Source organism: Allosphingosinicella sp. (assembly GCF_035626655.1).
Classification (GTDB): domain Bacteria; phylum Pseudomonadota; class Alphaproteobacteria; order Sphingomonadales; family Sphingomonadaceae; genus Allosphingosinicella.
Window position 1 is genome coordinate 1 of sequence record NZ_DASPNF010000007.1, and the last position, 114,052, is coordinate 114,052.

Sequence of the window (114,052 nt, forward strand, 5' to 3'; positions counted from 1 at the left end):
GATCTTCGCCGCCATCGGCGCCCCGGGCGCGCTCGATGCCAATGCGTTCGTGACCGGCGCCGCCGCCGCGGACGCGTCGGACCGCATCATCTACAACAGCCTCACCGGGCAGCTCTTCTACGACGCAGACGGAAACGGCGCAGGCGCGGCGATCCAGTTTGCGACGATGAGCCCGGGCCTGACGCTCACGGCGAGCGACTTCCAGGTCATCTGAGGCCGGAGACGAGGGCGCGCGAAGGCCGACTGTCGGCATTTGCGCCCCTTTTCTGCCTGTCAAGCAGGCCGGGAATTTGTCTCTTTGATCCAGTGATTTGCCATCGGCTCCTGGCCGCGGCATAAGAACAGGCACTCGACGTCGCGGCGGGCCAAGGCCGCGCGTGTCTCCGAGGAGCCCCGCGCATGAGCACGGTTCGACACAAGCTCAAGGACGGCACTTTCCAGCAGGAATGGTTCACGTCCGGCCAGGTGACGACCGACGACGACTGGAGCCTGGCGCCAAGCATCGTCGGCTATCTGGGCAGCGGTCTGACGTCGACGCCCGGCGTGGATCCGCGCACGCTCACTGCAGCCGATCCCAATCCGACCGTCGACGTGATCGCGAACCAGACCAATCCGGACGACGCCGCGCTCGGTGCGCTCGGCGGCGTCGCCGAGTTCGAGCCCAGCGCCTTCGCCGGCAACCGGACGATTGCGCTCGGCGCCTCCGACACGGCCGATGCGCCCTATATCGTCATCTACCTCGATTCGACGGATCGCAAGCAGATCGACGTCAGCTTCATCGCCTACGACATCGAGAATTCACCGACGTTGGACAATGCGACGACGCCGCTCGTCGTCCAGTACCGGACGAGCCCGACGAGCGACTGGACCAACGTCTTCTATCTCCCCGACGCGACGCAGGGGCCGGACGCCACCCGCCTGGGCGTGGACGTCCGGCTGCCGACGGACGCGAACAATTGCCCGACGCTCGAGGTCCGGATCATGACCACCAACCAGGCGGGCAATGACGAGTGGATCGGCATCGACGATATCCGTGTCGAGAGCACGAATGCGATACCGCCGGCTGGCGGGGAGTTCAGGATCAACGATATCGGGAACGTCATCGAGGGCGATTCGGGCGTGACCGCGATCGTCTTCACGATCACCCGGTTCGGCGGCGCGCAGGGCGCCGCGACAGTCACCTACCGGCTTCCCGATTCACAACATGCCGGCGCCGTGAGCGCTGCCGACTTCGACTTCACCACCCCCTTCAACAGCACGCTGAGCTTCGCCGACGGGGAGGTCAGCAAGGACCTGATCTTCTATCTTCGGGGCGATACCACCGTCGAGCAGGATGAACTCTTCAATGTCACCCTGATCGGCGTGACGGGCAACGCGGTCATCGGGACGGACGGCGACCAGACCGGCTCCGGAATCGTAATCAATGACGATCCCAAGCCGATTCTCGCGGTCGACGACATCACGATCACCGAGGGGACCGGCGGGACGTCGACAGCCGTCTTCACCATCACCCGCACCGGCTCCGGCGAGGCGTTCGACGTCGACTATGCGACCGCGAACGGCACGGCGCTCGCGGGGAGCGACTTTACGGCGGCGTCCGGGACGCTGCACTTCGATGCCGGGCAGAACAGCCGCACCGTCACCGTCACGCTGAATCCGGACAGCACGGCAGAGGCCGACGAACATTTCTTCCTGAACCTGTCCAATGTCAGCTTCGGCTTCATCAATGATGGCCAGGGACGGGCGGTCATCGACAATGACGACTTCCAGACCCTGACCGGAACGACCGGCCCCGACACGATGGACGGGCTCGGCAGCGCCAACATCCTGGTCGGTCTCGCCGGCGACGACATCTACTATCTGGACGACGACGAGGACCAGGTCGTCGAGGCCACGGGCGAGGGCTTCGACGCCGTCTTCACCAGCGATCATTATGCGCTCGCCGCGGGCGCGGAGGTGGAATGGCTGTCGACCGCGTTCACGGCGGGAACGGCCGCGCTGAACCTGACCGGCAACGGGATCGCCAATTATCTGATCGGCAATGCCGGCACCAATACGCTGGACGGAGGCGCCGGCGTGGATGTGATGGTCGGCTTCGGCGGCGACGATGTCTTCGTCGCCGATGCGGCCGGCGACCTCGTCTACGAAAATGCCGGCGAGGGCTTCGACGCGGTGCTGACGAGCGTCAGCTATATGCTCGGCACGGGCCAGTCGGTCGAATGGCTGTCGACCCTCCAGACCAGCGGAACGGCGGCGCTCAATCTGACCGGCAACGCGCTCGACCAGACCCTGCTTGGCAACAATGGCGCCAACGTCCTGGACGGCGGCGGCGGCGCGGACGCCATGACCGGGTTCAACGGGGACGATGTCTATCTCGTCGACAATACCGGCGACCTCGTCCACGAAACCCCCGTCGGCGGCGGCGGGTTCGACGCCATTCTCGCCTCCGTCAGCTACGTCCTGGCGGCCGACGAGCGGGTCGAGTGGCTGTCGACCGCCTCCACTGCGGCCACGGACGCGATCAGCCTGACCGGCAACGAGATCGGCCAGTATCTGCTTGGCAACAACGGCGCCAACACGCTGGACGGCGGCCGCGGCCACGACGTGCTGATCGGGTTCGGCGGGGCCGACAATTTCGCCTTCACCAGCGCGCTCGGCGGCGGCAATTTCGACCTGATCACCGATTTCCAGAGCGGCACCGACAGGATCGCGCTCGACGATGCGCGGTTCGCGGGCATCGGCACCCCCGGCGCCTTCGATGCCGGCGCCTTCGTCACCGGCGCCGCCGCGGCCGATTCGAACGACCGGATCATCTACAACAGCAGCACCGGGCAGCTCTTCTACGATGCCGACGGCACCGGCGCCGGCGTTGCGCTGCTGTTCGCGACGCTGCAGGGCAATCCGGCCCTGACTGCCAGCGACTTCGCGGTGATCTGACGAAGGCGAGAGGCGCGCACCCGGCGGAGCCAGCCTCTCCGCCGGGCGTTCTGGCAATGCCGGATCGAGGTGGACGCCGCGCGGCGGCTCGACCCCGGTGCGCGCTTGCTTATGATTGCGCCGATGACGATGTCCTTCCTCTCGCGCCGCGGCTTCCTGTTCGGCGCCTTCGCGACCGGCCTCACGCCTGTGCCCTTCACCCGTCTGGCCTCGCCCGACGGCGCGGTCTTCGCGGAAGGCCTGCTCGACATCTTCCTCGCCGGGACGACGACGCCGGCGCCGGCCTTCGCCGATGCGGCCCTCTCCATCCCCCTCCCGAACCCGGTACGGGCCAATGCCCTCGGCATCCTTCCCGCCATCTTCCTCGATCCGGCGCTCGTCTACCGCCTGCGGGGGCGGACGCGGCTGGGCAGCGTGATCGCAGGCATGGACTTCGACCAGGTCCCCGGCGCGGGCGCGTCGCCGCAGCTCTTTCGCCAGAATGACCGCCATGCGGTCGCCCGGCCGGCGGCGGCGAAGCTCGGCGACTTCGTCAGCGTGCTCGATTTCCACGATCCCGCCGCCGGCAACGACATCACGCGCGCGCTGGAGCTGCTCGCCTATGAGGCCTTTCCGGACCTGCCCGCGCTCAACATCCAGCTTCCCGCCGGGCATTTCCGCGTGGGCCGCCAGCTGCTTCCGGCGCGCCAGCTGAACATCCGCGGCGCGGGCATGTCCGCCACCATCCTCGACTTCCATAACGTCGGCGCGCTCAACCGGGTGATGCGCGGCGCCATCAGCCTTGGGCTCCTCGCCACGTGCCGCGCCTATGATCCGGATTTCGCCCGGAAGGTGCGCGGCGACGCGCTGGCCTACGGCACCAATGGAACCGCGCTCTCGACGATCGAGAGTCTCACGATCAGGATCAGCGGCAGCCGCCCGCCCGACTTTCATTACGGCATCTGGTCGGCCGCTCCAGTCGTCTGCCGCGACGTCGTCGCGCATGGCTGCGGCTTCAAATGGTGCGGGAGCGCGCTGCAGGCGGGGCGCGGCAACGTGGTCGGCAATGCCAATCTCAGCCATTTCTCCAACTGCCATTCGGTGGCCGCGACCGAGCATGGCTTCATGGCCGACGGCACCGACGCCAATGCCTGCACGATCACCGCCTGCAACGCCTTCTCCCCGGCGCAGAAGGGCTTCTTCGACGCGAGCTTCTTGGGCAACAGCTATGAAGGGTGCCACGCCTCCGGCGGGACGGGCGGCTACACCTCGATCGCGCCCGCGGAGTCGAACCGCTCCGTCTTCACCGGCTGCTATTGCGAGCCGGACGCCGGCGACAAGTGGAACGTCGCCGCGCCGGGCGTCATCGTCAATCCGAAGGGGGCGATGCCGGACGCCAGGGCGCTGCGCACGAACGTCACGCTGGCGCCCACGCGGCATGCCGGCTTCGCCACGGGCAGCGCGATCAATCTCGTCCCCGATCTCGACCCTTATACGTTCGGCTCGAGCCGGACGCCGGCGGCGCGCGTCTTCCCGGGCGGCATGGTCATCCGCGGGCAGGGCGACGGGGATCTCTACCAGTTCGTCGCTGCCGGCCAGCATTGGGGCGGCGTCGGCACCCCCCGCCCGGGCGCGAGCATCATCAAGCGGGACGGGGACGGGCGCGCCGACCATGAGCTCGTCTGGTTCGGCGATCCGAGGCACCGGCCCGCCTTCCCCGCCGGGATGATCGCCTCGCTGCCCGGGCCCTTTGCCGACAACCGGGCGGCGCGGGCCGCGGGGCTGACGCCGGGGGAATTCTATCGCCAGACAGCGACCAACCTGGTGGCGGTGGTGGTCTAGGCGCTCTCTCGCGCCTCAGCGGTCGAAATGGGCGGTGTACGGGCACATCTCGTTCATCCGCCTGGCCCTGGAATAACGGCGGCCGAGATAGTCATAGTCGCAGATCACCATGCCGTTCTCGAAACGCTGGCGCACCAGGGTCGCCATCGAAGGGATTCGCTCGGCCGGGCGCGCCCGCGTCGGCCCGGGATAATATAAGGGGCAGGGCTCGGAGATGCCGACCCTTATGGTCACGCCGGCTTCGGCGCGGCGCTGCAGCGTGTCCGGATTGGGATAGACGCACAGCCGCTCGGCGCCCAGCACGCGCTGCGACCTGAGCCGGGGCTGCGCCGCCGCCGGTCCGGCCAGAAGCAGGGCAAGAAGAAAGAAGGCAAGGCACCGCATCATGACCGTCCTTTGCGGAGCCGCCAGGCGCCGGCGGCGCGAGCATAAGCCACCCCGCCCGGCAAAGTCTATCCGCCGCCAGGCCGTCCGTCCGCTTCGGGATCCGGCGCGGGCATGTGCACCCCCGTTTCGGTCCCGGCCGGCGGCGCCGCATCGCCCGCGGCCGCGGAGGGGAGGAGCAGGCGGCCGTAGCGCCCGCCGAGCAGCAGGACCGTCGGCCACAACATCGTGTTCCACAGATCCTTGACGCCCTCGCCCAGCGCCCAGGACAGCGGCGCGCCCCAATTCTCCCAGAAATCGTGGGCCTCGTTGGCGAGCTCGATCCCGAATACGATGAGCCAGGGCAGCGGGCTGCGCGGCGACCGCCTGAACAGGAGCGCGGCCAGGATGTAGATGAACAGCGCCGCATGGATGTGCAGCGCGTCCTTCTCCAGGCCGGTATATTGGGAGATCAGGTTCTTGAGGTGGGTATAGTCCATCGACCCGCGGCCCTAGCGCCGCGGCTTCCCCGCCGCCAGCGCCGCCCGCTCCCGCCGGCCGACCTCGGCCAGCCGATGGTTGGCGTGGCGGCGGATGAACAGGTCGTAGGCGGCGAGCGTGCCGGCGCGGCGCGCGGCCTCGAGCTCGGTCATGACCGCGACGTCGGGATCGAGCGGCCGCGGCAGCTCGGTCGAGCGGATGGGGCGGCGCTCCTTCATCGCCGCCGCATCCCCGGCGCCGCTCCCCGCCAGCGCGAGGCCGGCGAGGAGAAAGGCGGCAAGGCGGCGAGACACGTCATCATCCTCAGAAATTGAAGTCCGACACCGCCAGCGTGGTGATGTTGGTGAGGATGATCTCCATGTCGGCCGTACCGTTGCCGTTGGTATCGGCGAAGATATGGGCGCTGCCGCCGGTCACGTCGTAGCGGACCTGGCCCGCGGCGCCGGTAAAGGCGCCGGTGCCGATGAAGGCGAAGTCCTGCTGCCCCGGCACCATCGCATTGGCGTCGAGATTGCTGAAGTCGATCTTGTCGCTGCCGCGGACGAAATCGAGCACCGTATCGGCGAGCGAGCCCATGCCGGCATCGCCGGTCGCCATCCACTTGAACGTGTCGGCGCCGCCATTGCCGGTGAAGTTGTTGGCGACGAGGTTGGCGATCAGGGTGTCGGCGCCTGCGCCGCCCTTCGCATTCTCGATCGCCGAGCGGACATCGCCCTCGAACAGCAAGGCGTTGGCGACATTGCCGCGGGCGAAATGGGGCCCGCCGGCGCCGCCCCGCAAATTGGCGAGCTGGTCCGGGCTCGTCGTGCTCCATTCGCCCGGGCGAAGATCGATGGTGTTGGCATTGTTGTAGTTGGACATGTCGTAGGTATCGATGCCGTTGCCGTCCCAGACCGTCAGGAAGACGCGGTTGGCGCTGCCGCCGACGCCGTTGCCCGGCGCACCCTGGCCGACGCCGTTGATCGACATCTCGCCGGTATTGCTGTCCCAGGTGTAGGTCGAGTTGCCCTGATTGAAGGCGAAATTGGCGCCGTCATAGATTTTCTGCAGCGCCGCGATGTCGAGCATCATCAGCGTCTGCGGATAGCCATATTGCTCGTTGCCATAACCCTCGACGTCGTCGCCGGGATAGGAGCGATAGGTCATCACCGAATATTCGGTGCTGTCATGATCGGCGCTGATCGCCAGCGGGAATTCGTGGCCGTGCTTCAGGCCGAGCGCGTGCCCGGTCTCGTGGAGGATGCCCATCCAGGCATAATTGCCGCGGATCGGATTGTTGAAATCGTCATGGTTGAACCAGGCGCTGCCGCTCTCGCTGGAGGGGCCTTCCATGTTCGTCGGCAGATAGGCGTAGGCGACCTCCGCCTCGTTGGTTTCGGCGTAGCGCAGGTCGGCCGAAGCCGATGAATTCGGGTCCGTATAGGGCCCGGTGCCCGTCCGCTCCGTGAAGGTCAGCGGCGAAACGTTGGCGACCAGCTGCAGGAGCGAGCGCGTCGCCGCCTGCTGGAGCGCGCTGAACGCCTCGAAGGTCGGCGCGGGAGTCGGGCCCGGCGGATCCGCGACCTCGTCGAAATCCTGCGGATACTGACTCGCCGCGGTCGGGAAGCCGTAGGTCAGAGTCGTGCGGTTCCAGGCCGCGCCGCTGACCAGGGCCTCGACATCCTCGGCCATGATCTGCTCGGCCGTGGCCGGGGTCGAATTGACGCTGACGTGCAGCTGGTAGGCGCCCTGGCTGCCCTGCTCGAACGAGCCGATCGAGAAATAATAGGTGCCCGACGTCGCGGCGCGGAAGATGATCTGCGAATCCGTATTGTGCGGGAAGGGCGGGTTCGAGCCCGGGTCGGGTGTGCCCAGGTCGTCATTCTCGCCGATGAAGGTGCCGGTCGGCCCGTACAGCGAGAGGAAGGAATCGAGGCTGGTCGTCGTGCCGTCGACGTCGAGGATCAGCTGCTGGCCTGCCTGCAGCGTGATCGAATAGAAGTCGACGTCGGAGGTGCCGGTGATGTTGCCGACGATCGTCGCCGACGGATAATCGTCATTGGGCAGATTGGGGTTGTTCGCGATCAGGAAGGTGCCCGGATCGATCGATTGGGCGGTGAACCGCGAATCGTTCGGGGTGGCAATCTCGTTGATCGTCGGCGTGCTGATATTCTCGTTCACGTCGGTGATGGTGAGCGTGACCGCCTTCTGCGTCGAGACGCCCGAATCGCTGACCACGACGTTGAAGGAATAGACCGCCTTGGTCTCGAAATCGGCCGGATTGATCAGCCGCACCGCGCCGTTGGCGTCGATGGTCAGCAGCCCCGCATCGGCTCCGCTCAGCGAGTAGGTGATGCGGTCGCCGTCTGCGTCATTGGCGGCAGTCTGATAGACGATCGTGCTGGCGGCGCTGTTCTCGGCAATGCTCGCCGTCGCGCCCGAGGTGATGGCGGGCGCGCTATTGACCGCCCCGGTGACGAAAAAGTCGGCGACGGTCAGGCCGAGTCCGGTGCCGAGCGTCGCGAACTGCACCGCGGCGCCGGCGCCGTTGCCGTCCGCGTCGTAGAGCAGGGCGCCGGTGCCGCTATTGTAGATGAGATAGTCGTCGGCATCGAGCGCGGCCGTGCCGATGACCAGGGTGCCGGTGCGCAGCGCGCCGGTGGCGAGCGCCGCGAAGGGCTGACCAACCGCGCCGCCGAGCTGGATGGTATCGTCGGCGACGGAGAAATCGGTGACCGAATCCACGTTGCCCGCGCCGAGCGCGCCGGTGAAGGCGAAATTGTCGGCGCCGGCAAAGCCGGTCATCACGTCGGCGCCGGCGCCGCCGTCGAGCGTGTTCGCGCCATTATTGCCGAGCAGGTAATTGGCGATCTCGTTGCCGGTGAGGTTGATCGCCGTGGTGCCGGCCGTGAACGAGGTCGAGAGCCATTCGAGCGAGACGCCGCCGGCGAGCGTGTAGCTGACATCGGTCAGGATCGCGTCGAAGCCCTCGCCCGCATTCTCGTTGACCACATCGCCGGCATTGTCGACCAGATAGACGTCGTCGCCGGCGAAGCCGGTCATCACGTCCGCGCCGCCGCTGCCGTTCAGCGTGTTCGCGCCGTTATTGCCGATCAGGAAATTGGCGATCTCGTTGCCGGTGAGGTTGATCGCCGCAGTGCCGGCGGTGAAGGAGGTCGAGAGCCATTCGAGCGAGACGCCGGCGGCCAGCACATAGCTGACGTCGGTCAGGATCGCATCGAAGCCTTGGCCTGCACTTTCGTTGACCACATCGCCGGCCGAGTCGACCAGATAGACGTCGTCGCCGGCGAAGCCGGTCATCACGTCCGCGCCGCCGCCGCCGTTCAGGGTGTTGGCGCCATTATTGCCGATCAGGAAATTGGCAATTTCGTTGCCGGTGAGGTTGATCGCGGCGGTGCCGGCCGTGAACGAGGTCGAGAGCCATTCGACCGAGACGCCGGCGGCCAGCACATAGCTGACATTGGCCAGGATGGCATCGAAGCCCTCGCCCGCATTCTCGTTGACCAGATCGCCGGCAGTGTCGACGAGATAGACGTCGTCGCCGGCAAAGCCGGTCATAATGTCCGCGCCGCCGCCGCCGTTCAGGCTGTTGTTGCCGTTATTGCCGATCAGGAAATTGGCGGTCTCGTTGCCGGTGAGGTTGATCGCGGCGGTCCCGGCGGTGAAGGAAGTCGACAGCCATTCGAGCGACACGCCGGCGGCGAGCACATAGCTGACGTCGGTCAGGATCGCATCGAAGCCCTCGCCCGCATTTTCGGTGACCGCGTCGCCGGCATTGTCGACGAGATAGACGTCGTCGCCGGCAAAGCCGATCATGATGTCCGCGCCGCCGCCGCCGTTCAGCGTGTTGGCGCCATTATTGCCGATCAGGTAATTGGCGATCTCGTTGCCGGTAAGGTTGATCGCGGCGGTGCTCGAGGTCAGCGCGGTCGAAATCCATTCGAGCGAGACGCCCGCCGCCAGCGTGTAGCTGACATTGGTGAAGAGCGCGTCGAAGCCTTCGCCCAGTAGTTCGACGATCACGTCGGCGGGATTGTCGATGATGAAGACATCGTCCCCGGTTCCGCCCTCGAGCTGATCGGCACCCTCGCGGCCGTCGAGCGTGTCGTTCCCCTCGAAACCCCGAATGACGTCAGGATCGGAAGTTCCGATCAGGGTTTCGCCCGCGGAGGTGCCGTCAATGTTCGCCATTCTCAAATTCCCTTGGATTCGACAGACTTAGCTTTCTCGAGCCGCTTATCAGCGGGGGGGCGCAATGCCAAGCTGGCGCGGTACGCCTTTTATGTCCACTGCTAGTTTAACGGAGTCCGAACGGAACGCGCCCCGAGGCGCCAAAGCGCAGGAAATGCCGCTCGGCGGGGCGGCGGGGCGGCCGCAGGGGCGCGCCCGGGGCAGGGATCAAGGCTATTGAGCTTTTCCTGCTGCCCGATATGGAGTCGCAAGGAACTCCGCGACATCGCAGGACTGGGACGCGCATTCGAATGCTGGCCGAACTAAGCAGGGCCCCGGCCCGGATGCGGATCAACTTCTTCATCGTCTGCGTGTTCTTCGGGGCGGTCGCGATCTTCGGCGGTGCCTCGCGCGCCGACGTGATGTCCCTGCCGCTGGTTCGGCTGGCCTCGGTGGTGATGATTGCGATCGCGCTCATGCAGATCGATCGCCAGCAATGGCGGATGATTCACCTGCCGGTGATTTTCCTGCTGGCCGTCGCCGCGATCATCGCCGTTCAGCTGATCCCGCTGCCGCCGCAGCTCTGGGCCTCACTGCCCGGGCGCGGCGTCTACATGGACGCGCTCGGCGTGGCGGGCATCGACGGGGGATGGCGCGCCATGTCGCTGACCCCGGACCTGACGCTGAATGCCCTGCTCGCCCTGCTGCCGCCGATCGCCGCGATCTTCGCGCTCTGCCTGATCGGGCGCGCCTTCTGGGCCATGCTGATCCCCCCGCTTCTGATCGTGATCGGCGCGAACGCGCTGCTGGGGGTGATGCAGATCGCCAGCAACACGCCCTATTTCTACAGCATCACCAATGACGAAGCCGCCGTTGGCTTCTTCTCGAACCGAAATCATTATGCCGTGCTGCTCGCCATCGGCTTTCCCTGCCTCGCCTGCTGGGCGGCGCAGCCCCAGGCCGATCCGGCGCTGCAACGGACGCGGCTCTGGCTGGCATTGTGCGCCGGCGCCGCGCTCTTCCCCCTGCTGCTCACCGCGGGCTCGAGGGCGGGCCTGATCCTCGGCGGCATCGGCGCGATCAGCGCCTTCGGCATCCGGATGGGCCGCCGGTCGCGCGACGGGCATGGCCGGGCCGGGCGGTTCCGCTTCCAGCCGGTCACGCTCATCCCCGTTGCGGTCGGGGCGATCGCCGTGCTCGCGACGATCGCGCTCGCGCGGGACGAGGCGCTCAATCGCCTGCTCGGCAGCGACACGGGCCAGAGGGGCGAGAATCTGTCCATCTATTTCGCGATGGCGAAGGATTTCCTCCCCTTCGGCTCGGGCTTCGGTTCCTTCGATTCCGTGTTCCGCGCCTATGAGCCACTGTCCGCGGTCACTGCCCAATATCTGAACCAGGCGCATAACGACCTGCTGCAGATCGTGATCGAGGGCGGCGTGCTGCCGGTGCTGCTGCTCGCCGTCTTCCTGGTCTGGTACCTGGTGCGCAACTGGGCCCTGTGGCGGCACAAGGTGCGCTCCCCGGCCGCCCTGCTCGGCCGGACGGGAGCAGTGGTCGTCGCGCTCATCCTGCTGAGCAGCCTCGTCGACTATCCGCTGCGGACGCCCTGGCTCGCCGTGCTGATGGCCGCCGCCTGCTGCTGGATGCTGCCCGGTGGGTCGACCGGTGAGGAGAAGGACAAGGGGTTGGCAGCCCCCACCGCTTGAGCTAATCGAAGCCTGCTGTCGGGCGACAGCTGTTGGGATCCGTGAATGTCTTTAAAATCAGGGTTTTGTTCTGCACTGGTGGCGGCGACTTTGCTCGCGTCATGCGCTTCGGGTCCGCGTCAGCTGACACCCGGGCCCCATCTCACCGTTCTGCCGGCAACCGAGCTTCCGCCTCCCGAAGGGGTCGACCCCCGGACGGGCGTTCGTGTATACCGGGTCGGCCCCTCCGACCGGCTGGCGATCAGCGTCTACGGCGTGCCGGATCTCAGCCAGACCCTGCTGGTCGATTCGTCGGGCCGGATCGCCGTCCCGCTGGCCGGCGCGGTCGAGGTTGCGGGCAAGACCCCCGACGAGATTTCGCGCGAGATCACCCAGCGGCTCAGCACCTATGTCCGCAATCCGCAGGTTTCAGTGAATCTGGAGCAATCGGTCAGCCAGGTTGTCACGGTGGACGGGCAGGTGACCGAGCCGGGCGTCTATCCGGTGGTCGGGCGCATGACCCTGATGCGGGCGATTGCCGTCGCGAAGGGGGCGACCGAGTTTGCGCGGCTGCAGGACGTCGTCGTCTTCAGGACCGTCGGCGACCGCCAGATGGCGGCGCTCTACAATCTTGCCGCGATCCGGCGCGGCACCTATCCGGATCCGGAGATTTACGCGAGCGACGTCATCGTGGTGGGCGATTCGCCGGCGCGGCGGCTGTTCCGTGATATTCTTCAGGCGTCACCCCTGTTCGTGGCGCCCATTGTTGCGCTGCTTCAGCGTTAAAGGTTCCCAGCTCAATGAACGACATGCCATTCAACAAGGAGAATGGGAAATACACGCCGCTCGCCGACCGGGCGCGCGGCGATGCGGCGGATTCGGGCGCGGTCCCCCTGCTGACCCAATATATCCGCATGGTGGTCCGCTGGCGCTGGCTGATCATCGGCGCGATCGGCGTCGCGCTTCTTCTGGGCGTTGTGCTGACCTTGCTGGCGACGCCGCGCTACACCGCGACGACGCAGATCGAGATCGCGCGCGAGGGGGCGCGGATCGTCGAGGTCAACGAGGTCCAGCCCGAGACGCGCGCCGGCGAGCAGGAATTCTATCAGACGCAATATGGCCTGCTCCGCTCGCAATCGCTCGCCGAGCGGGTGGTGCGGCAGTTGCGGCTGGCGGAGAATCGCGAATTTTTCGCAATGTTCGGCAAAACGAGCAAATTCGAGGAATTGTCCGGCGGCGGCCGGCCCTCGGCGGCGGCCCGGGAATTGCTCGTCCGCGCGGCCGGCGAAATCCTGCTCGACAACGTCTCGATCAACCCGATGCGGCAGTCGCGCCTGGTCGACATCAGCTTCACCAGCCCCGATCCCGGCTTCTCGGCGCGGGTCGCGAACGCCTGGGCCGCGGGCTTCATCCGCTCGAACCTCGAACGCCGCTATGAGGCGACCTCCTATGCCCGCCAGTTCCTGGAGCAGAGGCTCGGCGAGCTCCGCGCGCGCCTGGAGGCTTCAGAGCGCCAGCTGGTCGGCTATGCCTCCCGCGAGGCGATCATCAACATCCCGGTCGGCGGCGGCGTCGGCGAGGGCCGGCCGGTCGAACGTTCGCTGACCGCGGAAAGCCTGGCGGCGCTAAACACCGAGCTGGCCTCGGCGACCGCGGAGCGGATCCGCGCGCAGAGCCGTCTCCGCGGCTCCGGCAACGGCGCGAGCGCGGAGGCGCTCACCAACAACGCGATCGCCAACATGCGGTCGCGGCGCGCGGAAGCGGCGGCGGAATATTCCCGCCTGATGACCCAGTTCGAGCCCGAATATCCGCCGGCCCGCGCGCTTGCCGCGCAGATCCAGCAGCTCGATGCCAGCATCTCCCGCGAGGAGAACCGGGTCCGGGCCTCGATCCAGAATGCCTATCAGGACAATGTCACGCGCGAGCGGAGCCTGTCGCGGGACGTCGAGGGCCTGAAGCAGACCTTCCTCGATCAGCGCCGCCGCAGCATCCAGTACAATATCTTCCAGCGCGACGTGGACACGAACCGCCAGCTCTATGACGGGCTGCTGCAGCGCTACAAGGAGATCGGCATTGCGGGCGGCGTCGGCACCAACAACGTCTCGATCGTCGACCAGGCGACCCCGCCGGAGAAGCCGTCGCGCCCGCGCCCGCTGATCAACCTGCTCCTCGCCCTCTTCGCCGGCGCCGCAGCCGGCATCGGCCTGGCCTTCGTCCGCGAGCAGATCGACGAGACGGTGGCGGATCCGGGCGATTTCGAGCGGCGGATCGGCGTGCCGCTGCTCGGCGTCGTCCCCAACAGCGAGACGGAGGATCTGCTGGCCGAGCTCAAGGATCCCAAGTCGATCCTGATCGAATCCTATCTCTCCGTGCAGACGAACCTCGCCTTCTCGACCGATCACGGCACCCCGAAGTCGCTCATGGTCACCAGCACCCGGCCGGCCGAAGGCAAGTCGATCACCGCCTTCGCGATCGCCTATACGATCGCGCGCAACGGCAGCCGGACCCTGCTGATCGACGGCGACATGCGGTCGCCCTCGGTGCACGCCGAGGTCGGCATCGAGAACAATCGCGGGCTCAGCAACTATCTGTCCGGCACCAGCGACCTTGGCGGCCTGGTCCGGCAGGTGGAGGGCGAGCCGTTCTTCGTGCTGCCGGCGGGACCGCAGCCGCCGAACGCCGCCGAGCTGCTGCGCAGCAACCGCTTCGACGCGCTGATCGCGGAGCTGCTCACCAAGTTCGACCATGTGATCATCGATTCGCCCCCGGTCATGGGCCTTGCCGACGCGCCGATCATCGCCAGCCGCACGGAAGCGGCGGTGTTCGTGCTGGAGGCGCGGGGCGTGAAGGCGCGGATCGCCAGGCTCGCGCTCAACCGGCTCCGCCAGGGCCGGGCGCAGCTGCTCGGCGCGATCCTCACCAAGTTCGAGGCGAAGAAGTCGAACTTCGGCTACGGCTATGACTATGGCTACGGCTATGGCTACGGCCAGACGGACGAAGGGAAGAAGGCCTGATGGCCCGAGGCCGGCGTAGGAAGGGGACGCGCCGAATTGCTCTGAGCCCGAACGCGCGCTTCCGCCTGCTGTTCGTCGTCCCGTTCGCGCTCGTCGCGGGCCTGCTGTGCTTTTCGGTGAGCGGCGCCAACATTCTCCGTCCGGTGCGTCCGGACCTGGCGATGAGCTTTCAGCCGTTCGACGCCAGGGCCCGCGCCAGGGCCGCGGAGCAGCGGCTCTCAACCTTGCCGATCAGCCGCGCGCAACTGGCGGAAGCCGAGCGGCTGGCGCTCGAGGCGCTCCGCCGCGATCCGACCATTGTCGTCGCCTGGCGGACGCTGGGCATCGTCGCGACCGCCCGCAACGAGGAGGCTCGCGCGACCAGGCTGTTCCGCTTCTCCGGCTATCTGTCGAAGCGCGACCTGCCGACCCAGATGTGGCTGATCGAGGACCGGGTCCGCGCCAACGACATCGAGGGCGCGCTCCGGCACTATGACGCGGCGTTGCGCGCGAAGCCGGACAGCGCGGCCGCCCTGCTCCCGATCCTGGTCGCCGCCACGGCGAATGACGGGATCGTGCCGCCCCTTGCCCGCCTGCTGAACACGAACCCGCCCTGGCGCCGGCCCTTCCTCACCGCCCTCGCCTCCAATGCGCCCGATGCGGAGAATTTCGCGCGCTTCGTCGAGCTCGTGATCCGCGGGGCGCCGATCGAGGAACGGAATATCGTCGCGACCCGGATGGCGGCGCTGATCGAGCAGCGCCAATACGGGCCGGCGCTCCACGTCTACCGGTTGCTGGCGGGCGGGGACGGCCGGGCGCAGCTCGTCCGGAACGGCTCGTTCGAGCAGCCCAACCCCTATCCGCCGCTGGACTGGCTGCTGAACGACCAGCCGGACTTCCGTGCCGAGCAGCAGGCCGCCGTCCCGGGCGGTGCGGGCGGGCGCCTGCAGATCAGCGCCAGCAACGGCGCCGGCGGCGTGGCCGCCCGGCAGATGCTGCTGCTTTCGCCCGGAAATTACGAAATCCGCGCGACCGCCGGTGCCGTCGAAGAGGTGCGCCCGGCCCGGCTGGGCTGGTCGGTCCAGTGCAACAATCCGCAGGGAACGGTCCTGCTCGAGCAGGATCTGCCGCAGCTTTCCGCCCGGATCGCCCCGGCCGCCCGGTTCCGCGTCCCGCCGGGCGGATGCGAGGGCCAGTGGCTCAGCCTGAAGCTGCGCGGCGATTTCGATCCCGGCGGCGTCGCCGCCTGGATCGACCTGCTGTCGATCAGACCGATCTGAGAAGGCCAATGAACGCTGACGAGGCCGCGCGGGCGCCGCGGCAAGGCAAGAGCGCCGGCCGATGAAGATCTTGTCGGTTTTCGGAACGCGGCCCGAGGCCATCAAGATGGCCTCGGTCGTGAAGGCGCTGGCCGCCGAGCCCGCGCTCTTCGAATCCCGGATCTGCGTCACCGCCCAGCATCGCGAGATGCTGGACCAGGTGCTGTCGCTGTTCGATATCGCGCCCGATTACGATCTCGACCTGATGACCGCCAACCAGAGCCTGTCCGAGCTCTCGGCCAGGCTTCAGGTCGGCGTCGACGGCGTCCTGCAGGACTTCAGCCCGGACCTCGTGCTGGTCCATGGCGACACCAGCACGACCATGGCCGCAAGCCTCGCCAGCTATCATCGCCGGATCAGCGTCGGCCATGTCGAGGCGGGGCTCAGGACCGGCAACAAATATTCCCCCTGGCCGGAGGAGATCAATCGGCGCGTGACCGGCGTCGTCGCCTCGCTCCACTTCGCGCCGACCGAAGTCGCGCGCCGGAACCTGCTCAGGGAAGGCGTCGACCCGACGGACATCGAGGTCACCGGCAACACCGTAATCGATTCCCTGCTCGATATCGACGCGCGGATCCGCGGCGACGAGGCGCTTCGCCATAGCCTCGAGGCCCGCTTCCCCTTCCTCGACAGCGGCCGCCGGCTGATCGTGGTGACGGGCCACCGACGGGAGAATTTCGGGCGCGGCTTCGTGGAGATCTGCACCGCCTTGCGCACGCTCGCCGGGCGGGGCGATGTCGAGATCGTCTATCCCGTCCACCTGAATCCGCAGGTGCGGGCGCCGGTCAACGAGATCCTCGGCCAGGTCGGCAACATCCACCTGATCGAGCCGCTCGACTATCTCCCCTTCGTGTTCCTGATGAGTCGGGCCCATCTCATCCTGACGGATTCGGGCGGCATCCAGGAAGAGGCCCCCTCGCTCGGCAAGCCCGTCCTGGTGATGCGGGACACGACCGAACGGCCGGAGGCGGTGGATGCCGGCACGGTCCGCCTCGTCGGCACGAGCTGCGCGACGATCGTCGACGAAGCCGTCCGGCTGCTCGACGATGCCGAAAGCTGGAACGCCATGGCCCGCGCGATCAACCCCTATGGCGACGGTCTGGCGAGCCAGCGGATCATCGACCGGCTTCGGCGCGAAGCCGGCCGGGCGCCAGCTTCGCGTTGAGCGCGACGAAGTACTCCTCGACCTGCCGCTGCCGTAGATCGCGATATTCGACTTCCCACAGACGCCGGGCGCGCGCCCCGGCCTTTGCGCAGGCATCGCGATCGAGCGACGCGACGAGCCGGTCCAGCGCCTCGTAGCTGCCGTCGAACAGGAAGCCGGTGCCATGGGCCTCGACCAGGGCGGCCGGCGGCGTGCCGCTGTTGGTGATCAGCGGCCGGCCGAGTAGCAGATGCTCGTACATCTTGTTCGGGGCCGCGTAGAGGTGCGCCGGCGTGCTCAGCAGATAGGGGCCGTAAAGGGCGTCCGCGCCGGCCATGAGGCGCAGCGCCTCCGCGTAAGGCTGGGGGCCGACATAAGCGAGATTGTCGAGCCCCTCGGCCTGTTCCCGGAAATAGTCGGTGAGCTGGCCGAGCCCGCCGACGATGAAGGCGATCCGGCCCGGATGATCCGCACAGAGGCGGGGAACATATTCCAAGCCGCGATGCTCGGCCTCGAGCGTGCCGATATAGACCATCGTGAACGGCCCCGAGCAAGGCCGGCTCGCCGCCGGATCGGGCAGAACCGCCGTATCTTCCTCCGGAATATTGCCGACGATGCAGGCATGGCGGATATGCTCCACGCCATATTGGGTGAGGCGGATCGGATCGGGAAAGATGGCGAGATCGGACCGCTCGACCAGCCGCCGCTCCCATCTCGCGCTCAGCCGCCAGCGCCAGCTGCCTTGCGGAAAGACCTGCGCGAAATGGTCGCCGGCATCGTAGACGACCAGCTTGCCGAACAGGCGGCCGAGGGGGACGCCCACCAGAGCGGTGTTGAAGTCCACGAGATGGATGATCTCGATCGACTTCCTCAGCCGAACGATCGTCCGGGCGATGAAGCCGAGCCACAGCATATAGTTGAACAGGCTGCCCAGTTTCGCGCCGTAGCGGCCCGCGCGCCGGAACGCGACGAGGTCCTCCTCCTCGGCGACGGGATCGCCGCGGGTCCAGAGCAGGTTGATGACCCGGCTTCCCCTGCGCCGATATTCGGCCACCATCTTCTGGGAGCGCGAATCCCGCTCCAGCGGCATCGACTTGATGAGCAGGACGCGCGCGCCGCCTGCGGCGTCCGCATGCCCGGCCGCCAGGCGTCGATCCGGCCCCGGCTCAGGTTCGTTCGTCATGACGTGGCAGTTCCGATCATCCTGGCTCCCTCGAGGAATTTCATGCGGCCGGCTATTCGAACTGGCCGGGCATGGACGCTACTTCCATATGGTCCTGGCGCCGTTTCGGGATCAGCTCCCGGAAATAGGCGACGCCCATCCAGGCAGTCAGCAGAAGATAGACGCCGAGGCCGATCAGGGTCGCGCCGAAGGGCTCGCCGGGCAGCAGGCGGCCGTAGAGCCACACCGCGCCGGCCATGCCGCCGGCGGCGAGGCCGATCCTGGCCAGGGTGCGGAGCTCGAGCCGGATGAACCCTCGCGCGACGCCGATGCCGATGAACAGGGCCACCGCCACCCCCAGCAGCAGCGCCGACGCCCAGGCCGCGGCCGGGAGGCCCAGGCCGCGCGACAGCAGCAAGGCGAGCAGGAGAGCGTTGAGCGCGGAGGTGCCGATGACGGAGAGGATGAGCTGGGCGCGCTGGTCGAAGATCAGCATCGTGACAGTGAGGGTGTAGAGGACGAGCATGGCCGCGCTCTGCACCGCCACCGCGGCGGAGATGGCGGCGATCTCGGCCTGGCTCGCCGCGGGCAGGACCGCCAGGGCGATGTCCGCCCCGAGCAATGCGCCGCCGACCGCATAGGGGATGGCGAGATAGAGGTTCATGTGGATGAAGCCGGAGATGCGCGCCCGCCGCTCGTCCGGATCGCCCTGCGCGGCGACGACGTAGAGCGAAGGGACGATCGAAAGGCTATAGGCCGATCCGATCAGCGCCAGCGGGCCGAAGAAGAGATCGGTCGCGAGGCTCAGATAGCCCGCTTCGCTCTCCCCGAGGAAATAGCCCGCCAGGTTGCGGCTGGTGGCGTTGAACAGCATGTAGAGGCCGAGCGCCAGCGTCCCGCCAACGCCGAACTTCAGCATCTTCAGCATCAATGGTCTCGAGGCCAGCCCGAAGCGCACGGTCCGCCAGAGCCGGTTCGAGGAGGGCAGCAGGAGGACCGGCAGCAGCGTCCCGACGATCTGGCCGAGCATGGCGCCGACTGCGCCATAGCCCATCAGGACGAGGGCGATGGAGAGGAGCGACGCACCGAGATTCTTGCCGAGCGCGAGGATCGCATAGGCCCGGCTCTCGCCGAGCCCGTTCTGGCTGGCGAGGCTGGCGTCGTAGAGGACCAGGGCGGTCGACCAGCCGAGGACGATCGCCACCAGCGCCGGGGTCGCCTGCGCGACCGGAAAGACGAGATAGGCGAGCGCGACCAGCGCCATCACCGCCGCATAACCGGCCATGGCGGCGCCGAGCGTCGAGGCCGTCGTCCGGTCGGGCGCGCTTCCGGCAAGCGAGATATGCTTGTTCGCGCTGATCACGATCCATTGGCCGAAGACGATTTCCGTGAGCAGCGCATTGGTCGCCGCGAGCATGTAGAGGCCGAACGCGGCCGGCGCGAGCAGGAAGGACAGGATGATGACGCTGATCAGGGCGACCAGGCGGTTGCCGATCATCGCGAGCAGATAGGCGTAGTTCATGCGCGCCGGCCCGGGCCGTCCGGACAAGGGCCGGTCCGTGCGGCCGGAATCGGAACGCACGGCCCATCTTCGGCCGGACGGGCCGGCAAGGACGGGAATGTCGGCAAGGTTCGCTCCGAAGGAATGCGTCGCCGCGGTCGGCGGCGACGAATTACGGCCTTTGTCCGCCGGGCGTCAAGCTGTGCCCCGCGGCGCCCGGACGCTCCCGGCGCCAAGGGGCGCTTGACTAAGGCGCGGATCGAGGGGAGGGGGAGCCTTCGAAGGAATCCAGTAAGATCATGAGCTTTGCCGATTTCGACCGGCGCCTGGCGCGTTCGCTGCCCGGCGACTTCCTGAAGGACGTCTACCCCCGTGCGATGCGCTGGTTCGCGGAGCATGGCCTCGGCCGCGGAGAAGGCGTCGTCAGCACCAAATATGGCTTCGACATGCAGGTGAACCGGGTCGATTCAATCAAATGGTACCTGCATTATTTCGGGGAATTCGAACCACATATCAGCGCGGCCTGGACCAACTTCCTGCCCAGGAGCGGCGTCGTCCTCGATATCGGCGCCAATATCGGCTATCATTCGCTGCTCGCGGCGCAGTGCGTCGGCCCGCAAGGCCGGGTCATCAGCTTCGAGCCTTCGGGCAGGATCTACCGGGAGCTTTGCGCGAACGTCGCGCTGAACCGGGCGTCCCAGATTTCCCCCCAGAATGTTGCCGTTGCGGACCAAGCGGGCACCGTGGAGCTCCATTATGCCGGGGAGAATGAGCAAGGCGGCAGCTCGATCGTGCGCGGGGTCGGGCCGTCGGAAGCGGTTCGGGCGATCAGCTTCGCGGACATCGGAAAGCTCGTCGATCTGTCGCAGGTCGACCTGATCAAGATCGATGTCGAGGGCGCGGAGCCGCTGGTGATCGGGAGCCTCGTGCCGACGGTCGGGATGTTGAAGGACCAGTGCGCGATCTTCCTGGAAATCGGCGACGAGCATGACGGGGAGGCGCTGATCGCGCCTTTGCTGGAGGCCGGGTTCCAGGTGCGCGAGATCAGGAACGAATATCGGACTTCATTCTACCGCAATCCGGGCAAGGTCGCGCTTCGCCCCTTCCGGTTCGAGCCCGGCAGGCTGCACGATGTCGTGCTCTGCCGCGACGAGGCCGGCTTCGCCCGGATGGAAAACGGGCCGGCCTAGCCCTGGGCCGGGCCCTGCCGGGCGAGGATCACCATACTGTGGCTGCCGAGCAAGGTCGAGCAAAGGCGCTTGCTGATCAGGCTCAGCATCATCCGCGGCAGCAGCAGCAACCATTGCAGGGGGTTGCGCGGCAGGTTCGTGAAGAACGGGTTCGAGAGGAAGCTGTCGACGATTTCCAGGCCGGAGTCCTTGATCGTCTCGGTGGCCGTGTAGGCATTGAAATAATGGAGGTGCCCGACGCGCTCCCGGGCCCGCCTGATTCCCGGCGTCAGGAGCTTCAGCACGCACATGTCCAGCGGCACGTTGAACACGACATAGGTCGCGTTCCGGCTGATCGCCCGGATGAAGCCGAAATAGTCTTCGACATGCTCGAACACGTCGAGACAGGTGGCGACGTCGTAGTGGCGGCCGGAGCTCGCAAAGTCGGTCCGAAAATATTGCAGATTTTCCCCGGTCCGCCGGGACCAGAAACCGGCCGCATCCGGGGAGACGTCATAGCCGTGCACCGTAACGTGGGGATATTTGCGCGCCATCAGCTCGGTGGTGAGACCGGCGCCGCAGCCGATATCGGCGATCGAGCCAAAGGCGATGTCGTTGGCTGCCAGGATCTTCGCGACCAGCCCGACCTTGTACGGGCTGTCCTCCTCGTGCCAGCTCTCGTTCTTCTGCAAATAGGTCGAGTCTGAATAAATCGTCGTGTTCATAGGAAGATATACCGCCTTGCCCGCGCCCGCCCGGGGGAAGTTGCAGCCTGTATCCGCTAGGGCAAGGCGGGGAAAGCCTGAAAGCGCGGGCCTTGCGGGTCCTCGCCCGAGAAGCTAGGTCACGGGCATTCGCCGCCTGCCGCCGGCGACGCGATCTTCGAGTGCGACAGCGAGCCCATTTCCCCTTCCAACCGAGTGCAGCCGACCGAGAATGCTCCCTTATTGGCTTCTGTTTTCGGCAGGCTCGGTCCTGGCCCTGACCTCATGGTGGCGTAACACGGGTTTCCTGAGCAGAATCATCAGCGTGGCCATCGGCGTCACGCTGACATTCTTCGTCGGCTATCGCTTCGAGATCGGCGCGGACTGGGTGCCGTACGAGACCATCTTTCTCTACATCAACAATCTGAGCCTTGAGAATGCCATCACGTACGTGGAGCCGACCTATGGGCTGCTGAACTGGCTGGTCGGCCTGTTCGGCGGGAGCCTGTGGCACGTCAACCTGATCTGCGCCGCGCTGTTCTTCTGGGCGCTGGTCCGGCTGTGCAATATCCTTCCGCTTCCGGGTGTCGCCTTCCTTGCGGCGGTCCCCACGCTGATCATCGTCGTGGCGATGTCCTATACAAGGCAGGCGGGCGCCCTCGCCTGCATCATGCTAGCCATCAGGGCCTTCAACGGGAGCTTCCACCCGCGCTGGGTGGCCTGGCTCGTCCTTGCCGCGACCTTCCACAATTCGGCGATCCTCGTCTTCCCGATCTTCATCCTTGCCGCCTCCAGGAACCGGCTGGTCAGCATCACCGTCGGCGCCGGCGTCGTCCTGGTCCTGCTCTCCTTCTTCATCCTGGAGAATGCCCAGGGGCTGATCGAGCGCTATTTCGAAGGTGACCTGCAATCGAGCGGCACGCTGCCGCGCATCGGGTTGGCGATCATCCCCGCGCTTCTCTTCTTCCTCATCAAGGACCGCAAGGAGTGGCTCGCCGAACGCTACACGCTCTGGAGGAACCTGGCCCTCGCCTCAATGCTCCTGATTCCATTGCTCTTCCTGGTGCGGTCCACGACGGCGGTCGACCGGATCGCGATCCTGTTCTCGCCGCTACAGCTGCTTTTCTACAGCCTGGCCCCGCTCGCCTTCGCCCGCACGAAGGCGTGGCAGACGGTCATCATCATCGGCATCATCACGCTGAACGGCCTCGTCCTCGCCGTATGGCTCTACTTTGCCGAATATTCCCAATATTGGGTGCCCTATCATAATGTTCTATTCGAACGATATTTGTAACGCCGCGACCTGCCGGCGCGCGTTGCGCGCCCTCTGGATCAACGAATGACGAGCAATAGCCAAGGCGATGGCCGGCCGCCCCGTTCCCTCGCATTGATCTCGAACAGCGCCTTTTCGATCTCGAACTTTCGCGGTCCGCTGGTCGAGGCCATGGTCGCGGCGGGCGTCCGCGTCCATGCCCTCGCCCCCGATTTCGACGAGGAAAGCCGGGCGACGATCAGGGCGCTGGGTGCCGAGCCCGTCGACATCTCGCTCGACCGTGCCGGGACCGGGCCCTTTCGGGAGCTGCTCGACCTCGCAAGGCTGAAGCGCGTGCTTCGGGATCTGAAGCCCGATGCGGTGTTCAGCTACTTCGCCAAGCCGGTCATCTACGGCAGCCTCGCCGCAGCGTCCGCCCGCGTGCCGCGGCGCTGGGCGATGGTCGAGGGCCTCGGCTACGTCTTCAACGAACATCAGGACCAGCGCGGCCTGAAGCGCAGGATCCTGCGGCGGATCACCGAAGGGCTCTACAAGCGCGCCTTCGCCCGCGTGGAGCGCGTCTTCTTCCTCAACCAGGAGGATATCGACCAGTTCGTCGGCGGCGGGCTCCTGCCCCCGGAAAAGGCGCTGAAGCTGGGCGGGATCGGCGTCGACCTCGACTGGCTGAGGCCGGCGCCGCCCGTCCTCAAGCCGGTCACCTTCGTGCTGGCCGCGCGGCTGCTGCGCGAAAAGGGGATCGTCGAATTCGCCGAAGCGGCGCGGATAGTGAAGGCCGCGCACCCCGGGGCGCGCTTCCTCCTGCTCGGCGGGCTCGATCCCAATCCGAGCGGGCTGCGCGCCAGCGAGGTCGAAGCCTGGGTGGCGGAGGGGCTGCTCGAGTGGCCCGGCCAGGTCAGCGACGTCCGGGAATGGATCGCGGCGAGCAGCGTCTTCGTGCTGCCCTCCTTCTACCGGGAAGGCGTGCCGAGGAGCATACAGGAAGCGATGGCGATGGGCCGGCCGATCATCACGACCGACAATGTCGGCTGCCGGGAAACCGTCGAGGAAGGCGTGAACGGCTTTCTGGTGCCGGTGCGCAATGCCGAGGCGCTGGCGGAGGCGATGATCCGGTTCATCGACCGGCCGGAACTGATCGCGGCGATGGGCGGGGAAAGCCGGCGTCTCGCCGAGGAGCGGTTCGACGTGCATCGGATCAATGCCGTGATCCTGGAGACGTTCGGCATCGTCCCCCCGCGCGCCGCCTGAGCGGACGGGCCCCGGCTATTTCGCGCCGAACCCCGACATCACCGTCCGCAGCGTCTTCACCAGGATGACGAGGTCGAGCCAGGCCGAGAAGTTCTTGATGTAGTAGAAGTCGTAGTGGAGCTTCTCGAACACCGATTCCAGATCCGCGACATGGCCCTGGTTGACCTGCGCCCAGCCGCTGATCCCCGGCCGGACGATGTGGCGGTAGGTGTAGAAGGGCAGTTCCGCCTCGTACCATTCGGAGAGCGGAATGGCCTCGGGCCGCGGCCCGATCCAGCTCATTTCCCCCTTCAGGATGTTCCAGATCTGCGGCAGCTCATCGATCCGGGTGCGACGCAGATAGCGGCCCAGCCGGGTGATGCGCTCGTCGTCGTCGCGGGTGATCGCCTCCTGCCGCGCCTCCCCGGCCTCCCCGGGCGACCGCTGCACCATGGTCCGGAACTTGACGACGGAGAAGGTCTTGCCGCGATAGCCCCGCCGCCGCTGCCGGAAGAAGACCGGGCCGGGCGAGCCCAGCTTGATCAGCAGGGCGACGATCAGCCCCGGCACGAGCAGCAATGGCAGCAGCAGCAGCGCCAGGCTGAGGTCCAGCAACCGCTTGACCTTCCGGTAGCTGTGATTGGGCAGCAGCGAGCCGAAATGATTTTCCGAGAGATGCTCGATCTCGACCCGGCCCGTGATCGATTCCTGCACCTGCTTCATATGATAGACGGGATGGCCGGCGAGCGCCGTCGCGGCGATCAGCCGCTCCCAGTCGTCGCTGAGCTCGGCGCGGAGATCCGCGATCAGCACTGGCTTGGAATCGGCGGGCAGCTTCGGCTCCCGGAGCATGATCCAGTCGACGTCGGGAATGGCGCTGAGCGCCTTGGTCCCCGCCGAGGGCACGAGATAGAAACGCTGCCCCTTGCGGTGCCTGAGATAGGTGCCCACCACGAACAGGAAGAGTCCGGCCGTGACGAAGCTGATGCCGAAGGTCAGGCGGCTATAATCGAGCCTGACCCCGAGGAAGATGGCGAAGACGATCCCGTATCCGGCCGCCAGCGCGGGCAAGACGTGCCCGACCAGGCCGACGCCCGGCAGGGTCACCACGCGGCGGAACAGATAGAGCGCGATCAGGAAGGCGACCAGGCCGCCGGCCGTGGCGCCCAGGCTGCTCGCCCGCCAGGCCAGCTCGATCCGTTCGACATGGGCGAGGCCCGGCGGCAGGAGGACCGCGCAGAAGATGCCGAACAGCAATTGATAGCGCAGGCGGGCCAGAAAGCGCGCGGGCGTGACCGAATGCATGCGTGCATTGGAGGTGCGGGCCCGCGGCCGTGGCTTCGGCCGCGCCTGCGGCGCAGGCTGTGGCCGGACGTCCAGAACTTCTTCCCTGTTCAACATTCCCCAACGGACCAGCAAATCATTGATTTTGCCGGGCCCTATCAGATGCTTTGCGGTGCGTCACCTGTCAGACGGCGGCAGGCCCCGATAATCCCGATACCAGCGCACGAAGCGCGGCACCCCCTGCGCGATCGTCGTGGTCGGCGCGAAGCCGAGATCCCGCCCGATCGCGCTGATGTCCGCGAGCGTCTCCGGGACGTCGCCCGGCTGGATCGGCAGCAGCTCGAGCTCGGCCTTGCGGCCGCAGGCCTGCTCCAGGACGGAGATCATCTCCATCAGCTCCTCGGAGCGGTTGTTGCCGATATTGTAGAGCCGGTGGGGCGCGACGCTGCCGCCGGCCTTGACCTCGCCGTCGTCCGCGGGCGGAGAATCCAGCGCGGCGATCACGCCGGCGACGATGTCGTCGATATAGGTGAAATCCCGCCGCATCCGGCCATGGTTGAAGACCTGGATCGGCTCGCCGGCGAGGATCTTGCGGGTGAAGATCCACATCGCCATGTCCGGCCGCCCCCAGGGCCCGTAGACCGTGAAGAAGCGCAGGCCCGTCATCGGCACGCGGTAGAGATGGGCGTAGGTCTCGCTCATCAGCTCGTCCGCCTTCTTGGTGGCGGCGTAGAGCGAGATCGGATGATCGACCCGGTCCTCGACCCGGAAGGGCAGGCTCTCATTGCCGCCATAGACGGACGAGGAGGAGGCATAGACCAGGTGGCGCACCTGCCGGTGCCGGGCCAGCTCGAGCAGGTTGAGATGCCCTGCGAGATTGGCCGTCACATAGGCGCGGGGATTGTCGATCGAATAGCGGACGCCGGCCTGCGCACCGAGATGGACAATCCGGTCGAAGCCCGTCTCCGCCAGCGCCCCCTCCAGGGCCTCATGGTCCGAGAAGTCGGTGCGCAGGAAGCGGAAGGCGTTGGTCGCGGGCAAAGCGGCCAGCCGGTCCTCCTTCAGCCGCGGATCGTAATAATCGTTGAGATTGTCGATGCCGACGACCTCCTCGCCGCGCGCGAGCAACGCGCGGGTCACGTGAAAGCCGATGAATCCGGCCGCGCCTGTGACGAGGATTGTCATTGGTCCGGGTTCGCCTTCCGCCGAGTCGGGTCCGCCTAGAGCGTCCAGCGGTCCATTGTCACCGGGAAATCGGCACCGCGCCAGAGATCGTGGAGGTCAGCCAGCAGGCCGCCCTCGCTGACCAGGGCGGCGGCCTGGGCCGGGCTCAGCCCGCGATAGGAGCCGTGCGGCACCGCGACGACGACGACGTCATAGCGGCCGCCGAGCGCATCGGGCGCGAGCGTCAGCCCATATTCGTGCCGCGCGGTTGCCGGATCGACGAGGGGATCGTGCACGACGACCTCATGGCCGAGCCAGGTCAGCCGGCGGATGACGTCGACCACCCTGGAATTGCGCACGTCGGGCACGTCGGGCTTGAAGGCGAGGCCGAGCATCAGCACGCGGCCCGTCCGGCTGCCGCGGCGCGAATGGATCGCGTCGGCGATCCAGGTGCCCATGCCGTCGTTGATCGCCCGGCCGGCGAGGATCACGCGCGGCAGGTGGCCGAGGCTTTGCGCGCAATGGCTCAGATAATAGGGATCGACGCCGATGCAGTGGCCCCCGACCAGGCCGGGATGGAATTTGAGGAAGTTCCACTTGGTGCCCGCCGCCTCGAGCACGTCGTGCGCCGAGAGGCCCAGCTTGGCGAAGACCTGGGTGATCTCGTTCATGAAGGCGATGTTGATGTCCCGCTGGGCGTTCTCGATCACCTTGGCCGCCTCAGCCGTCTTGATCGAGGCCGCGCGGAAGGTGCCGCCGGTGGTCGCCCGGCCATAGACCAGCTCGAGCTGGGCCGCGACCGCGTCATTCTCGCCGGCGACGACCTTCACGATCCGGTCGATCGTATGCTCGCGGTCGCCCGGATTGATCCGCTCCGGCGAGTAGCCCAGGAAGAAATGCTCGCCCCTGACCAGGCCGGACGCCTCGGCGAGCAGGGGCCCGCAAAGCTCCTCCGTGACTCCCGGATAGACGGTGCTTTCGTAGACGATCGTGGCCGGGCGGGCGGGGTCGATCAGGGCGGCCACGGCCTTGGTCGCGCCGAGCAAGGGCGAGAGATCCGGCCGATTCGCCCCGTCGACCGGGGTCGGGACGGTGACGATATAGAAGTCGGCGCCATGAGCCTCGGAAGCCTGGTCGGTCAGGTTCAGCGGCGACGCCGCCAGCCGCTCGGGGGACACCTCGTTGGTCCGGTCCGTGCCGGCGCGAAGCTCCGCCACGCGCGCGGAATCGATGTCGAGGCCGGTGACGTCGAAATGGTCGGCGAGGGCGATGGCGAGCGGCAGCCCGACATAGCCGAGGCCGACAACGACGATTCGGGGATTGTCGGTCAACTCCATGGGGCCGCTGTTAGCGCCGAGACGTAAAGCCCGCGTTAGCGATAGGCCCGGAGCGTCGGCACGCCGCCTTTTGCAGGCAAAAAAATAGCGGCCCGAAGGCCGCTATCTTCTTTCCGCAGGATCAGCCGATCACGGGCTGTGCGGACGGTCGCTGCCGCCGGTCGCCGCGAGGATGCCCAGGATGATGGCAACGACCGCAACCAGCGGAATGATGAAACCGCCGCGGAGTTCGCTGGCTTCACCCGAAATGTCGGCGCCGCTGCGAGCTGCAACGGAGAGCGGAGCAGCCGAAGCCTGCGCGGTCTGCGCCAGAACCGGAGTGCTGGCCATGGAAACCGCGAGAGCTGCAGCCACGGATGCCTTCTTCAAACTCATTTTGAACTCCCTGTTGAGCTGTTCAGTTTTGGCACTGCCACAGCGCTTATAGATTGACAAGCCCGAATCTGTAACGGTTCCACGACCTTGCCGAGGTGTTGCCGGCTTGCAATCCGGACCGTTAACGCGGAGTTAAGTGCCACCCTTCGCTTTCGGGCGAGAACGGACCGAAGTCGATGGCGCGTCTCCTCCTCAACCTGCTGACTCTCCTCCTTTTGTCGGCCAGTCCGGCCGCGTCCGCGCAGGCCGCGCAGAGCGCGGATTCGCTGGCCGCGATGCGCGCGCTGGACCTGCGCGTCGCGGCGATCGGGCACCGCCTTGCCGTCGCCAGCCTGGACTGGTGCCGGGAGCGCGCCTGGCTGCCCGGCTTCGTGATGCACGACCTTTCCCAATATGGCGCCGACTATCGGGCGGGTGCGGCCCGCGCCTTTGGCCTGGATGCCGGCCCCGGCGTGCTCGCTTTGGTGCCGGGCGGTCCGGCCGACCGGGCCGGGCTGCGGACCGACGACGTCCTGCTGGCCTTCGACGGCCGGCCGCTGCCGCGCGGGACGCCCGGCCGGGACGGTTCGTTCGCACAGATGGAGCGGCTCCTCGCGGCGCTCGACGAGGCGCTCGCGGACGGCCGCGTCCTGCTCGCGGTGCAGCGCCAGGGGCGCCGGCTGGAGATCGCGGTGACCGCGGTGCGCGGCTGCGCGACCCGCTTCCAGCTCGTGCCCGGGGGACGGATGAACGCCCAGGCGGACGGCGTCTACGTGCAGGTGACGACGGCGCTCGCCCAATATGCGGCCGACGAGGGCGAGCTTGCCGCCATCCTCGCCCACGAATTCGCGCACAACGTGCTCGGCCACCGCGTCCGCCTGAACCAGGCGGGCGTGCGGCGCGGCTTTCTCGCCAATTTCGGCATGAATGCGCGGCGCATCCGCGAGACCGAGGTCGAGGCCGACCGGTTCAGCGTCTATCTGATGGAGCGGGCGGGCTACGATCCGCAGGGCGCGGTCAGGTTCTGGTCGCGTTTCGGCCGCCGCGGCTTCAACTTCCTCGGCAGCCCGACCCACCCGAACTGGCGGCGGCGCGTGCAGAGCTTCGAGGCGGAGGTGGCGAAGATCCAGGCGGCGCGCGCGGCGGGCCGGGCGCCGACGCCGGATTTCGTGACCCTGCCGCTGCGCTGACCGCGCTCAGGTGGAAAGGAACCAGCGCTCCGCGCCTTCCAGCCCGATCGCGGTGAGGCGGCCCGAGGCGAAGGCGCCGGTGTCGATGCCGATCCGGTTCGCGCGCACGTCGATATCCTCGGTGATCGAATGGCCGTGGACGACGATCCGGCCGAAGCTCTCCCGATGGTCGAGGAATTCGTGGCGGATCCAGCACAGGTCGCTCGCCTCCTGCTCCTCCAGCGGCACGCCGGGCTTCAGCCCCGCATGGACGAACAGATAGTCGCCGAGCTCGATCCAGCTTTCGAAGCCGGCGAGGAAGGCGAGGTGCTCGGCCGGCACTTTTTCGGCGGCCAGCGCCGCCAGCTCCTCGAAATCGAGCGTCCGATATTGCTCGTCGCTGATCCCGTAGCTGTTCAGCGTCTCGCGGCCGCCGATCTTGCCCAGGAAGCGCAGCGAGCGCTTGTCGCCCGCAAGGGCCCGCAGGAAGACCTGCTCGTGATTGCCCATCAGGAAGCGGACGTTCGCGCCGGTCCTCGAGAAAGCGAGCAGCCGCTCGACCACGCCGCGCGAATCGGGGCCGCGATCGATCAGGTCGCCGAGGAAGATGTAGCGCGTCTCCACGCCATGGCCGCGGGCCATGTCGTCCATGGCGATGTTGGCCAGCAGCGTGTCGAGCAGGTCCAGCCGCCCGTGAATGTCGCCGATCGCATAGACCCGCAAGCCCGCCGGCACCCGTTCCGCCGGGGGCGCCGCGCGCCGGACAAGATTGAGCAGGGCTTTGACAGGCATGACTTTTCGAACGAATCCCGGGAGGGCGCGAGATAGAACGTGTCATCCGCGACTTCAATTGCACGTTGGCTCCCGACGCCCACTTGATCGTGCCCGACGCCCCTACTATCCGGGCCTCAGTCTTCGAGTATGAGGAATTGAGTTTGAGTCAGGAGTGGGCCTGGGCGGCGGCGATTGCCGCGATCCCCGTCATCATCTTTTGCGCTGCCGAGGTTTACGCCCTGATGCGGCGCCGGCGGCTGGAAGCCATCGCCCGGCGGCCAAAGGAAAACCGGCGCCGGTCGGGCTCCGGCCGGAATCGCTGATTTCGCCATGGTGCGGGGGATCGTCCGGCGGCTGGCCCTTTTCGCAGCCCTCTTTCTCGGCCTTGCGGGGCCTGCCTTCGCCTCGGTCGAGATCGGCTTCTATTCGCGCGAGCTCGGCACGAACTTCCCGCATGCCTTCGTCGTCCTCAAGGGCACGGTCGACGCGACCGGCGAGCGGGTCGACACCAGCCTCGGCTTCACCGCCCACAGCGTGACGCCGGCCATCCTGTTTGGCAATGTCCGGGGCGAGGTCGTCATCGAGGGGGAGGAGCAGATCCGGCGCAGCGTGCGGCAGTTTGCGGTGGTGCTGACCGACGCCCAGTATCGCGCCGCGATGGCGGTGGTCGAGGAATGGCGCAACACGCCCCAGCCCTCCTATAATTTGCGCCGGCACAGCTGCGTCCATTTCGTCTCGGCGATCGCCCAGGCGATCGGGCTAAGGGTCGAGAATCCCCAGAGGCTGATGAACCGGCCCCGTTCCTTCCTGCAGCTGGTGCGAAGCCTCAACCCGCAGCTCGGCGGGCCGGAAACCCCGGCCGCGCCGGCAACCGCCACGGAGGTCGCCCGGCCCGCGCCGTAAGGCGCCATTAATTCGGCATTGGCCAGACCTGCCTTTCTGCCTATGGTCCGCGCTCGGCCAGGCTGTAAGGGGTGCTTGCAGGCGATGGGTGAGCGTACGCCGACCGGATCAGAGAGAAGGGCGGCGTTGCGGGGGATCCGCATCGCGCTCGCCGTAACCGCGGCCACCTGTGCCGCGCCCGCTTTTGCCCAGCCCACCGCACCGACCCGCCAGGAGATCGACCGGCCGCCGCCGGCCATCGAGCAGCCGCGCGCGCGCCTCACCGTCGAGGGCGGGGTCGAGCGGGCGCCCTGCGCGCTCGACCGGCCCGAATATCAGAATATCCGCTTCACCCTGCAGGACGTCGCCTTCGACGAGCTGCGCGGGCTGACCGCCGAGCAGCTGCGGTCCGCCTGGGGCCAATATCAGGGCCAGGAGGTCAATGTCGCGGTGCTCTGCGAGATCAGGGACCGCGCCGCGACCATCCTCCGCGACGCCGGCTATATCGCCGCGGTCGAGGTGCCCGAGCAGCGGATCGGGGACGGCCGCGTCCGCTTCACCGTGCTGATGGCGAAGCTGGTCGGGATCAGGGTGCGCGGCGAGGCGGGACGGTCCGAACGGCTGATCGCCGCCTATCTCAACCGGCTGACCGACCAGGAGGTCTTCAACCGCTTCGCCGCCGAGCGCTATCTGCTGCTGGCCGGCGACCTGCCGGGCTATGAGGTCAGGCTCGCCTTGCGCTCCGCCGGCGCGGCGCGCGGCGAGGTGATCGGCGAGGTCACCGTCGTCCACACGCCGGTGATGGTCGATCTCAACGTCCAGAATCTCGGCTCGCGCGAGCTCGGGCGCTGGGGGGCGCTGCTGCGCGGCCAGATTTACGGCCTCACCGGCCTCGGCGACCGGACCACGCTCGCCCTCTTCTCGACCGCGGATACCGACGAGCAGCAGACCATCCAGGTCGGCCATGATTTCCGGGTCGGCGGCGAGGGCCTCGCCTTCGGCGCGCAGCTCACCTACTCCTGGGCGAGCCCCGACCTCCGCCTGCCGGGCGTCGAGATCGATTCCCGGACGCTCTTCGCCACCGTCGAGGCGAGCTATCCGTTCATCCGGCGGCAGACCCGGTCGCTGCGCGGCTCGATCGGCCTCGACATCATCGACCAGGACATCGAGTTCAACGCCATCCCGATCAACCGGGACCGGCTTCGCGTCGCCTTCGCCCGGCTCAACTTCGATGCGATCGGGCTCGCCCCGGGCAACCCCAATTACACGCCGGCCGAGCCCCGCTGGCGGCTCGGCCTCACTGCCGAGGCGCGCCAGGGCCTCTCCGTGCTCGGCGCCAGCGACGGCTGCGGGCCGGGCCTGGTGAACTGCCTCGCCCCCGGCGTGGTCGGGCCGACGCGACTGGAGGGCGATCCGACCGCGACCGTCTTCCGCAGCGGCCTGACCGCCGAATATCGGCCGATCCCGCGGCTCACCTTCGCCTTCAGCCTGAACGGCCAGTACAGTGCCCATCCGCTGTTCAGCTTCGAGGAATTCTCGGCGGGCAACTATACGGCCGGGCGCGGCTACGATCCCGGCGCATTGCTCGGCGACAGCGGCATCGGCATCCAGGCCGAGCTGCGCTTCGGCCGCAAATATCCGCGGCGGCCGGACGAGTTCGTCGCCGAGCCCTATGTCTTCTTCGATCATGCCTGGGTGTGGAACGAGGACGTGATCTTCGCGCTCGGCCGCCAGCAGCTGAGCTCGGTCGGCGGCGGCATCCGCGCGGCCTGGGGGGACCGCTTCCGGATCGACGTGTTCGTCGCAGAGCCGCTCGACCGGCTGTTCTTCCAGACCAGCCGCGGCGACACCCGCTTCCTCGTCTCGCTCACCACCCGCCTGTGGCCATGGAGATCAAGATGACGATCACCGCGCCTGCGCCCGCCCGTCCCCGCCTGCTGAGGCGCGCGTTGCTGATCGGCTGCGCCGCCGCGGGGCTCGGCGTTTCGGCGACCGCGGCCAACGCCCAGGCCTTCAACGCGCTGCCGACGACGGTCTTCGGCGGGGTCGGCTATAATCGCGGGACGCCCGGCGTCGAAACCGTGACCGTCAACACCAACACGGCGGTGATCGACTGGCGGCCGACTGCCGGCGTGTTCCTGCCCGCTGGCAATGTCGCGACCTTTACCAACGGCCCGAACAATGCCGATTTCGTCGTCCTGAATCGCATCATCTCGACGACGCCGCAGCGCTTTGACGGCACCGTATTGTCCCGGCTGGTCGACGCAGGGGGCACGACCACCACCGGCGGCACGGTGATCTTCTCCAGTCCGGGCGGGCTGATCATTGGCTCGACCGGCGTCTTCGACGTCGGCAGCCTCGTGCTCACCACGCTCAACGTCAATGTCGACGCGGGCGGCAATTTCTACGATCCGGCGACGCGCGGCCTCACCTTCAGCCTCGCCGGCGGCCCCAGCCCGATCATCAGCTCTCTGATCACCGAGCCGGGGGCGCAGCTCAACGCGCTCCAGCCCAACAGCTACGTCGCCCTGGTCGGACCGATCATCCAGCATGGCGGCGCCACAAGGGTGAACGGCTCGGCGGCCTATATTGCCGGCGAGCAGGTGCAGTTCCGGGCCAACCAGGGCCTGTTCGACATCATCGTCAGCGTCGGCAGCGACAATGCGACGCCCTTGATCCACACCGGCTCGACGGGCGGCCCGGCCAGCACCGGCGCCGGTGACAATCATGCCATCTATCTCGTCGCCATGCCCAAGAACCAGGCGATCACGGCGGTGCTCCAGGGCGATATCGGCTTCGATCCCGCCGTGGCGGTCGGCGTCGAGAATGGCGTGATCGTGCTCTCGGCGGGCGCCAATGTCGTCGGCGGCACCGTCGACCGGTACGGCGACCTCACGGGTGTCCCGGCCGCCGATCTGGCGGCGAATTTCGAGATCAGGGGAGGCATCGTCCGCTCCGATCTGATCGGGGTCGCACGGACGAACATGCGCGCCCGGCCGGTGGGCGTGGCGAGCTTGCTCTTCCAGCAGGATGTCAGCCTGTTCGGCGGCGCGCTCGCCTCCATGTCGGTGACCACAGGCCAGACGATCGACGTGCTCGGCAACGCCATTGTCTCCGCGGCAGCGTTCGACAGCTTCTCGGGCGCGGTCGACCTGACCGGCGGCCGCGCGGAGATCGTGACCGGCGACGGCGGCACCATCCACATCTTCGGCACCGCCATGGTCGACGCCTCCGCGCGCGGCCTGGTTGGCCCCGGCGGCGTCGCCGGCACGGGCACGGGCGGGACCGGCATCGTCCGGGCGTCGGGAGGCACGATCACCATCGACGGCGCGCTCAGCATCCTCGCGAACGGCGAAGGCGCCGCCAGCGCCGCTGCACCGCTCAACGACGGCGGCGCAGGTACGGGCGGGACGGCCACGCTCGAGGCCGCGGCCGGCGGCCGGGTCAATGCGAACAGCACGGTCTTCATGAACGCGAGCGGCACGGCGAGCGCGTCGAACGCCGCCACCCAGAACGGCGCGACCGGCACAGGCGGCACGGTCAACATCCTTGCGGGCGGGGCGGGCAGTGTCGTGATCGCCGGCGCCCTGGTCGCAGGCGCCAACGGATCGGGCGGGGAGGTGATCGCCGGGCCGGGCCTGACCGGGGGCGTCGGCGACGGCGGCACGATCAACGTTCGCGCCACCGACGGCAATATCGACTTCAATGCGGATGCGACCTTCCTCGCCGCGGGCGGCGGCGGGGCCGGCCCGAACGGCGGCGATGGTCTCGGCGGCGACCTTGGAATCTCGGCGGCGCGGGGCACGATCGATTTTCTTGGCCAGACCAATGGCGCCGTCGGCGGCTTCGGCGGCGACGGCCGGACCGGCGGCCAGGGCGGCGACGGGCAGGGCGGAAACGTCCTGATCATCGCGCTCAGCAGCGACGCGCCGTCGCGGATCGGCGGCGGCGCCTTCAGCCTCGCCGCGCCGGGACAGGGCGGCCAAGGCGGCAATGGCCTGATCGGCACGCCCGCCGGCAATGGCGGTAGCGGGACGGGAGGCGTCATCGGCATTTTCGCGCAATCGGCCAACGGCACGATCGCGCTCGGCGCGCTCAAGCTCGAGGCGGACGGGCTCGGCGGCGGCGGCGGCGCAGCGGACAACAATACCGACGGCGGCGACGGCGGGACTGGCATGGGCGGCGCGGTCGTGATCGGCGCCGTCGCTGGTCCGACCCCGGCGGGCGGCGGGCCAACCGGCAGCGCGACCTTCGCGACGGCCGACCTCAGTGCGCGCGGGACCGGCGGCTTCGGGGGCTTCGGCACTGGCTCGGGCGGCAATGGCGTCGGCGGCACGGTCGGCGTGGTGGCGGGCGGCGGGCCTACCACCGTCACGGCGGGCACTACTCTGGTCGCCGACGGCCGGGCCTCGCCTGGCGGCGGCTCGCCCGGCGGCGGCATCGGCACGGGCGGGCTGGCGACCGGCGGCACCGTCAACATCATCGCCACCGCGCATCCCGGCGGCGGCGCCGCGCCCGGGACGATCACGCTCGCCGGCGTGACCGGCTCGGTCGGCGCGCTCGGCGACGGCCCCGGCAATGTCGCCGGCCAATGGCATGTCGGCGCGTCCGCCGGCAGCACGGTCACCGCGACCGGTCTGACGCTGACCGCGGCGGCGGAAGGAGCCGGGATCGGCCTGCCGCCGGCCTCGACCCTCGATGCGCTCGACGGAACGATCACTGTAACCGGCACCGCGCAGCTCGGCACCGACGGGGACCTACTCGTCAGTGTCGGCCAGGCCGGCCGCGTCGCGGGCGGGCGGTACGAGCTGAATGCGGGTCGCGACGTCGTGGTGACCCATGATACGCCGGGGCCGGGCGCCGCCAGCGTCGACCTCGCTAATCTCTTCATCCAGGCGGGGCGCGACGTGACGGTGGATACGGGCGCGGTCACGCGGACAACCGCGACCACCGACATCCGGGCGGTCCGCACGGTCGCCGTCAACGGTCGCGTGCTTGGCCGGGACATCCTGATCCGTGGCGCTGACCTCAATCTCGCCGGCGGCGGCGCGATCGGCGTCGATGCGAGCGAATCCGTCGATATCCAGGTCACTGGCAACGCGGCCATCAGCGGCCTGGTCCTCGGCCAGGACATTTTTGTCAGCGCTTCGACGATCAACGTGGCCACAACCGGGCAGGCGGGCAGCGAGGTCAGCGACAAGACGGAGCTGCGCAGCACCGGCGCGACCACCGTCGACGGCCTCGTCGTGGCGAGCGATGTGCTGGTCACGGCGGGAAGCCTCAATGTCGCGGCCACGGGCGCCATCGGCAGCGCGACGACGACCCAGACCGTCGGCATCCAGGTCACCGGCAATGCCGGCGTCGCGGGCCAGGTGCTGGGTCGCAACATCGTGATGAATGCCGCGGCGATCAACGTCGGTACGACCGGCACGGTCGGCGGTGCGGCCACCGACCTCGCCGATCTGAATGCGGCCGGGACGATCGCCGTCAGCGGACGCGTCCTCGGCGATGCGATCAGGCTCGCGTCGCTGGACATCGACATCGCCACGAACGGGATCGTCGGCGACGCCGGCACTCAGCTGGTCACGCTGGCGATCGCCCCTTCCCCCCAGTTCGCCGTACTCGGCGGGACGACGCAGGGTCCCGGCTACACGCTGACCACCGCCGAGGCGGGGCGCATCCGCGCCGACACTTTGCGCGTGAATGCACCTGCGCTCGGCGCGAATCCCGCGTTGATCGTCCGCGACCTGACCCTGACCGGGGGCGGCGCGGCGGCCGGGATCGGGCTGCTCGACATCGTGACTCCGGGGGTCGCCCGCGTCGAGGGCGCCCTGCTGATGAACGGCGCCCGCCCGGCCGACGGCATCGCCATCGCCGCGGGACAACGGCTGGAGGTGGTGACCCCCACCGCCAGCATCCGGGTCCGCGACGGCGCCGGCGCGCCCGGCGGAACGCTCGCGCTGAACTCGGCCAATATCTGGATCGCCTCCGACGCGATCATCACCCTGCTTCGCGCCAATCCCGATTATGCGGGCCGCGACGACGACCTCATCGACAATGACGGCATCGACGCGCCGCGCGGCTATGTCGAGGCCAATGCGGTGACGCTCACCGTGAACGGCACCGCTTATGTGCAGAACACGACCGCGGCGCGGGGGACCTTCCTGAGCGGCAGCGACTTCGGCGGCATCACCACCGGGGCCGGCGGGCTCACCATCGTCGCGGGTGCACCGAACACCAACGTCTATGTCTTCGGCCGCCGGCTCAACCCGGACGGCACCTTCCAGACCGGCGACGACTATTTCTTCGCTTCGACCTACAACAGCAATGCCGGCGCCAATTACACACCGAGCGCCGCGCTCAACACCTGCATCATCGTCACCGGCCAGTGCCCGCTGCGCGCGCCGCCGGACACCGGCGTGGACGGGCCGGACCCCTTCACCGGGCCGACCGAGGGCTCGATGGCGATCCTGCTGCCGCGGAATGACGAGGACGACGTGATCGACTCGAGCTTCGCCGCCGATCCGCTGGTCGAGGAGCCGGTGACCAGCGGCAGCGAGCCGGGCCTGTGGAATTGCGATCCGGACCATGACGGGGACTGCGATGACCAGCCTCAGTAAAAGGATGGCCGTGCTGGCCGGAATCGGCGCCGGCGCGCTGCTGCTCGGCGCGGGTGCGGGCGCGCAGGGGCTGAGCGTGCAGCAGAGCTTCCGCATCGGCTCCGGGACCGGCACGCTCTGCACGGCCGAATCCCAGATCCGGTCGCCGGCCTTCGGCACGATGTTCGACCGCGGCTACCAGATCGTCTGCCGCGACGCGGCGGTGCCGGTGGGCCAGCTCTACGTGCTCAGGCTGCGCGGCGGCCCCGACCCGGCGCCGCGGCTGGCGCAATTGCGCGGGGCGACCGCGACCTGCCAAGGCAGCGAGACCGTCGAGATCGAGGGGCTGGGCCAGGTCGAGGCGCTGAGCTGCCGGCTCAACGAGGCCGATGTCAGCTACCGCGTCTATCTCCGCCGCAGCGGCCGCTCGCTCTACGTCGCCGAGGGGCTGGGCGGCTATGACAGCGCGCTCCGGCTCGGGCTCAGGAGCCTGGCCGCCGACCGCGAGATCGAGGGCGAGGTGCAGATCGCGACGACCGGCGCGGGCGACCCCGCCGCCTTCGCGCGGGTTCAGGCCGGCGCGCAGGATCCGCAGCGCGCGCTCGCCGAGGCCTATCGCCGCAACAATGCCGGCGCCTATGCCGAGGCCAGCGAATATTTCGCCGCGCTCGTCCAGCGCGACACGGGGCCGGGCGGCCGGGCCGAAGCGCTGGTCAACCAGGCGCTGCAGCGGTCCAATCTCGGGCGCTATGCCGAGGCGGACGCGATGTTCGCGCGGGCCGCGGAGATGGCGGGCGGCGATCCGGTGACCGCGCGGCGGCTGCGCAACTACCGGGCGATGCACCTCCTGAACCAGGGCATGGCCCCGCAGGCGCTCACCGAGCTCGACCGGCCGATGCCGCCGGTCGGCGGCAGCCGCGCAGTGGGCGACCTGGTCATCGACCGGCCGACGGCCGGGCGGCTCAGCGCGGAATCGCCGGGCGCCGGCCGGCTGCGCGGGCCCGAGGGGCTGACGCCGGAGGACAAGGCGCAGATCCTGGACGGCCAGGCGCTGCACCTGCGCGGCGTCATCCTCCACCTCCAGCGCCGCGACGCCGACGCGGTGGCGCCGCTGAACCGGGCGCTGACCGAGCTGATCGCCGTCCGCGGCGGCCGCATCGCCGCCACCGTCTGGCTGCGCGCACAGGTCCATGGCGAGCTGGCCGACATTGCCGAGGCGCGGGGCGACCAGGCCGAGACCGACCGCCAGCACCAGACCGCGATCCTCCTGCTGGAGACCAATTATCCGGGCTCCGCGGCGCTCTACAGCGCCAAGGCCCGGCTCGCCGGCTATTATGCCCGCACCGGCCGGGCCGAGCCGGCGCGCACCATGTTCCGCGAGATCGTCCAGGCCAACCTGGACACGGGCGACAGCTCGCCGGCGCTGCGCCGGCTGATCGAGCCCTATTTCGAGCTGCTGGTCCAGGACGGCGCCGGGCCGACGGCCACCGCCGACCTGTTCACCGCCAGCCAGATTCTGGTCCGGCCCGGCGTCGCCCAGACGCAGGCGATCCTGGCGCGCGAGCTCAGCGGCGGCTCGGACGAGGCCGCGCGCATGTTCCGGCAGTCGGTGACCCTCACCCGCGACATCGAGCGCGCCCGCGTCGAGCTCGCCCGGCTGCAGCCGACCGACCAGCCGACCGCCGCAAGCGCCGCCCGCATCGTCGAGCTGCGCGCCTCGATCGAGCAATGGGAGCGCGACCAGGCGGCGATGCAGGCCCGGCTCGCCCAATTCCCGCGCTACCGGGCGGTGTCGAGCGGCGCGCTGCAGCTCGCCGACCTGCAGGCGCTGCTCCGCCCCGGCGAGGCCTATTACAAGATGCTCGTGCTGGGCGATCATGCCTATGCGATCTTCATGACCCGCGAGGCGGCGCGCGCCTTCCGGATCGGCGCCAGCCCGCGCGACCTGGACCGGCAGGTGGATGCGCTGCGCACCACCATCTCGGTGGTCCAGAACGGCCAGCAGCTCACCTATCCGTTCGACCTCGAAGGTTCCTACCGGCTCTATCAGGAGCTGTTCGGCCCGGTCGGCGGCGAGCTGGCCGGCGTCCGCCACCTGGTCTTCGAGCCGGACGGGGCGATGATGCGGCTGCCGCCCAATCTGCTGGTCATGGACCGGGCGGCGATCGACGCCTACAGGTCCCGCATGGCCGCCAATCCGAGCGATGACGGCTTCGACTTCCGTGGCGTGCAATGGCTCGGACGCGAGCGCGACATCTCGACCGCGGTCTCGGCCCGCGCCTTCCGCGACGTGCGCAACGCCCCGCCGAGCCGGGCGCGCGCCGAATATCTGGGCTTCGGCGAGAATGAGCCGGCGCGCGGCTTCTATCTGCCGGGCGGCGGCGGGACGCGCGGCGCCGACGCCATGCAGCCGGGCTGCAGCTGGTCGCTCGCCGCCTGGAACCGGCCGATCTCGGCGCGCGAGCTCAGGGTCGCCGGCGACGCCGCCGCTATGGGCCGGGCCGGCGAGGCCGAGATCGTCACCGGCAGCGCCTTCACCGACACGGGGATCATCGCGCGCAGCGACCTCGACCAATATCGCATCCTGCACTTCGCGACGCACGGTCTGACCACGCCGCCGCGGCCCGAATGCCCGGCGCGGCCGGCTCTGCTGACCAGCTTCGGCGGCGCCGGGTCCGACGGGCTGCTCTCCTTTGCCGAGATTTACGACCTGCGGCTCGATGCGGACCTCATCATCCTCTCCGCCTGCGACACGGCCAGCCGCGGCAGCGCCACGGCCTCGGCCGAAGCCGGCCTCTCGAGCAGCGGCGAATATGCGCTGGACGGGCTGGTCCGCGCCTTCGTCGGCGCGGGCGGGCGGATCATCGTCGCCAGCCACTGGCCGGTGCCCGAGGATTTCAACGCCACCGAGCGATTGATCTCCGGCATGTTCCGGGCGCCGCCGGGCACCGGCACGGCGGGCGCGCTCCGCCAGGCGCAGCGCGCGCTGATGGACGAGCGCGACACCTCGCACCCTTATTACTGGTCGGGTTTTGCGGTGGTCGGAGACGGGGCCGCGCCGGTGGTCCGCCAAGCGCCGACCCGCACTGCCGCAGCTTATTGAACCTTCGGCAGAATTGATTGTTAATGGCGTCGCCGCCGACCGATACGGCGGTTGAGCGGGGCCTATTGAACGAAACGCGGATCCTGGCAGTCGCGATCGCAGGCGGCGTCATCGCGGCGCCGGTTGCCGCGCGCGCCCAGAACAGCGCCCAGCCGGCTCCGCAGGAAGCGCCGGCCTTCGTCCCCGCCCCGGCCCCGCCGACCCAGGACAATCGCTCGATCGTCCCCGACGACCAGTTCCGCGACGCGCTGCCGCCGCTCGACCCGGGCCTCTACGAGCCGCTGCCGCCCATCGATCCCGCCGCGCCCGCCTTCCCGCCGGTGCCCGGCCCGGTCGAGGACGCGCCGCTCGGCGATCCGGCGCTCACCGAGCCGCTGCCGCCGCTTTCCGAATTCAACGTGCAGCCGGCCGGCGAGCAGCCCGCCGACTCCGACGACGAGGGCGAGGCGGTGCAGCGGGTGCGCTATACCCTGGTCGTCGAGGGGATGCAGGAGACCGGGCTGGAGGACCGCTTCCGCGACCTGTCGGCGCTCGACGATGCCGAGGGCGAGGCGGTCAACGGCGCGATGATTTCGCTGCGGACCGAGGAAGACAAATTGCTCCTCATCCGCCTGCTTCGCTCCGAAGGCTATTATGACGCCGTCGCCAGCTCGACGATCGAGCAGCTGCCCGAGCAGGAGGGCCGGCTCCGTATCACGCTCACCGTCGCCCCCGGCAGCCGCTACAATTTCGGCGCGATCAATATCCAGGGGCCGGACACCGACCCGCCGGGCATGGCGCGCACCTATTTGCCGCTCACCACCGGCCATCCGATCCGCGCCGCCGACGTCGAGGCGGCCGAGGCGAACGTGCTGCTGCGCCTGCCGCAGCAGGGCTATCCCTTCCCCGAAATCGGCCTCAGGGACATCGTCCTCGATCCGGAGACGCATGTCGGCGACTATACCCTGCCCGTGAATCCGGGGCCGATCGCCCGCTTCGGCGGCTTCTACACGCAGGGCGACCTCGCCTTCGACGAGCGCCATGTCGGCATCCTCGCGCGCTTCCGGCGCGGCGAGTTGTACGACCGGCGCAAGGTCGACGACCTGCGCGAGGCGATGGTCTCGACCCGGCTCTTCTCGACCGTCTCGGCGGAGCCGGTGCTCAGCCTCGAAACCGCGCCGGACGGGGTCCAATATGTGAACATCCTCGTCCAGCAGGATGCCGGCCCGGCCCGCTCGCTCGATCTCTCCGCCGGCTATTCGACCGGCGAAGGGCTCCGGCTGGAAGGCGCCTGGGAGCATCGCAACCTCTTCCCGCCCGAAGGCGCGCTGCGCATCGCCGCGATCGCCGGGACCAAGGAGCAGAATCTTACCGTCCGCTTCCGCCGCAACAATTGGGGCCAGCGCGACCGCGCACTGCTGCTGCAGCTCGACACGGGACGCCGCGATTTCCCCGCCTTCGAAGGCTATACGACGCGGCTCTATGGGCTGATCAGCCGGGAATCGACGCCGATCTGGCAGAAGCGCTGGACCTATGCCTATGGCGCCGAGATCCTGGCGACCAACGAGAACCGCACCGGCAATGCCCAGATCTCGCTCTCCGACGCCTATTTCATCGGCGGGCTGATCGGCCAGCTCGGCTACGACCGCTCGAACAGCCTGCTCGACCCGACCAGCGGCTTCCGGCTTACCGCGCGGGTCAATCCCGAGGCGTCGCTCGGCAACGGCACCGATTTCTACATTCGCAACCTGTTCGACGGCAGCGCCTATTATCCGGTCAGCGAGCAGCTCACGATCGCCGGCCGGGTGCGGCTCGGCTCTATCTTCGGCACCGAGCGCGACAGCCTCGCCCCCTCGCGGCGCCTCTATGCGGGCGGCGGCGGCTCGGTGCGCGGCTTCGGCTATCAGGAGCTGGGACCCAAGGACATCAACGACGTTCCGCTCGGCGGACGCAGCCTGTTCGAATTTGCGCTCGAGGGCCGCTACCGGTTCGGCAATTACGGCGTGGTCGCCTTCATCGACGGCGGCCAGGTCTATGAGGCGCAATATCCAACCTTCGATTCGATGCGCTTCGGAGTCGGTATCGGCGGGCGCGTCTATACCAATTTCGGGCCGGTGCGCGTCGACCTCGCCACGCCGATCGGCCGGCGCCAGGGCGAAGCCTGGCTGACCGTCTACGTCTCGATCGGGCAGGCCTTCTGATGGCCAGCGAAGCCCCCTCCGAGACCGTCGTGGTCGTCCGCAAGCGGCCGCTGGGCTGGCGGATCGCCAAATGGACGGCGATCGCGCTCGCGGTGCTGGTCGTGCTCGCCGGCGCCTTCCTGCTGTGGCTGAACACCGAGGCCGGCCACCGGTTCATCGTCGACCGGATCAACGCGATGGAGACGACGACCGGCCTGAAGATCCGGGTCGGCCGGATCGAAGGCTCGATCTACAGCCGATTGACCTTGCACGAGGTCACCCTGTCCGACCCGCAGGGCAATTTCGCGACCGCGCCGCGGGCCGAGCTCGAATATCGGCCGCTCCCTTTGCTGTTTGGCGGACGCTTCGACATCAGGGAGGTCGACATCCCGGAGGCGCGGCTCATCCGTAGTCCCGCGCTCCGGCCCGGCGACCCCAATGCGCCGCTGCTTCCGGACATCACGCTCGATATCGCGCGGCTGCATGTCGGCCGGCTGTCGGTCGACCCGCGCGTCACGGGGCGGCGGCACCTCGTCTCGCTGGACGGGCAGGTCCGGCTCAACGAGGGGCGCGCTCTGGTGACGCTGGATGCCGGCACGATCGTCGCGCCCGGCCTTGCCGGCGGCGACCGGCTGCGGCTGCTGATCGACGCGGTGCCGGCGGCGAACCGGCTGAACATCGCCGTCAACCTGCGCGCGCCGGGCGACGGCTTCATCGCGGGGCTTGCCGGCATCGACCGGCCGGTCATGCTCGTCATGGGCGGCAACGGCACCTGGGCGAACTGGCGGGGCCGCGCGGTGGCGACGCTCGACGGCCAGGCGCTCGCCAATCTGCAGGTCACCGCGCGCGACGGCACGTTCGAGGCCGACGGCCTGACGCGCCCCGGCCTGGTGCTGACCGGGCCGGTCCAGCGCCTCGCCGAGCCCGCGGCCATGCTCCATGCCAGCGGCCGGCTGGTGCAGCGCCGTGCCGATCTGCGCGTCCGCCTCTACAGCCGCGCCTTCGCCGCTGCCGCCGAGGGACGGATCGACCTCGGCAACAATCGCTACGAGGAGCTGCGCGTCGCAGCGCGGCTGCTCCGGCCGGGCGCGATCGCCCCGGATCTTTCGGGGCAGGACGTCAGGCTGGCGCTCGTCCTCAACGGCCCCTTCGCGTTGCCGGAAGTGCTCTACGACCTGCGCGCGGCGCGGCTCACCATGGCGGACTCCAGCCTCGAGGGCCTGCAGGCGAGCGGCCATGCCCGGGTGCGCGCCGACGATATCGTCGTGCCGGTCAGGGCGCGGGCGGCGCGGCTCACCGGCTTCGACGCGATCGCGGGCGGCACGATCACCAACGTGACGCTGGCGGGCGAGCTCGGCGTGACGGGGACGCGGCTCGTCTCCGACAATATGTTCCTGCGCTCCGACCGGATCGACGCCCGGCTTGTGCTCGCCTTCGATCTGTCCCGCGGCCGCTATCTCGCGGCACTGCAGGGGCGGGTCGACAATTACCTGGTCGACGGCGTCGGCCTGTTCGCGGTCAATGCCGATTTCGACCTGACGCAGAGCCCGGCCGGCTTCGGCCTCAGGGGCCGGGTCGCGGCACGGACGCGGCGGATCACGAACGAGACCGTGGCGCAATTGCTCGGCGGCCCCGGCACGCTCGCCGCCGGCATCGTCATGGACCCGTCGGGCCTCGTCCATATCAGCAACATCCGGCTCTCGGCGCCCGCGCTCCGGGTCACGTCAGGGCAGGGGGTCTACCGGCCCAACGGCTCTCTCGATATCCGCGTCGCGGGGGTGAGCACGGATTACGGGCCGCTCGCCGTCCGCGTCTCCGGCGCGGCGAGCACGCCCAGGGTCGAGGTCGCGGCAGCAAGTCCGGGCTACGGCCTCGCCGGCATCCGCGCGGTCGTGCGGCCGACCCGGGAAGGCTGGGCGCTGACCGCCGAGGGCGGCTCGCGCTACGGACCCTTCTCCGCCGATATCGTCATCCAGTCCAATCGGCGGCCGTTCACGATCCTGGTGAACCGGCTGACCTATGCCGGGGTGGATTTCCGGGGGACCCTGGTGCGGACCGCCGCCGGGCCGTTCCAGGGCACGCTCGCCTTCAGCGGCAGCGGGCTGACCGGCACCGCCACGCTCGCCGCCGCCGGACGCCGCCAGAGGATCGATCTCGTCGCCGACGCGAACGGGGCGCGCACGCCCGGCGACAATCCGATCATCATCCAGCGCGGCTTCGTGCGCGCCGGCATCCTCCTCCCGTCGAACGACGATGAGACGATCGACCTGGACGCCGACGCCCAGCTCGCCGGGCTCAGCGCCGACGATCTCCTCGTGCAGCGCGCCCGCGTCCATGTGAACCTGCGGGGTGGCGTCGGCGACGGCCAGCTCTTCGCCGAGGGGCGGCGCGGCGTGCCCTTCCGCGTCGCCGCCGCCGGCCGGCGGACCGGCGACGAGGCGACGCTCGCCATGCAGGGCCATCTCAACAATATCGGCTTCCGCTTCGCCCAGCCCGCCGCGCTCCGCCGCGAGGGCAAGGACTGGGTGATGCAGCCGACGACGATCAACCTGCAGCAGGGCCGGGTGCGGCTCGCCGGGCGCTATGGCGAGGGCCTGACCATCCAGGCGCGGCTGGACGAGCTCGACCTGTCGGTGCTCAACGCCTTCTCGCCGGGGCTCGGCATCGGCGGGCGCGCGACCGGCAGCCTCGATTTCCACGAGGCGTCAAAAGGCGCCTTCCCGCGCGCCGAGGCTCGGCTCAACATCACCGGCTTCACCCGCACCGGCATCGCCGTGCGCTCCTCGCCGGTCGACCTGTTCATCGCCGGCCGGCTGGTGCCCGAAGGCGGCGAGGCGGGCGCGATCATCCGGCGCGGCGGCGCGATCATCGGCCGGGCGCAGGCGCGGCTGCAGCCGCTCGGCCCGGCGGCGGGCAGCTGGCAGACGCGGCTGTTCGCGGCGCCGCTCTCGGGCGGGGTGCGCTATAACGGACCGGCCGACGTGCCCATGTCCTTCGCCAGCCTGCCGGGCCACCAGCTCACCGGCCCGGTCGGCATCGCCGCCGATTTCGGCGGGCGGGTGCAGAGCCCGCAATTCACCGGCGGCGTGCTGCGCTCGACCAACCTCACCTATGTGAACGAGGCCTATGGCACGCGGATCACCAATCTCGCGGTCAACGGCCGCTTCGACCAGTCGCAGCTGGTCATCGAATCGCTGACCGGCCGGGCCGGCAACGGCACGATCGAGGGCCGGGGCACGATCGGCCTCGCCTCGGCGGCGGGCTTCCCGATCGACCTGCGCGTCAGCTTCCAGAACGCCCGGCTGGCGCGGAGCGACGACATCAGCGCGACCGCGACCGGCAATCTGCACATCGTCAACAATGCTTCGGGGGCGCTGATCGAGGGCGAATTGAACCTCGGCGAGGTGCGCTACCAGCTGGTCCAGCAGGCCGCCGCCGAGATTCCGCAGTTGGCCGGGGTCAGGCGGCGCGGCGAACCGCTCAGGCCGCCCAACGAGCAGAGCGCCGACGCGCGCGTGCCGAGCATCTGGCGGCTCGACATCAGGCTGATCGCCGACAACCGCATCTACGTCTCCGGCATGGGCATGGAATCGGAGTGGCGGGCCGAGGACCTGCGCGTCACCGGCACCACCGCGACCGCGCAGTTCGTCGGCCAGGTCCGGCTGATCCGCGGCACGCTCGGCCTCGCCGGGCGCCGCTTCAGGCTCGACGACGGCACGGTGGTCTTCGCCGGCGCGAGGCCGCCGCGGATCGAGCTCGCGGCCAGTTCGACGATCGACAATGTCGATGTCGGCATCAACGTCTCCGGCAGCTCGACCAACCCGCGCATCGCCTTCACCTCGACGCCCGGCCTGCCGCAGGACGAGATCGTCTCGCGCATCCTGTTCGGCAGCTCGGTGACGCAGATCTCGGCGATCCAGGCGGTGCAGCTCGCCGCCTCGCTCAACTCGCTGCGCGGCGGCAGCGGCGGGCTCAACCCGCTCGGACGGCTGCGCTCGGCGACCGGGATCGACCGGCTGAGGATCATCGACGCCGACACCGCCACCGGCCGCGGCACCGCCGTCGCCGCCGGCATGTACCTCAGCGATGACATCTATGTGGAAATCATCACCGACGCGAAGGGCTATACCGCGACCCAGATCGAGATCTCGCTGTCGCGGACATTGAGCCTGCTCTCGCAGTTCGGGACGAACAGCGGCACCAATGTGAACATCCGCTACAATCGCGATTATTGAGGGGGCGGCTCGACCTCCGGCCGGGCGACCTTCTCTCCCTCCCGCCAGATTTTCCCGGACATGGTCGCGGTCGCGCCACGCCATGTCGGCGAGGTTATTGTTTTCGACCAGCCGGTTTGGATGCGCGTCGGGGCGCGGCGGTGCGGCGCTGGACGATTTTCAGGAGAAGATGGTGCCCAGGGGCGGAATCGAACCACCGACACCGTGATTTTCAGTCACGTGCTCTACCAACTGAGCTACCTGGGCGTATCCGGCGAATGCGGAAGCGCGGCCTATAGAGGCGGTTAGCGCTCGCTGTCCAGTCCCTGTCCCGCGCCGGGCAGATCCGGGTCGGCGGGCGGGCCAGGGACGCGATAGCCTTCGTCCAGCCAGTTCAGCAGGTCGCGGTCCCGGCAGCCCTGCGAGCAGAAGGGCTTGTGGGCGGGATCGGTGGGCTTGCCGCAGAGCGGGCAGGCGTCAGGCCTGGACTTGCTGAACATGGCCATCCGATATGGCGAGGCCCGGATTGGGGAACAAGGCCGCTTCGCCGCCGGTGCGGCGGGCGAGCTCGGCAAGCCAGGCCGACCGCGCCTTCAGCTGGAGGATGACCCGCGGCGCGGCGTGGATCGCGACCCTGCCCTGCAGCCGCCCGGCCCGGCGCAGCAGGGCGCGCGCGGCCGCGGCGCCGGGATCGGCGCGCAGGATTTCGGGGATGGAGGGACGGACCCGGCGCCGGACGATCTGCAGAAAGCCGAAGCCGTTCACCACGGTCCGCTCGAAGGGTTGCGGCAGGATCGCGTCGACGATCGCCGCGGCCGCCTGCCTTCGGTCGCGGGGCAGCGTAGGGAGGTCGATGCCGATCGAGCCGGTGATGCCGAAGCGGCGGATCGCCCGTGCCGCCGCCGCGGCGCCGGCCTCGGCGAGCGCAGCAGGTGCGAGGCTGCCGTCCACGTCGAACAGGGTCATGGCCGGGGTGAGGCTCATGCGCAGCGCGCCGCCCTCGAAGGCGATCTCGCCCGTGGCCGCTTCCTCCAGCAGCTCCGACCAGCCCGCCTCCTCGAACCGGTCGGCGCCGTGGGCGGCCGGCGTCTGGCCGGTCCGTTCGGCGAGGGTCGGGCCGGGCCGCAGCGGCGCCTCGACGGGGCGGAGCCGGGGCGGCTTGGGCCGTCCCGGCTCGGGCATCGCCTCGCGCACGATCTCGGCGCGGAACGAGGCGCCCTCGCTGACTCTCGGCAGTGGCTCGACCACGGCCTCGGCGCCTTCGGGCAAGGCGGCGATGCCCGCGACGCTGCGAAGGGTCGCGTCGAGCACGGTGCCGGCCCTGAGACCCGGCAGCTCGATCTCGGCCTCGATGATCTGGCCGTCCTCGACCAGGATCGCGCGATTCTCGCCGATCCCTTCCTCGTAGAGCCACTCAGCCAAGGGGGTATCCCGCCGCCTTGAGCAGGGCGCGGGTCTCGAACAGAGGCAGGCCCATCACCCCGGAATAGGAGCCGCGCAGCGCCCGGATCAAAGCCTCGGCCCGGCCCTGTATGGCATAGCCGCCCGCCTTGCCGCGCCACTCATTGCTGGCGAGATAGGCGTCGACCTCCTCGGCCGAGAGGCGCTTGAAGGTGACGATCGAACTGGAGAGGCGATGGCGCGCCTTGCCCGCCCCGTCGATCAGGGTGACCGCGCAATGGACGCGGTGGCGGCGGCCCGACAGCAGCTCCAGGCATTGCCGGCCTTCTGCTTCCGTCTCGGTCTTGGGCAGGATGCGGCGGCCGGCGGCGACGACCACGTCGGCGGCGAGGGTCAGTGCGCCCGGCTCCGCCACCGCCGCCGCCTTCGCCGCGGCGACGCGGCGCGCATAGGGCGCGGGCAGCTCGCCCTTGAGCACGCTCTCATCGATGTCCGCGGGGATCACCGCGTCGGGCACGATTCCGAGCCGCGCAAGCAATTCCAGCCGGCGCGGGCTCTGGGAGGCGAGGATCAGGCGCATCGGCGCGCCCGCTTACTTGAAGCGGTAGGTAATCCGACCCTTGGTCAGATCGTAGGGCGTCAGCTCGACGAGGACCTCGTCGCCCGTCAGTACGCGGATGCGGTTCTTGCGCATCTTGCCGGCGGTGTGGCCGAGGATCTCATGGCCGTTCTCGAGCTTCACGCGGAACATGGCGTTGGGCAACAGCTCGACCACCTGCCCGCGCATCTCGAGGAGTTCTTCCTTGGCCATTCAGATCCTTGCCCGCAAAGAGAGCGCAGGCCTTAGCGGCTCGGCGCCGAAATGGAAACCCCGGCGCTTGCCGGGGCTTCCTGCTCCTCCCCCGTCCCCGAATGCTCAGCGGGGCGACGCTGCCTGAGCCGCGGGCGTGGCGGCCGTCGCCGGCGCCGCTGCCGCCACCGCCACGCCCGACGGATTATGCTGGCCGAGGAAGCGCTGCATCTCGACGAGCAGCTGCAGCCGGTCCGCCTCGAGCGGCAGGTTGTGGGTGTTACGGGGCTGCTCGACATAGACGAAGTCGCGGCCCTCGACCTTGCCGGAGCTCCTGAGCCGCGAGACCAGGGTGCGCGACTGGGCGACCGGAACGCGATCGTCCCGCGCCCCATGCACGATCATGATCGGCGCCCAGCGTCCGTCCGTATGGCGGGCCGGGGAAACGTCGGCGAGCCGCGAGGCGGCGCTGCCGATATATTGCGAACCGTAGCGGCCGAGATAGTTGCGGTCGTAGGTGACCATGTCGGGAATGTCGTGCACGCCGGCGCCGCTGATCGCGCAGCGGTAGCGATCGGGGTCGCGCTGGGCGGCGCGCGAGGAGGCATAGCCGCCATAGGACCAGCCGAACATGCAGACGCGCGCGGCATCGGCGATACCCTGCTGCGCGAGCCAGGCCACGGCGTCGTTGAGGTCGTCCTGCATGCGCATGCCCCAATTGCCGTCCGACGCGGCCTCCCAGGCATAGCCATAGCCGGAGGAGCCGCGGAAATTGGGCTGGATCACCGCATAGCCCATCTCGGCCAGCGGCTGCGCCCAGATGTCCCAGCTCTCGGCGTCCCGAGCCCAGGGACCACCATGCGGCAGCACGATCAGCGGCAGGTTCCGCGCCGGGCGCAGCCGCGGGAGGGTCAGCACCGCGGCCACCTCGCGGCCGTCGCTCGCCCGGTAGCGGACGGTGCGGACCGGATTGAGGCGCATGTCGCGCAAGGTCGAGTTCACCCAGCCGAGGTTGCGGATCGAGCCGCTCTCGACATTGTAGAGATAATAAGCGCCGGCCTGGTCGGGACCGCCGACGCGGGCGACGATATTGGTCCGCGCGCGGTCGGTGGAGACGATCGTCGTCATCCCGGCGCCGAACGTCTCGTCCAGGGCCTGCTGGATCTCGCGGAGCCGGGGATTCATCCAGATCGTGCGGCTGCGATCCTCGGTCACGTCGATGCCGTCGACGGCCGTCTGCTCCACGTTGAGGTCGACATCGTCGATATCGTAATTGTCGAGCCCGAAGACCTTGCGGGTGAAGTCCATCGTGTTGAGGTCGACCTCGTAGAGCGCGCGATAGCCTTCGTGGCGGCTGACCGCGAGCGCGCGGTCCCCGGGCAGGAAGACGATCGGCACCGGCGGGTCGCGATAGCGCTCGGTCCGCTCGCGGATGATCGTGCGGAAATTGCCGTCGCCGCCGGAGCGGTAGAGAACCTGGAGCCGGCCCGAATCCGCGTCGCTGCTGAGCCCCATGCGGACATTGCCCTGACCGTCGGCGAACCAGGCGGTGACGCCGCGGCGCTGCTGCTCGATCAGCCGGGTGCGGCCGGTGGCGACGTCGACCTCGATCACCTCGGGATTGTTCAGCCGCTCGAAGCCCCGCCCCTCCGGCAGGCGTTGCAGCCGGATGCGCGGCGGCCCCTCGTGCGACATCCAGAGCAGGTTGCTGCGCACGATCGTGCCCTCCCAGCCCAGCCGGGTGGTGATCCGGGTGCGGCGGTTATAGGCGATGACCCGGGAGGCGGTGACGCGCTGCCCCTCGAAGTCGGTTCGCTGCTCAACCGCGATCAGCAATGTGTCCGGATCGATCCAGGTCCAGCCGGAGGTGCGGAAGCCCTCGCGCTGGTCGAACTCGGCGTCGCGGGCGACGATCTGGGGCCGGGCATTGGGCTCGTCCAGCGGCAGCACGGCCAGCGCCTGCTCGCCATTGACGCGGATGCGGAAGGCGAGCGCCCTGCCGTCGGTCGAGATGCGGACCTGCTGCATTTCGGGCAGGCGGGCGAAGACGGCGAGGGGGATGGGCTCGCGCGGGGCCGGCGCCGTCTGTTGCTGGGCGGCGGCAGGCGCGGCAAGCGCCCCCAGCCAAAGGAAGGCGAGCCACTTCTTCATGATGTCCCCCGAAATTTGCAGTCGCCGCGAAAGTTAGACCGAATCCGGTGACTTGCAAAGTGCGGTGATCGCGGTGTTTTTTTCAGGAAGGTTCGCCGGTCAGACAGGATTGTTCTGGTCGAGAAAGGCCTCCAGCTCCCGCAGGAATTGCAGCCGGTCGTCCGCGCGGGAGAAATGATGGTCGGCGCCGCGCTGCTCGACATAGCGGTGCGGACGGCCGGCGTCGCGCAGGCGCTCCGCCATGCGCCGCGATTCGGAGACGGGCACCAACACGTCGCGGTCGCCATGCATCAGCAGCACCGGGATAGTGAAGGCGGCCGCGTGGTGGAGCGGCGACACGGCACGGAAGTCGGGCGCCTGCGCGGACAGCCATTGCCGCCGGCCGCGGCTGTTGAAGAAGTTGCGGTCGTAGCGGGACAAGGCGGCCAGATCCGAGACGCCGGCATAGGAGATTGCGCAGCGATAGGCCTGCGGCGCGCGCTGCGCGGCGCGGAGCGCGGCATAGCCGCCATAAGAGGCGCCGGCGATGCAGGCGCGGCTGCGGTCGGCGAGCCCCTGCTGGGCCAGCCAGGCGAGCGCATCGTCGAGATCGTCCTGCATCTTGCGTCCCCACTCGCCGCGGCCGAGCTCGGCGAACCGGGTGCCGTAGCCAGAGGAGCCGCGATAATTGGGCTGGACGACGAGATAGCCGCGGTCGGCAAGGAACTGCGTAATCCAGTCCCAGCTCTCGGCGTCGCGTGCCGAGGGGCCGCCATGCGGCATCACGATCACCGGCAGGTTGCGCGCCTCGCGGCCGGGCGGCAGGGTCAGCACCGCCTCGATCTCGACGCCGTCGCGGGCCCGGTAGCGCATGGTCCTGACGGGGGCGAGCTCCCGGTCCTGGAGCGCTTCGTTCAGCCAGGCGACCCGGCTGGCCGACCGCGCCGCGGCATCGACCAGATAATAGGCGCCCGCCTGGCTGGGCCCGCCCACGAACGCAAGCAGCTTCGAGCGGTCGCGATTCCAGGAGATGATGCGGGCCCGGCCCTCGCCGAAGGTCGCATCGAGGCTTCCCTGCACGCGCCGCATCGACTCCTCGCGCCAGTGCACCGTCGAGCGCTCCGCCGTGTAGGAGACGCCCGAGATCCGGTCGCCGGTTGCGGTCGGATGGATCGCGTCGATGTCATAGCCCTCGACGGCGAACAGGCGGCGGCCGAGCGCCAGATCCGGAAGGCTCATCTCGTACACGGCGTCGAAGCCGTCGCGGTCCGAAATGGCGATCGCGGCATTGTTGCCCGGCAGGAACATGGCGGGCATCGGCACCCGCTCCTCGCGGCGCGTATTGGCGCGGGCGATCGTCCGGAAGTCTCCCGTGCCGTCGGGCCGATAGATCAGGCGTTCGGCGCCGTCGTCATCATTATAGCCATAGCCCATGCGGACATTGCCCTGGCCGTCGGCGATCCAGTACAGCACCCCGTCGCGCGAGCTCACCACCCGCCGGGTGCGGCCGGTGGAGACGTCGGCTTCGTAGACGCTCGGCCAGAACTCGGCGCCATAATAGCCGTCCTGCTTGGCGAAGACGATGCGGGGGCTGCCGTCGCGCGCCACCCAGAGGATGTCGGACGCCAGCTGGCCCGACGGCACCCAGCCGATGCGGTTCATGACCCTGGCCTCGCGGTCGATGCCGAGCAGCCGGGTGACGTACATGTCCTGGTCGCCGCTGCGGTCCTGCGTGCCGACCGCGACCACCAGCCAATTGTCGTTCACCCAGGTCCAGCTGTTGATGTCGATCGCGTCGCCGCCGCTCAGGAAGGCGGGGCGGGCCGCCGGATCGGCGAGCGAGATGATGGCGAGCACCTGCCGGCCCTGCGCCCGCATCTTGACCGCCAGCCGCGTCCCGTCCGGCGAGAGCCGGGGCGCGGAAAAATGCGGGAGCGCTGCGAACTGCTCGATCGGCCGCTCCGCCGGCGCCGCAGCCGTCGCTCCCGGTCCGGGGGCAGGAGCAGGTGCCGGCGGCGCGGGGGGCTGGGCCAAAGCGGCCGCTGACAGGAAAAGCGCGGAGAGCCATGCCCCCCGCCACCCGAACTGGCGTATCCGATCCATCTCGCCCCCGAAAGCCCCTCAAATCAGGGCTAAACGAGAAGCGCGGCGCTGCAAAGGCCCGAAAGGAAAAGCCCCGCCCGGCGGACCGGACGGGGCTTGAAGTGGCTCAGGTGCCGATGGACCCGATCAATGAACGCCGGCTTTGGCGGCCAGCGCCGCGAGCAGCAGCAAGGCGACGATGTTCGTGATCTTGATCATCGGGTTCACCGCCGGACCGGCCGTATCCTTATAGGGATCGCCGACCGTGTCGCCGGTGACGGCGGCCTTGTGGGCCTCGGAGCCCTTGCCGCCATAATTGCCGTCCTCGATATACTTCTTGGCATTGTCCCAGGCGCCGCCGCCCGAGGTCATCGAGATGGCGACGAACAGGCCGGAGACGATCACGCCGAGCAAGAGGGCGCCGAGCGCGGCGAAGCCCGCACCCTGGCCCGCGACCCAGGTGATGATGAAGTAGACGGCGATCGGCGCGAGCACCGGCAGCAGCGACGGCACGATCATCTCCCGGATCGCCGCCCGGGTCACGAGGTCGACGGTGCGGCCGTAATTGGGCCGGGTCGTGCCTTCCATGATCCCCGGATTGTCGCGGAACTGGGCGCGCACGTCCTCGACCACCGATCCCGCCGCCCGGCCGACCGCGGTCATGCCGAACGCGCCGAACAGATAGGGCAGCAACGCCCCGATCAGCAGGCCGACGATCACGTACGGGTTGGAGAGCGAGAAATCGACCCGCACGTCGCCGAAGAAGTGCTGCAGGTCGGTCGTGTAGGCGCCGAACAGCACGAGCGCAGCAAGCGCGGCCGAGCCGATCGCATAGCCCTTGGTCACCGCCTTGGTGGTGTTGCCCACCGCATCGAGCGCGTCGGTGCGGGTGCGGACGTCGTCCGGCAGGCCGGCCATCTCGGCAATGCCGCCGGCATTGTCGGTGACCGGACCGTAGGCGTCGAGCGCCACGACCATGCCGGCCAAAGCCAGCATCGCGGTCGCGCCGAAGGCGACGCCGATCACGCCGGCGATCTGATAGGCCGCGACCACCGCGATCACGATCACGAGCGTCGGCAGCGCGGTGGATTCGAGGCTGATCGCCAGACCCTGAATGACGTTGGTGCCGTGGCCGGTCTGCGAGGCCCTGGCGATGGACTTCACCGGACGGAAGTTGGTGCCCGTATAATATTCGGTGATCCAGACCAAAGCGCCGGTCAGGCCGAGGCCGATCAGCATGCAGTAGAAGAGCTTCATGCCGGTGAGCGGCGCGAAGCTGCCGTCGGCGCCGGTGAAGGTCGCGAACTCGGCGTCCATGCCGCCATGGTCGCGAAGCACCAGCCAGGTGACCAGATAGACGGCGCCGGCGCCGAGGATCGCGGCAGTCCAGAAGCCCTTGTAGAGGGCGCCCATGATCGACTGCTTGCGGCCCAGGCGGACCATGTAGGTGCCGATGATCGAGGTGACGATGCAGGCCCCGCCGACGAGCAAAGGCAGCGCCATCAGCTTCAGCAGCAGCTCGCTGCCGAGCGCGGTGAGGGTGAGCGCGATCGAGACCATGGTCACGCCGAGCGTCACCACATAGGTCTCGAACAGGTCTGCGGCCATGCCGGCGCAGTCGCCGACATTGTCGCCGACATTGTCGGCGATGGTCGCCGGGTTGCGGGGATCGTCCTCCGGAATGCCGGCCTCGACCTTGCCGACCAGGTCGGCGCCGACGTCGGCGGCCTTGGTGAAGATGCCGCCGCCGAGACGGGCGAAGATCGAGATGAGCGAGGCGCCGAAGGCCAGGGCGACGAGGCCGTCAATGACCGCGCGCGAATTGGCGGCATTGGCGGCGGGGCCGACCAGGTACCAGAAGAAGGCGGCGATCGCGAGCAGGCCGAGGCCCGCCACCAGCATGCCGGTGATCGCGCCGGCGCGGAAGGCCATGGTGAGGCCGCCCTGCAGCGAGGTGCGCGCCGCCTCCGCGGTGCGGACGTTCGCCTTCACCGAGACATTCATGCCGACGAAGCCGGTCACGCCCGAGAGGATCGCGCCGATCACGAAGCCGACCGCCGAGACCACGCCGAGGAAGACCCCGACGAGCACGGCGACGATCACGCCGACGACGGCGATCGTCATATATTGGCGCTTCAGATAGGCGCGGGCGCCTTCCTGGACGCTGGCGGCGATGTCCTGCATCCGCTCGTTGCCGGCGGGCGCTTTCAGCACCTGCATGATGGTGAGAAGGCCGTAGAGCACGGCCAGCAGGCCGCAGCCCAAGGCGATGTAGACGACGGTAAGGCCGGTCATTTTTGCGATCTTTCCCCTGAAATCCGAGCAGGAAAGGACGGTCGCCGCCGCGCGGCGCGCCCCCGTGTGCGGCGAGGGCTTTAAGGGGGATGGGGAAATGTTTCAACCATGCTCGAAACCGAGGCGCTGCGGCAGTGCGACCGGGGCGCCGTCCTCGGTCAGGCCGAGCCCGCTGCCGGCCGTGAAGGTGCCGACACGGGTGAAGGGAAGGCCGAGCTCCTCGGACAAAGCGAGGATGGCGGGCGCCTGCGCCGGCGCGGCGGCGAAGAGCAGTTCATAATCGTCCCCGGCCGTGGCCGCCTCGAGGCGGGTTTCGCCGCGATCGGCCAGATAAGGCTCGGACAGAGGCACGGCCTCGAGCGCGATCTCGGCGCGGCAGCCGCTGGCCTCCGCCATGCGGCCCGTGTCGATCAGCAGGCCGTCGGAGACGTCCATCATCGCCTTGACCAGGGGCACCAGCCGCTCGCCCGCCTCCAGCCGCGGGCGCGGATTGCGGTAGCGCTCGATCAGCTGCGCCGCGTCGCGCCCCTCCCGGAGCGCGGCGAGGCCAGCCCCGGCGTCGCCGATCGTGCCGCTGACCCAGAGCTGGTCGCCGGGAGCGGCGCCGCTGCGGTTCGGCGGGACGCGTTCCGCCCGGCCGATCGCGGTGAGGCCGAGCACCCGCGCGGGCGCCGAGACCGTGTCCCCGCCGAGCAAGGGGATGCCGAACGCGCCGAGGACCGTGCCGAGTCCGTCGGCGAAGGCGCGGTCCCAGGCTTCCTCGCCGAGGGTGAAGCCGAGCAATACGCCCATTGGCCGCGCGCCCTTTGCGGCGAGGTCGGACAGATTCACCGCGACCAGCTTCCAGGCGACGTCCGCTGGCGGATCGCCGGGCAGATAGTGGACGCCCTCCACGATCATGTCGTGGGTGAGGACGATCGCGCCGTCGCCCGTCTCCAGCACCGCCGCATCGTCGACCAGGCCGCGGGCCGCCGGATCGGTGGCGAGCGCGCGGAGCGTATCGATGAAGGCGGATTCGCTGCTTACTTGCGCACCTCTTTCGCGATCGCATCGAGCAGGCCGTTGACGAAGCCGCTCTCGCGCGCGTCGTAAAAGGCCTTGGCGACGTCGACATATTCGCTGATGACCGTGGGCGTCGGGACGTCCGCGCGGGCGGCGAGCTCATAGGCGCCTGCGCGCAGGATCGCCTTCATCGGCTTGTCGAGCCGGGCCATCGACCAGCCCTCGGCGAGGCGGCCCGCGATCAAGGCGTCCAGCTCTTCGCGCCGGGCGTCGGCGCCCTTCACCAGATCGTCGAAGAAATCGACCTCGGCCTCGGCATATTCGACGCCGTCGATCGTGGCGCCGAGCCGGTGGTGGTGGAATTCGTGGAGCAGGACGGCGACCGGGGTCGACTCCATCTCCTGCTGGTAGAGTGCCTGCACGGCGGCGAGCCGGGCGGCGGAACGGGATAAAGATCTCTTGGGGGTGGTGGCCATGGCGCGCGGCTCTAGCGGCTATGGCTGCCGCATGAAATCCCCGATCGCCCGGAGCACCGGGGCCGGGCATTCCCAGGGGATGAAGTGGCCTGCGTCCGGGACCCGGACGATCCGCACATCCTCGATGAGTCCGTCGAGGCCCTCCAGCTGGATCGGGAGAAGCGCGGAATCGCGCATTGCCCAGATGACGAGCGTTGGCATCCGGATCGAAGGAAATGGCATTTGCGTCCACGCGGGGAGCTCAGCCGCCTCGCCGGGCGCCGGCACCACGACCTCGCTTGCCCGGTACCAGTTGAGCATGGCGGTGAGCGCGCCGGGCGCGCCCCAGTCGGCGAGATAGCGTTCGCGCTCCTCATCGGGGACTTTCGAGATGTCGGCGTGGCTGGCGAAGGTCTTCGCATAGAAGGTCTCCAGCCCCATCGCCTCGAGGCCGCGCTCCATCGTCGGGTTGCGGAAGGCGGTGATGTACTGGCTGGCGGCGCGCTGGAGGGGATCTTCGATCAGGCTCCGCTGGAAGACCAGGGGATGCGGCGCGTTGACGATGACGAGCCGCTGGATCCGGTCCGGATGGCGGAGCGCGGCCAGCCAGGACACCGCCCCGCCCCAGTCATGGCCGACCAAGGTGAAGCGGCCGATCTCCAGCGCGTCGGCGAGCGCAATCAGGTCCTCGACGATCCGGTCCGCTCGATACTGCTCGACGCCCTCCGGCTTGTCCGACGCGCCGAAGCCACGCTGGTCCGGGCAGACCACGAAATAATCCTCGGCCAGCGCCGGTGCGACCGCGCGCCAGGTGCGGTGCGATTCCGGGAAGCCGTGCAGGAAGATGATCGCCTCCCCGCCCCGCGCCCCGCCGGTGGCGACGTTCAGGGTGACGCCGGTGGGGAGGGCGATCCGCGTCTGGGTCAGGCCGGTCATGGATAGCTCACCGTCAGCGGGACCTCGGGCAGGGGGATGAACTCGTCATGGTCGTCGGGCGGCAGCGCGAAGCGGCCGGCCTTCCAGTCTTCCTTCGCCTGATTGATCCGGTCGCGGCGGGAGGAGACGAAATTCCAGAAGACGTGGCGCGGGCCGTCCATCGGCGCGCCGCCGCAGAGCATGACATGGCCGCCGCTCGCGGAGCGCAGTGTAGCGGCGATGCCGGGGCGCAGGACGTAGAGGGTGGAGGGTTCGAGCCGCAGGCCATCGAGGCTGGCCTCGCCCTCGGCCACGTAGAGCGCGCGCTCGTCCGCCTCGGCATCGATGGGCATCGCGCCGCCGGGACGGAGGTGGATGTCGGCATAGACGGTGTGGCTGTGGCAGGTGACGGGCGAGCTTTCCCCCCAGAGCGAGCCCATCACCACCCGCGCCCGGGCGCCGATCCCGTCCACGACGGGGAGATCCGACTTCGGCACATGCTCGAAGGCCGGGTCCATCTCCTCCTTGGCCGCGGGCAGAGCGAGCCAGGTCTGGATGCCGCTCAGCGCGGGTCCGTCCGGGCGGACCGAGGCCGGCGAGCGCTCGCTATGGGTGATGCCGCGCCCGGCGGTCATCAGGTTCACTGCGCCGGGCTCGATCGTCGCGAAGGTGCCGAGCGAATCGCGATGGTCGATCGCGCCGGCGAACAGATAGGTGACGGTGGCGAGGTTGATGTGCGGATGCGGGCGCACGTCGATCCCCGTCCCGGGCGCCAACTGCGCCGGGCCCATCTGATCGAAGAAGATGAACGGCCCGACCGTCGTCCGCTCCCGGTTCGGCAGGGTGCGGTGGACCTTGAAGCCGCCGAGATCGTGGGTGGTGGGCAAAAGAGTGAGGAGGAAGGGGTCGTCGGTCATCGCTGAAGCTCCGCGTCATAGGCACCGTCAATCAGGATGAAGGCTATGCGCGCCATCCGTCCCGATCGGTTGGCCCAGGCATGGCTGGTGCCGCGCTGAATGACCACCTCGCCGGCGCGAAGCAAGGTCTCGCTCCCGTCGAGCACGAGCGTGATCTCGCCCTCGATCACGATGCCGTAATCGACCGATTCGGTGCGGTGCATCAAAGGGTGCGGCCCGTCGCGGTCGGGGAGCGCGTCGGCGGCGCCGATCGCGGCGAAGGCGGCGCGCACGACCTCCGGGGTCAGTTGGGCCAGCACCTCCTCGCTTTCGGGCGGGAAGTCGACCATGCGCAGCCGCGTGCCATTGGCCGGCGGATGCAGGCGGACCCCCTCCTCGGCCGGCTCGCCGGAGGCGCGGTCGATCGGCACCGGCGTCGCCCGGGTCGACCAGAGCTCGATGAAGGCGCTGCCGCGACCGTCCAAAGTGACGACGCGCGGCGCCGGGCCATCCTCGATGATCGTCGATTTGCCCTCAGCGTCGTGGCCGGTCACGATCCGGCGAACCCGCGGCTTTTCCATGGTCATGGCGCTCCCTAGCATGGCGGGCAGGTCCTGCGGAAAGATGGCTTCGCCATGCGCGGGCATCGCCACGACTCGCGAAAGGTCACGAGTGACACGAATGTCACATGGAATCGCCGGGGGGCTCTGCCTCGAAAATCGACCGAAATGTCGCTGGAACGGCGCAGGGCAAGGCGAGTCGCGCGCGTCATCGCCTGAGGGTGACAGGTGGTTTCCTACATTGCAACGGGCGCCGCCGTTCGTGCTTGACTCTAAATCTACATAGGTAGAGTTATGCCCCATGGTCCGTAGCCGTGCCTTGTCCGAGCCCGCCCGCGAGATCCTCGCCATCCTCGCCGGGGCAGGCGCCCGTTGGTGCCACGGCTATGAGTTGTGCCGCGAGGCGGGGATCAAGTCCGGGACGCTCTACCCGCTGCTGATCCGGCTGGAGGCGCAGGGTCATCTGGAGGCCGAGTGGCAGCAGCCCGCCGAGCCCGGGCGGCCGCCGCGCCACGCTTATCGGCTGACCGCCGCGGGACGGCGGCTGGCACTGGACAATCCGCCGGCTGAGTCCGGCCGCAGCGCTGCCGGCTTCCGGGGCGAGCCGGCATGAGCCGGGCCGCTTTGCTCATCGCCCGCTGTGCCGCGCGCCTGCTGCCCGCTTCGCTGCGCGACTGGGGCCGCGCGATGACGGCCGAGACCCGCGCCATCGACGGGCAGATCGCCGCCACGATGTTCGCGCTCGGCTGCCTGGGCTGCGCGCTCAGGGCGCGCCTGCTTTTCCACTTGGCGACGAAAGAGGAGACGAGAATGGACGTGCTGAGCGGGCGGCCGCGACGGCTGGCAATGGCCTGTGCGACGGGCGCGACGGGGCTCGGCCTCGTCTGGATGGCAGCCGCCGGCGCGCCGCACCGCTATCTGGCCGTGAATGCCTTGGCGCTGATCCTGGGCCTCCTCGCCATCGTCGTGCTGACCCGGGTGGGCGATGTCCGGCGCGGTATTGTCGACCTCATGCTGGCCGGTTTGCTGCTGCTCACCGCGCTGGTGGGGGTCTCGGCGGACGGGGTGACGCGCTGGGTCGCCGTCGGCGGCGTCATGCTCCAGCCTTCGCTGGTGCTGCTGCCCATCCTCGCCTTGCGCTTCGCCGGGAGCCGCGACGGCCTTTCGACGCTGGCCATCCTGCTCGCCGCTCTGGCACTGGCGCTGCAGCCTGACCGGGCGATGGCGGGCGCGCTCGCGGCCGCGCTGGCCGTGCTCGCATTGTTCCGGCCCGAGCGGAATGTGCTGCTTGCGCTGGGCGGGGCCGGCGCGGCGCTGGCCGCGACCCTGTTGCGGGCCGACCCGTCTCCGGCAGTGCCCTTCGTGGACCAGATCTTCTTCACGGCCTTCGCGCTGCACCCCCTGGCCGGCATGGCGGTGGCCGGCGGCGCCCTGCTGCTGCTCGTCCCGGCCGCGGCGGGCCTGGCGGGCGACCGCGAGCACAGGATGAGCCACGCTGTCTTCGGGACGATCTGGCTCGGCGTGATCCTCGCCGCCATGCTCGGCAATTACCCGACGCCCGTGGTCGGCTATGGCGGCAGCGCGATCCTCGGCTATCTGGTCAGCCTGCTCGGCCTGCCGATACGTGCGGAGGGAGGCGCCGCCGGACGGCAAGGTGCCGCGCGGACGGCTGATCCGGAGACATCCATGGATAGCCTGCGCACCGGCATCCCGATCGCTCATTCCGCATAAAGGGGGCGATGCGGAATCCCCCGTTCAGGTCCGTCTCATTATGGCGAGCCAGCTGCGCGAGGAAGCCGAACCGTGACCGTGACGATCCGCCCCTATCTGCCCGCCGATCGCGACGCCGCGCTCGCCATCTGCATCGCCGCCTTCACGCCGATCCACGAGGGCTTCCGGGCGGCGCTCGGCGAGACGATTTTCGCGCTCCACTATCCGGACTGGCAGGGCGGCTACGCAAACATGTTCGACGCGCTGGCGGAGGATGACGGGCGGACCGAGGTGTTCGTGGCCGAGGCGGACGGCGAGATTGCCGGCTTCTGCTTCGCCATCCTCGATGCAGGGACAAAGACCGGGGAGGTCGGGCTGAATGCCGTGGCCCCGGCGCAGCAGCGGCGTGGTGTGGGCCGGCGGCTGTACGAACATGCGCTGGCCCGACTGAAGGCGCGCGGCGCGGAGATCGCCTATGTCGGCACGGGCGGCGACGCGGCGCACGAGCCGGCGCGGCGGGCTTACGAGGCGCTGGGGTTCGACCGGGTCATCCCGGCTGTCCATTATTACCGCGAGCTTTGAAGGGCGCTTCCGGTCACCCGACCGTGATGTCGGCGTCGGCGCAGCGAATGCGAAGGACCCGGTCTTCGCCGAAGCCCAGATGGAGTCCGTCGAAGCCTTGGCGCGCTGCCAGATCCTCATCGAGGAACTCACCCCAGCCGCAATCGTCGTCGAAATAAGCGATGAGGAAGTCGAGCTCGTCCGGTGCGTCCAGCAAAGCCGCCACGTTGCTGACGGCCAGGCGCAGGTCGCCGGTGCAGCGCAGCGTCACATGCTCCGGCTGGTCCACCGGTCCCTCGTAACCATGGTCGCGGTCGAACCGGACGACCAGCGTCTCTCCTCGCGGGTCGGTTGAGATTTCAGCCACCGTATAGAGATTGTGGAGGTCGATCAGCAGGCTCCCGAGCCGAACCGCGCTGAAGCCGGACTCAAGCGAGAAATTCCGCTGCATCTTACTCGCCCGGCGCCGTCGCCCTGATCGCCAGCGCGTGCACCCGCCCCTCCAGCATGTTCCCCAGCGCGGCGTTGACGGCGCGCTGGCGGTCGACGCGGTTCTTGCCGGCGAAGGCCTCGGCCTCGATCTCGACGGTGAAGTGGCTCTCGCCGCTGCCGTCGTCGCCGGCATGGCCGTGATGCCTGGCGCTGTCGTTGATCACGGCGAGGCGGGTCGGAGCCAGGGCGGCGCGCAGCCGTTGCTCTATCTCGCGGGCGATCGGGCCGGTTAAAGACTGGGTCATACCGGCCTATATAGAGGGGCTGTGCAGGAAAGGGAGTGAGCGTTGGCGACGGCGGGCAAGAGGTTTCACGGGCGGGTCGAGGGGCGGATGGAAATCTGCTCGGCGCCCGGCTGCACCGAGGCCGGGGAGTTCCGCGCGCCCGGCGGCGAGGCGGCGGGCTTCGACGGGCCCGGAAGCTATCGCTGGCTCTGCCTCGACCATGTCCGAGAATTCAACGCCGCCTATAACTGGTTCGAGGGGATGAGCGCCGAGGAGATCAGCGAGGCGCAGAATCCCTATGGCGGCTGGGAGCGGCAGACGCGCGCCTTCGGCACCGTCGGCCAGTCGCCGCCGCCCCGCTGGGCCGATTTCGCCGACCCGCTCGACGCGATCGGCGCGCGCTTCCGGGCGCGGCAGGAGCAGGCCAGGGAGCGCCAGGACGGGCGTCCCCTCTCGCCGGGCGACCGCAAGAACCTCGCCACGCTCGGCCTCGACGTCGACGCGGACCGCAAGGCGCTGCGCACCCGCTATGCCGAGCTGGTCCGCCGCTACCATCCCGACCGCAATGGCGGCGACCGCAGCCACGAGAAGGCGCTGCAGCAGGTGATCGAGGCCTATACGGCGCTGAAGGGGCGGCCGCTCTTCGCCTGAGTGCGAGATTCTCCAGGGAGACAGGGACCGGATGACGGGCAGGGTCGACGAAGCGTCACGGGTCATCGCCGCGCCGCCGCGCAAGGTCTGGGCCGCCTTGACCGATCCGGAAGCTTTGGCGCGCTGGTTGCCTCCGTCCGGGATGACCGCGCAGCTGGACCGGTTCGACCTGCGTCCCGGCGGCGGCTACAGGATGACTTTGGTCTATGAAGATGCTGCCGGCGCGCGGGGCAAGAGTGGTGCGGACCGCGACGTGGTCACCGTGCGTTTCGCCGCGATCGCTCCCGAGAGGCGCCTGGAGCAACTGGTGGTTTTCGAATCGGACGACCCGGTTTTCGCCGGAACGATGCGGATGACCTGGCTGCTCCGGCCGACGTCCGAAGGCACAGAAGTCGCGATCCGCGCCAGCGACGTGCCGCCCGGGATCAGCGCCGAGGATCACGCCAGCGGATTGAATTCCTCCCTCGCCAATCTCGCGCGCTACGTCGAATAGGCAGGGATCGCACTCGACTTGCCCCGTCGCGAAGGGGTAGGGGACGCGAAAGATTCAGAGAAGTGCCATGGCAGACATACCCAATGTGAACCCCGACAGCCGCGCCGCGACGGTGATGGACGCGCCCGACCGGATGGTGAAGGTGCGCGAGGCCTTCGGCGTGGACAGCGACCTCGAGGTTCCCGCTTTCTCCGAGGCGGACGAGCGCGTGCCCGACCTCGATCCGGCCTATGTGTTCGATCCGGACACGACCCTGGCGATCGCCGCGGGCTTCGCGAAGAACCGCCGCGTGATGATCCAGGGCTATCACGGCACCGGCAAGTCGACCCATGTCGAGCAGGTCGCGGCCCGGCTGAACTGGCCGCTCATCCGGATCAACCTCGACGCCCATATCAGCCGCATCGACCTGATCGGCCGCGACGCGATCGTGCTGAAGGACGGTCAGCAGGTCACCGAATTCCGCGAGGGATTGCTGCCCTGGGCGCTGCAGACGCCGACCGCCCTGGTGTTCGACGAATATGATGCGGGCCGGCCGGACGTGATGTTCGTGATCCAGCGCGTGCTGGAGACCGAGGGCAAGCTCACCCTGCTCGACCAGAACAGGGTGATCCGCCCGCACCCCTATTTCCGGCTGTTCGCGACCACCAACACGGTCGGGCTCGGCGACACGACCGGCCTTTATCACGGCACCCAGCAGATCAACCAGGGCCAGATGGACCGCTGGAACATCGTCGTGACGCTCAACTACCTGCCCGCCGAGACCGAGGCCCGGATCGTCCTCGCCAAGTCGGGCGAATATGATCATGAGGGCGGCCGCGCCGAGGTCGAGAAGATGATCAAGGTCGCCGACCTCACCCGCCGCGGCTTCGTCAACGGCGACATCTCGACGGTGATGAGCCCGCGCACCGTGATCAGCTGGGCGCAGAACAGCCTGATCTTCGGCGACGTCGGCTTCGCCTTCCGCCTCACCTTCCTCAACAAATGCGACGAGGCGGAGCGGGCGACCGTGGCCGAATATTACCAGCGCGTGTTCAACAAGGACCTGCCGGAAAGCGTGGTCGGGCAGGCCTGAGCGTGGAGCCGCAGGTCTACCCGGACCGGAGCCGCCTGCTCCCGCTGGACGGGGCGCTGAACCTGCGCGACTTCGGCGGCTATCCCAGTGCGCGCGGCGGCCATGTCCGGCGCGGCATGCTCTATCGCGGCGGCGCCATGCACCTGCTCAGCGAGGCGGCCGAGCGGGAGCTCGCCGGGCTCGGCATCGCCCTGGTCTGGGACCTCAGGCGGCGCACCGAGCGCGACGACCAGCCGACGCGCTGGTGCGCGGCCGCGGGCACCGAGCTGGTCGCGCGCGATCATGAGCAGACGCCGGGCGTGCTGGCGGCATTGCTGCGCGACAACCGCCTTGAGCCGGAAGCCGCGCGCGCGGCCATGATCGAGCTCTACGGCGTGCTCGCCGAGGTGCACGCGCCCTCCTATCGCGACATCTTCGCGCGGCTGCTCGACGGCCGGGTGCCGTTCCTGCTCCATTGCACCGCCGGCAAGGACCGGACCGGCGTCGGCGCCGCCCTGATCCTCAGCGCGCTCGACGTGCCGCGCGAAACCATCGTCGCCGATTATGCGCTGACCGCAGTGGCGGATTTCGGGCCGCTGCTGGACCATTACGCCCACGTCCCGCCCGAGACGATCGCGCCTTTGTTCGCCTCCGAGCCCGCTTATATCGAGGCCATGTTCGACGCGTTCGACGCACGCCATGGCGGCGTCGACGGCTTTCTCGAACATGAGCTCGGCGTGGGCGAGGACGAGCGCGCCCGGCTGCGCGCCCTGCTGGTGCACTGATGGCCGACGACAATCCCCTCGAAGCCTTCCGCCTCGCGCTTGCGGGGGCGACGCGGGCGATCGCGGCGGACAGCGAGGTCGAGCTCAGCTTCACCTCGGACATCCCGACCGTCGCCGGCAAGAGCGTCAAGGCGCCGCTGCCGGGCCGCACGGTCGGGCCGGAGGAGGCGGCGCAGGCGCGGGGCTTCGCCGACGCGGCGGCGCTGAAGCTGCGCTATCACGATCCGGCGCTGCACCGCCGCGGTTCACCCGCCGACGATGCGGCGCGCAGCGTGTTCGACGCGGCCGAGCAGGCGCGGGTCGAGGCGCTGGGCGCGCGGGCGATGGCGGGCGTCAGGGCCAATCTCGCCCGGCTCACCGAGATGCGGATGAAGACGGACCCGCTGACCCGGGCGCGGAGCCGCGAGGAAGTGCCCCTGGGCTCGGCGATCGGACTGATGATTCGCGAGCGGCTGACCGGCGAGGCGCCGCCCGAGGCGGCGCGCGCGGCGCTCGACTTCGTCCGCGCCTGGGTGGAGGAGAAAGCCGGCGCCGATCTCGACGCGCTCGGCCTCGCGCTCGACGACCAGGCCGCCTTCGCGCACCTGACCACCAAGGTCCTGCGCGACCTGGAAATGGTCGAGGGCGAGGCCGACGGCAATCTCGATCCGGACGAGGGCGAGGAAGGCGAGGGCGGCGACGAGGCCGAGGGCGCCGAGGAGGACAGGAAGGACGAGGACGAGGACGAGGCCGGCGGCCGCGGCGAGGCGGAGATTCGCGGCGAGCAGCAGGAGTCCGGCGAGGAGCAGGGCGAGACCGACTGGTCCGAGGAGGATCCCGGCGAGGGCAGCGACAGCATGGGCGAGGAAGGCGAGGAGGGCATGCTCCCGGTCCGCCCGAACCGGCCGCTGTCCGACCTGCCGCCGAGCTTCGACTATCGCATCTTCACCAGCCAGTATGACGAGCAGGTCCCCGCCTCCGAGCTGTGCGACGAGGAGGAACTGGGGCGGCTGCGCGCCTATCTGGACCAGCAGCTCGTCCATCTGCAGAGCGCGGTCACCAAGCTCGCCAACCGGCTGCAGCGCCGGCTGATGGCGCAGCAGTCCCGGAGCTGGGATTTCGACCAGGAGGAGGGGCTGCTCGACGCGGCGCGGCTGGCCCGGGTGGTCGTCAACCCGGCCCACAGCCTGTCCTACAAGGTGGAGCGCGATACCGAGTTCCGCGACACGGTCGTCGCCCTCCTGATCGACAATAGTGGCTCGATGCGCGGGCGGCCGATCTCCATCGCGGCGATCAGCGCCGACATCCTCGCCCGCACGCTGGAAAGATGCGGCGTGAAGGTGGAGATACTGGGCTTCACCACCCGCGCCTGGAAGGGCGGGCAGAGCCGCGAGAAATGGCTGGCCGACGGCCGGCCGCCCCATCCGGGCCGGCTCAACGACCTCAGGCACATCATCTACAAGGAAGCGGACGAGCCCTGGCGCCGCGCGCGCAAGAGCCTCGGCCTGATGATGCGCGAGGGGCTGCTCAAGGAGAATATCGACGGCGAGGCGCTCCTCTGGGCGCACAACCGGCTGATCGCGCGGGTCGAGGAGCGCAAGATATTGATGGTGATCTCGGACGGCGCGCCGGTCGACGATTCCACGCTCTCCGTGAACAGCGGCACCTATCTGGAACGGCATTTGAGGCAGGTGATCGGCTGGATCGAGGGCCGCTCGCCGGTCGAGCTGATCGCGATCGGCATCGGCCATGACGTGACCCGCTATTATCAGAAGGCGGTGACGATCATGGACGCCGAGCAGCTCGGCGGCACCATGGTCGAGCAGCTCGCCGGGCTGTTCGACAAGGACTGAGCCGCGCCGGCTTCCCCTTCGCCGCCGAACGGTCTAGTCTCCGCTCGATTAAATCGTTGATCCGGGGGGATTAATGCTTGTTCTGTTGAAGATGCTGCGCCTCGGCGCAGCCGCGCTCGCCTTCGCCGCGGCGCCCGCCGCCGCCGCCAGATATGAGGTCGTCACCGCCGGCATGGTGATCCTGCCGTCCGAGGAGCCGCATGCGGCGGGGCTGGAGCGGACGGTGACGCCGGGCGATGTCCTGATGCGGGCGCCTCTGGGCTGGGCCGACGCGGCTCTGGTCGAGCGGGAGGTGGCGCTCGAGATTGCCGGCATCCGCGACACGATCGTGCCGGGCGTCTTCCTGCACCGCGCCACCAGGGCCGAGGGCGGCGATCTCGCCACGCTCGGCAGCGAGGCGCGCATCTATTGCGGCGAGATGCGGGTCAACGCGATCGGTGCGGCGATGGGGGTGGCGACCTTCGGCCTCACCAATATCGGTAGCCGGGTCGCGCGCCAGCGCCGCTTCTGCCTGGTGGACGGCGACGCCGACAACCGCTTCGAGCGCGCCTTCCTGCAGGGCACGAAGCGCCGCGAGGACCAGCATATGGTGGAGATCGCGCCGGTGCCCTACACGGCGGAAGCGAACCGGCCCATGGGACCCGGCAATTTCGTCCAGGTCCGCTACGCCGCCGGCGGCCTGATCGGGACCAGCCAGATCTTCGTCGATTTCTATACGGGCAACATCCAGCAGCCGCTGGACGCCCTCTATACGGGCGCCGGCCGCGCCCCGCTGCGGACCCGGGCGGCGACCGCCTTCCGGACGACGCCGCGCCCCTTCGTGATCGCCGACGCCCGCTTCACCGTGCTGTCGATCGATCCCGAGAGCAAGGCGGCGCGGATCCGCTACGAGAGCGACTTCGCGACGACGCCGGTTTTCGCCGGCTACCGCGCGCAGCCGATCTACGTCTTCGTGCCGTCGCGCTAGGCGCCTCGGATGAAAGTGGGGGCCGGTCGCCCATTGCTACGACCGGCCCCCGTCCTCGCAACGCTCACGAGGACAAGCTGTAGGTGTGATCCGCCTTAGCGGCGGCAGTTGCCGCTCCGGTCGATCTCGCGGCCAAGCAGCGCACCGGCGGCACCGCCGATGATCGTGCCGACCGTGCGGTCGCCGCGGCCGGCGATCTCGCGGCCGAGCAGGCCGCCGGCGATCGCGCCGATGATCGTGCCGGTCGAGCCATTGTCGCGGCGGCAGCGATAGCCGTAGTAGCGGCCATAACGCTGGTTGTAGTAGCGCTGGCTCTGGTAACGCCGGTCGTAGCGCGGATAATGGGTCTGATAGCCATTGTGCCGCGCGTCATAATAACCGTAGCGGCTCTGGGCCTGGGCGGCCGTCGGCACGGCGGCAAGCGCCGAAACGGCGACGGCGGTGGAAAGGGCGAGCTTCTTGATCATGGTCCTAACTCCTTGGTCTTGTTGGCCGATTCGGCCTCTCGACATGACGCCCTTATGCCCCGAGTCGCTTGATCGGGGTCTGAATGTGTCTGTCAGCCGTCGTTCATGAAACTGGGGGGTTTTCCTGAACGGATTTGGAGGAGCCGCTGGCTGAGGCTGCCCGCGCTGCTGCTTGCCCTGCTGCTGCTGGGGACCATGGTCCGGCTGCCGCCGCGGCCGCCGCTGGAGGGCGGCGGGGACGCGCCCCTCGTCTATACCGCCATCCCGCTCGACGGCGGCGATCCCGCCCGGCGCGACGTCGGACGGCTGCGCTTTCTCGGGGGCTGGACGATGAGCAGCCCCGACGACCGCCTCGGCGGCCTCTCCGGCCTCCATGTCGAGAATGGCGAGGCGGTCGCGATCAATGATATCGGCCTGCTCACCTCATTCCCGCTTCCCGGCGCCTCGCCGGCGCCCCGGGTCCGCTTCCGGCCGCTCGACGAGGGGCCGGGCGGCGGCAGGCGGCGGATCACCCGCGACACCGAGGGGATGACCGTGGCCGGCAACCAGATCTGGATCTCGTTCGAGCGCTACAACGCGGTCTGGCGCTACGACCGGGCCTCGCTTCGCCAGCAGGCGGGCACGCGCCCGGACGGCATGCGCGGCTGGCAGGGCAATAGCGGCGCGGAATCGATCGTCCGCCTGGCCGACGGCCGCTTCCTGCTCATCGAGGAGGGGCGGAACAACGGCCGGCCGACCAGCAATGCGCTGCTATTCGCCGGCGACCCGGCAAGGCCGGGGACGCCGGCGGCCCGCCTGATCTATCGCCGGCCGCCCGGCTACCGCGCGACCGACGCCGCCCTGCTCCCGGACGGGCGCGTGCTCATCCTCAACCGCGGCCTGTTCGCGCTGCGGCTGTCGGCGCGGCTGACCGTCGCCGACGTGCGCGGGCTCCGGGCGGGGAGCATTATCGAGGGCCGGGAAGTGGCGACGCTCGAGGCGCCGGCGGTGATCGAGAATATGGAGGGGCTCGCCGTGACCCGGGAAGGCGGCCGCACGATCCTCTGGCTGGTCTCCGACGACGACTTCATGCGGATGTCGCGGCACACCCTGCTGCTCAAGTTCGAGCTCAGGCTGTAGCCGCATAGAGCAACACCCCGCCGAAACGGGGTGTCGTGGTTCCCTGGAAGGGGTTCCGGCGGTGCCGGAACGCGGGCTCAGGCCGCGGCCGTCTCGGCCTGCTTCTTCGCGATCTCGCGCTTCAGGCGGCGGGCGTTGAGGCTCAGCTTGTCGTCGCTGGTCTTCAGCAGCCAATTGTCGAGGCCGCCGACATGCTCGACCGAGCGCAGGCCGCTCATCGAGACGCGCAACTTAATGCCGCGCCCGAGCGCGTCGGAGATGAGCGTGACGTTCTGCAGGTTCGGCAGGAACGTGCGCTTCGTCTTGTTGTTGGCGTGGGAAACATTGTTGCCCACCAGCCGGCCCTTGCCGGTCAGCTCGCAAATGCGCGACATGTCGAATCTCTTTTTCTGGATGGAAGGCCTCAGGGCCTCCCGGAAAGGTGGCGCGGATAGCTTGGCGGCGGAGATTCGTCAACCTCGGGCGCGCGCCTGGCGATCGCGGCTCCGATGCAACCGATGCAGGGACCGCTCGTTACGCTCCCAAATCCATCTGGCCCAAATCCATCTGGAGAGGAAGCTCACCCATGCTTCGGACCCTTTTGCTGATCGTCGCCTTGATCATCATCGTCGGCATCGTCCTGGTCGCGACCGGTGTCGTGCACCTTAACCGCGACGGCAATGGCGCCGTCACTGTCACCGCCAATCCGGTGACCGTCGGCACGGAGAATCGCACCATCCAGGTGCCGGTCGTGACCATGGAGAACCGCACCGTGCAGGTGCCCGCGGTGAGCGTCGGAAACGGCCAGGCTGCCAACCAGCAGTAGCCCCGCCCGTGCGGCGCCGCTAACAGGCGGGGATGCGCTATCCCCTGCCCGAGCCGATGCGCCTGGCGCTCGACGAGGCCCGCGCCGCCGCCGGGGCGGGCGAGGTGCCGGTGGGCGCGGTGGTGACCCGGGAGGGCGCGGTCCTCGGCCGCGGGCGCAACCGGATGCGGGCGGACAACGACCCGACCGCCCATGCGGAAGTCGTAGCGATGCGCGCGGCCGCGCAGGCGCTGGGCGACTGGCGGCTGGACGGCTGCGACCTCTGGGTGACGCTGGAGCCTTGCGCGATGTGCGCCGGCGCGATCGCTTTGGCGCGGCTCTCGCGGCTCTATTTCGGGGCGGGCGACCCGAAGGGCGGCGCGGTGCTCCACGGGCCCCGCCTGTTCACCCAGCCGACCTGCCACCACGCGCCCGAGGTCTATCCGGGGATCGGCGAGGCCGAGGCGGGCGCGCTGCTGCGGGACTTTTTCCGGGAGAGGCGCACTTGATGGGCGCCTCCCTTCGCGTCTAAGACTTCGCCCGGCCATGTCCGCTCCCTCGCAGCTCGCGCCCTTCCCCTGGCTCGATGTCGTCATCATCCTCCTGCTGGTGTGCCTGAACGGCGTCTTCGCGATGTCCGAGCTGGCGGTGGTGTCGGCGCGCAAGCCGCGGCTGAAGGCGATGGCGCGGACGGGGCGGCGGGGCGCGCAGACCGCCCTCGACCTCGCCTCCGATCCCGGCCGCTTCCTTTCCACCGTGCAGATCGGCATCACCCTCATCGGGATCATGGCCGGCGCCTATTCGGGCGCGAGCCTCGGGGGTCCGGTCGGGCAGCGCATCGCCCTGCTCGGCGTCGATCCCAATACGGCAGCGACCCTTGGCTTCATTCTGGTGATCGTCGTGACGACCTATGCGTCGCTCGTGATCGGCGAGCTGGTCCCGAAGCAGTTCGCCCTGCGCAATCCCGAAGGCATAGCAGTCAAGGTCGCGCTGCCGATGCGCTGGCTGAGCCGGGCGACCGCGCCCTTCGTCTGGCTGCTCGACAAGACCAGCGGCCTCGTCTTCCGGCTGCTGCGCCTGAACCGCGAATCGGGCGACCATGTCACCGCCGAGGACCTCCACCTCGTCGTCGCCGAGGCAGCGACCGCGGGCGTGCTGGAGGAGAGCGAGCGGGTGCTGATCTCCTCGGTCGTCAGGCTCGCCGACCGGCCGACCCGCGAGGTGATGACGCCGCGCATCGAGGTGGACTGGATCGACGTCGACGCCGACCAGGAGACGATCCGCCGCAAGCTGGTCGAAGCCTCGCACAACCGCATCCCGGTCGCCGAGGGGTCGGTCGACAGGCTGGTCGGCGTGGTGCAGGCGCGCGACGTGGTCGCCTGCCTGATCGAAGGCAAGGAGATCGATTTAAGGGCGCTGATGAAGCCCGCGCCGATCGTCCCCGACCAGCTCGACGCGATGGACGCGATGAACGTGCTGCGCGACTCAGAGGTGCCGATGGCCTTCGTCCATGACGAATACGGCCATTTCGAGGGGCTGGTGACGCCGGGCAATCTGCTGACCGCGCTCGCCGGCAAGTTCATCTCCTCGGCGGATTTCGACACCGATCCGCCTCTGGTCGAGCGGGACGACGGCAGCTGGTGGGTGTCGGGCTCGGTTTCCGCCGACGCGATGGCGGAGAATCTGTGCATCTCGCTGCCCGAGGACCGCGACTATGCCACCGCCGCGGGCTTCGCGCTCTCGGTGCTGAAGCACATCCCCGAGGTCGGCGCGCGCTTCTCCTATCGCGGCTGGCAGTTCGAGATTTCGGACATGGACGGGCGCAAGATCGACAAGATCCTGGCCAGCCAGATCAAGCGCGGCGGGCGGCGGGCCTAGCCGCCCAGTTTGCCGAACCGCTCCTCGAACGTCTCGATGTCGCCGCGGGCAAGCAGGTCGGCCTGCTCGATCACCCGGTCCCTGGCGAGGCGGCCCTGGAAGGGGCCCATGCGCTCGTCGAGATGGGCGACCTCGGTCGCGTTCATGCCGGCCAGCTGGTCGAAGCGGGTGATGCCCAGCTCGTTCAGGCGGGCGACGAACTTGGGGCCGACGCCCTTCAGCTGCTTGAGATCGTCGGCCGGGCCCGCGGGACGGGCGACGTCGACGCCGAGCACCTCGCCGGCGACGTCGGTGGTCGCGGTGGCGACCTCGTCGGCGACGCCCTTGCCGGTCCGGGGCGCGGGTTTCGGCTTCGGCTTCGGCTTCGGGGCGGGGGCCGGCCCTGGGTCCGGCACAGGTGCCGGCTCCCCGGCCTCGGCAGGCGCAGGCGCAGGCGCGGGCGGTGGTGGCGGGGGCGGCGCCATATAGGGCCGTTCCTGGCTCGCGACATAGGGGCTGCCGTCCTCGCCCAGCTTGCGCTCGACCCTGGGCGGCGCCTTGCGCGAGGCCCGGATGCCCAGCACCATGATCAGCAGGCCGAGCAGGATCAGGACGACGAGGATGATGGTGGTGGTGGTGTCCCAGGTCATGATTGCGCGTCATCCTCTTGCTTTGTTTCCGGCGGCTTCGGCTTGCCGGTCGAGAACGCCCAGCGACCGGTGACGATGCCGATCACCAGCGCCGCGCCGAGCAGCCAGATATTGTTGAGGGCGAGATCGATCATCCGAGATAGCCCTTGCGCGGCGGCCGGCGGCGGAGGGCCCAGCCGATGCCGAGTCCAAGCAGCCAAGCGAGTGCCGCCAGGCCGATCAGCTCGACGAGCAAAGGCAGGCCGCCGCCCGACATGCCCGGGCCGCCGGGCGGGCAGGGCGGGGTGTTGCCGTCGGCGGCCGGGCCCGGATCCCAGACCGCGCCGGAAATCCCGCCGATCAGCAGCATCCGCCCGTCAATGCCCGGCAAATCGTTGCTGCGCTGCCAGTCGAGCGTGCCGTTGCGCTGGAACGGGATGGTGGGGCCGCAGAGAAAGACGGTGCGCGACAAGGGCGCCCGGCCCATCCGCGCCTGGAGGTTCGGGACCTCCGCGTTGACGAGCACGAACTCGGCGCGGCTCTGGAGCAGGTCGACATAGGCGGCGCCGCGGCCGAGCGGGCCGCAATAGAGCCAGGCGATGACAAGGGTGACGAGGAGGCCGATCAGCAGCTTGAGCCAGCGCGACATGATTTGGCTCATAGCCCCGCCGGGCCGCTCCGCGCAATCTCGCGCCAGCCGATGTCGCGGCGGCAGAAGCCGTCGGGGAAGGAGAGGGCGTCGACCGCCGCATAAGCGGCGCGCTGCGCCTCGGCGACGCTGGCGCCCGCCGCGGTGACGCCAAGCACGCGGCCGCCGCTGGCGACGAGCGCGCCGTCCCGCAGCGCCGTCCCGGCCTGGAAGATGGTCGCGCCCGCCGCGTCGAGGCCGGCGATCGGGCCGCCCTTGGCCGGCGTGCCCGGATAGCCCCGCGCGGCGATCACCACCACCAGGGCGGCATCGTCCGAGAAAGCGGGCGGCGCGACGTGCGCGAGCTCGTGCCGGGCGGCGGCGAGCATCAGCCCGAGCAGGTCGCTTTCCAGCCGGAGCATCAGCACCTGGCATTCGGGGTCGCCGAAGCGGACATTATATTCGACCAGCTTCGGCCCGTCGGGCGTCAGCATCAGCCCCGCATAGAGGATGCCGGAGAAGGGCGTACCCGCCTCGGTCAGCGCCCGCGCGGTCGGCCGGACGATCTCGTCGAGCGCGCGCCGCTCCAACTCGGGCGTGAAGATCGAGGCCGGGCTGTAGGCGCCCATCCCGCCCGTATTGGGCCCGGTATCGCCGTCACCGACGCGCTTGTGGTCCTGCGCAGAGCCGAAGGGAAGCACGGTCTCGCCGTCGACCAGGCAGAAGAAACTCACCTCCTCGCCGGTCATGAACTCCTCGATCACCACGCACTCGCCGGCGGTGCCGAAGCCGCCCTCGAACATCAGCTCGAGGCCGTTTCGCGCCTCCTCGGCGGTCTCGGCGATGATCACGCCCTTGCCGGCGGCGAGGCCGTCGGCCTTGAGCACGACGGGGAGGCCGAAATGTCCGAGCGCCTCCTCCGCGGCGGCGCGGTCGCTCACCCGGACATAGCCGGCGGTCGGGATACCGTGCTTCGCGCAGAGGTCCTTGGTGAAGCCCTTCGAGCCCTCCAGCCGGGCCGGGATGCGGTCCGGACCGAAGACGAGCAGGCCGGCGGCGCGAAGCGCATCGCCGAGGCCGTCGACCAAAGGCTGCTCGGGTCCGATCACGACCAGGTCGATCGCCTCGCCGGCGCAGAAGGCGAGCACCGCTGCATGATCGGCGGGGTCGAGGGCGGCCAACGTGGCATGCGCCGAGATGCCCGGGTTGCCGGGCGCCGCCCACAGCTTCGTCAGCAAGGGCGATTGCGCGAGCTTCCACGCCAAGGCATGCTCGCGCCCGCCCGAACCGATGAGCAACACTTTCATGTCCGACGATCCCTCCAGCGAAGCCGGGCTCCTAGCAACGGAGTCCCCCGGCGACAACGCGCCCGCATTCTCCGTTTCGGAGCTCAGCGCGGCGCTGAAACGGACGGTCGAGGACGGTTTCGCCCATGTCCGGGTGCGCGGCGAGATTTCGGGGTTCAAAAGGGTCGGGTCGGGCCATTGCTATTTCACCCTGAAGGACGATGCCGCCTGCATCGACGCGGTGATCTGGCGCGGGACCGCCTCGGCGCTGCGCTTCCAGCCCGAGGACGGGATCGAGGTGATCGCGACGGGCAGGCTCACCACCTATCCGGCGCGCTCGCGCTACCAGATCGTGGTCGAGCGGCTGGAGCTGGCCGGCCAGGGCGCGCTCATGGCCCTGCTCGACAGGCGCCGCCGCGCGCTGGCCGCGGAAGGGCTGTTCGACGAGGCGCGCAAGCGCGCTTTGCCCTTCGCGCCGCGGCGGATCGGGGTGGTGACCTCGCCGACCGGCGCGGTGATCCGCGACATCCTCCACCGGCTCGAGGACCGCTTCCCGACCCAGGTCACGCTCTGGCCGGTGCCGGTGCAGGGCGAGGGCGCCGCCGAGAAGGTCGCCGCTGCCATCCAGGGCTTCAACGCCTTGGCCGAGCCGCCGGACCTGCTGATCGTCGCCCGCGGCGGCGGCTCGATCGAGGATCTCTGGGCGTTCAACGAGGAGGCGGTGGTGCGCGCCGTCGCCGGCTCGGCAATCCCGGTCATCTCGGCGGTCGGGCACGAGACCGACACCACGCTCTGCGATTATGCCGCCGACCGGCGGGCGCCGACCCCGACCGCAGCGGCGGAGATGGCGGTGCCGGTCCGCGCCGAATTGCTCGCTTCGGTGCGCGAGCTCGGCGCGCGGGCCGAACGCTGCGCGCGCCGCTCGGCGGAGCGGGCGGGGGAGCAGCTGCAGGCCCTGCTCCGCCACTGGCCCGAGCGCGAGGCGCTGCTCGCCCCGCAGCAGCAGAAGCTCGACGATCTCGCCGAGCGGCTGCCGCGCGGGCTCAGGGGGAGGCTCGACCGGGCGCGGGGCGAGCTCGGCCATGCCGCCGGCGCGCTCAGGCCCGGTCTGCTCGCCTCGGCCCACCGCCGGGCCAGCGAGCGGCTCGCCGCGCTCTGGCGCGTCGCCCAGCTCGCCCATCCCGAGCGCCCGCTCGAAAAGGGCTATGCCCTGGTGCGCGACCGGGCCGGCAAGGTGCTGGTCTCGGCCGAGGCGGCGCGGGCCGCGAAGTCGCTCAGCCTGCGCTTCCGAGACGGCGAGGTAGAGGCGTCGACCGGCGCAGCGGTTGAGCGTCCGGCGCGGACGCCCCATGTTAAAGAGAAGGGCGACCAGCCCAAATTGCTATGATGGCCAAATTATTGTGAGGTTTCGTCGATGCTGATGTCCAGCAAGGGCCGGCCGGCCCGGCTCCACTATCTCCCCGGCGCCTTCCGCGTGCTCAGCCATGGCGACCATGTGCTCTGCGCGGTCACCCGCCAGCCGATCCCGCTGGACCAGCTTCGCTACTGGAGCGTCGAGCGGCAGGAAGCCTATGCCACGCCCGAGGCCTCGCTGCAGGCCGAGGGAAAATGAGGGCGCTGATCAGCGCGACCGCCTGACCCTGATCCCCGGCTGATTGTTGACCCGCATCATGAAGCTGCCCAGCGCGCCGCGATTGATCACCACGCGCTGACCGGCCCGCGGCCGCAAGGCCAGCGTGTTGTTGTCGACCTGCATCCAGACGGCGCCGTCCTGCAGCGCGACCACCCAGTGGCCGAGCCCGTCCTGCGAGGCCGAGGCGACGACGCCCTCGACGGTGTCGACCTGATCCTCGTCCCGCTCGTCGTCGTCGCCGCCGCCGAAGATCGGGATGCGCGGCAAAGCGAGGCCGAACAGCCGCCGGCGCCCCTCGCGGACCTGCTGACGGTCGACCATGACCACGTCGCGCCGCTCCTGCGCGGCCTGCAGCGCCGCCACCGCCCGGTCGAAGCAGGCGAGCCGGGCCGCATCCTCGGTGATCGCGCGGCAGCGGACCAAAGCCTCGAAGCTTTCCGGCCGCGGCGGGGGCGAGTCGCCGCTGCGCTGGGCGAGGGCAAGCGCGGGCGCGCCGACGAGCAGCGGGATCAACAGCAGGCGAAGGCGGCGAGTCATGAGGACGCTCCGTTGGCGAGGCAGGGCGGCGATATTGCGGGCCGACCGCCCTTTTCGCAAGCCCGGCGCACCGTGTTCGCACGATGTGGCAATTATGTCACTTCAGGGAAAAATGGCCGAAATCCGAGAGAGTGGGGAATTGCGTCACTTCGATTCCATCCCGTAAAGATGCTCTGCTTCGCTGGCTCGACCCGGCGCAAGAAACACGGCTTCGGGCCGACACAAGGGGACCGACATGAGGAAGAACCAGTTTCTGAGCAATCTGCTCGCCACCACGTTCATTTGTGGCGCCGCCAGTTTTGCCACGCCCGCCCTCGCGCAGGACGACCAGCCGCAGTCCGGCCCGGCCGCGGCCAGCCAGCCCGCCGACGACCAAGGCCAGGAAGTCGTCATCACCGGTTCCCGCATTCCGGCTCCGAACCTCACCGCGGTCAGCCCCGTCACCGTCCTGAACAGCCAGGACGTCCGGCTGCAGGGCGTGACCAGGACCGAGGACCTGATCAACTCGCTGCCGCAGGCCTTCGCCGGCCAGGGCGGTAACCTCGCCAACGGCGCGAGCGGCACCGCCACGGTCGACCTTCGCGGCCTCGGCCCGAACCGCACCCTCGTGCTGATCAACGGTCGCCGGCTGGTCCCGGGCGACCCGGCCCTGCCGAACCCGGACATCAACGTGATTCCCTCGGCGATCGTCAGCCGCGTCGACGTGCTGACCGGCGGCGCCTCGTCGGTCTACGGCTCGGACGCCGTCTCCGGCGTCGTCAACTTCGTGATGGACACGGAGCTGGAAGGCGTCCGCCTCGACGCCCAGTACAGCTTCTACCAGCACGACAATAACAGCGACACCGGCATCGTCGACGCGCTCAACGCGCGCAACTTCGGCTTCCCGACGGGCAGCGTCGCCGACGGCGGCACCTTCGACGTCAGCCTCGCGCTCGGCGCCGGCTTCGACGACGGCCGCGGCCACATCGTCGCCTATGCCGGCTACCGCAAGCTGAACGCGGTCACCCAGGGCCGGCGCGATTATTCGTCCTGCGCCACCCAGGCCCGGACCCCGGCCCAAGCCGCCGCGCAGCCGGGCACGCCCGCGTTCGGCTTCCCCGGCGCGCCGCTCTTCTTCTGCGGCGGCTCGGCGACCTCGGCCAACGGCACGATCTTCACCAACACCCAGACGCTGCAGATCGGCCCGAACCGGACCCTCATCCCGGGCACGACGCCGTACAATTTCGCGCCGACCAACTTTTATCAGCGTCCTGACGAGCGCTATGTGTTTGGCGCCTTTGCCAATTACGAGATCAGCCCGGCGCTGCAGCCCTATCTCGAAGTGATGTTCATGAACGATCGCACGCTGGCGCAGATCGCGCCGTCGGGCGACTTCGGCAACACCTTCACCGTCAACTGCGACAACCCGCTGCTCAGCGCCCAGCAGCGCGCGATCGTCTGCGCTCCGGCCAACCTGACCGACAATGACGGGGTCGCCGGTCCGGACGTGTTCATCGACACGGCAACCGGCCTTCCCTATTTCCGCGGCAACGCGCAGCTCCTGCGCCGCAACGTGGAAGGCGGCGGCCGCGTCAGCGACCTCGAGCACACCAACTGGCGCATCGTCGCCGGCATGCGCGGGGACCTGAGCGACGTCTGGTCGTACGACGTCTACTACCAGTTCGCGCAGACGAATTTCGCGCTGACCTATCAGAACGACTTCTCGGTCACCCGTCTCAACCGCGCGCTCGACATCGTCGACAATCCGGCCACGCCGGGTGTCGACCCGACCTGCCGCTCGGTCCTCGACGGCAGCGACCCGTCCTGCGTGCCCTGGGACATCTGGGCGACCGGCCAGGTAACCCAGGCCGCGCTCGACTATCTGCAGACCCCGGGCTTCCAGCGCGGCAACGTCCAGCAGACCGTCGCCAGCGCCTCGCTGACCGGCAATCTCGGCGAGTGGGGCGTGCAGCTCCCCTGGGCGAATACCGGCGTCGGCCTCGCGCTCGGCGTCGAGTATCGCAAGGAGAGCCTCGAGCTGATGACGGACGTCGCCTTCCAGACGCTGCCGTCCTCGGATCTGGCAGGCCAGGGCGCGCCGACGCTGCCGGTGTCCGGCGAGTTCGACGTGAGGGAGGCCTTCGCCGAGGTCCGTATCCCGATCATCGAGGACAGCTTCATCTACAACCTCTCGCTCGAGGCCGGCTATCGTTACTCCGATTACGGGATCGGCGCCCGCAGCGTCAGCACCGATACCTACAAGATCGGTGTCGACCTCTCGATCGTTCGGGATTTCCGGATCCGCGGCGCCTACAACCGCGCCGTCCGCGCGCCGAACATCCAGGAGCTGTTCGCACCGCAGCGCGTCGCGCTCAACGGTGCGGGCGACCCATGCGCCGGCGCCGCCCCGAGCGCGTCGCTCGCGGCCTGCCAGGCGATGGGCGTGAGCGCCGCCCAGTATGGCACGATCCAGGCCAACCCCGCCGGCCAGTATAACGGCCTGATCGGCGGCAACCCGAATCTCGATCCGGAAATCGCCGACACCTACACGCTCGGTATTGTCTTCCAGCCGCGCTTCATCCCGCGGCTCGCGATCACCATCGACTGGTTCAACATCAAGATCGACCGTCCGATCCAGCCGATCGGCCAGGACACGATCCTCGCCACCTGCGTGCAGACGCTCGATCCGTTCTTCTGCGGCCAGGTCCAGCGCGATCAGTTCGGTTCGCTCTGGCGGACCGGCACCGGCTTCGTGCGCGATCTCAACCAGAATATCGGTAGCTTCGAGACGAGCGGTATCGATGTCGGCATCGGCTACTCGACGGAATGGGAGGGCGTCGGCGGCTTCTCCTTCAACCTGCAGGGAACCTGGCTCGACGAGGTGGTGACCGACAACGGCGTGTCCGAGCCCTATGACTGCGCCGGCTATTATGGCCCGCAGTGCGCCAACGTCTCGAGCGGCGTGTTCCCCGAGTGGCGCCACAGGGCGCGGCTCACCTATACGCATGCGAGCGGCGTAGGCATGTCACTCCAGTGGCGCTACTTCTCGGCCGTCGACGTCGAAAACAAGAATCCGAGCTCGACGCTGAACCAGCCCTTCGCGCCGTTCAACGAGACGATCCCGTCGCAGAGCTACTTCGATCTGACGCTCACCGCGCGGATCGGGGACCATTACAATTTCCGGCTCGGCGTGAACAACATTCTCGACCGCGACCCGCCGATCATCGGCGCGAACGGCGGCAACACGATCATCAATGCCTGCCCGGGCACGGTTTGCTCCGGCAACACCTTCCCGAACGTCTACGACGCGATGGGCCGGTACATCTTCGCCGGCGTCACCCTGGACTTCTAGGTCGGGAGCGGGACCAAGACCTGACGGCGGGCCGAAAGGCCCGCCGTTTTCTTTTGGGCGGCGCCCGCGCTAGAGAGACAAAGTGGAGCAGGATCTCGCCAGCGACGCCGCGGCGCTCGAGGCCGAAGCGGACCGGGCTGCCGCGGGCGGCGACCGCGCGGGGGCGCGCGCGCTTCTCGTCCGCGCCGTCGCCGCCGATCCGGGCCGGGCGGAGACCTGGCTCAAGCTCGCCGCCATGTGCCGCGCCGCCGGCGACCTCGCCGCCGCGCTCGACGCGGTGTCGGGCGCGCTCAAGGTCGATCCGCTCGGCTTCGTCCCCTTGCTGCTCAAGGCCAATCTGCTCGAGCAGAGCGGGCGGGCGGCGGAGGCGGGCGAGACCTATGGCTATGCGCTGGCCCAGGCGCCGGCGGCGGTGCCACCCCATCTGCAGGCGATGATCGCCCATGCCCGGACCGTCCACGACGCGCATGTCGCGGAGACGGCGGGGCGGCTGGCCGGCGCGGTGGCGGATGCGGCGCTGACCGGGGCCGAGCGGGACCGGCTCGCGCGCTTCCGCTCGAACATCCTGCGCCAGACCCGGCCCTATCATTCGGAGCCGACCCACTTCCATTATCCGGGCCTCAGGGAGCGGGAGTTTCACGACCGGGACGCCTTTCCCTGGCTCGAAGCGCTGGAGGCGGCGACGGCGGCGATCACCGCGGATTTCCACCGGGTGACGGGCGCGGAGCGGGCGGAGCTGGTCCCCTATATCCAGTATCCGGACGACGTCCCGCTGCGGCAATGGGCGGCGCTCAACCGCAACAGGGCCTGGACCGCGATCCACCTCGTCCAGAACGGCGTCACGATCGAGGCCAATGCCCGCCACTGCCCGGCGGTGATGGCCCTGCTCGGCGCGCTCGAGCAGCCGGCCATTCCCCGGCGCGGGCCCAATGCGATGTTCTCCCTGCTGGCCCCGGGCGCGCATATCCCGCCGCATACCGGCGTCGCCAATACCCGCCTGGTCTGCCACCTGCCGCTGATCGTGCCGCAGGGCTGCTGGTTCCGGGTCGGCGCCGAGACGCGGGAGTGGCGCCAGGGCGAGGCCTGGATCTTCGACGACACGATCGAGCATGAGGCGATGAACCCGACCGGGGAGCTGCGCGTGCTCCTGATCGTCGATACCTGGCATCCCGACCTTTCCGCCGCCGAGCGGGAGGCGGTGGCGGCGGTGATGGCCGCGACCGATCCGGACGACGCGCTGGAGGGGCTGTGAACGCCGATCCGGTCGCTTTGCTGAACGCCGCGGATCCCGGGAACGCCGATGCCGTCTTCCGGGCGGTGGCGGGCGCGGTCCGCCAGGGCTTTGCCGCCCGGGCGCTGCCGCTCGCCGAGGCCGGGGCGCGCAACCATCCCGGCGACGCGCGGATGTGGCAGGTGCTCGGCCTCGCCCACCGCCGGCTCGACGATCTCGGGCCGGCCGCGGCGGCCCTGGCCAAGGCGGCCGCGCTGGCGCCGGACGATGCCCTGATCGCGCACAGCGTCGCCCGCGCGACGATGGAGGCGGGCCTGCCGGCCACGGAGCTGTTCGAGCGCGCCCACCAGCTTGCGCCCAGCGACGGCTCGGTGCTGCTCGGCCTCGCCGCCGCGCGCTTCGCGGACGGCAATCTCGACGGCGCGATCGCCGGCATCGAGGCGCAGACCGCCCTGCATCCGGGCTGGATCGAGGGCCACAATGTCAGCGCGCGGCTGCGCTGGGTGCGCGGCGAGCGCGACGGCTTCACGCAGAGCCTGGAGCGGGGGCTCGCGGCGGCGCCGGGGGAGCTCGCTTTGTGGCGCGAGCTGGCCGACACGCTGATGCATGCCGGGCTTTACGAGGCCGCGCTTGATGCGGCCGCACGCGGCCGGGCCGCCGCCGGCGACAGCCCGGTCTTCGATGCGCTGGAGGCGGTCTGCGCCGCCGAGCAGGGGCAGACCGAGACCGCGGACCGGCTGTTCGCCCGGCTCGGCCCGATCGAGCATGTCACCATGGCGGCTCGCTACGTGCGCCATTTGCTGCGCGCCGGCCGCCCCGCCGAGGCGGCGACCTTCGCGGACGGCTGGGCGGGGCGCGATCCCGGCCAGCTGCTCGTCCCCTATCAGTCGGCCGCCTGGCGGCTGACCGGCGACCCGCGCTGGCAGTGGCTGGAGGGCGAGGAGCGCCTGATCGGGGTCTACGATCTGGCGGACGAGCTGCCGCCGCTCGACGCCCTGGCCGCGCGGCTGCGCGCTTTGCATCTTTCCTCCCACCATCCGCTCGAACAGTCGCTGCGCGGCGGCACCCAGACGGACGGGCCCCTGTTCAGCCGGATCGAGCCCGAAATCCGCGCGCTACGCCGGGCGATCGTCGCGGCGGTCGAGGGGCATGTCGCGCAGCTGCCGCCGCCGGTCGCCGGGCACCCGACCCTGATCGCGCGGCGGGCGCCCATCCAATTCTCCGGCTCCTGGTCGGTTCGGCTCACCGACGCGGGCTTCCACGTCAACCACGTCCATCCGGCTGGCTGGCTCAGCTCCGCCCTCTACATCACCTTGCCCGGGGCGACCGGGGAAGGCGAGCAGGGCTGGCTCAAGCTCGGCGAGCCGCAGGCGGAGCTCGGCCTCGACCTGCCCCCCTTCCGCAAGGTCGAGCCGAAGCCGGGGCGGCTGGTCCTCTTCCCCTCGACCATGTGGCACGGCACGATCCCGTTCGCGGCGGGCGAGCGGATGACCGTTGCCTTCGACGTCGCCCGGCCGCAATGAGCCGGGCAATGGACAGTCTTTCTCCCGAGGCGACGCTGGAGCGCGCCACCGAGCGGCTCGCCGCCGGCGACCTGGACGAGGCGGCGCGGCTCTGCGCGGCCGGCGGCGAGGACCCGCGCCTGCTGCGCGTCGCCGCTTATGTGCACCAGCAGCAGGGGCGGCCGCAGCAGGCCGCCGCCGCCTATGAGACGGTGCTGCGCGCCTTTCCGGGGGACTGGGAGAGCCTCAACAATTTCGGCAATGCGCTGATGGCGCTCGACCGCTTCGACGAGGCGGTGGCGGTCTTCCAGCGGGCGATCCAGCTGCGGCCGGACTGGCAGGAGATGGTCTTCAACCTGTCGGAAGCGCTCCGGCGCGCGGAACGCCATGACGAACGGCAGGCGGTGATGCGGACCTGCGCCTCGATCGACGGCGACGATCCCCGGGTGCTGACCGAGCTCGGCCTGGCCGAATGGGCCGCCGACGATCTCGCCGCGGCCGAGCGCGCCTTCCGCGCCGCGATCCGCCTCGCCCCCGCCTCGCCGGCCGCCTGGCTCGAGCTTGGCCTGCTGCTCGAGACGCTCAACCGGACCGACGAGCTGACGGCGCTGGCCGGCGAGGCCGACACGGCAGGGCTCGGCGCCGAGGCGCATTTCCTGAAGGCCTGGGCGCTCCGCCGGCAGGACCGGTACGAGGAGGCGCTGGTCGAGGCCGAGGCAGTGCCGGCGACGATCAGCCCCCTGCGCCGCCACGAGTTGCTGGCGGGACTCTACGACCGGCTCGGCCGTCCGGCCGAGGCCTTCACCGAGTTCGAGGCGATGAACCGCACCTCGGAGCTGCTGACGCCGCCGCCGCCGGGACCGAGCTACCGCGAGGAGATCGAGGCTGCCGCGGCGCGCACGACCCCCGAATGGGTGGCGGGCTGGACCAGGTTCGAGGTCATGCCGGAGCCGCCCGCGCCCATCTTCATCCTCGGCTTCCCGCGCTCGGGCACCACCCTGCTCGACACCCTGCTGATGAACATCCCCACGCTGCACGTGCTGGAGGAGCAGCCTTTGCTGCGCTTCGTCGAGGGCGCGATCGCGCCTGACGGCGATCTCGGCCTGATGAGCGCCGAGGAGGCGCACGGCATCCGCGCTTATTATTACCAGCTGCTGGCGGACCTGTCGCCGCTGCCGCCCGGGCGGCAGGTGGTCGACAAGCATCCGCTGCACATGGCGCGCATGCCTTTGATCCAGCGCGTCTTTCCGGAGGCGAAGATCATCTTCGTCGAGCGCCACCCCTGCGACGCGGTGCTCAGCTGCTTCATGGCCAATTTCACGCTCAACCCGGCAATGCGCAGCTTCACCCGGCTCGAGGAGGCGGCGCGCACCTATGATGCGCTGTTCGACGCCTGGGCCCGGGCCGAGGACTTGCTGCCGCTCCACGTCCACCGCGTCCGCTACGAACGCATGATCGAGGATCTGGCGGGCGAGATGCGGCCGCTGCTCGACTTTCTCGGCCTGCCCTGGGACGAGAAGGTGCTCGACAACCAGGCCGCCGCCAGGGCGCGGGGCCGCGTCATCACCGCCAGCTATTCGCAGGTAGGCGAGCCGATCTACACCCGCGCCGCCGGGCGCTGGGAGCGCTATCGCGAGCAGCTCGCGCCGGTGCTCCCGATCCTCGCCCCCTGGGCCGAGCGGATGGGCTACGAGATGGGCGGGGCGTGAATCCCGACCCCGCCGACGCGGAGGCCGTGCTCGCGGTCGGCCGCGCGGCGCTGGCGAAGGGCCGGGAGGAGGATGCGCTCCCGCTCGTCGCCGAGGCGGCGCGGCGCCAGCCGGACCATGTCGCGCTGCACCTGCTGCTCGCGCGCCTGCACCGGGCGCTGGACGCGCTGACGCCGGCGATCGCCGCCTGCGACCGGGCGGCGAGGCTCGCGCCCGGCGATGCCGGCATCGCGCAGCTGCGCGCGGGCCTGCATCTCGAGGCCGGCCGGCCGGCCGCTTCCCTGTTCGATGCGGCGCTGGCGCTGGCGCCCGGCGACCAGTCTTTGCGCTTCGGCCGCGTGTCCGCGCTGCTCGCCGAGCAGAGGGCCGATGCCGCGCTCGCCGCGCTCGAGGCGGCGCTGGACGAAAATCCGCTCTGGGTCGAGGGCCACAGGCGGCTGGCCAACCTCCGCTGGCAGGCCGGGCGGAAGGAGGACTTCACTGCTCGGCTGGAGGAGGCGCTGGCCGAGGCGCCGCGCCAGCTCGCGCTCTGGGGCGTGCTGTTCATGGCGCTCGGCGCCGCCGACCGGCACGAGGCGATGCTGGCGGCGGCGCGGCGCGGGCGCGCGGCCGCCGGCGCCCATCTGATGTTCGACGCCAATGAGGCGGCGGCGCTGGATGCCATGGGCCAGACCGAGGCCGCCGTCCCCCTGTTCGAGGCCCTGGCCTCGGTCGCCGACCCGGTCGTCGCCCATTTCCGCGTGCGCCATCTGCTCCGGCGCAAGGAGATCGAGGCTGCCGCGGCCCTCGCGGAGAGCTGGCTGACCAGGCCGGAGCGCGAGATGTTCGTCGCCTATCTGGGCGCGGCCTGGCGGCTGCTCGGCGATCCGCGCGCCGAATGGCTGGAGGGCGATCCCCGCCTGGTCGGCATTTATGAGCCCGACATCGGCCCGCTCGACGCGCTGGCCGATATGCTGCGTGACCTGCACCGGCAGCGCGGCCAGCCCCTCGACCAGTCGGTGCGCGGCGGCAGCCAGACCGAGGGCGCCTTGTTCACGCTGGAGGCACTGGCGATCGGCCGCCTTCGTGCCGGGCTCGTCGCGGCCGTACAGGCTCATATCGCGCAGCTGCCGCCGCCCGACCGGGCGCATCCGACCCTGTCCGCGCCGCGCGACCGGCCGGTCCGCTTCGCCGGCTCCTGGTCGGTGCGGCTGACCGGTGCCGGCCATCATGTCGTGCACCGGCACCAGCAGGGCTGGCTGAGCTCGGCCTGCTATGTCGCGCTGCCGGACGAGGCGGAGCGGGGGCCGGCGCCGGCCGGCTGGCTGGCGCTCGGCGAGCCACCGCCGGAGCTCGGGCTCGATCTCGCGCCGGCGCGGCTGATCGAGCCGCTGCCCGGCCGGCTCGTCCTCTTCCCCTCGACCATGTGGCACGGCACCCGCCCGTTCGGCGCGGGCGAGCGGCTCAGCATCGCCTTCGACGTGGCCCCGCCCCGCTAGGACAGCTTCAGCGCGCCGTCGCCCTCGTCGACCCTGACGGTCTGGCCGTCGCGCACGTCGCCGCGCAGGATCGCATCGGCGAGCGGGTCCTGCAGATATTTCTGCACCGCACGCTTCAGCGGGCGCGCGCCATAGACCGGATCGTAGCCCACCCGGCCGAGCCAGGCGCGGGCGCCGTCGGTGAGGTCGAGCGCGATCTTGCGGTCCTTCAGCAGCTGCTGGACGCGGGCGATCTGGATGTCGACGATCGGGCCCATATGCTCGGGGCCGAGCCGGTGGAACAGGATGATCTCGTCCAGCCGGTTCAGGAATTCCGGGCGGAAATGGGCGCGGACCACCTCCATCACCTGCGCCTCGACGTCGGAGGCCTTCTGGCCGTCCGCCAGCCCGGTCAGGAAATGGCTGCCGAGGTTCGAGGTCAGGATGATGATCGTGTTGGTGAAATCGACGGTGCGGCCCTGGCCGTCGGTCAGGCGGCCGTCGTCGAGCACCTGGAGCAGGATGTTGAAGACGTCGCCATGCGCCTTCTCGACCTCGTCGAACAGGACGACCTGATAGGGCCGGCGCCGCACCGCCTCGGTCAGCACACCGCCTTCCTCATAGCCGACATAGCCCGGCGGCGCCCCGATCAGCCGGGCGACGCTGTGCTTCTCCATGAACTCCGACATGTCGATGCGGACCATGGCGTGCGGGTCGTCGAACAGGAATTCGGCGAGCGCCTTGGTCAGCTCGGTCTTGCCGACGCCGGTCGGCCCGAGGAAGAGGAAGGAGCCGAGCGGCCGGTTCGGATCCTGCAGGCCGGCGCGGGCGCGGCGGACGGCCTTGCTGACCGCCTCGACCGCCTCCTGCTGGCCGATCACGCGCTTGCCGATCGCCTCCTCCATGGCGAGCAGTTTCTCGCGCTCGCCCTCCAGCATCCTGTCGACCGGGATGCCGGTCCAGCGCGAGACGACGGCGGCGATGTCCTCGGCGGTCACCTCCTCGCGGAGCATGGCGTTGCTTGACGCGGCGGCCGCCTCCTCGAGCTGCTTTTCCAGCGCCGGGATGCGGCCGTACTGGAGTTCGCCCGCCCTGGCGAGGTCGCCGTGGCGCTGCGCCTGGTCAAGCTCGAGCCGGGCGGCGTCGAGCTGCTCCTTGATCTTCGCCTCGCCGGCGATCTTTTCCTTCTCTGCCTGCCAACGCGTGGTCAAAGCGGCGGACTGCTCCTCGAGGCCGGCAAGCTCGCCTTCGAGCGCCTTGAGCCGTTCCCTGGAGGCGGCGTCCTTCTCCTTCTTCAGCGCCTCGCGCTCGATCTTCAGCTGGATGATCCGCCGGTCGAGCGTCTCGATCTCCTCGGGCTTGGATTCGGCCTCCATGCGGATCCGCGAGGCGGCCTCGTCCATCAGGTCGATCGCCTTGTCGGGCAGGAAGCGGTCGGTGATGTAGCGGTTGGAGAGCGTCGCCGCCGAGACCAGGGCGGCGTCGGTGATCCTGACGCCATGGTGCAGCTCATATTTCTCCTTGAGCCCGCGCAGGATCGAGATCGTGTCCTCGACCGTCGGCTCGCCGATGAAGACCGGCTGGAAGCGCCGCTGCAGCGCCGGGTCCTTCTCGACATGCTTCTGATATTCGTCGAGCGTGGTCGCGCCGATGCAGTGCAGCTCGCCGCGGGCGAGCGCCGGCTTCAGCAGGTTGGAGGCGTCCATCGCCCCTTCCGACTTCCCGGCGCCGATCAATGTGTGCATCTCGTCGATGAACAGGATGATGTCGCCTTCGGCGCCCTTGACCTCGTCGAGCACCCCCTTCAGGCGCTCCTCAAACTCGCCGCGATATTTGGCGCCGGCGATCAGGCTGCCCAGGTCCAGCGACATCAGCCGCCGGTCCTTGAGGCTGTCGGGCACGTCGCCATTGGCGATGCGCAGCGCCAGCCCCTCGGCGATCGCGGTCTTGCCGACGCCGGGCTCGCCGATCAGCACGGGATTGTTCTTGGTGCGCCGGGCGAGGATCTGGACGGTGCGGCGGATCTCCTCGTCGCGGCCGATCACCGGATCGAGCTTGCCCTCGCGCGCCGCCTCGGTGAGGTCGCGGGCGAATTTCTTCAGCGCGTCATAACGGTCCTCGGCCCCCGCCGTGTCGGCGGTGCGGCCGCCGCGCAGCTCGTTGATCGCGGCGTTCAGCGTCTCGGCCTTGAGCCCCGCATCGCGCAGCGCCTTGCCGGCGTCACCCTGGGAGAGGACGAGCGCGGTCAGCAGCCGCTCGACTGCCACGTAGCTATCGCCGGCCTTCTGCGCGATCTCCTCGGCGGAATCGAGGACGCGAATCGTATCGCCGTTCAGGCTCGGGGCGGCGCTGGCGCCGCTGCCCGACACGACCGGCACCTTGGCGAGCGCTTCGTCGGTCTCGCGCCGCGCGGACTCGGCACTGCCGCCGGCCCTGGCGATCAGCCCCGCGGCCATGCCCTGCTCGTCCTCGAGCAACGCCTTCAGCACATGGATCGGCGCGATCTGCTGGTGATTCATGCGCGACGCGACCGTCTGCGCCGCCTGCAGGAAGCCGCGCGCCCGATCGGTGAATTTTTCGAGATTCATGGAGTGACCCCGTTTCGACTTGTCCGGAATGTAGTGGAGCCGCCCCGCGACACAATGGCCGGGGCCAGCTGCCCGATCCGCCGCATTGTTTTGGCCGACGACTGCGCTAGTCTCTCGCGGAAGCCGTGGGGGAATCGCATGCGCAAGACCATTTCCGCCTTCGCCCTTGCCGTCGGCCTTTCGATCGCCGCGCCGGCCTCCAGCCAGACAGCGCCCGCGCCAGCCGCGCAGATCGAGCAGCTGCTCCGACGCGTCAATATTCCGTTCGAGACCTTCACTCTCGACAACGGCCTTCGCGTCGTCGTCCATGAGGACCGCAAGGCGCCCGTCGTCGCGGTCAGCGTCTGGTATAATGTCGGCTCGAAAGACGAGCCGGCGGGTCGGACCGGCTTCGCCCATCTGTTCGAGCACATCATGTTCAACGGCTCCGAAAACGCGCGAAGCGATTTCGATGCCCTCATGCGCGAGATCGGTGCCACCGATTTCAACGGCACCACCTCTTACGACCGCACCAATTATTTCCAGACCGTGCCGCGCGGCGCGCTGGAGCGGACCCTGTTCCTGGAGAGCGACCGGATGGGCCATCTGCTCGGCGCGCTGACCCAGGAGAATCTGACCAACCAGATCGGCGTCGTCCAGAACGAGAAGCGCCAGGGAGACAACCAGCCCTATGGCCTCGTCAAATATGTGCAGCGAGAGGGGCTGTTTCCCGAGGGCCATCCCTACCGGCACACCTCGATCGGCTCGATGGCCGATCTTTCCGCCTCGACGCTCGAGACGGTGCGCGACTGGTTCCGCGACAATTACGGACCCAACAATGCCGTCCTGGTCCTGGCCGGCGATCTCAGCGCCGCCGAGGCGCGGCCGCTGGTCGAGCGCTATTTCGGCCATATCCCGCGCGGCGCGGTCAATTCCCCCGCTGCTGCCGATGTGCCGACGCTTCCCGCGCGGGTCGAGCGCGAAATCCATGATCGTGTCGCCAACACCCGGCTCTATCGCTGGTGGACGATCCCCGGTCTCACCGCCGACGATCATGCATCCCTGCAGGTCGCGGCGCAGGTCTTCGGCGGTCTCGCCAGCTCGCGGCTCGACAATGCCCTGGTCCGCGGCGAGCAGACCGCCGTTCGGGTCGTCGCCAACGTGCAGCCCGCGCAGCGCGTCAGCATCTTCGAAATCCTGATCGACGTGAAGCCGGGGCAGGATCCGGCGGCGGTCGGCCGCCGGCTCGACGAGCTTTTCGCCGAATTCCTTCGCACCGGCCCGACCGAAGACGAGGTCCGGCGTGCGGTGATGCGCACGCTCTTCGCCCGCGTCCAGGGCCTCGAGCAGGTGGGGGGCTTTGGCGGCAAGGCCGTCGCGCTGGCGGAAGGCACGCTCTATGCGGACGATGCCAATTTCTACCGCACCCGGCTTGCGGAATTCGCCCGCATCACGCCGGACCAGGTCCGTGCCGCGATGCAGCGCTGGCTTGGTCGCCCGGTCTTCGCGCTGACCGTTTCGCCGGGCGAACGGGAACCCTATGCCGAGGCGCCGGCCGTTGCGACAAGCCCCGGTGCCGGCGCGAACGCCGCCGCAGTCGAGGTGCGTCCTCGTGCGCCCATGCCTGGCGTGGTCGCCTCCCCCCCGCTCGATTTCCCCTCCGTCGGGCGCGCCCGTCTCTCCAACGGCATCGAGATCGTTCATGCCCAACGTGCGGCCGTTCCGGTGACCCGGATCGCGGTCGAGTTCAATGCCGGCGTCGCCGCCGATCCGGCCGACCGGCTCGGCACCCAGGCGATGATGCTGACCCTGCTCAGGGAGGGCACGACCAGCCTCAATTCGATCCAGCTCGCCGAAGCGCAGGAGCGCATCGGCGCTGCCATTGCGACCGGGGCGAGCCTCGACCGCACCGTGGTTTCGCTGACCGCGCTTACCCCCTCGCTCGATCCGTCGCTCGACCTGCTCGCCGATGTGATCCGCAACCCCGCTTTTGCTCCGGCCGAGGTGGAGCGAATCCGGGCCCAGCAACTGGCCGGCATTGCCGCCGAGCTGACCCAGCCGGCCGGCCTCGCCGCGCGAGCATTGCCGGCCGCCCTCTACGGGCCCTCGCATCCCTACGGAAGGCCGTCTTCCGGCACGGGCGATCCCGCGGTCGTCCGGACGCTGACCCGGGATGAGCTGATTGCCTTTCACCAAAGCTGGATCCGTCCCGACAATGCGACGATCTTCGTGGTGTCCGACATGCCGCTCAGCCAGATCAGGCCGTTGCTCGAGCGGCGCTTCGGCAATTGGCGGGCGCCGGCCCGCGCGCGGGGTGTGAAGCGCATTCCCGCCAGCATCCCGCCGCCGCGCCAGCGGATCGTCCTGATCGACCGGCCGCAATCGCCGCAATCCTTCATCCTCGCCGGCCAGGTGCTGAACGCCGAAGGGACACGGGATCTGCTCGATCTCACCGCTGCCAATGAGGCGCTCGGCGGCGGTTTCACATCGCGGATCAACATGGATCTGCGCGAGCGGCGGGGCTGGTCCTACGGGGCGGGAAGCGGCGTCAGCCTCGTCGAGCACCAGGTGCCCTACGTCATCCAGGCACCCGTCCAGTCGGACCGGACCGGCGATTCGATCGCGGCCGCCAGGGAGCTGGTGCGTACTTTCCTGACGACGAACGGGGTGACCGCCGAGGAGATGAATCGCCTCCAGCTCGGTAACTCCCGCCAGCTGCCGGGCCAGTTCGAGACGTCGCCTGCCGTGCTCGGTGCGCTGCGCTCCAACGCGCTCTACCGCCGCCCGGACAATTATTGGGAGACGATCGCCGGCCGCTATCGCGGCATGACCGCGCAGCAGCTCGATGCGGCGGCGCGCCGCCACATCAGGCCCGACAATTTCATCTGGGTGGTGGTTGGAGACGCGGCGCGGGTGCGCCCGCAGCTTGAGGCGCTGAACCTGCCGATCGAGGTGATGGTGCCGCCCGGTGCCCAGGCGCCGGCTGCGCGTCCGGCGCCATAGGCCCGGCGGGCGTGCAAGCCTGGATTCTGTCGGTATTTAGCCGGACGCGTATTGCTTTGGCGCTACACCGCGCTAGTGTCCGCCCCCTGCACGACATGGGGAATCACATGCGGAAACTACTCACTTCATTCGCATTTGCGGCGGGCCTGTCCCTCGTTGCGACCACCTCCACCACCGCCATCGCCAGCACCGAACAGGGCGCCCGCCGCGGCGGCACCGACACGGTCGGCGCGCTGCTCCAGCGGGTCAACATCCCGTTCGAGACCTTCACGCTCGCCAACGGCCTGCGCGTCGTCGTCCATACCGACCGCAAGGCGCCGGTGGTCGCGGTCAGCGTCTGGTACAATGTCGGCTCCAAGGACGAGCCGGCCGGCCGGACCGGCTTTGCCCATCTGTTCGAGCATCTGATGTTCAACGGCTCCGAGAATGCGCCGGGCGACTATTTCGCGCCGCTGCGCGAGATCGGCGCGACCGACTTCAACGGCACGACCTGGTTCGACCGGACCAATTATTTCCAGACCGTGCCCAAGAACGCGCTCGAGCGCGCGCTCTATCTGGAGAGCGACCGCATGGGCTTCCTGCTCGGCGCCGTCACCCAGGAGAATCTGACCAACCAGATCGGCGTCGTCCAGAACGAGAAGCGGCAGGGCGACAACCAGCCCTACGGCATGGTCGAATATGCCCAGCTCGAAGGGCTGTTCCCGCAGGGCCATCCCTATCACCACTCGACGATCGGCTCGATGGCCGACCTCAGCGCCGCGACGCTGGAGACGGTGCGCGACTGGTTCCGCAGCAAATACGGCCCGAACAATGCCGTGCTCGTGCTCGCCGGCGACATCAGCGCCGCCGAGGCGCGGCCGCTGGTCGAGCGCTATTTCGGCCCGATCCCGCGCGGCCCGGTGAACAATCCGGCACAGGCCGCCGTCCCGACGCTCAGCGCCCGGGTCGACCGGCAGATGCACGACCGCGTCGCCAATGTCCGGCTCTACCGCAACTGGGCCGTGCCCGGGCTGACCGCCGATGATCAGGTGCCGCTGCAGGTCGGCGCCTCCATCCTCGGCGGCCTCGCCAGCTCGCGGCTCGACAATGCGCTGGTGCGCGGCGAGCAGACAGCGGTCCGCGTCGCCACCTTCGTCCAGCCGTTCCAGCGCCTCTCCATGTTCGAGGTCCAGGTCGACGTGAAGCCCGGCCAGGATGCGGACGCGGTGTCGCGCCGGCTCGACGAGATCATCGCCGAGTTCATCCGCACCGGCCCGACCGAGGACGAGGTCCGCCGCGCCGTGATGCGCGCGCTTTCGGGCCGCGTGCAGGGCCTCGAGCAGGTCGGCGGCTTCGGCGGCAAGGCCGTGGCGCTCGCCGAAGGCATGCTCTACGCGAACGACCCCAATTTCTACCGCCTCCGGCTCGAGCAGCTGGCCCGGGTCACGCCCGAGCAGGTCCGTGCGGCGATGCAGCGCTGGCTCACCCGTCCGGTGCTCGCCATCCGCGTCGATCCCGGCGAGCGCGAGGCCTATCAGGAAGCGCCCGGCCAGGGCAGCCGCTCCAACTTCGTTGGCGGCGGCGGCGGTGGCGGCGGCGGCGGTGGGGCCGAGGAGGCCCAGGCCCAGCCCGCACCGGCAGCCGCCCCGGCTCCGGCGCGGACCGGTACCCGCGAGCCGATGCCGGGCGTGACCGGCACGCTGCCGGTCCAGTTCCCGGCGACCGAGCGCGCCCGCCTCTCCAACGGCATCCAGATCATCTATGCGCGCCGCTCGGCGGTGCCGGTGACCCGGGTCGCCGTCGAGTTCAACGCGGGCATCGCCGCCGATCCGGCCAACCGGCTCGGCACCCAGGCGATGATGCTGAACATGCTTGAGGAGGGCACGACCCGGCTCAACTCGATCCAGCTCGCCGAGGCGCAGGAGCGGATCGGCGCGACCATCAACACCGGGGCGAGCCTCGACCGCACCACGGTCTCGCTGAACGCGCTCAGCACGCAGCTTCCCGCCTCCCTGGACCTGCTCGCCGACGTGATCCGCAACCCGGCCTTCGCCCCCGCGGAAGTCGAGCGCATCCGCCAGCAGCAGCTTGCCGGCATCGCACAGGAATTGACCAACCCCCAGGGCCTGGCGCTGCGCGCCCTGCCCGGCCTGATCTACGGCACCAGCCATCCCTACGGGAAGCCGTTCACCGGATCGGGCGACCTGGAGGTCGTGCGGTCGCTGACCCGCGACGAGCTGATCCGCTTCCACCAGACCTGGATCCGGCCGGACAATGCCACGATCTTCGTGGTCAGCGACCTGCCGCTCGCCCAGCTGAGGCCAATGCTGCAGGCGCGTTTCGGCAACTGGCGGCCGCCCGCCGGCGTCGCCCGGGGGGTGAAGGCGTTCAACGTCCCCATCCCGGCGCCGCGGCCGCGCATCGTGCTGATCAACCGCCCGCAATCGCCGCAGTCGGTGATCCTCGGCGGCCAGATCATTCCGGCCGAGGGCACGCAGGACCTGCTCAACCTCACTGCTGCCAACGAGGCGCTGGGGGGAAGCTTCCTCGCCCGCATCAACATGGAGCTGCGCGAACGGCGCGGCTGGTCCTACGGCGCCCGCGGCGGACCCAACCTGTACGAGCATCAGGTGCCCTATATCATCCAGGCGCCCGTGCAGCAGAACCAGACCGGCCCCTCCATCGCCGCGGCGCGGGAGATGGTGACCAGCTTCCTGACCACCAGCGGCATCACCGACGAGGAGATGAACCGCATCATCCTCGGCAATACCCGCCAGCTGCCCGGCCAGTTCGAGACGTCGGGCGCGGTACTCGGCGCGCTTCGCTCGAACGCCCTCTATCGCCGGCCGGACAATTACTGGTCGACGATCGCGGACCGCTATCGCAGCATGGACAAGGCGACGCTGGACGCGACGGCGCGGCGCTACATAAACCCGAACAATTTCGTCTGGGTGGTGGTCGGCGACGCGGCGCGGGTCCGCCCCCAGCTGGACGCGCTCGGCCTGCCGGTCGAGGTGGTCGAGCCGCAGGCGGCCGCCCAGCCGACCCAGCGCCCGGCCCAATAAGCCGGACTGCAAGGCAGTAAGGATGGGGCCCTCGCCGGGAGACCGGCGGGGGCCTCAGCCTTTCCGGAGCAGGCGGGTGACATGGCCCATCTTGCGGCCGGGCCTGGCCTCGCTCTTGCCGTAGAGGTGGAGGTGCGCGGCCGGGTCGGCGAGGATGGCGGGCCAGTCCTCCGCGTCGGCGCCGATCAGGTTGCGCATCTCGACGCGCGGCGCGGCCAGCGTCGTGCTGCCGAGCGGCAGGCCGGCGATAGCGCGGATATGATTCTCGAACTGCGACGTGACCGCGCCCTCGATCGTCCAGTGACCGCTATTGTGCACGCGCGGCGCCATCTCGTTGAAGATCGCCTCCTCACCGAGCGCGAAGAACTCCACGGCCAGCACGCCAACATAATCGAGCGCCGACGCGATGCGCTCGCCGAGCGCGCGGCCCTTGGCGATCGCGGCCTCCAGATCTTCCCCGGCGGGCACGGTGGAGATGTCGAGAATGCCGTCCCGGTGGACGTTGCGCGGCGCGTCCCAGGAGAGCGTCTCGCCATCCGCGGCGCGGCAGAGCAGGACGGAGAATTCCGCATCGAAGCGGATGAAGCCTTCGAGCACCGACGGCGCGCCGCCGACCGCCGCCCAGGCCGCGTCCGCCTCGCCCGGGGCCATGATTCGCGCCTGGCCCTTGCCGTCATAGCCGAAGCGCCGGGTCTTCAGCAGGGCGGGCGCGCCGATCTCGGCGAGTGCCGCCTCGAGCCCGGCCCGGTCGTCCACTGCGGCGAAGGGCGCCGGCCGGCCACCGAGCGACGCGACGAAGCGCTTCTCCTCCAGCCGGTCCTGGGCGATCTCCAGCGCCCCGACCGGCGGATGCAGCCGGCCGATCCCGGCCAGCGGCGCGGTCGGGATATTCTCGAACTCGTAGGTAACGACGTCCACCTCAGCGGCGAAGCGGGCGATGGCGTCGGCATCGTCGAACGCGCCCCGCGTGAATGCCCCCGCGACCTCGGCGGCGACGCTGTCCGCGTCGGGCGCGTAGATATGGGTGCGGTAGCCGAGCTGCGCCGCGGCCATGGCGAGCATCCGCCCGAGCTGGCCGCCGCCGATAATGCCGATGGTGGAGCCGGGCGCGAGCGTCATTCGGGGTTTTCGGCGACCGCCTCGGTCTGTTCCTGCCGCCAGCGCGCGATCCGCTCCGCCAGCCCCGCATCGGCGGTGGCGAGGATCGAGGCGGCGAGCAGGCCGGCATTGATCGCGCCGGCCTTGCCGATTGCCAGCGTCCCGACCGGGACGCCGGCGGGCATCTGCACGATCGAGAGCAGGCTATCCATGCCGGACAGGGCCTGGCTCTCCACCGGCACGCCGAGCACCGGCAAATGGGTCATCGAGGCGGCCATGCCGGGCAGATGCGCGGCGCCGCCGGCGCCGGCGACGATCACCCTCAGCCCGCGCCCGGCGGCATTCTTCGCATAATCGTAGAGCCGCTCGGGCGTGCGGTGGGCGGAGACCACCTTCGTCTCGTAGGCGAGGCCGAGCGCGTCGAGCGTCTCGGCGGCGTGGCGCATCGTCTCCCAGTCGGAGCGGCTGCCCATGATGATCCCGATCAGCGGTGCTTCGCCCGGCATGATGTCCCCCGAGGGCCGTGGAAGCGCCACCCCCTAGCTCGGCCGCTGCCCGGGGGCAATCGTCTGCCGCGCAATCTCAAAGTTGCGTTAACCTTCTCGTCTTAAGCTGAGTTCATGGCACGGCGAGACGACAAGAACGCCGACAGGGACCCGCAGGCGCGCGAAGCGCGCGAGGCGCTGCAACGGCTGACCGACGAGAATGCGCTGCTGCGCGCCGCGCTCGCGGACGCCCGCGCCCAGCTGGGCGAGGCCGAGGAGCAGAGCGGCCGCGACGCGCTGACCGCGCTCGCCGACGCCCGCCAGTTCCGCAGCGAGCTCGAGCGCGTCGTCAGCCAGGCCGCGCGCCACCGGATTCCCGCCGCCCTGATCTCGGTCGACGTCGACGATCTGAAGGCGGTGAACGAGGGCCATGGCCGGGTCGCCGGCGATGCCGCCCTGCGCCACGTCGCCCGCCTGCTGAAGAGCCTGATCCGCTCAAGCGACGTCGCCGCGCGCAACGGCGGCGGCGCCTTCTCGCTGCTGCTCGACCATCTCGACGCGGACAGCGCGCTCGACACGGCGGAGCGCATCGCCCGCTGCATCGCCGCCCATCCGCTGGATCTCGGCCATACCCAGGTGAAGCTGACCGCCACGGTCAGCGTCGCCACCATCCTGCCCGGCGACAGCGTCGAGGAAGTCCTCCGCCGCGCCGCCCGTAACCGCGAGCGGGTCAAGGAGTTCTGACGACCCCCACAGCCCGTCACCCCAGCGAATGCTGGGGTCCAGACTGCATTTTCCGAATTTTGCCCAGGCGAAGACCCCGCTGGGATGCCAGCCTTCGCTGGCATGACGGGTTGGGGTGGCGGTCCCCCGGTCAGCGGTCCTTCAGGAAATAGCGCTCGATCGCGTTCAGCTGCTCGTCGAGGTCGTAGACGATCGGCTGGCCGGTCGGGATCTCGAGCGCGACGATCTCGTCGTCGGCGATGTTGGAGAGGTGCTTGACCAGGGCGCGGAGCGAATTGCCGTGGGCGGAGATCAGGACGCGCCTGCCGTCCTTCAGCGCCGGCGCGATCCGTTCCTCCCAACAGGGCAGGACGCGCGCGATCGTGTCCTTCAGGCTCTCGTGGGTCGGGATGGCGATGCCGGCATAGCGGCGGTCGTTGGTGAGATCGAAATCGCCGCCCGGCGCCATCGCCGGCGGCGGGATGTCGAAGCTCCGGCGCCAGATCCTGACCTGCTCTTCGCCATGCTTCGCCGCGGTCTCGGCCTTGTTGAGCCCGGTCAGTCCGCCATAATGGCGCTCGTTCAGCCGCCAGTCCTTCTCGACCGGCAGCCAGAGCCGGCCCATCGCCTCCAGCGCGATGTTCAGCGTCTTGATCGCCCGGGTCTGGAAGGAGGTGAAGCAGAGGTCGAAGTCGAAGCCCCGGGCGGCGAGCAGCTCGCCCGCCTGCCTGGCCTCCTCCTCGCCCAGCGGCGTCAGGTTCACGTCCCACCAGCCGGTGAAGCGGTTCTCGAGATTCCAGGCGGACTGGCCGTGGCGGATGAGGACAAGCTGGGGCATTCGGCGAGGGTCTCCCTGCTGCCGCCGTCATTGCGAGGAGCGCAGCGACGAAGCAATCCAGCGAGCGTCTAGGCGGTTCCGGGTTGCTTCGCTACGCTCGCAATGACGAAGCGCGCCTCACTTCCGATAGGTCTCCAGCTGCGGGAGGACCGCATGCAGACCGTCCAGGCAGGCGCGCGCGAGCAGGCGGCAGCGGTCGGTCGACCAGCCATAGACCGGGTCCGGCAGATCGGCATTGTCCTTGAACGGCATTTCCAGCGTCATCGAGACCGCGCCGAAGCGCTCGGCGAGCTGGGCCGTGGACATGGAGAGATTGGCCTTGCCCGCCGCCGGGATCTCATAGCCCTTCTCGGTCTGGAAATCGGGCGTCGCGCGGACCAGCGCCTCGCTGAAGGCGTCGAAGATCGCCTGCTGCCCCTCCTTCCAGGAGGGGATGCCCTCGAAGCCCGCGAGGAAATTGGCGGCGATCGCCTCGTCGCCATGCACGTCCATCGCGAAGTCGACGCCCGTCCGGTCCATCTCGCCCAGGACGGCGAGCACTTCCGGGCTGCGCTCGGCGCTCGGCGCGTGCCATTCGCGGTTGAGGTTCACGCCCGCGGCGTTGGTCCTCAGATGGCCGCGGAAGCTCCCGTCGGGGTTCATGTTCGGGACGATGTGGAAGGTCGCCTTCTCGCGCAGCCGGCGCACGACCGGGTCCGCCTCGTCGAGCAGCCGCTCGAGCGCGCCCTCCATCCACCATTCGGCCATGGTCTCGCCCGGATGCTGGCGCGCATAGAGCCAGACCTGCAGCCTGCCGCCGGGCAGGCGGAAGTAATCCAGCTCGCGCCCGTCCAGGGTCTGGCAGAGCGAGCGATATTCGACGCCCGGAACCGCCGCGACCGAGGCGACGAGATCGTAATGCCGCTCCATCGTATAGGGCGCGAAATAGGCGACCCAGACGCTGTCGGACGCCGGCGTTAGGCTGATCGTCAGCACGCCGTCGGCATAGGTAGATTCGGCCCGGGTCCAGTCCTCCCGGTCCGTGCTGACGCAGGCCTGGTAGCCCGGCCAGCCGTCCGGATAGGCGGCGCCGCCGCAATTGGTGATGCGCAGCTTGAGCGCGCGGCCGGCGGCGCCGGTCAGCCGGAAATAGAACCACTGGTAGAAGTCGGACTGGTGGTCCTTGACGATCTCCAGGTCAGCCACATCGCCTTTGATGGCGACCACACGGATATTGCCGCCGTCGAAGGCGCTCGAAATGGAAAGGGTCATTGTGTCCTTGAGATGTCAGATAGGCCGTCAGCGGACCCTGATAGTGCGGCCCGACTCCCCAGGGAAGTCCCGAAAAAGGGCGGCGGCCAGACGACTGGCGGCAGCCACGCGGGTCGCATCAGGCGTGCCGGCGCGCGCCTCGTAATCGGCCCGGCCCTCCCAGGCGACGGTGGCGTCGGAGCGGCGCTGGATGCGGACCGCGAGCTGGGTCGCGACCAACTGGTTGGTGGTGCGGCCCACCGGCACGTTGACCCCGCCGCCGACGCCGACGGCACTGTTGCGCCCATAGGAGGCGGTGCCGCCGCCGATCCCGATCGAGAAGCCCGACCGGCGGGGTGCGATCCGGCTCTCCTGGGTCACCGAGACCACGGCGACCTGCTCGGAACGGGCGTTGCGTTTCTCGACGGTCCAGCCGAGCCGCGTCAGCTCGCGCGCGACCGCGTCGGCCACCGCGTCGAATTCGAGGCTGCTGGCATCGGCGGGGTCGCTCGGCTCGATGGCGATGACCGCGCGGGCGATCGGCTGGCCGAGATGGAATCGGGTCACCGACGGCGGCGTCGGCCCGCCATCCGTCATGCAGCCCGAAAGCAGGGCGAGGCCCGCAAGGGCGCCCAGGCAAGATGCGAATCGCTTCATCGCTTCCTCCATCCGCGGCCTTTTCCCGCAACGGCGAGGCCGTATAGGGGCGGTAACGAGTTTAACGCGTTTTTGCTGCAGCGGACAGCTACGGAGGCGGAATGACGGGAACAAAGAGGCTGCCGGTGCTGGTGACGGGCGGCGCGGGCTATATCGGCAGCCATGCGGTGCTTGCCCTGCTCGACGCGGGCTGGCCGGTGGTGGTGATCGACAATCTGGTCACCGGCTTCCGCTGGGCGGTGCCCGGGGCCGCCATCTTCGCCGAGGGCGACATTGCCGACCAGGCGCTGGTCGCCCGGCTGATCGCCGAGCACAGGATCGGCGCGATCATGCATTTCGCCGGCTCGGTCGTGGTCCCGGAATCGGTCGAGGACCCGCTCAAATATTATTCGAACAACACGGTGAAGAGCCGGTCGCTGATCGAGAGCGCGGTGAAAGGCGGGGTCAGGCATTTCATTTTCTCCTCGACCGCGGCGACCTACGGCATTCCGGACGAGGTGCCGGTCGCAGAGGGCGCGCGGACCGAGCCGATCAATCCCTACGGGTGGTCCAAGCTGATGACGGAGCGGATGCTGAAGGACAGCGCCGCCGCCTATGACCTCAATTATTGCGCCTTGCGCTATTTCAACGTCGCCGGCGCCGACCCCGCCGGGCGCTCGGGCCAGTCGACGAAGGGGGCGACCCATCTCATCAAGATCGCGGTCGAGGCGGCGACCGGGAAGCGCGGCCATGTCGACGTCTACGGCACCGACTATGAGACCGCGGACGGCACCGGCGTGCGCGACTATATCCATGTCAGCGACCTCGCCGCCGCCCATCTCGATGCGCTGGAGCGGCTGATCGCCGCGCCCGATGAGAGCCTGGTGATGAATTGCGGCTATGGCCGCGGCTTTTCCGTGCTCGAGGTGCTGGACTGCGTTGATCGTGTGACCAACCATCACGTCAAGCGGCGGATGATGCCCCGCCGCGCCGGGGACCCGCCTGCCCTGATCGCCGACAATGGCCGCATCCTCGCGACCCTGCCGTGGCGGCCCGCGCGGGACAGCCTCGACCTGATCGTCGCCGACGCGCTCGCCTGGGAGCGCAGGCTGGCGGAAAAGTCTGCCAATCCCGGCGGCTGATTTGGAAGCTTGTTGCCGCACCGCGCGCCGCGGGAGCAGCGCCGTGCAAAGTTTGTCCCGCCGCCGATCCGGCGTTGAACCGGCGGGCGGCTTTTGGTCTTTCTTTCCCCGCCCATGATTCGAGAACCAGGGGGAACAAAGCCATGAAAATCCTGACCACCGCTCTTCTCGCCGCCGGCCTGGCGTCGCTCGCCGCGTGCGGCGGCGGCGCCGCCAACAATGCCGCGGCCGCCAACAATGTCGTCGAAACGCCGCCCGTCGAGAATCTCGGCGACGCCAACACGTTGCCGCCGGTCGACGCCAATGCCCCCGCGCCCGCGGACGTCAACGCCTCCGGCAACGACAGCAACAGCGCCGCCGGCAACGGGCTCTGAATTTCACTGCCGCTGAGGTCTCCCTAGGTTGAAGCGGTCGACTCGGCCCCCGGCACCTCGTCCGGGGGCCATTTTCGTTGTGTCCTGAACGTCATTGCGAGCGGAGCGAAGCAAGCCAGGGATTAGGTTGCCGCGTCGCTGCGCTCCCCGCAATGACGACGGGGCCTAGGCCGCGGGCAGCGGATAGGCGGTCGTCGCTTTCACCCGCTCCATGGCGAAGCGGGAGGTGACGTTCTTCAGCGGCACCTGGCCGATCAGCCGGCGGTAGAAATCGTCATAATCCGCCATCGAGCCGACCGCGACGCGCAGCAGGTAGTCGACGTCGCCGGCCATGCGATAGACCTCCATCACCTCGGGCATGGCGGCCACCGCGCCCGCAAAGCTGTCCAGCCACTCGGGGCTGTGGTCCGCCGCCTCGATCTCGACGAAGACGGAGATGCCGAGTCCGATCGAATCGGGGTCGAGCAGGGCGACGCGGCGCTGGATCACGCCCTGCGTCTCCAGCTTCTGGATGCGGCGCCAGCAGGGCGTCTGCGACAGGTTCACCCGGCTCGCCACCTCGGCGACGGGCAACGAGGCGTCCTCCTGCAGGATGGCGAGGATCTTGAGGTCGGTCCGATCCATATTTCCCAACTTGGAAGATTCTTGCTGCGACGGGCTGCAATTGCCGGTCCGAGGATATATTCTTCCAAGTCTGGCGCAAGCCTTTCTCTGAGGCTCCGCGCCCCGCCGGTGGTTGACTTTCCGCACCCCGCCTTCTAGGTGGCGCCTTCGCTTTTTCGGCAATCAGCATCGTTAGAGAACAGACAGGCGTCCCGAGCCATGAAGATCCGCAACTCTCTGAAGTCCCTCAAGTCGCGCCATCGCGACTGCCGCGTGATCCGCCGCCGGGGCCGCACCTACGTCATCAACAAGACGAACCGCCGGTTCAAGGCGCGCCAGGGCTAAGGCACGGGCCTTCGAGCCCCGCACTTCCGTTTGCCCTGAGCCTGTCGAAGGGCTGTCCTTCTTTCAGGAAGGGGTGAAGGGCAGGGCTTCGACAGGCTCAGCCCGAACGGTTGATGGTAAAGCCAGCCTCCCCCAGGTCGCCCAAAGCCGTCGTCTTCGACGTCGGCAACGTCCTCTACGGCTGGGATCCCGATGCCTTCCTCGTCCGGCAGATCGCCGATGACGAGGCGCGCCTGCGCCTGATCGAAGAGGCCGACCTCTATGGCTGGCACGAGAGCCTGGACGGCGGCCGGCCCTATGCCGAGGCCGCGGCCGAGCTCAGCGAGAAATTCCCCGAATATGCCGAGCTGATCGCTGCCTGGAGCGACCGCTTCGGCGAGACCATCAGCGGCCCGGTGCCCGGGGTGCATGACATCGTCGCGGAGCTGGACGAGGCCGGCGTGCCGCTCTTCGCGATCACCAATTTCTCCGCCGATTTCTGGCCGCCCTTCTTCGAGAAGGAGAAGGCCTTCTTCTCCCGCTTCCGGGACATCGTCGTCTCGGGCGAGGTGAAGCTGCTGAAGCCGGATGCGGCCATCTACTATCTGGCGCTCGACCGCTTCCGCCTGCGCCCCGACGAGGCCCTGTTCGTCGACGACCGGCAGATCAACGTCATGGGCGCCGAGCTCGTCGGGATGAAAGCGCATCTCTTCACCGACGCGGCGGAGCTTCGCGCACGCCTCGTCGCCGAGGACCTGCTGCCCGCCTGAGGGAACCCGGGCGCGGCGCGGGCTTTCTCCCCGCATGAGGCAGCGCTGGCCCGAACGGCTCTGGATCGTCCGCCACGGGCAGAGCGCCGGCAATGTCGCGCGCGACGCCGCGGACGCTGCCGGCCTGCCCATGATCGACATCGCGCTGCGCGACGTCGACGTGCCGCTCTCCGCGCTCGGCCTGCGCCAGGCCGAGGCGCTCGGCCGCTGGTTCGCGGCCCAGCCCGAGGCGGCGCGGCCGGAGGTGGTGCTCTGCTCGCCCTATGTCCGCGCCCGGCAGACGGCGAAGGCGATCTGCGAGGCGGGCGGGGTCGGCGAGGCGGGCCGCCAGCCGGTCGTCGACGAGCGCCTGCGCGAGCGCGAGTTCGGCGTGCTCGACCGGCTGACCACGCACGGCATCCGCCTGAAGCATCCCGAGCTGGCCGACCACCGCACCCTGCTCGGCAAATTCTATTTCCGGCCGCCGGGCGGCGAGAGCTGGGCGGACGTGATCCTGCGGCTCCGGAGCGCGCTCGACACGATCAGCCTGCACCATGCAGACCGGCGCGTGCTGATCGTCTGCCACCAGGTCGTCGTGCTCTGCCTGCGCTACATCCTCGAGGAGCTGGACGAGGCGCAGGTGCTGGCGATCGACAAGGCCGGCGAGGTGATCAATTGCGGGGTCTGCGAATATGATTTCGAGCCGGACGATTCCCGCCTCTGCGCGCCGAAACTGACCCGCTACAATTTCGCCGCGCCGCTGGTCGAGGAGGCGGCGCCGGTCACGTCCGCGCCGGACGCCATGGTCGCGGCGCGCTAGCCGGAATGCCGGTCCAGCTCGTCGCCGATCAGCCGGGCGACGTGCACCACGTTGGTCGAGCCGGGCACGCCGAACGGCACGCCGGCGGTGACGATGATCCGGTCGCCGCCCTTGGCGAGGCCGTGGCGGAGCGCCATGCGCTTCGACTTGCCGACCATCTCCTCGAAGCTGGAAACGTCCCGGGTGCGCACTGCATGCGCGCCCCAGAGCAGGCCGAGCCGCCGCGCCGTCTTCAGCGACGGGGTCAGCACCAGCAATGGCACGGCCGAGCGCTCGCGCGCCACGCGCCGCGCGGTCGAGCCCGAGCTGGTGAAGCAGACGATCGAGGCGGCGCCCACGGTCCGGACGATGTCGCCTGCTGCCCGGGCGATGGCGTCGTTGGTGGTCGCGTCCGGGAGGGTCTCGGTGAAATGGACGCGGGCATAATGGCTGGGGTCGGATTCCACGCTGGTCGCGATCCGGTTCATGATCTCGACCGACTCGCAGGGGAAGCGGCCCGAGGCGCTTTCCGCCGAGAGCATGATCGCATCGGCGCCATCATAGACCGCGGTGGCAACGTCCGAGACCTCGGCGCGCGTAGGGGAGGGCGAGGTGATCATCGATTCCAGCATCTGCGTCGCCACCACGACCGGCCGGCCCATGCGCCGCGCCGCCTCGACGATGCGCTTCTGCAGCGGCGGCACCGCCTCGGGCGGCAGCTCGACGCCGAGATCGCCGCGCGCGACCATCACCGCGTCGGCCAGCTCCAGGATGCCCTCCAGCCGCTCGATCGCCGCCGGTTTCTCGATCTTGGCGAGCAGATTGGCCTTGCCGCCGATCAGCCGGCGCGCCTCGGCGACGTCCTCGGGTCGCTGCACGAAGCTGAGCGCGACCCAGTCGACATGCTGGTCCAGCGCGAAGGCGAGGTCGGCGCGGTCCTTCTCGGTCAGGGCGGCCAGCGGCAGCACCACGTCGGGGACGTTGAGGCCCTTGTTGTTCGAGATCGTCCCGCCGACCTCGACCGTCGCCTCGATCCGGTCGGCGTCCGCGGAAATGACGCGGAAGACCAGCTTGCCGTCGTCGACCAGCAGGCGCATCCCCGGCGCTGCCGCGTCGAAAATCTCCTTGTGGGGAAGGATGGCGCGGCTCTCGTCGCCCGGCGCCTTGCCGCGGTCGAAGACATAGGCCTGGCCGGCCTTCAGCTCGGCCCTGTCGCCTTTGAACTTGCCGACGCGCAGCTTCGGGCCCTGCAAATCGGCGACGATCGTCGTCGGGCGCTCCAGCTCCGCCTCGAGCGCGCGGATCGCGGCAATGCGCTTCTCATGGTCGGCATGGCTGCCGTGGCTCATGTTGATGCGGAAGGCGTCCGCGCCGGCCTCGACCAGCCGCCGGATCATCGCCGGGCTGTCGGAGGCGGGGCCCAGGGTCGCGAGGATCCGGACCTTGCGGCTGCGCGGCACGAACCGGCTGGTGGCTTCCTTCGACATGGGAGCGGCAATAGCCGCTCGACATGACAGTGCAAGGCGCTAGACGCTGCGGCTCAACCCGAATCCATGGAGATTGAATTGGCGGAAGGAAGCATCGCGGCCGACGAACTGAGGCTGCTGATCGAGCGGATCGAGCGGCTCGAGGAAGAGAAGAAGGCGATGGCCGGCGATATCCGCGACGTCTATGCCGAAGCCAGGGCGCGCGGCTACGATCCGAAGACGATGCGCACCGTGGTCCGCCTGCGGAAGATGGAGACGCACGCCCGCCAGGAGGCGGAGGCGATCCTGGACACCTACAAGGCGGCGCTGGGCCTCGCCTGATCCGCGCCGGAAAATTGAAGGAAAGGTGAGCGGCGATGGCCGGCCACAGCAAGTTCAAGAACATCATGTATCGCAAGGGCGCGCAGGACAAGAAGCGCTCGGCCATGTTCTCCAAGCTCTCGCGCGAGATCACGGTGGCGGCCAAGATGGGCCTGCCCGATCCCGACATGAACGCGCGCCTGCGCGCCGCGGTCAACGCGGCCAAGGCGCAGTCCATGCCCAAGGACAATATCCAGCGCTCGATCGACAAGGCGTCGGCGTCGGACGGCGAGAATTACGAGGAGGTCCGCTATGAGGGCTTCGGCCCGGGCGGGGTCAGCCTCGTCGTCGAGGCGCTGACCGACAACCGCAACCGCACCGCCACCAACGTGCGCACCGCTTTCTCCAAAAATGGCGGCAATCTCGGCGCCTCGGGCTCGGTCAGCCACGGCTTCGACCGGCTCGGCCTGATCGAGTTCCCGGCAAGCGCCGGCAATGACGACCAGGTCTTCGAGGCGGCGATCGAGGCCGGGGCCGACGACGTCGAATCGGACGAGGACGGCCACCGCATCTGGACCAGCATCGACGATCTTCACGCCGTCGCCCGCGCGCTCGAGGCCGCGCTCGGCGAGCCGGAGGGCGTGAAGCTCGCCTGGCGCGCGCGGACCAATGTCGAGGTCGGCGAGGAGGATGCCGGCCAGCTGCTCAAGCTGGTCGACACGCTCGAGGAGGATGACGACGTCCAGACCGTCTGGGGCAATTACGAAGTGCCCGACGAGGTGCTCGAGAAACTGGGCTAGCCAAACCCCTCCCCTTCAGGGGAGGGGATCAAGGGGTGGGGAGGACGTGCGAGCCGATCCGAAGCTCAGGAAAAGAGCCCGGCGGATGCGCCGCGAGCCTACCGAACCAGAAAAGCGGCTCTGGCGTCATCTCTCCAACTCGCAGCTCGGCGGCTTCAAATTTCGGCGCCAGGCCGCGATCCCGCCTTTCATCGTCGACTTCTTTTGTCCGGCGAAAGGTCTGATCGTGGAAGTCGATGGAGATACTCATGAGGCCGGCGCGGATGCGCGTCGCGACGTGGTCCTGGCCAATCGGGGATTCCCGACAATTCGCTTCACCAATGGCGATGTCATGACCAATATGGACGGCGTGCTGACGACCATCCTTCATGCGCTCGGAAATCGTCCCGATCGGCAGTGGAACTCTCCCCACTCCCCCACCCCAACCCCTCCCCTGAAGGGGAGGGGCTTATGATCATCATCGGCCTCGATCCCGGGCTGGCCTGCACCGGCTGGGGGATGATCGCGGCCGAGGGGAACCGGCTGAGCCATGTCGCCAACGGCCAGGTCCGCACCGACGCGAAGCAGGCGCTGGCCGCGCGGCTCGTCCGGCTCGAGGAGGAGCTGGGCCGGGTGATCGAGGCGCATGCGCCGGCGACGGCCGCCTGCGAAGAGGTCTTCCTCAACGACAATCCGCAATCGACCCTGAAGCTCGGCCAGGCGCGCGGCGTCGTCCTGCTCGCGGCCGCGCGGCGAGGGCTCGAGGTCGGCGAATATGCGGCGCGGCTGGTCAAGAAGGCCCTGGTCGGCACCGGCGCAGCCGAGAAGGCGCAGGTCCACGCCATGGTCCAGCGGCTGCTCCCGGCGGCGAAGATTGCGGGCGCCGACGCCGCGGACGCGCTGGCGGTCGCGATCACCCACGCCCATCATCTCGCCACGGCGCGGCGGGTGGGGTGAGGCTCTGAGGGCGGGCAACAACATCACCGTTCGCCCTGATGACCAGGTCGCCATGCCCCCGGCATGGCTTTGAATGTCCGGGCGACATTCAAACCTGGTCATTGTCGAAGGGCTGCCTTTCTTCTTGCCTGAAAAGTGAAGGACAGGGCTTCGACAAGCCCGGCCCGAACGGATAGGGTTTTCCCATGATAGCGAGGCTCCGGGGGACGTTGGCGGATTTCACCGCGGATAACGCCGTCATCGACGTGAGCGGCGTCGGCTATCTCGTCGCGGCCTCCACCCGCACCCTCTCGTCGCTCGGCGCGATCGGCGAGGAGGTCGTGCTCCACACCGAGATGCTGGTCGGCGAGGATTTCATCCGCCTGGTCGGCTTTGCCAGCGCAGCGGAGCGGGACTGGTTCCGGCTGCTCGTCTCGGTCCAGGGCGTGGGCGCCCGCGTCGCCTTGGCCATCCTCTCCGCTCTGTCGGCCGACGAGGTCCACCGCGCGGTGGCGAGCGGCGACCATGCGATGATCGCCCGCGCGCAGGGCGTCGGCCCCAAGCTCGCGCAGCGCATCGTCAACGAGCTCAAGGACAAGGCCGGCGGCATCGCGCTCGGCGCCGGCGGACCCGCCGCGCCCAGCGGCAGCCAGAGCCAGGACGCCGTCTCCGCGCTCGCCAATCTCGGCTTCCGCCCGTCCGACGCGGCGGCCGCGGTGGCGAAGGCCGAGGCCGAGATCGGCCCCGAGGCAAGCTTCGATCTGCTGGTGCGGACGGCGCTGAAGAAGGCGGCGAAATGACCGTCGTTCGTCAGGCCTCCTGTCGCTGCGGCCAGCTCGTCGCCCGCTGCGAGGGCGAGCCCATCCGCATTTCGGTCTGTCATTGTCTTGCCTGCCAGCAGCGCAGCGGTTCGCCCTTCGCCGAGCAGGCGCGCTTTCCGGCCGGAAACGTGTCGGTCGCCGGCGAATCGACGCAGTGGGTGCGCATCGCGGACAGCGGCCATGCGGTGACCTATCATTTCTGTCCGATCTGCGGCTCCACCGTCTGGTATCAGGGCGGTCCGATCCCGGAGGCGATCGCGATTCCGGTGGGCGCTTTCGCCGACCCGGACTTCCCGCCGCCGCGTTTCTCCGTCTGGGAAAGGCGCAAGCATCCCTGGGTGTCCCTGCAGGGCGACGACGTCGAACATCGGGACTGACCCTGACGGCCTGACCACGGCCGAACATCGGCCCGGGGACCTCGACGCGGCTTTGCGACCGAAGAAGCTTGGTCGGGCAGCGGGTGCGCCGACTCTATTCGAAGGTTTCCACGACGTCGCCGGGATGCTCCATCGTGCGCATCGCCCACGCACCGCGCAGGCCGTTGATCAGGCCGATGATGATCGCGGCATAGGCGACCCACCAGATGATGCCGGGGATCGCTCCGTTGGCCACGCTCACGATAAGGTTGAGCAGGAAGACGCCCAGCGTGATGGCGCCGGGGATCAGCCCTTTCCCCATGCTGAACCGCCAGGCGGCGAGCACGGCAACGCCGAGCTGGGCGCCGAGGATCGCGAGCAGGAACGCCTGCATGCCCCCGTCAAGCCAGCTGAACTGGACGCCTGCCTGGTCGAGCAGCAGCAAAATGGTGCTGAACACCACCACGCCGGCATAGCCGAGCGCCCCATACATGCCGCTTCGCGTGGCGTTTTCCGCGCCCCAATAATCCTCGATCTCTTTCAGCATGGCGATTTCCCCCCCGCAGGGAGCCTGAGATCATGCCGCCGCCGAGTCAATGGCGGCCGGCGGGTCGGCCGGACCGGCCATTGCCCGGTTGCAGAAGCCCGCCCGATAGCCTCTAACGGCCCGGTGACCGACCCCGACCGCCTGACCACGCCCGAGCGCCGGCCCGAGGATCTCGATGCCGCCCTGCGCCCGAAGACGCTCGACGAATTCGTCGGCCAGAAGGCGGCGCGGGAGAATCTCAGGGTGTTCATCGAGGCGGCGAAGGGCCGCGGTGACGCGCTGGACCATGTCCTGTTCTTCGGGCCGCCGGGGCTCGGCAAGACCACTTTGGCGCAGATCATCGCCCGCGAGCTCGGCGTCGGCTTCCGCGCCACCTCCGGGCCGGTGATCGCCAGGTCCGGCGATCTGGCGGCGCTCCTGACCAATCTCGAGGATGGCGACGTCCTCTTCATCGACGAGATCCACCGGCTCGCGCCGGCGGTGGAGGAGATCCTCTACCCGGCGATGGAGGATCGCGTGCTCGACCTGATGATCGGCGAGGGGCCGTCGGCGCGCTCGGTCCGGATCGACCTGCCCAAATTCACCCTGGTCGGCGCGACCACGCGGCAGGGGCTGATCACTACGCCGCTCCGCGACCGGTTCGGTATTCCGGTGCGGCTCAATTTCTACACTGTGGACGAACTGGAGCAGGTGGTGCGGCGCGCCGCGCGGCTGCTGGGCCTCGCGCTCACCGGGGACGGCGCGAGCGAGGTGGCGCGGCGCTCGCGCGGCACGCCGCGCATCGCCGGGCGGCTGCTGCGCCGGGTCCGCGACTTCGCCCAGGCCGCGGGCGATGCCGAGGTCGACGCCAGGGTGGCCGATGCGGCGCTGACCCGGATGGAGGTCGACCAGCTCGGCCTCGACGCCATGGACCGGCGCTACCTCCGGATGATCGCCGACATCTACAAGGGCGGGCCGGTCGGCGTGGAGACGCTCGCCGCGGGCCTTTCCGAGCCGCGCGACACGATCGAGGAGGTGATCGAGCCTTTCCTCATCCAGCTCGGCCTGGTCGCGCGGACCGCCCGCGGCCGCTGCCTGAACGGCCCCGCCTGGACCCATCTCGGCCTGCCCGAGCCGGCCGCGAGGCCCGGCGGCCAGGGCGGCCTGTTCGACGGGAAATAACCGCGCAGCCTTGCCGCCTTCCGTTACGGAACGGAGGCAAAACCAAGAAGTGATTGATTTTCAGCCCGATTTGTGGCTTAGCGGCCACACCGAAGGCCCGGCCGCGCTTTTGCGCGCGATTCCGCGCATTTGGGGGGACTTATGAGGAAAGCCGCTCTGCTGCTGCTCGTAGCGACCATCGCCGCAGCACCCGCAGACCCTGAGTCGAACGGGCCGGCCGGCCCTGCCGACTATGCCGACGGAGCGAACTGGCTGTGTCTGCCGGGGCGCGCGGACGCGTGCGCCTCGCCGGACACGGTCGAGCTCGGTCCGAACGGCTATGGCGGCCCGGTCGTGACCCGCGCGGCCGCCACGCCCCCCGCCGACTGCTTCTATCTCTACCCCACGGTGTCGCGCGATCCCGGCTTCAACTCCGATCTGTCGCCGGGAATGGAGGAACGGGCCGCCGTCCAGATCCAGTTCGCGCGCTATGCCAGCGTCTGCCGGCCGTTCGTCCCCGTCTATCGCTCGGGCACGGTCGCCGCGGTGCGCAGCGTCCTGAACGGGCTCAATCCGGACCCGATCTTCAACCGCGCTTATGGGGACGTCGCGGCCTCCTTCCGCTACTACATGCAGCATTACAATCATGGCCGCCCGGTCGTGATCGTCTCGCACAGCCAGGGCACGGTCTATGCGATCGAGCTCCTGAAGCGCGAGTTCGAGGGACGGCCGCTGCAGCGCCAGCTCGTCTCGGCGATCATCCCCGGCTGGAAGGTCGAGGTGCCGCGGGGGCAGGTGACCGGCGGCACCTTCCGCAGCCTGCCGCTCTGCACCCGCGCGGACCAGACCGGCTGCATCGTCTCCTACGTCTCCTACCGCCAGGGCCATGAGCCGCCCGCCGACGCGGTGCTCGGCCATGCCTCGCGGCCCGACTGGACGATCGCCTGCACCAATCCGGCCGCCCTGGGCAGCAATGCACGGGTGCCGCTCGATTCCTACTTCTATACGGGCAGCAACGAGAGCATGCCGAGCCGCGTCACCTGGTCCAGCGAGGGCGAGGCGCCCGCCCAGTTCGTCCATGCGCGGGGCCTCGCCTCGGCGGCCTGCGTGAACCACGGCCGGACCGGCTATCTCTCGCTCGGCGTGAATGCCGATCCGCACGATGCGCGCACCGACGACATTCCGGGCGAAATCTTTTTCTGGCGCTGGACGTTCGACGGCTGGGGCATGCACCTGGCCGACATGAATGCGCCGCAGGGCGACCTCATCCGCATGGTCGCCCGGCAGAGCGCCGCCTGGCAGGCGAACCGCAACCGGTTCGCCATGGCGTCTCAGCCGATCAGCCAGACCAGATAGCCGGCCCCGAGGCCGAGCAGCCCCGTCATCAGGAAGGTCAGCAGGCCGACCAGGAAGGAGCCCCGGCGCCTGTTGCCGAAGCTCTTGCGCGGCCCCGGCCGCTGGAACTTGAGCTCGACCAGGCCCGCAGCGAGGGCGCAGGCCCCGGTCATCGTCAGCGCGATCACCGCCGCGCGCGGGCTCACCAGGGCGATAGCCAGCGGCAGCACGAGTGCGAAGGGCGCGGCGATCAGCAGGGCGGCGGCCAGCTTCGCCCGCTCGGCGGCGCTCTTCTCCACCGGCGCGACCGCGATCAGGTCCGGGCTGTCCTCGCCCGAGACGGTCAGCCAGGCGAGGCTGCCGGCGAGCTGGCCGGCGATCAAGACGCCCGCAAAGGCCAGGGCCGGCAGCAGCGGCGGGCCGCGCCCGTGGGTGAAGGCGGGCAGGGCGATCGGCACCAGGTAGATCAGCCGCAGCACGATGGTGAAGGCGAGCTGCGGGTCGCGGCGGAGCAGCCGCGCCTCCTTGGCGAACATGGTCGCGAACAGGCCGCCGCGGAAATGGCGGGCGATCCCGCCCTTCGCCCGGCCGCGATTGCGCGTCAGCCGCACCGGCGCATTCTGGTAGGAGACGAGGAAGACCCGACCCAGCAACGCGCCCGCGCCGGCGAAGACCAGCATCGCGGCGCCGAGCACCAGCACCATCGCCGGAAAGTCGCCCAGGGCGGCGCGGCCGGGCAGCGCGCCGATCCCCTCGCCGCCGAAATTGTGGCGCATCAGCCAGCCGAACAGGGCGCGGCCCGCCGATTCGCGCCCCGGCCCCGCCGACAGGAATTGCGAGGCGAGGAAGACGCTCGCACCGAGGATGGCGCCGACGATCTGCGCGATCGTGCGGGCGGTGCGGGGGCTGGCGACGCGCACGATCGCCAAGGTGATCGCGAGGCCGAGGCAGGCGCTGACCATGGCCAGAGCAAGCAGCAGCAAAGGCACGCCGAACAGGCCCGGATGGCCGAGCAGGGCGACCGGGAGCGCGACCGGGAGGGTGAAGGCCGCGAAGACGAAGATGATGTTGGTGGCGATCCCGCACAATTTGGCGAGCAGCACGCGGCGCGGCGGCAGCGGCGCGGTCAGCAAAAGGTCGAGATCGCCGGCCAGGTAGAGCGTGTCCTGGCTGCGCAGCATCGCCTGCGTGGTCATGAAGCTCGCGGCCAGCACGCAGACGGCGAGCACGAGATTGAGGGCGATCGGCGTCGGCGCGATCGGCACGCCGACCAGATTGCTCGCCAGCCAGAAGCCAGCGAGCGTGTAGACGAGGATCAGGAGCGCCCAGATCGCGTTGCCGCCGCGGCGCTGGCGGGCCGCGCGGGTGGCGAGCCGCACTTCGTTGATCAGCAGCCAGAGGAAGCCGCCCGGGGTCAGGCGGTGCATCAGCCAGGTCATGCGCCCGCCGCGGCCTCCGGATCGCGGGTCGGCCGGATGAAGGCGTCCTCCAGGGTGAGGGCGTCCGAGCCCGCCTGCGCACGCAGCTCGGCAAGCGTGCCCTCGGCCAGCAACCTGCCGTGCGCGATGATCCCGATCCGGTCGGCCAGCCGCTCCGCGACCTCGAGGATATGGGTGGTGACGATCACCCCCGCACCCGCATCCGCCACTGCGCGCAGCGCGTCCTTCACGGCGCGCGCCATATTGGCGTCGAGCCCGGTCAGCGGCTCGTCGAGGATCAGGAGGCGGGGCCGGTGGATCAGCGCGCCGGCCAGCGCGACCTTCTGCTTCATGCCGCGCGAGAAGCCTTCGCAGGGCGTGTCGCGCTGCTCCCAGAGCTCCAGCCATTTCAGCAGCCGCTCGGCCTCGGGCGCCGCCTCGGCCGGCGGGATCCGCCAGAGGCCGGCGACGAAGCCCAGATATTCGGCCGGCGTCAATTTGTCGTAGAGCATCGGCTCGTCGGGCAGCCAGGCGGTCAGCCTCTTGGCGGCGAGCGGCTCGGCGAGCGCGTCGACCCCGAAGACATGGACCGAGCCGCTCTCCGGCCGGGTCAGGCCCACGGCCATGCGCAGGGTCGTGGTCTTGCCCGCCCCGTTCGGGCCGAGCAGGGCGTAGAGCTCGCCCGGCGCCACTCTCAGGTCCAGATTGTCGACGACGCGCTTGTCGAAGCTCTTCGACAGGCCTTCGATCTGCAACGCGGCTTCACTCATCCGGGCCGTCTGCCACGCCCGCCTGGCGCCGTCGAGGCGCCCGACGTCCAGGGCCGGCAGGGATAAAGGTTAACGCAAAAT

98 protein-coding genes, 1 tRNA gene and 1 pseudogene are annotated in these 114,052 nt (G+C 69.3%); 55 read left to right on the top strand and 45 right to left on the bottom strand.

What is annotated here, in order from left to right:
* The 3 genes and pseudogenes from VEC11_RS06370 to VEC11_RS06380 all read left to right on the top strand — a co-directional run.
* Positions 1–214: pseudogene (locus tag VEC11_RS06370) on the top strand (endo alpha-1,4 polygalactosaminidase); the annotation flags it as partial.
* Between the two features lie 185 nt (positions 215–399).
* The gene (locus tag VEC11_RS06375; RefSeq protein ID WP_464129803.1) at positions 400–2,937 is read left to right on the top strand and encodes a Calx-beta domain-containing protein; all 2,538 of its coding nucleotides are present in this window, start codon (positions 400–402) and stop codon (positions 2,935–2,937) included.
* 123 nt (positions 2,938–3,060) lie between these two features.
* The gene (locus VEC11_RS06380; RefSeq protein ID WP_464129804.1) at positions 3,061–4,758 is read left to right on the top strand and encodes a hypothetical protein; all 1,698 of its coding nucleotides are present in this window, start codon (positions 3,061–3,063) and stop codon (positions 4,756–4,758) included.
* A 15-nt stretch (positions 4,759–4,773) separates the two neighbouring features.
* Here VEC11_RS06380 and VEC11_RS06385 read toward each other — a convergent pair whose 3' ends face one another.
* From VEC11_RS06385 to VEC11_RS06400, 4 genes are all read right to left on the bottom strand, one after another.
* On the bottom strand, positions 4,774–5,145 hold the full coding sequence (locus tag VEC11_RS06385) for a hypothetical protein (RefSeq protein WP_464129805.1): 372 nt from the start codon (positions 5,143–5,145) through the stop codon (positions 4,774–4,776).
* Positions 5,146–5,210: 65 nt separating this feature from the next.
* Positions 5,211–5,621 (bottom strand): hypothetical protein, encoded by a 411-nt coding sequence (locus tag VEC11_RS06390; RefSeq protein ID WP_464129806.1) that lies wholly within the window; start codon positions 5,619–5,621, stop codon positions 5,211–5,213.
* Positions 5,622–5,633: 12 nt separating this feature from the next.
* Positions 5,634–5,915: a hypothetical protein gene (locus VEC11_RS06395; protein WP_464129807.1), complete on the bottom strand. Its 282-nt coding sequence runs from the start codon at positions 5,913–5,915 to the stop codon at positions 5,634–5,636.
* Between the two features lie 10 nt (positions 5,916–5,925).
* Positions 5,926–9,813 (bottom strand): M10 family metallopeptidase C-terminal domain-containing protein, encoded by a 3,888-nt coding sequence (locus VEC11_RS06400; RefSeq protein ID WP_464129808.1) that lies wholly within the window; start codon positions 9,811–9,813, stop codon positions 5,926–5,928.
* A gap of 323 nt (positions 9,814–10,136) precedes the next feature.
* Here VEC11_RS06400 and VEC11_RS06405 point away from each other — a divergent pair, with 323 nt between their 5' ends.
* From VEC11_RS06405 to wecB, 5 genes are all read left to right on the top strand, one after another.
* A complete protein-coding gene (locus tag VEC11_RS06405; protein WP_464129809.1) occupies positions 10,137–11,498 on the top strand; it encodes an O-antigen ligase family protein in 1,362 nt (453 codons plus the stop codon).
* Between the two features lie 78 nt (positions 11,499–11,576).
* Positions 11,577–12,263: a polysaccharide biosynthesis/export family protein gene (locus VEC11_RS06410; RefSeq protein WP_464129810.1), complete on the top strand. Its 687-nt coding sequence runs from the start codon at positions 11,577–11,579 to the stop codon at positions 12,261–12,263.
* A 14-nt stretch (positions 12,264–12,277) separates the two neighbouring features.
* Positions 12,278–14,491, top strand: a complete 2,214-nt coding sequence (locus VEC11_RS06415) for a GumC family protein (protein WP_464129811.1) — start codon at positions 12,278–12,280, stop codon at positions 14,489–14,491.
* Complete coding sequence (locus VEC11_RS06420) at positions 14,491–15,750, top strand: hypothetical protein (protein WP_464129812.1); 1,260 nt, start codon at positions 14,491–14,493, stop codon at positions 15,748–15,750. The genes VEC11_RS06415 and VEC11_RS06420 overlap by 1 nt, the downstream gene beginning before the upstream one ends.
* Positions 15,751–15,811: 61 nt before the next feature.
* Complete coding sequence (gene wecB, locus VEC11_RS06425; RefSeq protein ID WP_464129813.1) at positions 15,812–16,954, top strand: non-hydrolyzing UDP-N-acetylglucosamine 2-epimerase; 1,143 nt, start codon at positions 15,812–15,814, stop codon at positions 16,952–16,954.
* Here the strand turns inward: wecB and VEC11_RS06430 are convergent.
* Positions 16,905–18,116 carry a glycosyltransferase family protein gene (locus VEC11_RS06430; protein WP_464129814.1) on the bottom strand — a complete coding sequence of 404 codons (1,212 nt, stop codon included), beginning with the start codon at positions 18,114–18,116 and terminating at the stop codon, positions 16,905–16,907. The two genes, wecB and VEC11_RS06430, sit on opposite strands and share 50 nt — an antisense overlap.
* Positions 18,117–18,168: 52 nt before the next feature.
* The gene (locus tag VEC11_RS06435) at positions 18,169–19,677 is read right to left on the bottom strand and encodes a lipopolysaccharide biosynthesis protein (protein ID WP_464129815.1); all 1,509 of its coding nucleotides are present in this window, start codon (positions 19,675–19,677) and stop codon (positions 18,169–18,171) included.
* A gap of 218 nt (positions 19,678–19,895) precedes the next feature.
* Here VEC11_RS06435 and VEC11_RS06440 point away from each other — a divergent pair, with 218 nt between their 5' ends.
* Complete coding sequence (locus VEC11_RS06440; RefSeq protein ID WP_464129816.1) at positions 19,896–20,786, top strand: FkbM family methyltransferase; 891 nt, start codon at positions 19,896–19,898, stop codon at positions 20,784–20,786.
* On the opposite strand, the gene VEC11_RS06445 is transcribed toward VEC11_RS06440, so the two are convergent.
* Complete coding sequence (locus VEC11_RS06445) at positions 20,783–21,490, bottom strand: class I SAM-dependent methyltransferase (protein WP_464129817.1); 708 nt, start codon at positions 21,488–21,490, stop codon at positions 20,783–20,785. The two genes, VEC11_RS06440 and VEC11_RS06445, sit on opposite strands and share 4 nt — an antisense overlap.
* A 304-nt stretch (positions 21,491–21,794) precedes the next feature.
* On the opposite strand from VEC11_RS06445, the gene VEC11_RS06450 reads away from it, so the two are divergent.
* Both VEC11_RS06450 and VEC11_RS06455 read left to right on the top strand, forming a co-directional pair.
* Positions 21,795–22,763 (top strand): EpsG family protein, encoded by a 969-nt coding sequence (locus tag VEC11_RS06450; RefSeq protein WP_464129818.1) that lies wholly within the window; start codon positions 21,795–21,797, stop codon positions 22,761–22,763.
* Positions 22,764–22,808: 45 nt separating this feature from the next.
* Positions 22,809–23,987, top strand: a complete 1,179-nt coding sequence (locus tag VEC11_RS06455; protein WP_464129819.1) for a glycosyltransferase family 4 protein — start codon at positions 22,809–22,811, stop codon at positions 23,985–23,987.
* A 15-nt stretch (positions 23,988–24,002) separates the two neighbouring features.
* On the opposite strand, the gene VEC11_RS06460 is transcribed toward VEC11_RS06455, so the two are convergent.
* The 4 genes from VEC11_RS06460 to VEC11_RS06475 form a co-directional block, all read right to left on the bottom strand.
* Positions 24,003–25,271 carry a sugar transferase gene (locus VEC11_RS06460; RefSeq protein WP_464129820.1) on the bottom strand — a complete coding sequence of 423 codons (1,269 nt, stop codon included), beginning with the start codon at positions 25,269–25,271 and terminating at the stop codon, positions 24,003–24,005.
* Positions 25,272–25,427: 156 nt separating this feature from the next.
* Entirely contained in the window at positions 25,428–26,435 is a 1,008-nt protein-coding gene (locus VEC11_RS06465; protein ID WP_464129821.1) for an NAD-dependent epimerase, read from the bottom strand.
* A gap of 35 nt (positions 26,436–26,470) precedes the next feature.
* Positions 26,471–27,751 (bottom strand): nucleotide sugar dehydrogenase, encoded by a 1,281-nt coding sequence (locus tag VEC11_RS06470; RefSeq protein WP_464129822.1) that lies wholly within the window; start codon positions 27,749–27,751, stop codon positions 26,471–26,473.
* 129 nt (positions 27,752–27,880) lie between these two features.
* Positions 27,881–28,126: a hypothetical protein gene (locus VEC11_RS06475; protein WP_464129823.1), complete on the bottom strand. Its 246-nt coding sequence runs from the start codon at positions 28,124–28,126 to the stop codon at positions 27,881–27,883.
* 176 nt (positions 28,127–28,302) lie between these two features.
* Here VEC11_RS06475 and VEC11_RS06480 point away from each other — a divergent pair, with 176 nt between their 5' ends.
* Positions 28,303–29,295, top strand: coding sequence for a M48 family metallopeptidase (locus VEC11_RS06480; RefSeq protein ID WP_464129824.1), 993 nt, complete (start codon positions 28,303–28,305; stop codon positions 29,293–29,295).
* Positions 29,296–29,301: 6 nt separating this feature from the next.
* On the opposite strand, the gene VEC11_RS06485 is transcribed toward VEC11_RS06480, so the two are convergent.
* Positions 29,302–30,066: a metallophosphoesterase family protein gene (locus VEC11_RS06485; RefSeq protein ID WP_464129825.1), complete on the bottom strand. Its 765-nt coding sequence runs from the start codon at positions 30,064–30,066 to the stop codon at positions 29,302–29,304.
* A gap of 65 nt (positions 30,067–30,131) precedes the next feature.
* On the opposite strand from VEC11_RS06485, the gene VEC11_RS06490 reads away from it, so the two are divergent.
* The 7 genes from VEC11_RS06490 to VEC11_RS06520 all read left to right on the top strand — a co-directional run bounded on the left by VEC11_RS06490 (position 30,132) and on the right by VEC11_RS06520 (position 47,026).
* On the top strand, positions 30,132–30,371 hold the full coding sequence (locus VEC11_RS06490) for a hypothetical protein (protein WP_464129826.1): 240 nt from the start codon (positions 30,132–30,134) through the stop codon (positions 30,369–30,371).
* A gap of 10 nt (positions 30,372–30,381) precedes the next feature.
* Entirely contained in the window at positions 30,382–30,951 is a 570-nt protein-coding gene (locus VEC11_RS06495; RefSeq protein WP_464129827.1) for a hypothetical protein, read from the top strand.
* Positions 30,952–31,035: 84 nt separating this feature from the next.
* Positions 31,036–32,832 (top strand): ShlB/FhaC/HecB family hemolysin secretion/activation protein, encoded by a 1,797-nt coding sequence (locus VEC11_RS06500; RefSeq protein WP_464129828.1) that lies wholly within the window; start codon positions 31,036–31,038, stop codon positions 32,830–32,832.
* A complete protein-coding gene (locus VEC11_RS06505; protein ID WP_464129829.1) occupies positions 32,829–37,550 on the top strand; it encodes a beta strand repeat-containing protein in 4,722 nt (1,573 codons plus the stop codon). The genes VEC11_RS06500 and VEC11_RS06505 overlap by 4 nt, the downstream gene beginning before the upstream one ends.
* The gene (locus VEC11_RS06510) at positions 37,534–40,632 is read left to right on the top strand and encodes a CHAT domain-containing protein (protein ID WP_464129830.1); all 3,099 of its coding nucleotides are present in this window, start codon (positions 37,534–37,536) and stop codon (positions 40,630–40,632) included. Before VEC11_RS06505 ends, VEC11_RS06510 begins: the two co-directional genes overlap by 17 nt.
* A 65-nt stretch (positions 40,633–40,697) precedes the next feature.
* On the top strand, positions 40,698–42,812 hold the full coding sequence (locus tag VEC11_RS06515) for an autotransporter assembly complex protein TamA (RefSeq protein ID WP_464129831.1): 2,115 nt from the start codon (positions 40,698–40,700) through the stop codon (positions 42,810–42,812).
* Positions 42,812–47,026 (top strand): translocation/assembly module TamB domain-containing protein, encoded by a 4,215-nt coding sequence (locus VEC11_RS06520; protein ID WP_464129832.1) that lies wholly within the window; start codon positions 42,812–42,814, stop codon positions 47,024–47,026. Before VEC11_RS06515 ends, VEC11_RS06520 begins: the two co-directional genes overlap by 1 nt.
* Positions 47,027–47,196: 170 nt before the next feature.
* Here the strand turns inward: VEC11_RS06520 and VEC11_RS06525 are convergent.
* The 13 genes from VEC11_RS06525 to VEC11_RS06585 all read right to left on the bottom strand — a co-directional run bounded on the left by VEC11_RS06525 (position 47,197) and on the right by VEC11_RS06585 (position 59,558).
* Positions 47,197–47,272: transfer RNA gene (locus VEC11_RS06525), tRNA-Phe, on the bottom strand.
* Positions 47,273–47,310: 38 nt separating this feature from the next.
* The gene (locus tag VEC11_RS06530) at positions 47,311–47,511 is read right to left on the bottom strand and encodes a DNA gyrase inhibitor YacG (RefSeq protein ID WP_464129833.1); all 201 of its coding nucleotides are present in this window, start codon (positions 47,509–47,511) and stop codon (positions 47,311–47,313) included.
* On the bottom strand, positions 47,483–48,427 hold the full coding sequence (locus tag VEC11_RS06535) for a ribonuclease (RefSeq protein WP_464129834.1): 945 nt from the start codon (positions 48,425–48,427) through the stop codon (positions 47,483–47,485). The genes VEC11_RS06530 and VEC11_RS06535 overlap by 29 nt, the downstream gene beginning before the upstream one ends.
* Positions 48,420–48,986 (bottom strand): Maf family protein, encoded by a 567-nt coding sequence (locus VEC11_RS06540; RefSeq protein ID WP_464129835.1) that lies wholly within the window; start codon positions 48,984–48,986, stop codon positions 48,420–48,422. Before VEC11_RS06540 ends, VEC11_RS06535 begins: the two co-directional genes overlap by 8 nt.
* A 12-nt stretch (positions 48,987–48,998) precedes the next feature.
* A complete protein-coding gene (infA, locus tag VEC11_RS06545; RefSeq protein WP_309002463.1) occupies positions 48,999–49,217 on the bottom strand; it encodes a translation initiation factor IF-1 in 219 nt (72 codons plus the stop codon).
* A gap of 105 nt (positions 49,218–49,322) precedes the next feature.
* Complete coding sequence (locus tag VEC11_RS06550; protein WP_464129836.1) at positions 49,323–51,347, bottom strand: alpha/beta hydrolase family protein; 2,025 nt, start codon at positions 51,345–51,347, stop codon at positions 49,323–49,325.
* A 99-nt stretch (positions 51,348–51,446) separates the two neighbouring features.
* On the bottom strand, positions 51,447–53,429 hold the full coding sequence (locus VEC11_RS06555) for an alpha/beta hydrolase family protein (protein WP_464129837.1): 1,983 nt from the start codon (positions 53,427–53,429) through the stop codon (positions 51,447–51,449).
* A 126-nt stretch (positions 53,430–53,555) separates the two neighbouring features.
* Positions 53,556–55,703, bottom strand: a complete 2,148-nt coding sequence (locus VEC11_RS06560) for a sodium-translocating pyrophosphatase (RefSeq protein WP_464129838.1) — start codon at positions 55,701–55,703, stop codon at positions 53,556–53,558.
* Positions 55,704–55,805: 102 nt separating this feature from the next.
* Complete coding sequence (gene thiL / locus VEC11_RS06565; protein WP_464129930.1) at positions 55,806–56,708, bottom strand: thiamine-phosphate kinase; 903 nt, start codon at positions 56,706–56,708, stop codon at positions 55,806–55,808.
* A 17-nt stretch (positions 56,709–56,725) separates the two neighbouring features.
* A complete protein-coding gene (gene nusB, locus VEC11_RS06570) occupies positions 56,726–57,181 on the bottom strand; it encodes a transcription antitermination factor NusB (protein WP_464129839.1) in 456 nt (151 codons plus the stop codon).
* An 18-nt stretch (positions 57,182–57,199) separates the two neighbouring features.
* Complete coding sequence (locus VEC11_RS06575) at positions 57,200–58,096, bottom strand: alpha/beta fold hydrolase (protein ID WP_464129840.1); 897 nt, start codon at positions 58,094–58,096, stop codon at positions 57,200–57,202.
* Positions 58,093–58,992 carry a pirin family protein gene (locus VEC11_RS06580; RefSeq protein WP_464129841.1) on the bottom strand — a complete coding sequence of 300 codons (900 nt, stop codon included), beginning with the start codon at positions 58,990–58,992 and terminating at the stop codon, positions 58,093–58,095. The genes VEC11_RS06575 and VEC11_RS06580 overlap by 4 nt, the downstream gene beginning before the upstream one ends.
* Positions 58,989–59,558 carry a cupin domain-containing protein gene (locus VEC11_RS06585; protein ID WP_464129842.1) on the bottom strand — a complete coding sequence of 190 codons (570 nt, stop codon included), beginning with the start codon at positions 59,556–59,558 and terminating at the stop codon, positions 58,989–58,991. The genes VEC11_RS06580 and VEC11_RS06585 overlap by 4 nt, the downstream gene beginning before the upstream one ends.
* Before the next feature lie 274 nt (positions 59,559–59,832).
* Here VEC11_RS06585 and VEC11_RS06590 point away from each other — a divergent pair, with 274 nt between their 5' ends.
* The 3 genes from VEC11_RS06590 to VEC11_RS06600 all read left to right on the top strand — a co-directional run bounded on the left by VEC11_RS06590 (position 59,833) and on the right by VEC11_RS06600 (position 61,823).
* On the top strand, positions 59,833–60,144 hold the full coding sequence (locus VEC11_RS06590) for a PadR family transcriptional regulator (RefSeq protein ID WP_464129843.1): 312 nt from the start codon (positions 59,833–59,835) through the stop codon (positions 60,142–60,144).
* The gene (locus tag VEC11_RS06595; RefSeq protein WP_464129844.1) at positions 60,141–61,262 is read left to right on the top strand and encodes a hypothetical protein; all 1,122 of its coding nucleotides are present in this window, start codon (positions 60,141–60,143) and stop codon (positions 61,260–61,262) included. The genes VEC11_RS06590 and VEC11_RS06595 overlap by 4 nt, the downstream gene beginning before the upstream one ends.
* 72 nt (positions 61,263–61,334) lie before the next feature.
* The gene (locus VEC11_RS06600) at positions 61,335–61,823 is read left to right on the top strand and encodes a GNAT family N-acetyltransferase (protein WP_464129845.1); all 489 of its coding nucleotides are present in this window, start codon (positions 61,335–61,337) and stop codon (positions 61,821–61,823) included.
* A 13-nt stretch (positions 61,824–61,836) separates the two neighbouring features.
* Here VEC11_RS06600 and VEC11_RS06605 read toward each other — a convergent pair whose 3' ends face one another.
* Positions 61,837–62,253 (bottom strand): hypothetical protein, encoded by a 417-nt coding sequence (locus tag VEC11_RS06605; RefSeq protein ID WP_464129846.1) that lies wholly within the window; start codon positions 62,251–62,253, stop codon positions 61,837–61,839.
* A gap of 1 nt (position 62,254) precedes the next feature.
* The gene (locus VEC11_RS06610) at positions 62,255–62,539 is read right to left on the bottom strand and encodes a BolA family protein (RefSeq protein ID WP_464129847.1); all 285 of its coding nucleotides are present in this window, start codon (positions 62,537–62,539) and stop codon (positions 62,255–62,257) included.
* 87 nt (positions 62,540–62,626) lie between these two features.
* On the opposite strand from VEC11_RS06610, the gene VEC11_RS06615 reads away from it, so the two are divergent.
* The 6 genes from VEC11_RS06615 (at position 62,627) to VEC11_RS06640 (ending at position 68,297) form a co-directional block, all read left to right on the top strand.
* Positions 62,627–63,169 carry a J domain-containing protein gene (locus tag VEC11_RS06615; protein WP_464129931.1) on the top strand — a complete coding sequence of 181 codons (543 nt, stop codon included), beginning with the start codon at positions 62,627–62,629 and terminating at the stop codon, positions 63,167–63,169.
* A gap of 31 nt (positions 63,170–63,200) precedes the next feature.
* Complete coding sequence (locus tag VEC11_RS06620; protein ID WP_464129848.1) at positions 63,201–63,662, top strand: SRPBCC family protein; 462 nt, start codon at positions 63,201–63,203, stop codon at positions 63,660–63,662.
* Positions 63,663–63,729: 67 nt separating this feature from the next.
* The gene (gene cobS, locus VEC11_RS06625) at positions 63,730–64,734 is read left to right on the top strand and encodes a cobaltochelatase subunit CobS (RefSeq protein WP_464129849.1); all 1,005 of its coding nucleotides are present in this window, start codon (positions 63,730–63,732) and stop codon (positions 64,732–64,734) included.
* Positions 64,735–64,736: 2 nt separating this feature from the next.
* Positions 64,737–65,498, top strand: a complete 762-nt coding sequence (locus tag VEC11_RS06630) for a tyrosine-protein phosphatase (RefSeq protein ID WP_464129850.1) — start codon at positions 64,737–64,739, stop codon at positions 65,496–65,498.
* The gene (cobT, locus tag VEC11_RS06635) at positions 65,498–67,330 is read left to right on the top strand and encodes a cobaltochelatase subunit CobT (RefSeq protein ID WP_464129851.1); all 1,833 of its coding nucleotides are present in this window, start codon (positions 65,498–65,500) and stop codon (positions 67,328–67,330) included. Before VEC11_RS06630 ends, cobT begins: the two co-directional genes overlap by 1 nt.
* A 73-nt stretch (positions 67,331–67,403) precedes the next feature.
* Positions 67,404–68,297 carry a hypothetical protein gene (locus VEC11_RS06640; RefSeq protein ID WP_464129852.1) on the top strand — a complete coding sequence of 298 codons (894 nt, stop codon included), beginning with the start codon at positions 67,404–67,406 and terminating at the stop codon, positions 68,295–68,297.
* A 95-nt stretch (positions 68,298–68,392) separates the two neighbouring features.
* On the opposite strand, the gene VEC11_RS06645 is transcribed toward VEC11_RS06640, so the two are convergent.
* The gene (locus tag VEC11_RS06645; protein ID WP_464129853.1) at positions 68,393–68,764 is read right to left on the bottom strand and encodes a glycine zipper 2TM domain-containing protein; all 372 of its coding nucleotides are present in this window, start codon (positions 68,762–68,764) and stop codon (positions 68,393–68,395) included.
* Positions 68,765–68,869: 105 nt separating this feature from the next.
* Here VEC11_RS06645 and VEC11_RS06650 point away from each other — a divergent pair, with 105 nt between their 5' ends.
* A complete protein-coding gene (locus VEC11_RS06650; RefSeq protein ID WP_464129854.1) occupies positions 68,870–69,883 on the top strand; it encodes an esterase-like activity of phytase family protein in 1,014 nt (337 codons plus the stop codon).
* A gap of 77 nt (positions 69,884–69,960) precedes the next feature.
* On the opposite strand, the gene rpmB is transcribed toward VEC11_RS06650, so the two are convergent.
* Positions 69,961–70,257: a 50S ribosomal protein L28 gene (rpmB, locus tag VEC11_RS06655; protein ID WP_464129855.1), complete on the bottom strand. Its 297-nt coding sequence runs from the start codon at positions 70,255–70,257 to the stop codon at positions 69,961–69,963.
* A gap of 191 nt (positions 70,258–70,448) precedes the next feature.
* Here rpmB and VEC11_RS06660 point away from each other — a divergent pair, with 191 nt between their 5' ends.
* Genes VEC11_RS06660 through VEC11_RS06670 form a run of 3 tightly spaced genes read left to right on the top strand, consistent with a single transcriptional unit; the run spans position 70,449 to position 72,545 of the window.
* The gene (locus VEC11_RS06660) at positions 70,449–70,688 is read left to right on the top strand and encodes a hypothetical protein (RefSeq protein WP_464129856.1); all 240 of its coding nucleotides are present in this window, start codon (positions 70,449–70,451) and stop codon (positions 70,686–70,688) included.
* A gap of 32 nt (positions 70,689–70,720) precedes the next feature.
* The gene (locus tag VEC11_RS06665; RefSeq protein ID WP_464129857.1) at positions 70,721–71,176 is read left to right on the top strand and encodes a nucleoside deaminase; all 456 of its coding nucleotides are present in this window, start codon (positions 70,721–70,723) and stop codon (positions 71,174–71,176) included.
* Positions 71,177–71,213: 37 nt separating this feature from the next.
* Positions 71,214–72,545: a hemolysin family protein gene (locus VEC11_RS06670; RefSeq protein WP_464129858.1), complete on the top strand. Its 1,332-nt coding sequence runs from the start codon at positions 71,214–71,216 to the stop codon at positions 72,543–72,545.
* Here the strand turns inward: VEC11_RS06670 and VEC11_RS06675 are convergent.
* The 4 genes from VEC11_RS06675 to purD are packed head-to-tail and all read right to left on the bottom strand — an operon-like array spanning position 72,542 to position 75,088.
* A complete protein-coding gene (locus tag VEC11_RS06675; RefSeq protein WP_464129859.1) occupies positions 72,542–73,174 on the bottom strand; it encodes a hypothetical protein in 633 nt (210 codons plus the stop codon). The two genes, VEC11_RS06670 and VEC11_RS06675, sit on opposite strands and share 4 nt — an antisense overlap.
* Positions 73,171–73,308, bottom strand: coding sequence for a hypothetical protein (locus VEC11_RS06680; protein WP_464129860.1), 138 nt, complete (start codon positions 73,306–73,308; stop codon positions 73,171–73,173). Before VEC11_RS06680 ends, VEC11_RS06675 begins: the two co-directional genes overlap by 4 nt.
* Positions 73,305–73,802 (bottom strand): hypothetical protein, encoded by a 498-nt coding sequence (locus VEC11_RS06685; RefSeq protein ID WP_464129861.1) that lies wholly within the window; start codon positions 73,800–73,802, stop codon positions 73,305–73,307. Before VEC11_RS06685 ends, VEC11_RS06680 begins: the two co-directional genes overlap by 4 nt.
* Before the next feature lie 8 nt (positions 73,803–73,810).
* Positions 73,811–75,088: a phosphoribosylamine--glycine ligase gene (gene purD / locus VEC11_RS06690; protein ID WP_464129862.1), complete on the bottom strand. Its 1,278-nt coding sequence runs from the start codon at positions 75,086–75,088 to the stop codon at positions 73,811–73,813.
* On the opposite strand from purD, the gene xseA reads away from it, so the two are divergent.
* Entirely contained in the window at positions 75,087–76,454 is a 1,368-nt protein-coding gene (gene xseA / locus VEC11_RS06695; protein ID WP_464129932.1) for an exodeoxyribonuclease VII large subunit, read from the top strand. The genes purD and xseA overlap by 2 nt on opposite strands.
* Before the next feature lie 27 nt (positions 76,455–76,481).
* Positions 76,482–76,679 carry a DUF2093 domain-containing protein gene (locus VEC11_RS06700; RefSeq protein WP_464129863.1) on the top strand — a complete coding sequence of 66 codons (198 nt, stop codon included), beginning with the start codon at positions 76,482–76,484 and terminating at the stop codon, positions 76,677–76,679.
* Between the two features lie 9 nt (positions 76,680–76,688).
* On the opposite strand, the gene VEC11_RS06705 is transcribed toward VEC11_RS06700, so the two are convergent.
* Positions 76,689–77,237, bottom strand: coding sequence for a hypothetical protein (locus VEC11_RS06705; protein WP_464129864.1), 549 nt, complete (start codon positions 77,235–77,237; stop codon positions 76,689–76,691).
* Between the two features lie 235 nt (positions 77,238–77,472).
* Here VEC11_RS06705 and VEC11_RS06710 point away from each other — a divergent pair, with 235 nt between their 5' ends.
* The 5 genes from VEC11_RS06710 (at position 77,473) to VEC11_RS06730 (ending at position 86,488) form a co-directional block, all read left to right on the top strand.
* On the top strand, positions 77,473–80,568 hold the full coding sequence (locus VEC11_RS06710) for a TonB-dependent receptor domain-containing protein (RefSeq protein ID WP_464129865.1): 3,096 nt from the start codon (positions 77,473–77,475) through the stop codon (positions 80,566–80,568).
* Between the two features lie 82 nt (positions 80,569–80,650).
* The gene (locus tag VEC11_RS06715) at positions 80,651–81,820 is read left to right on the top strand and encodes an aspartyl/asparaginyl beta-hydroxylase domain-containing protein (protein ID WP_464129866.1); all 1,170 of its coding nucleotides are present in this window, start codon (positions 80,651–80,653) and stop codon (positions 81,818–81,820) included.
* Positions 81,817–83,322 (top strand): putative 2OG-Fe(II) oxygenase, encoded by a 1,506-nt coding sequence (locus tag VEC11_RS06720; RefSeq protein WP_464129867.1) that lies wholly within the window; start codon positions 81,817–81,819, stop codon positions 83,320–83,322. Before VEC11_RS06715 ends, VEC11_RS06720 begins: the two co-directional genes overlap by 4 nt.
* A gap of 8 nt (positions 83,323–83,330) precedes the next feature.
* Positions 83,331–85,010, top strand: coding sequence for a tetratricopeptide repeat-containing sulfotransferase family protein (locus tag VEC11_RS06725; protein WP_464129868.1), 1,680 nt, complete (start codon positions 83,331–83,333; stop codon positions 85,008–85,010).
* Positions 85,007–86,488, top strand: coding sequence for a putative 2OG-Fe(II) oxygenase (locus VEC11_RS06730; protein WP_464129869.1), 1,482 nt, complete (start codon positions 85,007–85,009; stop codon positions 86,486–86,488). The genes VEC11_RS06725 and VEC11_RS06730 overlap by 4 nt, the downstream gene beginning before the upstream one ends.
* Here the strand turns inward: VEC11_RS06730 and clpB are convergent.
* A complete protein-coding gene (gene clpB / locus VEC11_RS06735) occupies positions 86,485–89,055 on the bottom strand; it encodes an ATP-dependent chaperone ClpB (RefSeq protein ID WP_464129870.1) in 2,571 nt (856 codons plus the stop codon). The genes VEC11_RS06730 and clpB overlap by 4 nt on opposite strands.
* 138 nt (positions 89,056–89,193) lie before the next feature.
* On the opposite strand from clpB, the gene VEC11_RS06740 reads away from it, so the two are divergent.
* Positions 89,194–92,037 carry a M16 family metallopeptidase gene (locus VEC11_RS06740; protein WP_464129871.1) on the top strand — a complete coding sequence of 948 codons (2,844 nt, stop codon included), beginning with the start codon at positions 89,194–89,196 and terminating at the stop codon, positions 92,035–92,037.
* Positions 92,038–92,144: 107 nt separating this feature from the next.
* Positions 92,145–95,081, top strand: a complete 2,937-nt coding sequence (locus VEC11_RS06745) for a M16 family metallopeptidase (protein ID WP_464129872.1) — start codon at positions 92,145–92,147, stop codon at positions 95,079–95,081.
* 54 nt (positions 95,082–95,135) lie between these two features.
* On the opposite strand, the gene VEC11_RS06750 is transcribed toward VEC11_RS06745, so the two are convergent.
* Together VEC11_RS06750 and purE are read right to left on the bottom strand one after the other, a co-directional pair.
* Positions 95,136–96,200, bottom strand: coding sequence for a 5-(carboxyamino)imidazole ribonucleotide synthase (locus VEC11_RS06750; protein ID WP_464129873.1), 1,065 nt, complete (start codon positions 96,198–96,200; stop codon positions 95,136–95,138).
* Complete coding sequence (gene purE / locus VEC11_RS06755) at positions 96,197–96,685, bottom strand: 5-(carboxyamino)imidazole ribonucleotide mutase (protein WP_464129874.1); 489 nt, start codon at positions 96,683–96,685, stop codon at positions 96,197–96,199. The genes VEC11_RS06750 and purE overlap by 4 nt, the downstream gene beginning before the upstream one ends.
* A 114-nt stretch (positions 96,686–96,799) precedes the next feature.
* On the opposite strand from purE, the gene VEC11_RS06760 reads away from it, so the two are divergent.
* Positions 96,800–97,408 (top strand): GGDEF domain-containing protein, encoded by a 609-nt coding sequence (locus VEC11_RS06760; protein ID WP_464129875.1) that lies wholly within the window; start codon positions 96,800–96,802, stop codon positions 97,406–97,408.
* A 130-nt stretch (positions 97,409–97,538) separates the two neighbouring features.
* Here the strand turns inward: VEC11_RS06760 and gpmA are convergent, their stop codons facing one another.
* From gpmA to VEC11_RS06775, 3 genes are all read right to left on the bottom strand, one after another.
* Positions 97,539–98,225 (bottom strand): 2,3-diphosphoglycerate-dependent phosphoglycerate mutase, encoded by a 687-nt coding sequence (gpmA, locus tag VEC11_RS06765; RefSeq protein ID WP_464129876.1) that lies wholly within the window; start codon positions 98,223–98,225, stop codon positions 97,539–97,541.
* Positions 98,226–98,342: 117 nt separating this feature from the next.
* Positions 98,343–99,476 (bottom strand): M14 family metallopeptidase, encoded by a 1,134-nt coding sequence (locus VEC11_RS06770; protein WP_464129877.1) that lies wholly within the window; start codon positions 99,474–99,476, stop codon positions 98,343–98,345.
* Positions 99,477–99,503: 27 nt separating this feature from the next.
* Entirely contained in the window at positions 99,504–100,112 is a 609-nt protein-coding gene (locus VEC11_RS06775; protein ID WP_464129878.1) for a DUF4136 domain-containing protein, read from the bottom strand.
* Positions 100,113–100,213: 101 nt separating this feature from the next.
* Here VEC11_RS06775 and galE point away from each other — a divergent pair, with 101 nt between their 5' ends.
* Complete coding sequence (gene galE, locus VEC11_RS06780; RefSeq protein ID WP_464129879.1) at positions 100,214–101,233, top strand: UDP-glucose 4-epimerase GalE; 1,020 nt, start codon at positions 100,214–100,216, stop codon at positions 101,231–101,233.
* A gap of 143 nt (positions 101,234–101,376) precedes the next feature.
* Positions 101,377–101,607: a hypothetical protein gene (locus VEC11_RS06785; protein WP_464129880.1), complete on the top strand. Its 231-nt coding sequence runs from the start codon at positions 101,377–101,379 to the stop codon at positions 101,605–101,607.
* A gap of 165 nt (positions 101,608–101,772) precedes the next feature.
* Here VEC11_RS06785 and VEC11_RS06790 read toward each other — a convergent pair whose 3' ends face one another.
* Complete coding sequence (locus VEC11_RS06790; RefSeq protein ID WP_464129881.1) at positions 101,773–102,231, bottom strand: Lrp/AsnC family transcriptional regulator; 459 nt, start codon at positions 102,229–102,231, stop codon at positions 101,773–101,775.
* A gap of 198 nt (positions 102,232–102,429) precedes the next feature.
* On the opposite strand from VEC11_RS06790, the gene ykgO reads away from it, so the two are divergent.
* From ykgO to VEC11_RS06805, 3 genes are all read left to right on the top strand, one after another.
* The gene (gene ykgO / locus VEC11_RS06795; RefSeq protein ID WP_006833921.1) at positions 102,430–102,555 is read left to right on the top strand and encodes a type B 50S ribosomal protein L36; all 126 of its coding nucleotides are present in this window, start codon (positions 102,430–102,432) and stop codon (positions 102,553–102,555) included.
* Positions 102,556–102,668: 113 nt separating this feature from the next.
* The gene (locus VEC11_RS06800; RefSeq protein ID WP_464129882.1) at positions 102,669–103,304 is read left to right on the top strand and encodes an HAD family hydrolase; all 636 of its coding nucleotides are present in this window, start codon (positions 102,669–102,671) and stop codon (positions 103,302–103,304) included.
* Positions 103,305–103,338: 34 nt separating this feature from the next.
* On the top strand, positions 103,339–104,103 hold the full coding sequence (locus tag VEC11_RS06805) for a histidine phosphatase family protein (protein WP_464129883.1): 765 nt from the start codon (positions 103,339–103,341) through the stop codon (positions 104,101–104,103).
* On the opposite strand, the gene pyk is transcribed toward VEC11_RS06805, so the two are convergent.
* Positions 104,100–105,569: a pyruvate kinase gene (gene pyk / locus VEC11_RS06810; protein ID WP_464129884.1), complete on the bottom strand. Its 1,470-nt coding sequence runs from the start codon at positions 105,567–105,569 to the stop codon at positions 104,100–104,102. The genes VEC11_RS06805 and pyk overlap by 4 nt on opposite strands.
* Positions 105,570–105,635: 66 nt before the next feature.
* Between pyk and VEC11_RS06815 the strand changes: the two genes are divergently transcribed.
* The 6 genes from VEC11_RS06815 (at position 105,636) to VEC11_RS06840 (ending at position 108,782) form a co-directional block, all read left to right on the top strand.
* Complete coding sequence (locus tag VEC11_RS06815) at positions 105,636–105,890, top strand: DUF2312 domain-containing protein (protein WP_464129885.1); 255 nt, start codon at positions 105,636–105,638, stop codon at positions 105,888–105,890.
* Positions 105,891–105,925: 35 nt separating this feature from the next.
* On the top strand, positions 105,926–106,669 hold the full coding sequence (locus tag VEC11_RS06820) for a YebC/PmpR family DNA-binding transcriptional regulator (protein WP_464129886.1): 744 nt from the start codon (positions 105,926–105,928) through the stop codon (positions 106,667–106,669).
* An 85-nt stretch (positions 106,670–106,754) separates the two neighbouring features.
* Entirely contained in the window at positions 106,755–107,123 is a 369-nt protein-coding gene (locus VEC11_RS06825; RefSeq protein WP_464129887.1) for an endonuclease domain-containing protein, read from the top strand.
* A complete protein-coding gene (gene ruvC, locus VEC11_RS06830) occupies positions 107,120–107,605 on the top strand; it encodes a crossover junction endodeoxyribonuclease RuvC (protein ID WP_464129888.1) in 486 nt (161 codons plus the stop codon). The genes VEC11_RS06825 and ruvC overlap by 4 nt, the downstream gene beginning before the upstream one ends.
* Before the next feature lie 185 nt (positions 107,606–107,790).
* On the top strand, positions 107,791–108,384 hold the full coding sequence (gene ruvA, locus VEC11_RS06835; RefSeq protein WP_464129889.1) for a Holliday junction branch migration protein RuvA: 594 nt from the start codon (positions 107,791–107,793) through the stop codon (positions 108,382–108,384).
* Entirely contained in the window at positions 108,381–108,782 is a 402-nt protein-coding gene (locus tag VEC11_RS06840; protein ID WP_464129890.1) for a GFA family protein, read from the top strand. Before ruvA ends, VEC11_RS06840 begins: the two co-directional genes overlap by 4 nt.
* Before the next feature lie 94 nt (positions 108,783–108,876).
* Here the strand turns inward: VEC11_RS06840 and VEC11_RS06845 are convergent, their stop codons facing one another.
* Positions 108,877–109,308 carry a hypothetical protein gene (locus VEC11_RS06845; protein WP_464129891.1) on the bottom strand — a complete coding sequence of 144 codons (432 nt, stop codon included), beginning with the start codon at positions 109,306–109,308 and terminating at the stop codon, positions 108,877–108,879.
* A gap of 123 nt (positions 109,309–109,431) precedes the next feature.
* Between VEC11_RS06845 and ruvB the strand changes: the two genes are divergently transcribed.
* Positions 109,432–110,469: a Holliday junction branch migration DNA helicase RuvB gene (gene ruvB, locus VEC11_RS06850; protein ID WP_464129892.1), complete on the top strand. Its 1,038-nt coding sequence runs from the start codon at positions 109,432–109,434 to the stop codon at positions 110,467–110,469.
* 141 nt (positions 110,470–110,610) lie between these two features.
* The gene (locus VEC11_RS06855) at positions 110,611–111,804 is read left to right on the top strand and encodes a DUF3089 domain-containing protein (RefSeq protein WP_464129893.1); all 1,194 of its coding nucleotides are present in this window, start codon (positions 110,611–110,613) and stop codon (positions 111,802–111,804) included.
* Here the strand turns inward: VEC11_RS06855 and VEC11_RS06860 are convergent.
* Together VEC11_RS06860 and VEC11_RS06865 are read right to left on the bottom strand one after the other, a co-directional pair.
* Positions 111,780–113,222 carry a hypothetical protein gene (locus VEC11_RS06860; protein ID WP_464129894.1) on the bottom strand — a complete coding sequence of 481 codons (1,443 nt, stop codon included), beginning with the start codon at positions 113,220–113,222 and terminating at the stop codon, positions 111,780–111,782. The two genes, VEC11_RS06855 and VEC11_RS06860, sit on opposite strands and share 25 nt — an antisense overlap.
* Positions 113,219–113,971, bottom strand: a complete 753-nt coding sequence (locus tag VEC11_RS06865; protein WP_464129895.1) for an ABC transporter ATP-binding protein — start codon at positions 113,969–113,971, stop codon at positions 113,219–113,221. Before VEC11_RS06865 ends, VEC11_RS06860 begins: the two co-directional genes overlap by 4 nt.
* Positions 113,972–114,052 lie beyond the last annotated feature (81 nt).

Coding starts and splice junctions, on each gene's coding strand:
- VEC11_RS06375 (WP_464129803.1), top strand. CDS start 400: ATGAGCACGGTTCGACACAAGCTCAAGGACGGCACTTTCCAGCAGGAA.
- VEC11_RS06380 (WP_464129804.1), top strand. CDS start 3,061: ATGACGATGTCCTTCCTCTCGCGCCGCGGCTTCCTGTTCGGCGCCTTC.
- VEC11_RS06385 (WP_464129805.1), bottom strand. CDS start 5,145: ATGATGCGGTGCCTTGCCTTCTTTCTTCTTGCCCTGCTTCTGGCCGGA.
- VEC11_RS06390 (WP_464129806.1), bottom strand. CDS start 5,621: ATGGACTATACCCACCTCAAGAACCTGATCTCCCAATATACCGGCCTG.
- VEC11_RS06400 (WP_464129808.1), bottom strand. CDS start 9,813: ATGGCGAACATTGACGGCACCTCCGCGGGCGAAACCCTGATCGGAACT.
- VEC11_RS06405 (WP_464129809.1), top strand. CDS start 10,137: ATGCGGATCAACTTCTTCATCGTCTGCGTGTTCTTCGGGGCGGTCGCG.
- VEC11_RS06415 (WP_464129811.1), top strand. CDS start 12,278: ATGAACGACATGCCATTCAACAAGGAGAATGGGAAATACACGCCGCTC.
- VEC11_RS06420 (WP_464129812.1), top strand. CDS start 14,491: ATGGCCCGAGGCCGGCGTAGGAAGGGGACGCGCCGAATTGCTCTGAGC.
- wecB (WP_464129813.1), top strand. CDS start 15,812: ATGAAGATCTTGTCGGTTTTCGGAACGCGGCCCGAGGCCATCAAGATG.
- VEC11_RS06430 (WP_464129814.1), bottom strand. CDS start 18,116: ATGACGAACGAACCTGAGCCGGGGCCGGATCGACGCCTGGCGGCCGGG.
- VEC11_RS06440 (WP_464129816.1), top strand. CDS start 19,896: ATGAGCTTTGCCGATTTCGACCGGCGCCTGGCGCGTTCGCTGCCCGGC.
- VEC11_RS06445 (WP_464129817.1), bottom strand. CDS start 21,490: ATGAACACGACGATTTATTCAGACTCGACCTATTTGCAGAAGAACGAG.
- VEC11_RS06455 (WP_464129819.1), top strand. CDS start 22,809: ATGACGAGCAATAGCCAAGGCGATGGCCGGCCGCCCCGTTCCCTCGCA.
- VEC11_RS06460 (WP_464129820.1), bottom strand. CDS start 25,271: ATGCATTCGGTCACGCCCGCGCGCTTTCTGGCCCGCCTGCGCTATCAA.
- VEC11_RS06465 (WP_464129821.1), bottom strand. CDS start 26,435: ATGACAATCCTCGTCACAGGCGCGGCCGGATTCATCGGCTTTCACGTG.
- VEC11_RS06470 (WP_464129822.1), bottom strand. CDS start 27,751: ATGGAGTTGACCGACAATCCCCGAATCGTCGTTGTCGGCCTCGGCTAT.
- VEC11_RS06475 (WP_464129823.1), bottom strand. CDS start 28,126: ATGAGTTTGAAGAAGGCATCCGTGGCTGCAGCTCTCGCGGTTTCCATG.
- VEC11_RS06480 (WP_464129824.1), top strand. CDS start 28,303: ATGGCGCGTCTCCTCCTCAACCTGCTGACTCTCCTCCTTTTGTCGGCC.
- VEC11_RS06485 (WP_464129825.1), bottom strand. CDS start 30,066: ATGCCTGTCAAAGCCCTGCTCAATCTTGTCCGGCGCGCGGCGCCCCCG.
- VEC11_RS06500 (WP_464129828.1), top strand. CDS start 31,036: ATGGGTGAGCGTACGCCGACCGGATCAGAGAGAAGGGCGGCGTTGCGG.
- VEC11_RS06505 (WP_464129829.1), top strand. CDS start 32,829: ATGACGATCACCGCGCCTGCGCCCGCCCGTCCCCGCCTGCTGAGGCGC.
- VEC11_RS06510 (WP_464129830.1), top strand. CDS start 37,534: ATGACCAGCCTCAGTAAAAGGATGGCCGTGCTGGCCGGAATCGGCGCC.
- VEC11_RS06520 (WP_464129832.1), top strand. CDS start 42,812: ATGGCCAGCGAAGCCCCCTCCGAGACCGTCGTGGTCGTCCGCAAGCGG.
- VEC11_RS06530 (WP_464129833.1), bottom strand. CDS start 47,511: ATGGCCATGTTCAGCAAGTCCAGGCCTGACGCCTGCCCGCTCTGCGGC.
- VEC11_RS06540 (WP_464129835.1), bottom strand. CDS start 48,986: ATGCGCCTGATCCTCGCCTCCCAGAGCCCGCGCCGGCTGGAATTGCTT.
- infA (WP_309002463.1), bottom strand. CDS start 49,217: ATGGCCAAGGAAGAACTCCTCGAGATGCGCGGGCAGGTGGTCGAGCTG.
- VEC11_RS06550 (WP_464129836.1), bottom strand. CDS start 51,347: ATGAAGAAGTGGCTCGCCTTCCTTTGGCTGGGGGCGCTTGCCGCGCCT.
- VEC11_RS06555 (WP_464129837.1), bottom strand. CDS start 53,429: ATGGATCGGATACGCCAGTTCGGGTGGCGGGGGGCATGGCTCTCCGCG.
- VEC11_RS06560 (WP_464129838.1), bottom strand. CDS start 55,703: ATGACCGGCCTTACCGTCGTCTACATCGCCTTGGGCTGCGGCCTGCTG.
- nusB (WP_464129839.1), bottom strand. CDS start 57,181: ATGGCCACCACCCCCAAGAGATCTTTATCCCGTTCCGCCGCCCGGCTC.
- VEC11_RS06575 (WP_464129840.1), bottom strand. CDS start 58,096: ATGACCGGCCTGACCCAGACGCGGATCGCCCTCCCCACCGGCGTCACC.
- VEC11_RS06580 (WP_464129841.1), bottom strand. CDS start 58,992: ATGACCGACGACCCCTTCCTCCTCACTCTTTTGCCCACCACCCACGAT.
- VEC11_RS06585 (WP_464129842.1), bottom strand. CDS start 59,558: ATGACCATGGAAAAGCCGCGGGTTCGCCGGATCGTGACCGGCCACGAC.
- VEC11_RS06590 (WP_464129843.1), top strand. CDS start 59,833: ATGGTCCGTAGCCGTGCCTTGTCCGAGCCCGCCCGCGAGATCCTCGCC.
- VEC11_RS06595 (WP_464129844.1), top strand. CDS start 60,141: ATGAGCCGGGCCGCTTTGCTCATCGCCCGCTGTGCCGCGCGCCTGCTG.
- VEC11_RS06605 (WP_464129846.1), bottom strand. CDS start 62,253: ATGCAGCGGAATTTCTCGCTTGAGTCCGGCTTCAGCGCGGTTCGGCTC.
- VEC11_RS06610 (WP_464129847.1), bottom strand. CDS start 62,539: ATGACCCAGTCTTTAACCGGCCCGATCGCCCGCGAGATAGAGCAACGG.
- VEC11_RS06615 (WP_464129931.1), top strand. CDS start 62,627: ATGGAAATCTGCTCGGCGCCCGGCTGCACCGAGGCCGGGGAGTTCCGC.
- VEC11_RS06620 (WP_464129848.1), top strand. CDS start 63,201: ATGACGGGCAGGGTCGACGAAGCGTCACGGGTCATCGCCGCGCCGCCG.
- cobS (WP_464129849.1), top strand. CDS start 63,730: ATGGCAGACATACCCAATGTGAACCCCGACAGCCGCGCCGCGACGGTG.
- cobT (WP_464129851.1), top strand. CDS start 65,498: ATGGCCGACGACAATCCCCTCGAAGCCTTCCGCCTCGCGCTTGCGGGG.
- VEC11_RS06640 (WP_464129852.1), top strand. CDS start 67,404: ATGCTTGTTCTGTTGAAGATGCTGCGCCTCGGCGCAGCCGCGCTCGCC.
- VEC11_RS06645 (WP_464129853.1), bottom strand. CDS start 68,764: ATGATCAAGAAGCTCGCCCTTTCCACCGCCGTCGCCGTTTCGGCGCTT.
- VEC11_RS06650 (WP_464129854.1), top strand. CDS start 68,870: ATGAAACTGGGGGGTTTTCCTGAACGGATTTGGAGGAGCCGCTGGCTG.
- rpmB (WP_464129855.1), bottom strand. CDS start 70,257: ATGTCGCGCATTTGCGAGCTGACCGGCAAGGGCCGGCTGGTGGGCAAC.
- VEC11_RS06660 (WP_464129856.1), top strand. CDS start 70,449: ATGCTTCGGACCCTTTTGCTGATCGTCGCCTTGATCATCATCGTCGGC.
- VEC11_RS06665 (WP_464129857.1), top strand. CDS start 70,721: ATGCGCTATCCCCTGCCCGAGCCGATGCGCCTGGCGCTCGACGAGGCC.
- VEC11_RS06670 (WP_464129858.1), top strand. CDS start 71,214: ATGTCCGCTCCCTCGCAGCTCGCGCCCTTCCCCTGGCTCGATGTCGTC.
- VEC11_RS06675 (WP_464129859.1), bottom strand. CDS start 73,174: ATGACCTGGGACACCACCACCACCATCATCCTCGTCGTCCTGATCCTG.
- VEC11_RS06680 (WP_464129860.1), bottom strand. CDS start 73,308: ATGATCGATCTCGCCCTCAACAATATCTGGCTGCTCGGCGCGGCGCTG.
- VEC11_RS06685 (WP_464129861.1), bottom strand. CDS start 73,802: ATGTCGCGCTGGCTCAAGCTGCTGATCGGCCTCCTCGTCACCCTTGTC.
- xseA (WP_464129932.1), top strand. CDS start 75,087: ATGTCCGACGATCCCTCCAGCGAAGCCGGGCTCCTAGCAACGGAGTCC.
- purD (WP_464129862.1), bottom strand. CDS start 75,088: ATGAAAGTGTTGCTCATCGGTTCGGGCGGGCGCGAGCATGCCTTGGCG.
- VEC11_RS06700 (WP_464129863.1), top strand. CDS start 76,482: ATGCTGATGTCCAGCAAGGGCCGGCCGGCCCGGCTCCACTATCTCCCC.
- VEC11_RS06705 (WP_464129864.1), bottom strand. CDS start 77,237: ATGACTCGCCGCCTTCGCCTGCTGTTGATCCCGCTGCTCGTCGGCGCG.
- VEC11_RS06710 (WP_464129865.1), top strand. CDS start 77,473: ATGAGGAAGAACCAGTTTCTGAGCAATCTGCTCGCCACCACGTTCATT.
- VEC11_RS06725 (WP_464129868.1), top strand. CDS start 83,331: ATGGACAGTCTTTCTCCCGAGGCGACGCTGGAGCGCGCCACCGAGCGG.
- clpB (WP_464129870.1), bottom strand. CDS start 89,055: ATGAATCTCGAAAAATTCACCGATCGGGCGCGCGGCTTCCTGCAGGCG.
- VEC11_RS06740 (WP_464129871.1), top strand. CDS start 89,194: ATGCGCAAGACCATTTCCGCCTTCGCCCTTGCCGTCGGCCTTTCGATC.
- VEC11_RS06745 (WP_464129872.1), top strand. CDS start 92,145: ATGCGGAAACTACTCACTTCATTCGCATTTGCGGCGGGCCTGTCCCTC.
- VEC11_RS06750 (WP_464129873.1), bottom strand. CDS start 96,200: ATGACGCTCGCGCCCGGCTCCACCATCGGCATTATCGGCGGCGGCCAG.
- purE (WP_464129874.1), bottom strand. CDS start 96,685: ATGCCGGGCGAAGCACCGCTGATCGGGATCATCATGGGCAGCCGCTCC.
- VEC11_RS06760 (WP_464129875.1), top strand. CDS start 96,800: ATGGCACGGCGAGACGACAAGAACGCCGACAGGGACCCGCAGGCGCGC.
- gpmA (WP_464129876.1), bottom strand. CDS start 98,225: ATGCCCCAGCTTGTCCTCATCCGCCACGGCCAGTCCGCCTGGAATCTC.
- VEC11_RS06770 (WP_464129877.1), bottom strand. CDS start 99,476: ATGACCCTTTCCATTTCGAGCGCCTTCGACGGCGGCAATATCCGTGTG.
- VEC11_RS06775 (WP_464129878.1), bottom strand. CDS start 100,112: ATGAAGCGATTCGCATCTTGCCTGGGCGCCCTTGCGGGCCTCGCCCTG.
- galE (WP_464129879.1), top strand. CDS start 100,214: ATGACGGGAACAAAGAGGCTGCCGGTGCTGGTGACGGGCGGCGCGGGC.
- VEC11_RS06785 (WP_464129880.1), top strand. CDS start 101,377: ATGAAAATCCTGACCACCGCTCTTCTCGCCGCCGGCCTGGCGTCGCTC.
- VEC11_RS06790 (WP_464129881.1), bottom strand. CDS start 102,231: ATGGATCGGACCGACCTCAAGATCCTCGCCATCCTGCAGGAGGACGCC.
- ykgO (WP_006833921.1), top strand. CDS start 102,430: ATGAAGATCCGCAACTCTCTGAAGTCCCTCAAGTCGCGCCATCGCGAC.
- VEC11_RS06800 (WP_464129882.1), top strand. CDS start 102,669: ATGGTAAAGCCAGCCTCCCCCAGGTCGCCCAAAGCCGTCGTCTTCGAC.
- VEC11_RS06805 (WP_464129883.1), top strand. CDS start 103,339: ATGAGGCAGCGCTGGCCCGAACGGCTCTGGATCGTCCGCCACGGGCAG.
- pyk (WP_464129884.1), bottom strand. CDS start 105,569: ATGTCGAAGGAAGCCACCAGCCGGTTCGTGCCGCGCAGCCGCAAGGTC.
- VEC11_RS06815 (WP_464129885.1), top strand. CDS start 105,636: ATGGAGATTGAATTGGCGGAAGGAAGCATCGCGGCCGACGAACTGAGG.
- VEC11_RS06820 (WP_464129886.1), top strand. CDS start 105,926: ATGGCCGGCCACAGCAAGTTCAAGAACATCATGTATCGCAAGGGCGCG.
- VEC11_RS06825 (WP_464129887.1), top strand. CDS start 106,755: ATGCGCCGCGAGCCTACCGAACCAGAAAAGCGGCTCTGGCGTCATCTC.
- ruvC (WP_464129888.1), top strand. CDS start 107,120: ATGATCATCATCGGCCTCGATCCCGGGCTGGCCTGCACCGGCTGGGGG.
- ruvA (WP_464129889.1), top strand. CDS start 107,791: ATGATAGCGAGGCTCCGGGGGACGTTGGCGGATTTCACCGCGGATAAC.
- VEC11_RS06840 (WP_464129890.1), top strand. CDS start 108,381: ATGACCGTCGTTCGTCAGGCCTCCTGTCGCTGCGGCCAGCTCGTCGCC.
- VEC11_RS06845 (WP_464129891.1), bottom strand. CDS start 109,308: ATGCTGAAAGAGATCGAGGATTATTGGGGCGCGGAAAACGCCACGCGA.
- VEC11_RS06855 (WP_464129893.1), top strand. CDS start 110,611: ATGAGGAAAGCCGCTCTGCTGCTGCTCGTAGCGACCATCGCCGCAGCA.
- VEC11_RS06860 (WP_464129894.1), bottom strand. CDS start 113,222: ATGACCTGGCTGATGCACCGCCTGACCCCGGGCGGCTTCCTCTGGCTG.
- VEC11_RS06865 (WP_464129895.1), bottom strand. CDS start 113,971: ATGAGTGAAGCCGCGTTGCAGATCGAAGGCCTGTCGAAGAGCTTCGAC.